Raw genomic sequence first — 112876 nt, forward strand, 5'->3', positions numbered from 1 at the left:
GGGCACGACGACGGCGACGAGGTGCCGCCGGAATATCTCGATGTCTGGACCGCACTGTCCGACCGCGGCCTCAACGTCCTCGCTCTGCGCGATACCCCGCGACTGCGCCGCGACGGTGTGCTCTACCGCGCCGTGGACTGTCTTGCCCAGCGCGGAAGTCCCGAGAGCTGCGGTATCGACCGGGCCACCGCACTCGACCCACACAATCCCGCCGAACAACCAGCGGCGGTCTACCCCAACGTCTTTCCGCTCGACCTGTCCGACGCCGTGTGCCGTCCCGACCGCTGCCGAGTCGCCGAAGGCAACGTCCTCATCTACCGCGATGAACACCACCTCACCGCCAGCTACGCCCGCACCCTCGCCCCCGAACTCGGACGTCAGATCGGTGCGCTCACACCGTGGTGGTGAAGACGAGTACCGCCCAGATTCCCTCAGACGGTGAACTCGGTGCCATCGGCCAGGATCTCCACCCCTGCTTGCTCGACCAGCGCACGCGCGCTCGACGACGGATCGAGCAGCGGGTTGGTGTTGTTGAGGTGGGTATAGATTCGGCGAAGTCCAGGGTGGCGGGCAAGGGCGGCGAGCGTGCCGCCGGGCCCGGCCACGGGCAGATGACCCATGAGCGATTGCCCCGCGTCCGGATCCGGTGATCGAACGGCCGAGCCCAGCTCTTTCGCGCTGAAGAAGGTGCCGTCCACCAGTGCGCAGCCCGCCGAGCCCAGCAGTTCGTCCAGGCCGGTCGGCCAACTGGCCAGGCAAGGGGCGTACACCAGCGCACTGCCGGTGGCCAGGTCCTCGATCCGGAAGGCGGTCACCCAGTAGTCGTCGCGCGCCGCCGCGGTGACGTACTTCGGCGCCTTGGCGCTCACCGGTTGCGCGACGACGCGGAGCCCACCGGCCAGTTCGAAGCCGCCGGACACGGTGCTGTCGCGCCACGTCCACGGTCCGTAGCGGTCGAGCAGGCCGCGTAACGGCAGGCCCGCGCCGAGCGCGCCCAGCACCGGCGGCGGAGCGTAGACGGTCAGACCGCAGGCTCCGCGCATGGTGGTCAGGCCGAGCGTGTGGTCCACCTCGCCATCGGTGAGCAGCACACCGCGCACGGGAGTGTCCCGCGGTCCTGGACCGGGCCGCAGGTCCGGCGTGGCGAGCAGCTGCGCGCGAATGTCCGGCGAGGCGTTGAGCAGCCACCAGTCGCGCGAATTGCCGCTGACGGCGACGCAATCCTGGCTGCGCGGCGGCAATGCGCCGCGGCGGGCGCCGAGACAGAGTGCGCAGGCACAATTCCATTGCGGGAAACCACCACCGGCGGCGGTACCGAGCAGGATGAGCTTCACGGAGCCGCCTGCGCCCGCATGGCAAAAGTCGGTTCCGCCGCCTCGGTCAGCGCGGCGTCCACCAGCGGCCGATGCGGCGAGAGCCCGCACACCGGATCGGTGGCCGCGGCGTCACCGGTGAATTGGAATGCCTGGCACCGGCAGCCACCGAAGTCGGTGAAGCGCTCGGGGCAGGAGCGGCACGGTTCACGCATCCAGGCGGTGCCGCGATAGGCGTTGAAAGTGGTTGAGGAATACCAGATCTCGGCCAGCGGACGAAGCAACACGTTCGCTACCGGCAGCGTAGTGATCGCCGATGCCGCCGGGCAGGGCAGGACGTTTCCCTCCGGCGTGACCGTCAGCTGGAGCCTGCCCCAGCCGTCCATGCACGGTTTCGGGCGGTCGGCGAAGTAATCCGCCACCACATAGACCAACTCGGGGCCGTCCGCGTACTTCACCCTGGCCCGCCGCACGGCCTCCCGTGCGGCGTCGAGCTGGGCCGCGGTGGGCAGCAGCGCGGCCCGGTTGCGCAGTCCCCAACCGTAGTACTGGGTGTTGGCCAGCTCGACTCGGTCCGCGCCGAGGCCGACGGCGAGATCGATGATCTGCTCGACCCGATCGATGTTGGTCCGATGCAGCACGGCGTTCACGGTGAGCGGCAACCCTGCGGCCGTAATCGCCTCGGCCGCGCGGAGTTTGACGGCATGCACGCGTGCCCCCGCGATCAGGTCCGCGGTCCGCGCATCCGCGTCCTGCACGGAGAGCTGAATGTGGTCGACGCCGCGTTCGGCGAGCAGTCGAGCCCGCTCGGCGGTCAGCCCGACACCGCTGGTCACCAGGTTGACGTAGGCACCCAATTGCCTGGCGTGCGCGACCAACTCGGGCAGATCCGGACGGGCCAGCGGCTCGCCGCCGGACAAGTGCATCTGCACCACCCCGAGTTCGCGGGCCTGAGTGAGCACGTCGAACCACTGCGCACTGGTCAGTTCCCTTGCGCGCGAGACGAGTTCGACGGGGTTGGAGCAGTAGGGGCAGTGCAGCGGGCAGCGGTGGGTCAGCTCGATCAGCATTCCCAACGGTGCCTCGACAGGTGTTTCAGTCACCTAGCGCCACCACCCGTCGCTGGGCGAGCCGGTCCAGCAGCTCGGCGATGTCCTGGGCGCGGACGCCTTCGTACGTCTCGCCGAGCCGCGCCGCGATGGTGTCGATGCTCGACGCGCCGTCGCACAGTGCGAGCACCGCGGCGGCCGTGTCGTTGAGGACGACCACTCCTTCGGGTAGCAGCGCCAGTTCGCCGTGGGCCGGATCACGGGCCAACCGGACGCCGGGGCGTAACCGCGGCACCGTCCCGGCCATCAGCCACTCCTCCCCGCACCCGTGTGATAGTCGAGGGCATCCAGCATCGCGCGTAGCACCTCGCATTTGAAGGCGAGTGCCGCGACGCAGGCCCGCTGTCGCTCACCCGTGGTGGCGTGCCGGACCACCAGATCCAGTAGTGAGCGGCCCTCGGCCTGCACTACATCGATGCGCGCGGTGAAATACGCGAAGCCCTCCTCCGCGATCCACGGATAGTGCTGCCGCATCCGGCCGAGCCGATAAGCCAACAGGTCCGGCGAGAAGAGCTCGGTCAGCCCGGACGCCGCCGCCTCCAGCCACGGGCGACGCCGAGCGAAATCGAGGTAGGCGTCCACCGCGAACCGGACTCCGGGCAAGACGAGACGTTCCGAAACCACCTCGGCCCGCCCGAGGCCGACCGCCTCGGCTAAGCGCAGCCACTTCTCCGCGCCACCCGAGAAGCCGTCCGCTCCGTCGTGGTACACGATCCGCGGCAGCCACTGACGACGCACCTCCGGCAGTGGGCAGTTGGCGATGATCGCGGCGTCCTTCTGCGGCAGGCTGCGCTGGTAGTACCAGCGGTTGGCCGCCCACAACCGCAGCTCCTCCTTGCCGAGCCGCCCGTCGTGCAGGCGCTCGTGGAATGGGTGCCGATCCCAATACCTGGGCTCGAGTGCCCGGAGCGCTTCCTGGAATTCGGCTGCGCTCCAAGGCGTCTCGGTGTCACAGGCCATGAATTGTCCTACCCGCGTATATCTTTCGCCGCCGTCGCGGGTCAGCCGCGGCCCGCGTAGGCGGTGACTTCGAATGCGGTGTCGAAGAAGACGAAATCAGGTCGGCGCCAGGTCTTCTTGGCCTTTTCGGTGGTCCGATTCATTCCGATGATCTGCATGCGAATGCCTCCGATTGCTGCTCGGATTGGGAGGGGGCTTCACGAGCGTAAGACTCCGCACGGCCACCGCTGTCCCCAGTTGTTCGCCAGTCGAGATGACCATGCTGTTGTGGTTCTACTTGGGCATGACTTCGACACTTCGAAGTGCTGTACGCTACGCCAGCACGGTTGTGATCGCTTTAGTAGCAACATTTTTCACCGCCCTACCCAGTTCCTTCGCGGAGCAGATCGCGGCGGCCGGCGTGCCCGACCTCAATGCCCCTGAAGAGGTTGCGCGCGACATAGACGTGCCGTGGGGCCTGGCCTACCTACCGAATGGTGGTGCGCTGGTGGCCCAGCGCGATACCGGCGTGATCTTGCGGGTCGCACCCGGCGCCAAACCCGAGCAGGCATATCGCGTGCCGGGTGTGGTCGCACGAGGTGAAGGCGGACTGCTCGGCGTCGCGGTATCGCCGAAGTACGCCGAAAACGGTTACGTCTACGCCTATTTCACCAGTAGCAGCGACAACCGGATCGTGCGCTTCCGGCTCGACGGCCAGCCGGAGGTGATTTTCCGAGGAATCGCGAAGGCCAACATTCACAATGGCGGCAGAATCGCATTCGGGCCCGACGGCATGCTGTATGTCGGCACCGGCGACGCGGCGCAGTCGAACCGGTCGCAGGACCCGGCAAGTCCCAACGGCAAGATTCTCCGATTGACCCCCGACGGCAAGCCCGCGCCCGGCAACCCCACCGCCAATTCGCCGGTCTACAGCCTCGGCCACCGCAATGTGCAGGGCCTGGCATGGGATCGGACAGGCCGCCTCTACGCCACCGAATTCGGTCAGAACACCTACGACGAGGTCAATCTGATCGAACCGAAACGCAACTACGGCTGGCCCATTGTCGAAGGCAAGGGTGACACCCAGAACGGCCGCTTCACCAACCCGCTGGTCACCTGGTCGACCAGGGAGGCATCCCCGTCCGGCCTCGCCATCACCGCCAACACGCTGTACGTCGCGGCATTGCGGGGCGAGCGACTGTGGACGATTCCCCAGCGCGACGACGGCACTCTCGGCCAACCAGCAGCCAAGCTGCTCAACCGGTACGGCCGACTGCGCACCGCGGAAGTAGCTCCGGACGGTGCACTGTGGGTCACCACGTCCAACACCGACGGCCGCGGCAACGTCCGTACCGGCGACGACCGGATCATTCGCTTCCCGGCACGCTGAGCTGCCTCCCCCGCAACCGACCCCATCGGTGGATTACTCCGCCGATGGGTCGCCGCACCACGGCTTACGGTCATCTCCTGGCCAGTTCCGCTGCGGCAACTCGGTTTCCGCGGTCATCGGATCGTCCCTTGTCACCGCGATGTCTCACGTCAGATCTCGTCGTGGCGCCACCCAGCTTCTTGTAGGCACCCGCGCGGCTGCCTGCCATGTCAACTCCTCGCTGTTCGCCCGATCACTCCCCCGGTCGAGGCGCTCTGGAACTTCGCCGCTTTCTGCGCGTTCGACCGTTTTGATCGTCGGCCGGGCGACCGGGCCACCGACATCCCCAGATCAAGGGATTGCCAACGGCGCATCCGCGTTTCGCGCAATACTGGTTCGGTGACCGGGGTGGAGTCGTTGTGTCGCACGTTGCCCGAGGTCGGTGCGGAGGCGCTGACCGTCGCCGAATTGGGTACCGAGATCTCGCGTCACCTGAGCCGGGTGGTGCCCCACGACGGCTACATGCTCGTCGGGCTGGATCCACTGTCCGGAGCGGGCTGTCTGCACGCGAAGGAACACGGGTACCGCACCGAGGTCGCGCGCCTGCTCGAACGAGCCGACACCTTCGGCCTGGATGTTCAGCCGTTCGCACAGTTGATGACCGGCCCGTCGCAGGTCGGGGTCACCAGCGTCGACTCAGCCGAATCCCGGCACAGCATCCGGGTGCACGAAGTCATGGTTTCCGAGGGCTTCTGCAGCGAGATGCGGATCGCGCTGACCGCCCGGGGAATCGTCTGGGGCGCGCTGGTCCTGGTTCGGGAACTCGGCCGTCGGTCGTTCTCGGTCGCGGAGGAAACGTGCGCACAGCGTCTCGTGCCTGCCGTTGCCGCCGCGATCGAGCGGTTCGTCCGGGCGAAAGCACTGCGACCGTCCCGTACCGAGCTCCCGCCCGGGGTCCTCCTCGTCGACGCCAACGATTCGATCACCATGGCTACACCGTCCGCGCACGGCTGGCTGGCCGAGCTGACTCGACATTGCGCCCAAGTCGACGGCGGTGAATTGCACGGCATCATCTGGAACATCACCTACCTGGCCCGACGCCGGGCCGGACCGGCATTGAGCCGCGTACCCACGCCCAACGGCTGGGTCGCCGTGCACGCCCAACCCGCCGACACCGCGCCCACCGCGAACATCGCCGTCACCATCCAACCGGCGCCGACGGCGCTCCTGCTACCCGCCGTCGCAACCTGGTACGGCCTCACCGCCCGAGAACACTCCATCGTCGAACAAGCCCTCGACGGCCTGCCGGCCAACCAGATCGCTCGCCGTCTCCAACTGTCCCCGCACACCGTGAACGACCACTTCAAATCGATCTACCGCAAGATCGGCGTGAACAGCCGCGACCAACTCATCGCAGGCATCACCGCCTGAACCCCGCTTGATCGGCTGCCCAGTTCCGACCTCACCGCTGCGCGACTTGCTGAGGGACAGGCCCGCTCGAGCCCAGTCGGCGCGCGACGTATCCGGCATCGCGGCTGACGCCGTGCACGGTGGCCGACAGGATCGTGCGCTGGTATTCCAAGCCGACGAAACCCAGTCCAGGAAGGGTGCGCGAGAGCCCGAATCGCTGATGGGGAAAGCCCGCCGCGTCGAGGACGCCCGTTGACTGGAGGTAACCCGGCGCGGGCCGATACCCGGTGGCCAGGATGACCGCGTCGACGTGCTCACGTTCGCCGGTGGGCCAGTGCAGCGTCCGCTGGCTCGCGCCCACGAACAGCCCACGATGGTCGGGACGCCCGGCCTCGATCGCGCTGCGGTAGCCGCCGATGTCGAGGACCGGAACGGTGGCGTGATCGATCAGCGGCCCGACCGGTATTCGCGATGCGAGCGACAGCAGTCGCCAAACACGCGAGCGCGCGGGTACCGGTTCGTTGGTGGCGTAGCGGACCGGGGATCGGCTCGCCAGACTCGTTCGAGTGTGCTGGGCCAGTTCGACCGCGATCTGCACCGCGGAGTTCCCCGCACCGACCACGACGACCCGCTGCCCGAGAAATGCTCGCGGACAGCGGTATTCGCCAGCGTGCAGCACCCGACCGGTGTATCCCGCCAGCGCGGGTAACTCGGGACGATGCGGGTTGGTGAAGCTGCCGCTCGCGGCCACGACCGCGGTGCTGGTGAACTCGCCACCCGCCTCGGTCCGCACCCGATAGGTCCCCGCCGCGTACTCCACCGAGCTGACCCGCTGACCGGTATGGATGGCGCAGTCCGTACCGGCGGCAGCCGCACGCAGGTAGTCGGCCATCTCGTCGCGCGTCGGATACCGGTCCGGATCGCCGGGAAAGGCCGAGCCCGCCAGCGCGTTGAAGTGGGCCGGGGTGAACAACCGCAAACTGTCGTAGTACTGCGGCCAAGACCCGGCCGTATCGTTGCCGGCCTCGAGCACCACCGGTTGCCAACCCCGCAGGAGCAACGCACGAGCGGCGGCGATACCGGACTGTCCCGCCCCGATCACGATCGCCGTTCGCATGCGCCGAGTCTGATCTGATCGCACCGGCACGGCAAGGCATTATCCGGTCCCCGAAGCTGTGGCGGGCCGCTTGCCCGGTCGGCCGCCACCGAATCGAGTTTCGTTCTACTGCACGGCAGTTCGAGTGTTCAGCGCCACTGTCGCGGGGTGGTGCAATCGCGTCACAGTGGGTACCCGGATTACGACAGGCTCCTACCGACAACGGAAAGAGTGCACTGTGACTACTTCGTATCCCGCCTTATCGGCCCGCCACATTCGTCCGCGCCACACCCACCCGCGATTCGGCAATCCGAAATCCGGTCGTCTGCTGATCGCCGTGTGGGTGATCGTCATGGCATGCCTGAGCATCGCGCTCGTGCTGCTGTGACGGTCATCGGATCGTTGCGGCCGACTCAGGCGTAATCTCGCAGACGGATCGCGGTGCTTACTCGGTCCCGATCCGCACCCTTCTTCCATGAGGAGGTGTCCGTTCGGCATGGCGACATCCGGCGAGGTCGACGGCACAGCACTCGAGGGTGTTCCGGCGACCGCGCTGTGGACGCTGCGGAATCGGGCGATCGAGTCGGCTCGATCGGATTCCGACTTCGGCGATCCCATGGCCGAGCACCTCTACCGGTCGATCAGCTACCCGTATGAGATCTTCGGTGAGCCCAGCCAGTCGCATGCCCGGCGCGCACAGACTTTCGATGTCGCGATCAGCAACAAGCTGGCGCACTCGGACAACTGCACCGTCGTGGCGTTGGGCGAGGGCTTACAAACGACCTACTGGCGGCTCGGCAGCCCGGACGTGCCCTGGCTGTCGGTGGATCTGCCGGAAATAATCGCCTTGCGGGAAGAACTGCTGCCTGCCGAATTCTGGATACACCACGTGGCCACCTCCGCGTTGGACCGCTCGTGGTTCGATCTCGTCACCACCACCGACGTGATCATCACCGCCGAAGGTCTACTGTTCTACCTGCCGCGGGCAGACGTCATCGCCCTGCTGGGCGATCTGGCAAAGCGCTTCCCCGGCGGCAGCATCGTCTTCGACATCATCCCGCCGTTGCTGGCCTGGCTCAGCCGAAAGGGTGCGAAGCCCGCCCGGAACGCCACCTTCCAACTACCACCGCTGCCGTGGGCGATCACCGTATCGCAGGCCCGCCGGCTGCCCGAAAAAGTCCCGCGCATAGCGACATTCACCGAATTGCCGACCGCCCCGGGACGCGGCCTCTGGTGGAACCCGAAATTCACCCGGCTGATCCGCAAGACATCGATACTCGGAAACCAGCGACACTTCATCGCCGAACTCGGCTTCGCCACCCAGTGAACACCCGCACCGCCCCAGTGAGTTCTCCGACAACGAGGGCTCTGCCGCCCTGCACATTACGGGAGCAGTTTGCCTGATTCGCCGTCGTACAACAGGACCCGGCCGGGTTGCGGGATCACCCAACCATCGCTGCCCACCGACGGCTCATCTGCCTCCGGCACCGTGACACTCAGACTGAATCCGTCCGCTTCCACCGTGACCAGAGAAGTCGCACCCAGGTGCTCCACTGTGGACACGACGCCATGGATCGCACCATCCACTGCCTCGGCGGCATACCCCAGATACTCCGGTCGCGCACCCCAGATCACCGATGGCTCCAGGCCGACCAGTTCGCCGGGGATCAGATTCATCGGGGTGGAGCCGATGAAGTTGGCGACGAAAGTGTCGGCGGGCCTGCGGAATACCTCGCGGGCGGTGTCGAGCTGCCGGATCCGCCCGTCCGACATCACCGCGATCCGATCGGCCAGGGCCAGCGCCTCGGCCTGGTCGTGGGTGACGAAGACCGTGGTCACGCCGAGCTCGAGCTGTAGCTTCTTCAGGAAGGTGCGGGCTTCCAGGCGCAACCGAGCGTCCAGGTTGGACAGCGGCTCATCGAACAGGAACACCTTGGGGTGGCAAGCCATCGCCCGCGCCAGCGCCACCCGCTGCTGCTGTCCGCCGGACAGTTCGGCCGGTCGGCGGGCCATCAATCCCCGCAGCGACAACTGATCCCCGGTCTCGGTGGCTTTCGCCGCGCGGGTCCGCCGATCGGTGCCGCGGACCTTCAGCGGATAGGCGATATTGTCCACCACCGACATGTGCGGGAACAGCGCGTAGTCCTGGAACACCATCGCCACATCGCGACGACCGGGCGACAACCGGGTGACGTCCTTCTCGCCGATCCGGATCTGCCCGCCGGTCGGGGTTTCCAGCCCGGCGATGGTGCGCAGCAGCGTCGATTTGCCGCACCCGGACGGCCCGAGCAGCGCGAAGAACTCACCATCCGGGATGGTGAAAGTCAGTCCGTCCAAGGCTGTTACGTCGCCGGGAAAGACCTTGGTCAGCTCCACCACATCGATCTGCGCCACCTAAGACTTGATCCCTCCATGGAACCGGAAGCCGTAGCGCCGGTTGACGAACAGGTACATCAGCACGACCGGAATCGAGTACAGCAGCGAGAACGCCGAGATCGGGCCAAGCAGCGCCCCACCACCTTCGTCGTAGAAGGTGCGCACCACCACCGCGGCGGGCTGCTTCTCCTGGTCGCGCAACAGCAGGAACGGCACCAGGTAAGTCCCCCACACGTTCACCACGGTCCACACCGCGATGGTCGCCAACCCGGGTCGAGCCACCGGCACCACGATTTCGCGCAGGATCCGCAGCGGTCCGGCCCCGAACACCCGTGCCGACTCCTCATAGGACTTGGGCACCGCGTCCATGAAGTCCTTCAGGATGAAGATGGCCGCAGGCAGCAACCCACCCGACAGCACGAGCACCACGCCCAACTGCCGGTCCAGCAGACCCAATTTCCAGACCATCAGGAAGATCGGCACCATCGCCGCCGTGCCGGTGACCACACTCGACAGCAGCAAGAGCAGGTAGAGCAGCGCGTCTCGGCCCGGAATCCGGACCCGGGACAACGCGTACGCGGCCAGCGCCGCGCTGGCAACCACCAGCACCATGCAGGAGAAGGACAGGACCACCGAGTTCCACAGCGAGCCCATGGTCAGGTCGTTCTCGAACAGCGCCGAAAAGTGCTGCAGGGTCGGCTTTTCCGGCACCCGCGGCGCGTACCCGGGGTTGCTGTCGAACGGCGCGGAGGCCAGCCACAGCATCGGTAGCACGAAGAACCCGGTCAGCACCGCGACGAAGGTATAGAACCCGATCCGGGCGACAATCCGTCTGGGACTCATCGGGGCCTCCGCCGCAGCAGCCGCAGGTAGAACAGCGCGAGCACCAGATTGATCAGCAGCATCAGCACCGAAGCGGCCGCGCCGTACCCGAGTGCGCCGTCGTCGATCCCCTGCCGGTAGAGGAAGATCGGCAATGTCTCGCTGCCATGGTTCGGCTCGCCACGGGTCAGCAGATAGGGCGTGAAGTCGTTGAAGGTCCACAGGCTGATCAGCAGCGTGTTCGTCAGGACGTGCGCGCGCACGTGCGGAAACACCACATCCCGCAGTGTTTGCGGGCCGGAGGCACCGGCCAGCCGCGCCGTCTCCAGATGCGACGGCGGCACCGTGGACAGCGCCGCCGAGTACAGCAGCATGGAAAACGCGGTGCCGCGCCAAATGTTGAACACGATGATGACGGCCAGCGGATGCCGGATCATCCAGGCATAGCCGGGGTTGTCCAGCAACTGGTTGATGGTGCCCGCATCGCGGTCCAGCATCGCGATCCACAGCACCGCAACCACACTGGAGGGCAAAATCCAGGCCAGCAGCACCAAGCTTTCCACCAGTGCGCGCAGCCAGCGCGCGGCATCGCGCAGGGACCAGGCCAGGGTGAACCCGAGGAAGTTCTGTCCGATGACGGCCGAGCCGAACACGAACAGCAGCGTGATCCACAGGCTGTTCCGGAACAGCGGGTCGTCCAGCGCGTTGGCGTAGTTGTCCAGTCCCACAAAGGAAACGTCCACCGAGGTGCGCCCGGAGACCGTGAGGTCGGTGAGCCCGATCCACAGCAGCCACAGCGCCGGAAACACCAGGAATGCCGCGATCAGCAGCAGTGCGGGCGTGACGAACGCGCTCGCCTTCCCGCGTCCCAATCCCGCGACATCGCTGTCGGGTCCGGCCGGTCGCACATCGGCGATGCCGGCCGGGCCGGGGGTCGCCGGGTCAGTCACTGGCTACCTTGTCCTTGCCCACCGCCTCCTCCACGGCCTTGCCGTACGCGGCGGCGGCATCGGCCGGGCTCGTGCCGGTGACCACATCCAGCGTCGCCTGCTGCATCGCCTTCGACACGGTGGAGTATTCCGGTAGCGCGGGCCGCAACGACGTGATCGGCAGGATCTGCTCGGACACGAAGGTCAGCATCGGATCGCCGCCGAGCACCTTGGCGTTCACATCTTGTCGCGGTGTGATCCGCGCGCCGCCCATGCTGATCCACTGTTCGTAGGCCGCCGGCGAATTCATGAATTGCAGCAGTTCCCAGGCCAGTTCGACATTCTTGCTCTTCGGGCTGATCACTCGTCCGCTACCGCCGGACATGCTCACGAAGTCCTGCCCGTTCACCCCGGCGCGGGGCGCGGCCGCCGGGATCTTCGCCCAGCCCACCACGGTGTCCCGATCGGCCATCGGGAAGCTGCCACCGGCCGGGTTCAGCACGCCACGCCACAGGAAGTCGCCCTCCAGCAGGATGCCGACCTGTCCCTTGGCGAACTTCTCGAAGCTCTTTTCCCGGCCCTTGGCGTCTTGCTGCAGCTCCGCATCGCCCAACTGCTCGCCGTACAACGTGCGGTAGAACTCCAACACCTCGCGGAAGTTCAAGGTGTTCCCGACCCACTTGCCGCCGTCGTGCATGGCGCTGCCCGCACCCGCCAGCAGCGGCAGAATCCCCTGCATGGTCGTCGCTTCTCCGAAGCTGGTGCCCGCGTTCAGTTGCACCGGAATCACGCCGGGCACGGCCTTCAGCTTTCGGCCCGCCTCGAGTATCTGATCCCAACTGGTCGGCTGCCAGTCCGTCGGCAAACCAGCCCGCTCGAACAGTTCGCGATTGAAGAACAGCACCCGTCCATCGGTGCCTTGTGGGATGCCGAATTGCTTGCCGCCGTAGGACATCAACCGCCGCACCGTCTCCGGCATGTGCTGCCAGCCGTCCCACGCCTGGGCCTTGTCGGCCCCCACCAGCTCGTCCAGCGGCTCGATCTGCTGTCCCTCGGCGAACTCGCCCACCCAGATCCCGTCCAGCGAGACGACATCGGCGCCGGTGCCGGTCTTCAGGTCCTTGGCGATCCGGTTCTTGTAGTCCTCATCAGGCACCCCGGTCGCCTGGAACTTCACCTCGACGGTGCGGCCCTTGGCCTGCTGCTCCTCGACGAACCTGGGGATGATCCACTCTTCGATCCACTTCGCCTCGTCCGCGTTCTTCCCACCGGCCGAGTTGATCGCGTTCGCCGTGATGGTCAGCGCGTTCTGCCCGCCGCTATCCGAACCGCAACCCACCGTTGCGGCCAAGAGCACGCCGACGCTCGCCAACGCCGCGAGCATCCCCCTGTTCGGTGCCATGGGTACCTCCAGCACACTTCCGTTGTCGTTTCCGACGGTGTCACAAGACGGCCCGCACCGGCGGCCATTCCCCGGAATAGGGCCGAAAGGTGTTGCGCCGAACCGGCAGGGGCGCCCTCCCGCGCCTACTTTTCGGGGCTATCGACGGCGTCGTCAGCGCCGTATGGTCCGATCATGCGCCGATTGCTCACTCGACTCGCATTCCCGCTCGCCGCCGCCACCGCCGTTGTGGTCGGCCTGGCCGCGCCCGCACAGGCGGCCGAAACGAAGCTGTCGGTGACAACGCTCACCACCGGTCCGTGCATCGGCAGGCAAGACGTCACCGCGGCCCGATCCGCCACCGGCACCGTGACATTCGCGTGGCACCAGCCGACGCTACTGCTCGGCCTTCCGCTCGGTTGTTCGGCTCGGGTTACGCTTCGCTGGCAGAACACCACCACCGGTGTCACCGGCGCCGACTCGTTCGACATCGCCTTCGGGTCCATCGGCTGTGACATCCCGATCTGCATCGCCTACCGGGCGACCACCGGTCCGGGCCGGATCACCGCCGAACTCGTCTCCGATCTGCCGCACCAGCCCGGTAAGGCGGAGCTGGACCTTACCGACTGAATTCTCGGTTACTCGACGATTACCGCCGCGCGTTATCGTGAATCCACAATAATTGCCCGGCAATATTTTTCGGAGCGCGGTCATGTCGCAATCGTTCGTGAAAACATACAACCGAGCGGACAATCTGGCGGCAGCTATCGGCGAACATGCGATCGTGCGGCCGGACAGTGCCGCCATCGTCTGCGGCGATGACGTCACCGATTACGCGACGATGCACCGGGTGTCGAATCAGGTAGCGCATGCCCTGCGCGCCGCCGGTCTGGAACGCGGCGACCGCATCGCCTATCTCGGCCGTGATTCCGCCCGGTTGTACCAGCTGCTGATCGGCTGCTCGATCATCGGAACGGTCCTCGTTCCGATCAATTGGCGACTGACCAGCGCCGAGGTGACCCACATAATCACCGATGCGGACTGCGAAATAGTATTCCTCGACTCGGCCGCCGAGGAACTGGCCGAGAATCTGCCACCCGCCGGATGGAACCTTGCCCGGCTGATCAGGATGGACCGCGACGGCATTCCGGGCGCCGGATTCACCGATTGGATTGCCGCACAACCCGATACGCCGCCATCAGTGCGAACTACGCAGACGGACCCGCTGCTCCAGATGTACACCAGCGGAACGACGGGCGCGTCGAAAGGGGTGGTGATCGCGCAGCGCAGCCTGTTCGTCGTGTGGGACATCCTGCACCAGCAGGGGTTCGAATGGTTACAGATGGCAGACGACGACCGCTGTTTCGTCGCCATTCCAGGCTTCCATATCGCGGGCCTCGGTTGGGTCGTCCAAGGCCTCATCGCGGGCGCTCCGCTGTTCATCCTGCCGGAATTCACCCCAGGCCGAGCGCTGGACATCATCCGGTCCCGTTCGATAACCGTCATGTGCGGAGTTCCGGTGATGCTCGCGCTCATTCTCGCCGAGCCCGGAATATCCCCGGCGGACTTCGCCGGTCTGCGGCAGATCGCCTACAGCGGATCACCGATACCCGAGGACATGCTCGTCGAATGCATGAACAGTTTCGGCTGCGACTTCGTTCAGTTCTACGGCATGACCGAAACCGCTACCCCGCTGACCTTTCTGCCACCGACGGACCACAAGGCGGGTAGCCCGAGACTGCGGTCGGCGGGATTCCCCTATCCCGGCTGCGAGATGGCCGTGGTTGACCCCGCCGGTAATCGCCTGCCGCCCGGCGAGATCGGCGAGATCATCGCACACGGACCGGCCCCTATGCTCGGCTACTGGAATCGTCCCGAAGCCACGGCCGACATCATCGGCGCCGACGGCTGGATCCACACCGGGGATGCCGGATGGATCGACCAGGACGGCTACGTCTACATCTGCGACCGGATCAAGGACATGATCATCATCGGTGGCGAGAACATCTATCCGGCCGAAGTGGAGAACGCCATCGTCGGCCATCCGGCCGTCCGCGAAGCCGCGGTCGTCGGGGTGCCCGACGACCGCTGGGGCGAAACCGTGCACGCCTTCGTCTCGCTGCTACCGGGGCGCACGGTTACCCAGCGCGAACTCGTGCTGTTCCTGCGCGACAAACTCGCGTCCTTCAAGCACCCACGCCACGTCGAATTCGTCGACTATCTGCCCCGCAACGCGAGCGGCAAGATTTTGCGCCGTGAGCTGCGCCAGCGGTTCTGGGCGGATCGAGACCGCGCCGTCAACTGAGCCCCGGTTAGGGGTCCGTCGCATAGGGGTTCTGTGCGCCGGAAAGTGCCTGCTACACCTGGTTATCTGGGGATGGAGGCACAGATGGAATTTCGGATACTCGGTGCATTGGATGTCACTGCGCACGGCGTGCAGGTCGATCTCGGCGGGCTCACCCGCCGCGCTGTGCTCGGGTACCTGCTCTTACATCCGAACCAGGTGGTGCCGGCCAGTCAACTGAGAGATGCCCTGTGGCACGGCGATCCGCCGCCCACGGCGCGAAAGATCGTGCAGAACGCCGTTTCCGCGATCCGCAAGATCATCGCGGACCGCGAGCACGCCGACTCCGCGACGGCCTTGCTGACGAAGGTGCCCGGCTACCTGCTCGAGGTCGATCCGGACGCGGTCGACCTGTGCCGCTTCCGTCGACTGGTCGAACAGGGACGGGCCGAATCGGCCGCGGGATCGCCCGCCGCGGCACAGTTGTCGTTGCGGCGCGCACTGCAACTCTGGCACGGCAACGCCTTGGCCGATCTGGCGGAGGCCGGAATACTCTGGCGCGAGCTGACCGCGCTGGCGGACGAGCGGCTCAACGCCTACGAAGACTGCTTCGACGCCGAGCTCGCCTGCGGCAGACACCGCGAGATCACCCCGGAGCTGGAAATACTCACCGCGGCAGCACCATTGCGCGAGGGCCTGTGCCGTCAATACATGCTTGCCCTGTACCGCTCCGGCAGGCAGGTCGACGCACTCGGTGTCTATCAGCGGTCACGGGCGAATCTGGTCGACGGCCTCGGCATCGAACCCGGGCGGGATCTGCAACGACTGCATCAAATGATCTTGACACAGGATGCATCGTTGCAGACCAGGAAGTTTCGGCCGCCCGCGTGATCGCACGCTCACCCGAAAGCGCGGGCCGCCTCCATGCCGGAACGACAGCACGCTTCGAGCTGCGCGCCCCGCAGATAGTCCCCCGCCAGTGCGAGTCCGGGTACCGCCTCGACCTCGGCCCGCACCTTCGACAGGAACTCACCGTGATAGGGCAGATAGGCGCAATACGCGGCGTCCCAGATCCGTTCGACCTTGCGGACCCGACGGACCGGCCCCGTCCCGAGCAGCGAGGTGACCCGCTGCTCCGCCTCGTTCAACCAGGTCTCCAGCACGTCCGGCGACGGCGTCGGCCTGGCCGCCCTGCCGCTGAAGGTGTATCGAACGATATTGAGGTCGTTGATTCCGTAGACGCCCGCATTGCTGCACGGTCCGTCATCGAGCACGATGGCGCGCACGCCCTGATGAAAGACCGGCCGCTCGTATTCCACCAGCACAACGGTCGACGGAAAGTACCTGACATCCATCAGCAGACTGCTCAGCGCCGGCAGGTCCGACTTGACGATGTCGGCGGCGGCGTGGGCCGGGGTCGCCAGCACCACACCGTCATACTGCCGCTCGCGCAGCGGCCCGCCGTTCTGCACGACGCCGACACCGGCAATGCGGCCGTCGTCGAGGAGCAATCGTTCGACCCGGGTGTTCGTGTGTGCCGGAATCCGCTGGGTCAGTGCGGTGAGCGCGGGCTCGATGCCGTCGGTGAGTTGGTCGTAGGTGTCGAGGAACATGCCGAGGTTGGTGCCGAACGTGCCCAGATACACCTCATCGGGTTCGGCACCGTTGAGCCGCACCGTCAGCGCGCGGAACATGTTGTGCGCGATGCGCGGACCGAAATGCGCACTCAGCGGCCGATCGTCGCTCGCGGCGGCGATATCGGTGAAGGTGGCCGAGCCGAGGAATTTGTTCTCGGCGTTACGACGGACCCGCGACAGCAGGTAGAGCAGCTTCGCCAAATCGCTGGGCGGGCCGAGTTTCCGGAGCCAGTTCAGTTTTTCGAGCGGACCGTTGCTGCTGTCGAAGGTGACCAGGAGTCCGTCGATGACCCGCGAGGTGTTGATCCCGAACGGCTCATAACCGGTAGCGCCCAGCTCAGCGAGGAGTGCGCGCATCGCGGTGTAGGTTCGCCCGAGATTCTTCCCGCCCATCATCACCGGGCGGTCCCCGAGGCGGTCGATACCGAACCGGCCGCCGAGGACGCTCGAACGCTCGATCAGGTCGACCTCGTGGCCCGCGGTGTGCAATCGGAATGCCGCGGCGATTCCGGCGATCCCCGAACCGACTACCGCCACATGTCGGGGTGGCTTACTCGTTGCAGTGTCCATCGGTTGTCCTCCTTGCTCAGTCCGGTGGGTACGGGGCGAGTTCGACGGTGCAGGCGGCGATCGTGGTGCCGAACTGGGACAGCTCGAGCTCGATGACGGCGCCGCCGGCTGCATCCGGTAGCACGGCGGCCCCGAAGTCGGCGTCGGCGTCGAGTTCGGCGAACCCGGTGAACGTCGCGTGGATGGCGGCGATGGCCACGACCGGCGTTGCGAGCGCACCGGTTTCGCAGGCCGCGAGCACGGCGGCCTGCCGGAAACCCTCGAGGATGAGCGGGCCGGGCAGGTGGTCGTAGGCGTGGTCGAAGAACGACGGGTGCCGCTGATCCACCACCAAGGGCAACACCAGTGCCGAGTCTTGTCCCGTGCGGGGAAGGCCGACCACCACGTTGCGCGAGTCTCGGCGACCGACCCGGGCGGGCTGGACCGGTCTGCGGGCAGCGATTTCCGCATCTGGCTCAGCCGGACGTGTCTGCTGCTGATGCCGTCGGAACTGCTCGTATGCCTCGCGGGGGAAAGCGATTCCACTGCCGCGCACGACCATCGCCAGCGCGGCGCCGATCGTCAGGCTCGCGGTGAAGTTGTTGTCCGCGAAGTAGCCGCCGGTGCCGCCGATCTGCGGCGCGTGAACGCGGACGATGCCCTCCAAGGGTGCACTGCCGTCCTCGCGCAGCGCGCTATGGTCCTCGACGTCGGTTTCCATCCGCTGCAGGCTCATCGGCGTGCCGAGCGGCACGCGCAGATACCGGTGCCCGATGACGGTCATCGCCTGCCGGATCGCCTCGACCGCCGCCAACGGGTCGTGGTAGGCGGCGACATGGTCGGACCAATGCGAGTGCGCCCTCGGTATCTGGATGGCGGCCAGAAATTCCTCCGGCCCGAGCGCCGCGGTGTCGGCCACGAAAACCTCACCGAGACAGCGGCGATGGGCCAGGGTGCGCGGCACGGTCTGCTCGAAGCTCAGTGTTTCGACGGTCATGGTGTCGTCCTCGGGGAGGCGAGCTCGGGCACCGTCAATTCGGCGCAGATCAGTTCGGCCAGCGCCCGTGGTGTCGGATCGGCGAAGAAGTGCTCCAACGGGAGTGCCGTTCCCGCAACGGTGTTCAGTCGCGCGCGCAGCTCGAGCACGGACAGCGAGGTGAGACCGGAGCCGAGAATGCCTTTTTCGGTGTCGATGTCATCGGCCGGGCAGTCGATCAGGATCGCACTGAGCTGTGAGCGCACCACACCGAGCACATAGTCGACTCGCCGCGCGGGCTCCAGTTCGGACCATCCGGCGCAGAACTCGGCGGCCGGGTCCGGCGCTGTGGCCGAGTCGCCGGGCTCGGCTCGGCCGAGACCGTCCGGCATCGAGACGACACGGTGTTCGGAATCGCACCAGTAATGCGCTCCCGTGCGCCAGTACCGCCGATGCTGAAAGGCGTAGGTCGGCAGGTCGACGAGCTCTGCCCCGCTACCCGCGAACACCGCAGGCCAGTCCATGGCCGCGCCACGAATCCAGGCACCCGCGGCCGCCCGGAGCAGACCGGCGTCCTCGGGCTCACCGGCGCGCAGTGTCGGAATCGACACGACGCGACCGTCGGCAACGCATTCCTGGCTCATACCGGACAGGACGTCGCCGGGCCCGAGCTCGACGAAGGTGCCGACGCCCGCGCCGAGCAGGAAACGGACAGAATCGTAGAACAGCACCGGTTTTCGGGCCTGATCCACCCAGTAGTCGGTGGTGCACAACCGCGTAGCCGGAGCGCCGGTCACATTGGAGACCACCGTGATCGCCGGGGGCCGCAGCTCGGCCTTGGCCACAACGTCTCGGTAATCGTCGAGCAGGTCATCGAGATGCGGCGAATGGAAGGCGCGGTCCACCCGGAGTTGTTTGACGCGCCTGCCCCGTTCGCGCCACTGTTTCGCGACCGCCCGCACGGCGTCGCCGTCCCCGGAAATGACGGTGGCGTTGGGGCCGTTGCTGGCGGCGACCGACACGCGGCCATCCGATCCGGCGAGCGAGGCCGCCACCTCGTCGTGGGTGGCGCGGATCGAAACCATGGCCCCTGGGCCGAGCCGCTGCATGAGCCGTCCTCGGGCGGCAACCACCGCCGCCGCATCGGACACCGAGAAGACACCGGCCAGGTGGGCGGCCGCCAGCTCGCCTATCGAGTGCCCGAGCACGAAATCGGCGCGGAATCCCCAGGATTCGAGCAAACGGAACAGCGCTACCTCGATCGTGAACAGCGCGGGTTGGGTGAAGTCGGTGCGGTCGAGCAGAGCGGCGGAGCCGTTGTTCGAACCGAACAGCACCGAACGCAGCGGGCGGTTTAGGTGCGGATCAAAGCAAGCACACAACTCGTCGACAGCATCCCGGTACCGCGGAAACCGTTGATACAGTTCGCGGCCCATGCCGATCCGCTGGCTGCCTTGACCGGGCAACAGCACGGCCACGGTGCCGTGGCGGGTGCTCGGCGTGTTTCCCGCCGCTACGGATCGGTGCAGCGCGCCATCGGCAAGCGCCGCCGCCCCCGCTACCAGCTCGGCCCGCGTATCCGCGAGCAGCACCGCGCGATAAGGGAACACGGCACGCGTTGTCGCCAGCGCCGCTCCGATATCGGCGATACGATGCCCGGGCTCCGCGGTGCAGGTTTCACCCAACCGCGCCGCCTGATCGCGCAACGCCCGCTCCGACTTCGCCGATAGCACGCACGGCCACACCACCTGCGGCACAGGCACTTCCGGGCTCGCGACGGCCGCAGACTCTTCGGCGGGGTCGTATTCGACGATCACGTGCGCGTTGGTGCCGCTGAACCCGAACGAGGACACCCCGGCCCGGCGCGGCCGCCCGGTGCCCGGCCATGCCTGTGGTTCGGTCAGCAGCCGGATCTCACCGGCCGACCAGTCGACATGCCCCGACGGCGCGTCCACATGCAGTGTCGCGGGCGCGATGCCGTGCCGCATAGCCAAGACGATCTTGATGAGCCCGGCGGCGCCGGAGGCGGACTGGGTATGCCCGAAGTTCGACTTGATCGACCCGAGCCACAACGGCTGTCCCGGCGGGTGTTCGCGGCCGTAGGTGGCCAGCAATGCCTGCGCCTCGATCGGATCGCCGAGCACGGTGCCGGTGCCGTGGCCCTCCACCACGTCCACGGCGGCCGCCGACAGCCCCGCCGTGGCCAGCGCGCGGCGGATCACTCGCTGCTGGGACAGCCCGTTCGGTGCGGTCAGACCATTGGAGGCACCGTCGGAATTGACCGCGGAACCGCGGACCACCGCGAGCACCCGATGCCGGTTGCGCCTGGCGTCCGAGAGTCGTTCCAGCACAAGCACCGCGACGCCCTCCGACCAGGCGGTGCCATCGGCCGCCGCGGCGTAGGACTTGCATCGGCCGTCCGGCGCCGCCGCGCGCTGCCGGGAGAAGACCACCAGTTGCCGCGGCTGCGCCATCACGGTGGCCCCGCCCGTCAGGGCCAAGGAACAGTCGCCTGCCCGTAGCGCTAGCACCGCCTGATGCAATGCGACCAATGAGCCGGAGCACGCCGTGTCGACCGTGACGGCGGGCCCCTCCAGCCCCAGCGCGTAGGCGACCCGTCCGGCCAGGACGCTGGGCGTGTTCCCCAGCACGTAATACGTCTCGTACCCGTCCCATTCGCGCGACCATTCCCAGTAGGCCTGATCCATGCAGGCGGCGAAAACGCCGGTATCGGTGCCACGCAACGTCATCGGATTGATCCGTGACCGCTCTATCGCCTCCCAGGCGACCTCGAGCAACAGTCGCTGCTGCGGGTCGATCGCCAGCGCCTCGCGGTCGGTGATGCCGAAGAAGCCCGCGTCGAACTCGGCGACGTCCTCCAGGAACGCTCCGGCGGCCACCGTCGGCACATCTGTGTCACTGTCGTACGCGGCGGCGGGCGGCCAACCTCGGTCGGACGGGAAGCCCATGACTACTTCGCGTCCTTCGAACACCAACTGCCACAGGTCTTCCGGCGAACGGATGTGACCGGGGAACCGGCAGGCCATGCCGATGATCGCGATCGGCTCGCCGGCCCGTTGCTGTACCTCGTGCAACCGCTGCTTGGTCTCGTACAGTTCCCGCGCGGTCCGCTTGAGGTATCTGCGCAACTCCTCGTCGGTTGCCATCGGTCGTTTTCCTCCTCTGCGCCCGGTCAGGTCCGCGCGATCAGCTCAGCCGTTCGACGAATTCGAACAGCTCACTGTCCTCGGCGTCGTCCAGATCGCTGATGGCCGTAGTGGTTTCGCGGCTGTCCAGGGCACGGGCCAGGGCCGCCAGCCGAGTGGCGATCGTCGCGCGTTCGGCGTCGGTGAGTTGCGCGGCGGCACAGCCCCGCTCGACCGCTTCGAGGTCGGCGATGACCTGCGCTTGTGCGTCCGGTGCTACTTCGGCGCGGAGATATTCGGCCAAGGCCTCGGGTGTCGGGTAGTCGAAGACGATCGTCGTCGCCAACTTGGTGCCGGTCGCCGCCTCCAGTCGATTACGGAACTCCATCGCCGCGAGCGAGTCGAACCCGATGTCCTGGAACGGGATATCGGCGCTGATCGCATCCGGTGACGAGTGACCTAGGACCGCCGCGGCATGCGAACGGATCACCTCGACCACGACTCGGCGCTGGTCGGCGGGTGACAGGCCGGACAGCCGGGCCGTCAGCTTGTCCGGTCGGCCCGACCCGCGGTCAGCGGCGAGCCGCGGGACGCGCACCAGCCCACGCAGCATCGGCGGCAGGTGCTCCGGGCCGATCCTCGCGAGTACGGACTTATCGATCCGTGCGGCCACGGGGCAGGCCTGCCCCGAGACCAGTGCGGCGTCGAACAGGGCCATGCCCACCGCCGCGTCGAGCGCGACGAACCCTTCCCGGCGCAGCCGGGCCCAATCCTGTTCAGTCAGCTGACCCGTCATGCCGCCGATGCCTTGCCAGGCGCCCCACGCCACCGAGGTGGCGGGCAGTCCGGCGACCCGGCGCGACTGTGCCAGCGCGTCCAGGAACGTGTTGGCGGCGGCGTAGTTCGCCTGTCCCGGCGCGCCGAGCACACCTGCCATCGAGGAACAGAGCACGAACTCGGCCAAGTCCAGGTCCTTCGTTGCCTCGTGCAGGTGCCAGGCCGCGTCCACTTTGGGCCGGAACACGGTGGCCAATGCCGTCTCGGTCATCGAATCGAACAGTCCGTCGGCGAGCACGCCCGCGGCATGGATCACGGCGGTCAGCGGATGATCCGGCGCGATGGCCGCCAGCAGTGCGGCCACCGCGTCCGGATCCGCGACGTCGCATGCCACGACGTCGACCTTCGCACCGGCCGCGCCCAGTTCGGTGACCAACTCCGCGACGCCCGCGGCATTCGGGCCGCGCCGACTCGCCAGCACGAGGTGCCGTACGCCGCGGACCTCGACCAGATGCCGCGCGAGCACCGCACCGAGCCCGCCGGTCCCGCCGGTGATCAGCACCGTGCCGTGCGGGTGCCACGGTACGGGCAAGGTGAGCACATTCTTGCCGATGTGGCGGGCCTGACCGAGGAATCGGAAGGCTTCGGGTGTGTGCCTGATATCCCAGGCGGTGGTCGGGATCGGGGCGAGCGCACCGGAGTCGAACAGCCCCACCAAAGTTGCCAAGATCTGGCCGAGTCGATCCGGACCTGCCTCCATCAGGAAGAAGCTGCGGTACGTCAGTCCGGGATGGCGCGCGGCCACTGCCGCGGGATCGCGCCGGTCGGTCATCCCCATTTCCAGGAAGCGGCCACCTTCGCCGAGCAAGCGCAGCGAGGCGTCGACGAAATCGCCTGCCAGCGAATCGAGTACGACGTCGACGCCGCGCCCGCCGGTGGCGGCCGAGAACTTCTGTTCGAAGTCGAGCGTTCTGGAGTCGCCGATGCGCTGATCGTCGAATCCCATGCCGCGCAGCACATCCCATTTCGGGGTGCTCGCGGTGACGAAGAGTTCCAGCCCGAGGTGCCGGGCCAGCTGGATGGCCGCCATGCCGACACCACCGGTCGCCGCGTGCAGCAGCAGCGATTCACCGGCCCGTGCACCGGCCAGGTCGACCAACGCGTAGTAGGCGGTGGCGAAGACGACGGGCACCGCGGCCGCCTGCGCGAAGGACCACCCCTGCGGAATGCGGGCCAACAGCCGCCGATCGGTCACCGCGGTCGCACCGATGCCGGACACGAATCCCATGACACGGTCACCGACCGCGAATTCGGTGACGTCGGCGGCGACCTCCAGCACGACCCCCGCGCCCTCGCCACCGATCGACGCTTCCGGATCCGGATACATGCCGAGCACGATCAGCACATCACGGAAGTTCACGCCTGCCGCGCGCAGCCCGATCCGTACTTGACCCGGCGCCAACGGTTCCGCTGTCCGCGCCGCCGCGACCAACGACAGATTGTCACCGGTGAGCGTGCCCTTGCTGTGCTGCGTCAACCGCCACGCGCCGCCAGTGAGCAAGTCCGCCGAACCGACCGAATCCGCGGTGGCCCTGCGCAATCGGGCAACATGCGGCACCCCACGACGCACGGCCACCTGCGGCTCGTCCGTCGTGGCCGATGCCTGCTCGACCGCGTCACGATAGTCGGACCATTCGTCCACGTCGACCAGGACCAGACGCCCGGGGTGTTCGTGCTGAGCGCTGCGCAGCAGGCCCCATGCGGTCGCGCCGACCGCGTCGACGGTCTCGCCGCGGTGTACGGCGACCGATCGCCGGGTCACCAGCACTACGGATGCGGCTGCCCACTCCGCCGAGGAAACCAGCTCCTGTGTGCGGGCGAGTAATTCGGCGATCCGTGCGCGCAGCGCCTGCGGCCGTGTCGCGGGCGATTCATCGGCGGGCGCCGAAGTGTCGGCGAAGCACATGACCACAGCCTGGCGGCCCGCCATCGAGACAACCTCGAGGTCTTCCGTCGGTGCCGCCGACCAATTCGCCTCGACAGCAACGTTTTCCTGGCGAACTGTGCTGATCCATGCCGATTCGAGCAGTGGCTCGGCGGTTTGGGCAACCAACGCGCCGAACGACTCCGGCGCGACCGACCGCATCGACAGCGTGTCCAGGCTCGCGACGAGAGCGCCCGTGTCATCGGTCGCGGTCAGCGCGATGCGGTCGGATTCCGGTGCCGTCAGCCGTACGCGCAACGCGGCAGCTCCGGCGGTGTACAGCGACAAACCCGCCCACGAGAATGGCACGCTCACCTCGCCCGCGTCGGCACCGGGCAGCAGCCCGCCGACCGCGATGGCGTGTAGCGCCGAATCCAGCAAAGCCGGATGTAGTCCGAACCGTCCGGCCGCTTCCCGCGCCAGGTCCGGCAACGCGACCTCGGCGAATACCTCGCTCTCGCTGCGCCATACGGCGGTGAGGCCGCGAAACATCGGACCGTACCGATAGCCGAGGTCGCCTAATGCCGGATAGGCGTCGGCGATATCCACCGGCACCGCGCCCGGCGGTGGCCAAGCCGAGTCGACCACCGGCCGCTCGTCGGTGGCCGGTGTCACGACGCCGACCGCGTGCTTTGTCCAGCTGGTCAGCTCCTCGGGCACGGCATCGGCCTCCCCCTGCGGCCGGGCGTACACAGTCAATGACCGCGCGCCCGTTTCCTGCGGCGCTCCGGCCACCACGCGCAGTTCCACCGCGCCGTCGGCAGGCAACGCCAGCGGCGCTCGGAGCACCAGCTCGCCCAGCCGCGGACAACCCACCAGCGCACCGACATACAGCGCCATGTCGACGAACGCGGTCCCCGGCAGGAGCACCACGTCGCCGATCGCGTGATCGGCCAACCACGCGTGGCTGCGCAGCGACAATCGGCCGGTGCACACCAGGTCCGGCGAATCCGGCACGCTGACAACAGCCGCCAGCAACGGATGATCGGCTTCCAGCAGGCCGGATCGGCGCAGATCGACCCGGCCGCCGAGTTCGCCGAGTTCGAGCCAATACCGTTCGCGCTGGAAGGCGTAGGTCGGCAGCTCGATCGCACGCGCACCGGTCCCAGCGAACAGAGTGGTCCAGTCGACTACGGCGCCCGCGCAGTGCGCGGTCGCCAGACCGGTGAGGATGCCGAGCACTTCGTCGTCATCCCGGCGGGCCCGCATCGTCTGCGCGAGCGTGATGGTCCCGGCATCGACCTCGACCGCGCTCTCGGCGACCATCGCACCCAGCGCGGCACCCGGTCCGGCTTCCAGGAAAACGGTCACCCGCTCCCGCTCCAACAGCCAACGCGCGCCGGCCATGAACCGCACCTGCCGCCTGACTTGGGCGGCCCAATACCAGGGCGAACACAGTTCATCGGCACTCGCCGGTTTACCGGTGAGCGTCGATACGATCGTCACGTTCGGCTGGTGATAGGTGCGGCCGAGGCAGACTTGCTCGAACGCGGCCAGCATCGGTTCCATCCGCGGTGAGTGGAACGCGTGACTGACCGCGAGCCGTTTCGTGCTGGCGCCGCGCTCTTTCAGCACCGCCGCCACCTCGGTGACCGCCGCCTCGTCACCGGAGACGACGATCGAGCGCGGCCCGTTCACCGCGGCGATGCCGACCGAGCCGGTGTGGTCGCCCAGCACCTCGAGCACCTGTTCTTCGGTGGCGGTGACCGACACCATGGCACCGCCCTCGGGCAATTCCTGCATCAGGCGCCCGCGCGCGGCCACCACGGCGCACGCATCGGCCAGCGACCACACGCCCGCCACGTACGCCGCGGTGAGCTCGCCGATCGAATGCCCGATCAAGTAATCCGGCTGCAGACCCCACGAACTCAGCAGCCGGAAAATCGCGACCTCCACCGTGAACAGCGCCGCCTGGGTGTAGGCGGTCTGATCCAGCAGGGTCGGCCCGGAGCTCGGCTCGGCGAAGACGACCGTACGCAGTGGGACGTCGAACGCCCCGTCGAACTGTGCGCACACCTCGTCGAACGCCGCGGCGAACACCGGATAAGTCTCATACAGTCGCTTGCCCATCCCGATCCGCTGGGCACCCTGCCCCGGAAACAGCACCGCCGTCTTGGCATTCGGCCGGGCCACACCACGTAGCAGCACCGCCGAATCGGAACCGGCGGCCCGCGATTCGCCGGTAGCCAGCGCGCGTAGCGCCGACAGCAATGCGCCGTGGTCACGGCCGAGCAGGACAGCGCGGTGGTCGAAGGTCGTCCTGGTCGCCGCCAGCGAGTAACCCACATCGACCGCTCGCGCGGTCGACCCCGGGCCGGCTTCCGCCAGCTGGGTCAGCAACCGATCCGCTTGTGCCGGTAGCGCTTTCGCGCTCGCCCCGGACACCACCCACGGCACTACCGGCGGGTCGGACCGCTGCTCGGGCGCGGCGGGCGGATCGGGCGGCGACTCCTCCAAGATCAGGTGCGCGTTCGTACCGCTGATGCCGAACGTCGACACCGCCGCCCGACGCGGACGACCGTGCCCCGGCCACGGTTCGGCCTCGAGGAGCAACCGGACATCGCCGCTGGACCAGTCCACATGGTCGGTCGGCCGCTCGATGTTCACGGTGCGCGGCAGCAACCCGTGCCGCATCGCCATGACCATCTTGATGACTCCGGCCACCCCCGCCGCGGCCTGCGTGTGACCGAGGTTCGACTTGACCGAGCCGAGCCACAGCGGCTCCCCCGCGCGGCGGCGCGCACCATAGGTGCGCAGCAGGGCCTGTACTTCGATCGGATCGCCGAGCACCGTGCCGGTGCCGTGCCCCTCCACCGCATCGATCTCGGCAGCGCTCAGCTCGGCATCGGCGAGTGCGTCGTGGATGAGTTGTTGCTGCGCGGGCCCGTTCGGTGCGGCGAGCCCGTTGGAAGCGCCGTCCTGGTTGACCGCGGACCCCCTGATCACCGCGAGGATGCGCCGACCGTTCCGGCGCGCGTCCGAGAGCCGTTCCAGCACAACGACACCCGAACCCTCCGACCACGAGGTGCCGTCGGCGTCGGCGGCATAGGACTTGCAGCGGCCGTCGGCGGACAGTCCCCGCTGGATGCAGAACGCGAGGTACCGGCCCGGCCTGCCGACCACGGCCGCGCCCCCGGCCAGCGCCAGATCGCATGTGCCCGTCCGCAGCGCCTCGCTCGCGAGATGCATGGTGACCAGCGACGACGAGCACGCCGTGTCGACCGTCAGCGCGGGCCCCTGCAGACCGAGCTGATAGGACACCCGACCGGAGGCGACGCTGCCCGCCATGGCGGTCAACATGAAACCGGCGAGTTCCGGCGGCACCTGCTCGTTCACGTAGTCGCTGCCGAACATTCCGATATAGACGCCGGTGCGGCTGCCCCGCAACGAATCCGGCACGATCCGCGCGGTTTCCAGCGCCTCCCAGGTCGTCTCCATCAACAACCGCTGCTGCGGATCCATGGTCAGCGCTTCGCGGGGCGAGACGCCGAAGAACGCGGCGTCGAATTCCGCTGCTCCGGTGAGGAATCCACCATGGCGCACGTAGGACTTGCCCATCTTGCCCGGCTCCGGGTCGTACAGATCTTCCGGCCAGCCACGGTCGGTGGGGAACTCCGATATCGCATCGCGTCCCTCGACGAGCAACCGCCAGAGGTCCTGCGGCGATTCGATGCCGCCCGGGAATCGGCACGCCATGCCCACGATCGCGATCGGCTCGTTGCGGCCACTGTGCTCGGCGGGCCCGGCCCGCACGACGCCGACATCGCCCGCGACCTCAGGGCGTACCAGCTGCTCGCGGAGAAATTCGGCCAATCGGTCGACCGACGGGTAGTCGAAGGCGACCACCGCGGTCAACTCGACCCCGGTCGCGGCCCGCAAGCGGTCGCGCAGCTCGACCGCGGACCGCGAGTCGAATCCGAGCTGCTGGAACGACTCCGCCGGGTCGACCAGGTCCGGACCGCTGTCGCCGAGCACCGCGGCCACTTCGCGCAGCACGATGTCCTGGAGCATGCGCCGCTGCTCATCGAGGGATCGGCGACGCAGCGCGGCACGAATAGCGGAACCGAGTGTTTGTGACATTTTCCGGGCTCCTCGTATCGGTATGCCGCCGAATCGAAATGGCCAGGCCGCTCCGAATTGAATCCAGCGTAATCAGGACACGGTTTACCTACGCCCATCGCTCGGTAACCATCGATCCATCGGCAGTGCTGATTCGAATTCGTGCTCGGTATTTTGAGAAAAGCAAAGACAATTCGATGTCAGGAGCACACGATGCCGGTGCCGACACCCGCGGACTTCGATCATCTCAGCGAGCTCGTCGCCATTTCCGATGCCGCGGCCCGGTCGGCGAGCACGATCAGTGAGGTGTTCACCGGGCGGCCGCTGGGCGTCGCGCCGATCGGCACCGCCGATGACGTGCGCGCCGCGGTCGCCGAAGCGCGCGCCGCCCAGGCGGATTGGGCGGCGCGGCCGGTGCGCGAACGCGCGGCTGTCCTCGAGCGTTACCGGAATATGGTGCTGGACCACCGCGATTTTCTGATGGACGTGGTGCAGGCCGAGACCGGAAAGGCCCGCTGGACCGCACAGGAGGAGTGCCTCGGCGTCATCGCGGTCGCGCGCTATTACGCCCGCCATGCGCCGAAGATACTGCGACCGTATCGCGTTCGGGGCCCACTGCCGTTGGTGACGAAGTCGGTGGTGCACCATCATCCGTGTGGTGTCGTCGGCGTGATCGCGCCGTGGAACTATCCGATGTTCCTCGCCATCGGCGACGCACTGCCCGCACTGGTCGCCGGTAATGCGGTCGTCCTGAAACCCGCTGGGCGCACCCCGTTCTCCGCGCTCGCCAATGCCGAACTGCTGTATTGCGCCGGGTTGCCGCGGGAGTTGTTCGCGGTCGTTCCCGGTGCCGGCGAGGTGGTCGGCGCGGCCCTCGTCGACACCTGCGATTACCTCATGTTCACCGGCTCGGCCGCCACCGGTAGGCAACTCGCGCAGCGGTGCGGCCAGCGACTTGTCGCGTTTTCCGCCGAGCTGGGCGGCAAGAACCCGATGATCGTCACCGAGGGCGCGAATCTGGCCAAGGCCGCCAAGGTCGCGCGGCGCGCCTGTTTCGGTAATGCCGGGCAGCTCTGCCTTTCGGTCGAACGCATCTATGTCGAACGGCGGGTCGCCGAGGAGTTCACCGCGAAGTTCGTCGCTGCGACCGAAAGCATGGTGCTCGCGGCCGGTTACGACTTCCGCGCCGATATGGGCAGTCTCGCCTCCACCGACCAGCTCGAGACGGTGACCAAACACCTGGCCGACGCGAAATCCAAGGGAGCCGAGGTACGCACCGGCGGGAATCCGCGGCCGGATATCGGCCCGCTCTTCTTCGAGCCGACGGTACTGACCGGGGTGACCGACCAGATGGAATGCGCTCGGCACGAAACGTTCGGCCCCCTGGTGTCGATCTATCCGGTCGCCGACGTCGACGAGGCGGTGGCCCGTGCCAATGACACCGATTACGGTCTCAGCGCCAGCATTTTCGCCGAGAGCCCGGCGTACGGCGAAACCATTGCCGTGCGCCTGCGTTCGGGAGCGGTCAATGTCGGCGAGGGCTATTTGCCCGCCGCCGCCAGCCCGGGGGCGCCGATGGGCGGCATGGGCAGTTCCGGCATCGGCCGCAGGCACGGACCGGCCGGGCTGCTGAAATACACCGAGCCGCAGACGGTGGCCACCACTCGGGTCATCGATCTCGACGCGCCCCCGGCGATTGCCAGCGCGCGCTGGCGGGGGCTAGAGGCTCCCCTTGCCCAGCTGATCAGTCGACTGCCCGGGCGCTAGCGCGCAGGCGCGCCGGGCCGCTTCGACACCGGCGCGGTAGCACCCTTCCAGGGCGCCGCCGCGGAGATAGTCACCGGCCAGCGTCAGGCCCGGGCATTCGGACAACTCGGTGTCGAGCGCGGAAAGGAAATCGCCGTAGTACGGGAGATAGGCGCAGTACCCCGCCTGCCAACTCCGCCGCAGCGTATGGACTCGGTGCACCGGACCGCCACCGTAATGCTCCAGTGCCTGTTGCTCGGCCGCGTCGAGCCAGCGCTCGAGCTCCGCATCCGAAGGCGCGGGCCTGGCCCGTCGGCCGTGGAACATGTATCGCCCGATGTGCCGGTCGGTGCGGCCCTCGGCGACTGCCAAGCTGCACGGCGAGTCGTCCTCCACCGAGAAACCGTAGGCGCCGGGCCCGAACAGTTCTCGGTCGTACTCGACCATCGCGACGGCGCCGGGAAAATACCGGACCTGCGCCAGCAACTCGCTCAGCTCGGGGAACTCCGGTTTCACCAGGTCGGCCGCATCGTGCGCCGAGGTCGCCAGGATCACGCCGTCGTAGTCGTGTTCACGGGTCGGCCCGCCGTTCTCGGAGATCGCGAGGCCACTCACGCCGCCGCCGCGCACGATGATCCCCTCCACCCGCGCACTCGTCCGCACCGTGACGCGCCGGGCGAATTCGTCGACGGCGGGCTGCACGCCGCCGGGCAAGCGGTAGAACCGCTCGACAAACCACCCGAGGTTGGTCCCGAATGTGCCGAGGTACACCTCATCGGGCTCGGCGCCGTTCATCCAGCGAATCATCGGCCGCACCACGGTGCTCAGGCCGGGCCCGAAATGCTCGCTCAACGGCTTGTGGTCGCTGCGGGCGCCGAGCGTGGCGAAGTAACGCGAACCGAGGAACCTGCCGTCACCGCGCACCTTGCCGACCAGATAGGCGAACTTGGCGACCTCCCGTGGCGAACCGACACTGGACAGATACCGCATGACGGCGTGGTATCTGGTCGGATTGACCATGATCAGTTTGTCGCCGACGGTGCGCGCCAACGCGATCGAGTATCGCTCATAGGAGTCGACCCCGAGGTCGGCGAGGAATTCACGGAAGCCGAAGTACTTTTCGCCGATCAGTTGGGCACCCATCATGACGGGCCGGTCGCCGAGCCGATCGAGTCCGAGCCGCCCGCCGAGCACGGTGTCGCGCTCGATCAGCTCCACCTGCGCGCCTGCCCGGCGCAGCTGGTAGGCGGCGGCCATGCCGGACACCCCGCCGCCGATGACGGCGAACCGCCGGTCCGCACATCCCGATCGGTGTTCCATGATGCACTCCTCACAACCGGGATTTCCACCCTGCCCCCGCAGGTGCATCGATATAACCCCTACCGCGCCCCCTATCACAGCGGCTGGCGCAACAGAAAGCGTAACTCGGTTCGCCTGCGCACCCGCAGCTTCCGGTACACCCGCGTCAGATGCTGCTCGACGGTGCTCGTGGTGATGCCGAGCCGGTGCGCGATCTCGCGATTGCCGCTCCCCCCGGCGGCCAGTTCGGCCACCCTGCGCTCGGCCGCGCTCAATGATCCGACATCGGGTGGGGCACCGGTGGTCTCGCTCGGCGACTCGGACGGGGTGGTCCGATCACAGAGCAAACGATCCCGCACGGGGCCCGCTCCGCACTCGCCCGCGAGGCGTAGGGCCGCCTGTTCCACCGACCGGGCTCGATCCCGGTCACCGAGGGACTCGTGCGCCCGGGCGAGGTCGGCGAGCACCATGGCGAGCTCATGGCGGTCGTGACCGGACCGCGCGATGGTCTCGGCCTGGCGCAACAACCGCAGTTCGGCGCGCGGATCGGCTTCCATGGCCGCGAGCAAACGCAGTGAGACCGCCCCGCTTTCGTGCCGGCCCGGGTCGCCGAGCAGATCGAGATGCATTCTGACGAAGGCGCGGGCCCGACGCTGATCACCGGCCAGCAGATAGGCCTGGGCGACGTCGTTGCGCCACGGCAACAGCCCGGGAATGTCCATCCGCCAGCGCCGCATCATCGAGCCGCAGACCTGGAAGTCGAGCAGCGCGTCGTCGAATTTCGCCCTCGCGAGCGAATAGTGCCCGCGGGCACGCAGATACGGCAGCGCGAAGCGCGAGTCGAACAGCGTCAGCGGCACCTCCCGGTCCAGCTGGGCGCGCGCCTCGTCGTATCTGCCCGCGGCGGTCAGCGCCAGCACGCAGCTCGACAGCGCGCGCCCGATGCTGGTACCGAGGTTGGCGGCGGGTACATAGTTCAACGCCGCCATGGCCAGGCGCACCGCGGCGGCCAGATCGCCTTGCCGGAGGGCGATTTCGGAGCGCAGCCCGGCGAAGATCGACTGCCAGGTCGGTGAGCAGCGGGCCGCCGCCTCGGCCAGTAGCGTGTCGCACCAGGCCGCGGCGATCTCCAACTGCCCCGAATAGATCAGGCATTCCAGTGCGGTGGTCAGCGCGTCGAGGGTCGAGGAATCGAGCCGGTGGCGCGACAACACCCGGTGCGCGGCCGCGACCGTGGTCTCGCCCGCGCAGTCGGTGAGCACGCCGGTCAGCAGGTTCGCCGCGACGACCTGCACGCAGGACGCCTCGGGGACGGTGGCGGCCGGCTGGGTGGTGGTGCGAGGTTTCGGCAACTCGGGGTAGGAGTAGGCGATCCAGGACCGCAGGAAGGCGAGTTCGGCGGTGGGCACGCCCCGCGACATCGCGCGATCCCGTTCCACCAGATCCAGCACCGCGCGCGCCTCGTCGACGCGGCCGTGCCACAACAGATAGCGAACGACCGCGGGCAGCGTGGACGCGGACAATCGCCCGGTCTGCAACGCCGTGTTCAGTCTTGCGAAATTCCTGGTCGCCGGGGATGGGTTCACCCGCCACTCGACGGAGACCAACTTGGCCGAGATCTCGGCGCGCTCGCCCGCCTCCGTGGTGGCACGGTAGGCCGCCTCGAGATATTCGACGGCCCGGCCGATCTGATCCATGGCAAGCAAGTCGTCGGCCGCGTTCCGCAATACGGTTGCCGCCCAGGGATATCCGAACGAGCCCGCCGCGACCAGATGTCCGGCAACGCTCGTCGCGGGTGCGCCCGCCTCGTGCAGGGCGACGGCCGCTCTACCGTGCAACCGTTTCCGGGTGTCTATCGACATCTGCTGGCCGAGGCGCCGCCGTAGCTCCGGGTCGCGGATCCGCCCGTCGTCGACCACTCCGGCCTGTGTCATCCACGCGAGGGCGGACAGCACCTGCTGAGGATCGGCATCCAGGATCCGCGCGATCAGCTCCGGCGTTGCCTCGGCATCGACGATCGCCATGACTTCCGCGATCCGCGTCTGCCCGACGAGGTCGGCTACGGCACACGACTCGCGATCGACGACGGCGGGCGGCGTCCGCGGCGGATCGTAGAGGTCGATGGCGTCAGCATCGAAAATGACCACCGGGCCGGGTGGTGCGCTGCCGGCGGACACGGACTTCATGATGGTCGGCCTTCTGTTGTTTCCCTGTCGACGTCGTGCATTCCACAATTCGTCCCATGTGGATTTGTCCAAGGGTTGCCCTGCGGCGTTGCAGGAATGCCGATACCCGAGCAGTGGCCGCATAAGTGGCACGCATCGACTAGTTCTACCGGACCCAGCAAACCGCACCGCGCGCGCGGTTGTCAAGGTACCCGGAATTTCCTCGGGGCCATGAAATATAGGGGCACATAGGGGTTTTGTCCCGGTCGCCCGATTGCGAAAGTTGGCTTGCCGATGGCAGCCGACATCGACGCTCGCGTTGGGAGACTCCCGTGTCCAAGCAACTGGGTGCCGCGCTGCGGACCGAGGCCGGCGTCGACGCGATCGTGCGGCGACACTTCTGCGCGCAGTCCGCACGACCGGCCGACTGGCACGACGTGTCCGCGGCAGCGTTGAGTCCTTATCACCGAGCCGTTCTCGTCTGCGACGGCACCGTCACTCGCACGCTGGAGGCACACACCCTCGAACGGATCGAGGCACGCTGCGTTGACCAGCACGAGGTGACCGGGGACGAGCAGCACAGCGACTGGCTCGCCGCCGGACCCCGGGACCGGGTGCTGGTCCGGCACGCCGAACTCGTCGGGCAGTGCTCGCGAATCCGTTACGCACGCGCGGAATCGATGATCGCGGTCGACCGCCTGCCGGTCGGCTTCCGGGCGGCACTCGAGGCCGAACCGGCGGGCATCGGTGCCGCGTTGCAGGCGGCGCACGCCGAGTCGCACCGGCAACTGCTGTTCTACGGGCGCACACCGGATTCGGTGTGCGCCCGTTGCTATCGGATTATCGTCGGGGCCAGGCCCGCGCTGGTCATCAGCGAATGGTTCCTGCGCTGATCCACGCGATCAGGTCCAGTTGCCCAAACCGAGGGCGGGTTCGCCGAACAACTGCTGACGCAACTCCACGCGACGCACCTTCCAGGTCGCGGTCCGGGGAATCTTCGCCCAGTCGAGGTGGATCGGTTCGCCCAGCGGCGGCAGTCCCGCGACCGCCGCCGACCACCGATCGGGAGCGATAGCCGCACCGTCATAGGTCGAATACACCGGCACGGGCAGGGTATTGGGCCTGGCGAGCACGACGACCTCGCTGGTTTCCGGGAGGCGGTCCAGCAGAACGTCTTCCATGGCAATACCGCTGGCCCCCCGGATGCGGTCGATCTCCCGGTCGACCAACCGCACCGAACCCCACCGGGAAATGATCCCGAGATCGCCGGTATTCCACCACCATCCGTCGACCTTGTTCCGGTGCCGGTCGGACTCGCCGACATAGTCCAGGCAGCGGCCCGGCTGGTTGATCTCGATCAGGCCGACCTGGCCATGTGGCACCTGTTTCCCGGTGTGCGGGTCCACCGCCCGCACCTTCGCCACGGTGGGCAGCGGCCAGCCGAGTTGCTGGGTCGGTGGCGGGTATTTGCCCACCCGCCGCACCATCGCCCGCACATACGGCCGGAACACGAGTACGCCGTTCTCGGTTTGGCTCCACGATTGGATCCAGAATGGCATCGGCGCCTTCGACGCCACCAGAAACGCGCGCATCGTGCGTGTGTGTATCGCGTCGAACGAGTTGATGTAGAACCGCACGTTCTCGAACAGTCCGGGCCGGTCCCGAGCCATGGGCTCCAGCGCGAGGTAGATGTTGGGCAGCATGTCGACGACGGTCGGTTTGTGCGCGACGAACAGCTCGGCGATGCCCGGACCCGGGATGTCGCTGATCGCGACCAACTTCGGTCCGGTTGTCGCCAGCGCCAGCAGGGCGGTCACGGTGCGCTGATGGAAGTACGGGTCCAGATAGGCCCACACGTCACTGCTCCGGAAGCCCTGTAGGAACCAGTTCTCCGTCTCGACGTGGGTGAGCGCGTGCATCGATTCGGCCGAGTGCAGCGCGAATTTCGGGAAGCCGGTGGTGCCCGAGGTGTGGGTGGCGACCATGGGCTCGGTCCAGTCACGCAATGTGGTCGGCGCGGGCGCGGATCCGCGTAAATCCGCATAGCTCACCACGCCGTCGCCGCGCCCGCCGATCAGCACGGTGGTCTCGGTCAACGCCGCGAGCGCAGCGCGAGCCCCGCCGGGCCAGGCCAACTCCAGCCTGCCCGGGTCGGTGACCAGATACGGTCGATCCAGCCTGCGCAACAGCGTTTCGGCGACCTCGGTGCCGTGGTTCCACGCCAACTGGAATGGAATGGCACCCAATTTGGCTGCCGCGCAGCCGATCACCTGCACGTCGGGGTGATTGGCCTTCATGATCGCGACCCGGTCCCAGGCCCGGACACCGGCCGCGCGCAACGCGGCCGCCGCCTCGTCGACCAAACCGGCCCAGCGCGAAAACGTATACTCCACACCACCTTCCGGCGCGATATCGGCCGGGCGTTGCAGAACTATTCGCTGGTCCGGAAACCGAGCGGCCGCCACGGACCAGGCCTCACCATATTTCCCGGTTGCCGGTGATCGGGAGAACCGCGTCAGCCGTGGCAACCCCCGGCTCGGTGTCAGACCGGAAAAGAACTCTGGTCCAGCGTTTTTCATCATTACCACCACCTGTTGTCCGTACCGGCTGGTCGCGCGGTACTGCTCACGCCGAATCGCGCGCCGCGACCGGCTCCAGCTCGCCGAGCAGGCCGGTGAGGATCTGCACCAGGTTGTCCTGCATCGTCACTTCCGCGACCGGCTCCAGCCAGTCGCCGATGCTCGGCATACCGAAGTCGAACTTTCCTTCGAACTCGATGCGCGCCCCGCCGTCGGCATCATCGACCCGCCAATGTCCGGCGAAGGCCGCGAAATCCCCCGTCGTCTGCTGGAAGTGGATGGTCCGTGCGGCGGGGTCGATCGTGTCGGTCTCGGTCCATCGCATCAACCCCGCCCGGAACACCACTTCCCAATCGGACTGGGCCCGCACCACCTGGTCGCGAGGCGGCTCGGCGGTGCCGGATTCCACCGGCCGCACCGTCACCTGTTTCACCGTGTCGGTGTAGCGAATCCAGCTCTGGAAGTCGCGGATGCGAGCGAACGCCTCGTCCGGGCCACACCCGGGAACCTGCACCACCAGCGATACGTAACCCATTGCGCTGTCTCCTTCTCGGTGCGTGCTCAGCGGTAGCGGTGTCCGAACTCGGCGATGTCGGCGGCGGTTTCGGCCAGCGCCTGGAAAAGGAACTCCTCGTCGGCCGGACTCATCACCGCGGCGGGCGTCAGCCGGACCACGGTGCCCGCGTTGATCGACGGATTGGTCAGCACGGCGCGCTGCCGCAAGCCGAGCGTCAACTCGGTGGCCACGGGCGGCGAGACGCAGTCGATGCCGATCATCAACCCCCGCCCCCTGACCTCGGTGATCAATTCGGGGCATTCGCCCATCAGTACCTCGGTCAGCCGGGCGAGCAGTCGCTCCCCCAAGGCCGAAGCCGCGGCGACGATGCCCTCCCGCTCGATGACCTGCACCACGGTGTGCGCCGCCGTAGCCGCCAGCGGATTTCCGGCGAAGGTACCGGGGTGCAGAAACGGATCGGCACTCAGCGGGGCGTAGACCGGCGCGGCACAGATCGCTGCGGCTACGGGCACGACTCCCCCGGAAAGCCCCTTCCCGACCAGCAGAATGTCCGGCACCACGGCATCGAATTCCGCACCCCACCAGCGGCCGAGCCGACCGAGACCGGTCTGTACCTCGTCGAGTACGAATACCGCGTCGTTGGCCGTGCACAGGTCCCGGACCTGGGTCAGATAGCCGGGTGGCGGGATCCGCACGCCGCCCTCCCCCTGTACCGGTTCGACGATGACGCAACACGATTGCGGCGCGGCCTCGAGCGCCGCCGCCAGTGCCGCGGCGTCACCGAAGGGCACGGCGGTCACCTCCGGCAGCAGCGGCCGGAACGGCTCACGCAGTTTGTCGTTCGAGGTGACGCTCAGCGCACCCATGGTCTTGCCGTGGAATCCGCCGTGTGCCGAAATGATTCCGCGGCACCCGTGCAAGCGCGCGATCTTGAGGGCCGTCTCGACCGCCTCGGCACCGCTGTTGACGAAGTGGACGTAGTCCAGTCCCGCGGGCGCCGCCCTGGCAACCGTTTCCGCGGCTCGGGCCAGCACGGGATCGAGCAACATCCTGGTCGCCAATGCCCGGCGGCGCACCTGCGCGCACACCGCCTCCACCACGGCAGGGTGCGAATGTCCGAGCAGGAACACCCCGAATCCGCCGACGTCGAGATACCGGCGACCATCGCCGCCGAGCACCCAGCAGCCGTGTGCCTCTTGCTCGAACGTGCCGCCCGAGAGCTGGGCCACGGTGGCTAATCCGGAACTGATATGCCGCCGATACCGGTCGATGACGAGCTCGACGCCGGTATCGATCTGGGGTAATTGCATTGCGGTTGACCTCATTTCAGCACGTACGCCATCCCGGTTTCCAAACCAGCGAGCAACTTCGCGTGGGTCACCCGCTCGGCGAGGCCGAGGGCCGCGAGGTCGCTGGGAAAGATCCGCCCGGACTCGAACAAGTAGGAGTGCGCCAAGAACTGCTTCAGCCTGGCGCGCAGATGCTCCGGTCCGACGTCGGTCAGCAGCGGCAACACCAACCGGCGCAGCACGTCCTGCGGCATCAGTCGCGGCGCGATCACCGGCTCGCCGCGCACCCGTTCGCCCGCCGCGACCGCGATCCGGACCAGATCCGCCGCGGCCACCGCGTGCTTTCCGGCCGTCAGCCAGTAGACCCGGCGCTCGCTGCTGCGCAATAGGATTCGGATCGCCTCGGCAACGACGTCGGTGGGCACGAAATCGACCACCGCGTCGGCCTCGACCGGAATCAATGGAAGTTCCCCGTGCGCGACCGCGGCCCCGGTGACATGGAGACCCTGGAGACGGGCCACCGCACCGGTCTCGGAGTCACCGGCGATCACCGAGGGGCGCGCGACGACGGTGGGGTAGCCACGCTCGGCGATCAACTGTTCGGCACGGAGCTTGCTCTCCAGATAGGCGTCCGGCGACACCGCGTCCGCTACCCCGTGGCCGCGGCACTCCACGAAGGCGGTGCTGACGTGCACCAGCTTGGCTTCGCTGCGTTCGGCGAGGTCGAGTATTCGTGCGGTGCCGGTGACGTTCGTTTCGAACATCGTGGCGCGGTCGGTGCTGAAATCCGTTGCCGCGGCGGCGTGCACGATGGCGTCGAGGCCGCCGACGAGATCGTCATAGATGCCGCGCGACAGCCCGAGCCGTTCCTCGGATACGTTGCCGCGCACCGTAACCGCGGTGCGCGCGCCAACTGGGGTGCGGTTGACCAGCACCACCAGGCGATAGTCGGCCGCGAGCCGCCGCACCAGATCCGATCCGAGGACTCCGGCGGCGCCGGTGAGCAGCAGTCGTGGTTTCGCGGGCGACACGACAGCTCAAACCAGCCGCAGTGGTGCGGCGCCGGTCAGGTAGTCGACCAGGTTTTCGGCATTGCGTGCCCGGGAAGGCGGATGAAAAGCCAAGGCGTGACACGCGATAACGCGCTGCGCGATCTCCGGTTCGGTCGCGAAGGCGATGCCGCCGAGCAGTTCGAAGCAGGAATCGGCGACCCGGCACGCCACCTCCTGCGCGGCGTAGCGGGCCGCCAGCGCCTGCCCCAGTAGCTCTTCCAGCACTTCGGGAGTCGTCGCGGCCGACTGCTCGACCGGCGGGATCCGGCGCGCCACATTCTCCAGCCCGCTCATCGCCCCCTCCAGCGCCAATGCGGGTTCGACGCGGAGACCCGCAGACAGACTCGTCTTCGCCAGCACTCGTTCGGCCAGTCGGCTCGCCACGCCGAGATAGTTGGCCGAGACCAGCAGCTCGAACCACAGGAATCCGACGGACTGGACGGTGTCCAGTGGCGAATCCGGGCCGGTCCCGGCCCGCACCACCAGCTCGGCCGGGATGAATACCTCGGCCAGCTCGACCGCGTCGCTTTCCGCTCCGCCCAATGCATCTGCGCGCCAGAACTTTTCGATCAGCACGCCGGGGCAGCCCGCCGGGACGAGCACGAAGGCCAGTTCGTCCGCATCCTGACCGGGAATGATCGCGCTGGCGGTCAGGAAGTCCATCGAGGTGGCCAGGCTGCACGGACGCTTCTGACCCGATACGAGGAACCCGCCGTCGCACGGCTTCGCGACGAGCGTGGGATGCATGATGCCCTGGCCGGAGCGGCCCTCCGCGAACCCCGACGCCACCAGCAGTCCGTTGCGCGCGACCTCCGAGATGAACGCCAACTCCGCGCCGTCGCCGAGGGCCGCGACGGCGAGCACCGGGACCAGCGAGAAATGATGCATGGTGGTGGCGATGCCGAGCGACGGCGACAGCATGCCGACGGCCCGGTGGGCACGTACCGCATCCACCGGTTCCACCCCGCGTCCGCCGTACTGTTCCGGAATGAGCAATCCGGGTCCGCCCGCGTCACGAAACAGCCCCAGGCATGGATTTCCGGCTTTCTCCCGCTCCGCCCAGGGGATCTCATCGATATTCTTGGCGAGGCCGGGAAGTACCTCGTCGACGACGCGGCGCTCGGTTTGCAGGAATCTCATGGTCACTCCCGGTCGCTCGATTCGACACCATGGTGGCCGGGACGACCGGTAAACGTATAGCGTGCAGATTTGCACGCCGACCGAGGTGCGAAACCGCTTCGGCTATCGATCCGAACTCTGATTCCGGAGCGTTACGGAAATTCTCGACCATTGCTCGGCGCATTCCGCGGCCAGCTCGGCTATCAATCGCGCGTTGTGAGCAGGCACGGATTCGACGACGCGCGCACAGTCCTGCGAGTCGATGGTGTGCAGGTACAACCAGCGCAAGAGTCGGCGACCGATCTCGTTGTGACGCAACGATGGATCTCTGCCCAGTTGGTGCAGTACCGCTGAGACGTCCAGGTTCGCGGGCTGCTCCGGACACCGCACGTCCAGCTGTCCGGGACCGGTGGTACCGCATCGCTTGGCCACCGGGTCCTCGCCACGCCGCATCCGATCCCGGACATCGCGCACAGTTCCCGGCGAGATGCCCGCCGCCTTGGCTATCTCGCGCAGCGACGCGCTGGGCCGCGTGCTGATGATCTCGGCCGCCATCAGGCGTCCGGTAGCGGTGGTCAACGGCCGGACCCGCCCGTCGCTACCGAGTCGATGACGCGGGTGCGAATTCGGCGGCGCGCCTGCGCGTAGCGCGGCGACCGTCTTCGCCGCGAGTCCGGTTGTGCCCGCGATCAGCCGATCGGACCAGTGCGGGTGACTCGCGAGGATGCGCGCCGCGGCGGCCCGCCGATCGGTGATCGACAACGGCAAACCGTGTTCGATATTGGCCCGTACCGCGAACACGAACGCCTCGTCCGAGGAGCCGTCGAAATACACCACGTCGATTACGGTCGCCCCGCGCGATATCGCCGCCCGTAGCCGATGAATTCCGTCGATGACACACCTGGTGGTGCGGTGCACGACAATCGGGGGTAATGAGGTTTCGGTCTCGGCCAAGAGCAGGGTGTGGTCGAAATTCTCACCGTCGCGCCGCAGCGAGTGCTCCGGCACGACGAGCGACGCAATCGGTACAGTGACGCAATCGCCTGCACGCGTGCGGGGTAGTAGTTCCACGGCCCTCGACATGACCATCCCTTCATGTCGCAATTCGGTGGGCCGATGCTATCAACTCGATCCAGCCGCACCCGTGCTGAATTCGTGTCGGGTGGTCTCCGAATTACCGACCGATGGTCGGGAAATGTGCTGTGCGACAGCGGAATTTACCCGGTTGCACACCCTCACCGTCGGCTGGCGTCGGTGCATGTCAGCCGGGCCACCACCGACAGCGGCCGAGTACTGGGTTTACGTGGATTCGGTTGCGGAAGATACGCAATGGGCCGCAGGGCGGGTGGCAACCGCCGGAGCCGATGGGCACTTTCGAAGATGGAGTGGACCTCGAGCGGGGTCCAGCCGATCGCCTCGAAGTGCGCGATCCCCGCCCGCGGCGCGAAGACAATCGGCGCCGACCGCAACAGGTCGTTGGTCGAGGCCGCCATGATCCGGTGCATCGCCGCGTTCCAGAAATCGACTCCCCACCAGGCGATTTCCGGACGTTTCAGGTCGTGCGCCAACGCTCGCACGGCAGTATCGGACAGGAAGTACACGAACCCCTCGGTCAGCACCAGCGCCTTCGACGCGTCGGCCAGTTCCACATCGAGGAACGCCGACCGCGCGTCCGGGTCGGCCAGATCGACCGGCCGCCGGGTCAGCAGGCAGCGGGCCGTCTCGCCGCCGAGCAGCAGTTCCTTTTCGGCGAGCAATTCCGGGAGGTCGGCCTCCACCCACACCAGATCAGCGGGTAGGTCGAGTCGATACGGCCGGGTGTCGAAACCGGCACCGAGGTTGAGCACCATGTCACAACCGCTGTGCAGCGCCGTCATGATCAACTCGTCGAACAGCTTCGCGCGCACCGAATGCCACCACCCGGTGCGGCCGAACCGGGGACCGGCGGCGACAATCGCGTACCCGCGCTCGCCGGCCAGCCGATCCGCCAGCGGGTCGGTGAAAACCGGGTCCCGGCGGGCGGATTCGAGCGCTCTACACGCCGCAGCCCATCGTGCGGTGTCGGAAACATGGGCAACCAATGTTTCGTGCTCGTCCATGGGGTGGAGTTTCGCACCGCCACCGCGCGACCCACCACCGTCCATCTTGCACATCGGGACCGGTATTTCTCCGGCGTGAAGACGGCGTTCACCAGGTGACGGGTAGCTCGGCGATACCGCGGTCGAGCACGCTGGCGGTGACCGGAATTCGCGAGACCGGGACGGCTAGCCGCAGCGTGGGAAAACGAGTGACGAGCCCGGCGAACACCACCTGTAATTGCATTCGCGCCAACGGCGCGCCGATGCAGTGCCACGGGCCGTGTCCAAAGGCGAGATGGTGATTGGGCGCCCGCGTCACGTCGAAGCGGTCCGGCTCGGTGAAGGCTCGCGGATCGATGTTGGCCGCGGTGATGTCGAGCAGCACCAGGTCGCCCGCGCGGATGGTGACATCGCCGAGCTCGATGTCGGCCCGCGCGTACCGGGGCAGCATCGCCACCGCCCGCGCTGATCGCTACCCGCAAGCCAGATGGGCGATATCGTCATCGGACAATTCGTATTCCGGAGCGCAGAGCGACGAGGGCACGTCGTCGCATGGATCGGCGCGCCTGCCACCGATCAACTGCCGGATGAGCGAAATCAGTTCGGCGAGACCGGTATCGGAGGCCTCCCGCCCATCGAAGCCCATGATCGTGTCGACCGCTGCTTGGAATCGCGCGCGCTGGACGGTGGGAATGCCGAGCAGTTCGCAGAGCAGCCGAACAACTCGCCACCGCAAGCGAAAGCGAGTTCGGCGAGCCCGCCGTCACCGAGTTACTCCGCTGGGCCGCGGCGAACCCCGCAGGTTTCCGGCTGCTGTTCCACCATGCGGCCCGGGAACCCGATTTCCGCGCCGAGGCAGATCAGGTGCGAGCGGAGATGGTGATCGCCGTCCGCCGCAACTTGACCGAACTGATCCCCGACCGAGCATGGGCGGACTGGGCGGCACAGCTCGGAACAACCACCGCCATCGAGGCGATCATGGCATGGCTGGACGCCGGTAGACCGGACCCGACCAAGCCGCCACCCGCATCGGCGATGCGGTCGCCGGTGTCGTCCAGGCCGCCCGGCCACGCTCCTGACTCCGGCCACAGTGGTGCTGGCTCTACCACCAACAGAGGTGGCCGCTGCATAGGAGTGGTGATTCAGCGCTTCTAGAGTGGTTTACCGGACCGCGGCGCGCTTGCCGCGCTCGTAGCAGAAGGGGGAACCGCCTTGCGGACAAAGGAATTCCGTCGATTACTGACCGGCGTGGCGTTGGTGTCCATACTGGCGACTGCGGCATGCACTTCCGAAGGTGCCGGTACCACCGAGCCTGCCCCGGTCGACGTGGGACGTCCGGAGGTCGCTCGCGCGTTGGACCGTTTGATCGAGATCGGGTTGCCCGGAGCCCAGGTCGTGGTGACCGACCGGGGGCGGAACTGGACCGCTGCCGCGGGAGTAGGTGACCTCGAGCGCCGCACGCCGTTTCCGGAGCACGCCCGAGTACGGATCGGTAGCAACACCAAGACTTTTACCGCGACAGTCATGTTGCAGCTGGTAGCCGAGGGGAAGGTGGAACTCGACGCACCGGTGGAGCGCTATCTGCCCGGCGTCGTGCGTGGTGAGGGCATCGACGCCGAACGCATCACCATTCGCAATCTGTTGCAGCACACCAGCGGTCTGCCCGACTATGCGGACTTGATACCGGAGTTCATGGCGAACCCGCTGACCCATTACGAAGCGGACGAACTCGTGCGCCGAGCCTTGACGCTGCCCGCCCAATTCCAGCCCGGCGCGAAGTGGAACTACTGCAATACCAATTACTTGGTGGCCGGTGCGGTGATCGAGCGGATAACGGGCAGCTCGATCAGGGCCGAGATCACCCGCAGAATCCTGGAGCCACTGGGCCTCCGCGACACCTACTACCCGGCGGATGGCGATGCCGTCCTTCGCGATCCGCATCCGAGCGGCTATGCCGTCGTCGACGGTAAGCGCGTCGACATCACCGCACTCGACCCCTCGGCGGGCGGAGCGGCCGGTGCGATGGTGGGCACCGGCGCGGATCTGAATCGGTTCTTCACGGCCCTGCTGGCCGGTCAGTTGCTGCCGCCCGCGCAGCTGGTCGAGATGAAACATACTGTCCCGATGGACGTTCCGGGGCCGCCGCTCAGCTACGGGCTGGGCCTGATGCAACGTCCGCTGTCTTGCGGCAAAGAGTTCTGGGGCCACGGCGGCGATATCGATGGTTTCGAAACCCGCGGCGGCGTCACCGGTAATGGCCGCGCGGTCACCGTGAGCGTCAACCAGGTCCCCGAAACAGCGGAAGCGATCGCCGACGTCATGAAGGTCGTCGACGCCGCCCTCTGCGCAACCACCTGACCCGCCCGCTCAGCACCGACCCGCCGATTCCGATCGACCCGTGGATCAGCGCGGATCCCGCGCCAGGACCGCGGCAACCGTGGTTCCGTTGTCGCCGGTAGAGAGGACGACGGCAGACGGCAGATCCGCGTCGAAACCTGCCACCGTCACGTTCACCGGACAGCCATCGCGGTCGGGGCGGCGAACTCCCTGTAGCGGGGGCAGGAAGCCGCGGTTCATCGACTCGAGGGCAAGCACGACTTCCGCGGGAAACGATGCGCCGTAGAGATGCCCGTAGGCGGCTTTCGTTGAGGTGACCGGGATTTCGCGGCCGAGTACGCGCGCTATGCCGACCGCTTCGGCTTGATCGCCCGCCCGGGTTCCGGCGCCTTCGGCAACGACGAAAGCGATGTCGTCCGGTGCCAGGTCCGCGCCGCGCAGTGCGGTGCGGATGGCTCGCTCCACCGGCTGCGGGTCCGCCGACGGACCGGCGGCCACCGCACTGCTGAGCAGGTAACCCAGTGCACGGCCGCCCGGCCGTTCCAGCACCAGCGCAGCGGCACCCTCGCCGACCTGATGTCCGGCACGCTCGATATCGAAGGGGCGAAAGGGATTCGGTTGCGCCACCGGTGGCGACGCGTCCGCTCCCCCGACCAGTGCCCAGTCATTGCGCTCGGCACGAACGGCCAGCGCCCCCAGATGACAAGCCAGCGCGCCGCTGACCCGCCCGGCCGCGAATGTGCGACTCGCGCCGAGCAATTGGTGTTCGATGCTCAGCCACCCTTGCGCCGACGCGGGGAACCAGGCGGTCGCCACCCAGGGACTCATCGCCTCATGCCCGGCGGCCGTGGCCGATTCGAATGCCCGCGCGAGGGTGGCGGTACCCCCGCCCGAAGTCCCCCACCACACACCCGCGTCAGCGGATTCCGCATCGAGACGGCCCGCGACACCCATCGCCTCGCGTACTGCCGCGAAGGCCAAGTGGGCGAAGCGATCAGTCTTCTTTGCCACCCGCCGTGGCACCGCTAGCTCGGCGGACACCCGATGGCGCGGCTCCGCACCGCCGGCTGCCGGGCTGGCCAGCCGAGTCCATACTTGCTCGACTCCGGTTCCGACACCAGTGAGGATTCCCGTACCGGCCACCCCGAGATCCATCTCCCACCTCTCTTGCCCAATATGTCGATTTCAGTGCGGACAGTCACCGTGCGCCGCTGATCGTCACGGCGGTATGCACGCCGCCGAGTCCGGTCGCGAGAACCAGGGCGGTCCGGACGGGGGCGGCGCGCGCGCCCGTGGTGACGTAGTCGAGGTCGCATTCCGGGTCGGGCACCGCGTAATTCGCGGTGGGCGGGATGGTGGCGTGCTCGAGCGCGCCGAGTGCCGCGAGCGCACCGAGCAGACCGGCAGCACCTAGGGCGTGGCCGTGCACCGCCTTTCCCGCGGTGATCGGCACGTGGGCGGCATGCGGGCCGAAGGCGTCTTTGACGGCATTGGTTTCGAACAGATCGTTCTGCGGTGTGCCGGAGCCGTGGGCACAGATCAGGTCGACGGCCGTAGGTTCGACGGCTGCCGCGTGCAAGGCTCGCCGGATCACTCGGGACAGGGCGAATCCGTCCGGGGGCAGGTCGCTCATGTGCCAGGCGTTGTTACCGCTGGCCGTGCCGGTGATCTCACCATAAATCCGACAGCCACGTGCTCGGGCATGGTCGAGGCGCTCCAGCAACACCGCCGCGGCGGCCTCGGCGAGCACCATTCCGTTGCGCCGCCGATCGAACGGGCAGCACTGTGCCGGGTCGAGCTCAGCGGTCGGCCGCGCGAGCGCCCCGATGTTGTCGAGCATCCCGACGCTCAGCGTATTGAAGGGCGATTCGGCACCGACCACCAAGACGGCGTCCGGTTCCCCCGCACGCAGCCAGTCGGTCCCGACTGTCACGGCGTCGAGGCCGGAGGAGCAACCATTGGACAGCGTGAGCGCGCCCGCACCCGCGCCGACCAACTCACGCAGCAGCCCCGTCGTGTAGTCCGGCAATGCGGTCCGCAGGTCGCCCGCTTCCGCCTGCGCACCGGTGATCTCACTCATGCCGCCATTGACCGAGGTGAAGACGACACCTAGGCGCTCGGGCGCGATGGCGGCGGGTAGCCCGTCCTTCATGCACTGCTCGGCGGCATCGAGCGCCAGCGCGGTGACCCTCGGCACCCCGGCCCGGTCCCGGAAGTCGCTGATCCGGCCGGAAATCGTGCTCCGGAAACCGGATTCGCACATCCACGGGTCCACCTCGAGCTTGGAATCGCCGGCGACCAGCCCAGCCCAGAACGACGTCAGATCCGGTCCGAGCGGCGAGACCACGCCCCGCCCGGTAATTGCGACCCGCGATGAATCAGCCATGCTTCGATCACCTCCAGCTATTCGACCAGCAGTGCGCGCAGCCGTTTGCGGTCGACCTTGCCGATGCCGATCTTCGGGATCTCCCCCACGTATTTCACGTCGTCCGGCAACTTGTATTCGGCGAATCCCTGCGTGCGCAGGTGATCTCGCAGAGCCGCCAGCGGCGGCCCGGCCCAGTCGGGTGTCACGACGAACACCGAGATCAGCTCGCCGTAGGTGTCGTCGGGACGGCCGACCACCGCGACATCCTCGATCTCTGGATGACCGCGCAGCGCATCCTCGATCTCGTCCGGGGAAATGTTCTCCCCGCCCCGGCTGATCACGTCCCCGGTCCGCCCGAGGATCGTCACCGAACCGTCCGGGGCGATGCTGGCCACATCCCCGGTGCGATAGAAACCGTCCGCGGCGAACCCACGCCGGTCGGCCGCGGCATCGTCGAAGTATCCGGCCACGGTGTAGGGGCCGCGGGTCCAGAGTTCACCTGCGCCTGCGGCTATTTCGCCATTGTCGCCCACCAGTCGCAGCTCATCGCCCGGCGAGGCGGGCCGACCCTGAGTGCGGTAACGCACCGAGTCCGGATCGGACCGATCGGTGAAGCACAGCAGGCCCTCGCTCATCCCGTAGCACTGCTGCACGAACGCGCTGGACCCCTCCTCGAGCGACCGCATGAGCACTTCCGACGGCCGGGCGCCGCCGATCTGGATGACTCGCATCGTCGCAGCGCACCGCGCCAACCCTGCCCCTTCGGTGAGCCATTGCCGCGCGACAGCGGGCACGACGGTGGTGTGGGTGACCCGTTCCCCGGCCGCCATGGCGAGCGCGGCCGCCGGATTGCGATGGTCACCGAACACGACGGTCCCGCCGACCAGCAGGGTGCCGAGCACGCCCGGGCAATCGAGAGTGAACCCGTGGGTCGCGGGCAGCACCGCCAGATACACCGAGTCCGCGTCGAATTCGGACGCCGCGGCTGCCCGCGTGATCATGTACCCGAACGGCCCGTGCTCCCGCGGGATCAACTTCGGCAGGCCGGTGGTACCGCTGGACAGCAGCATCACCGCGACGTGGTCGAGTTCGCGCGCAGGTGCGCTGATTGCCCGGCTACGACCCTCGGTCATGGGGGTCAGCACCGGCGCGGCACGGTCGGCAGCCTCGGGTAGCCCGAGGACTGCGATCGGCGCGGCGATCCGGTCGGCCACCTCACCGAGCCGCCGTAGCGCCCGGCGCGCGCCGACATCGCGAGCGGGTGCGATGATCATCAGCGCGGCTTGGGCGGTGGCCACGACGTGGCTGGTCTCCCGGACGCCGAGGCTCGGCATGACCGGAACCGGGATCGCGCCCGCGCGCAGCACGCCGAGCAACGCGACGGCGAGTTCGGCACAGTTGTTCATCTGCACCGCGATTCGGTCGCCCGGCACGATCGCGGCGTCGGCCAGTTCGGCGGCCAGGCGTTCCACCGCATGCCACAGCTGACGGTAGGTCAGCCGCTGGTTCGGTGCGACCACAGCGGTTTTCGTACCGGCCTGCGCGGCCACCCGGGCGATGTGTTCCTCCAGCCTGCCGTCCAGCCACCACCCCTGGGATCGGTAGTGCGCGATCCGGTCGGGAGGCAGCCGCCGGTAGCTGCCCGGTGCGGCTTCGACCGAACTGCTCAGGTCCGCCGTCACGACCTACTCCGCCCGGACGGTATGTCCACTGCTGACCAGTGCGGCCAGCTCACCGACAGTGAAATCCGGCTGCGCGGCGAAATCGAGCACCACCCCGTACTTTTCTTTGATTTCCAGCCGCAATTCGACCATCTCGGTCGAATCGAGGCCCAGTGTTTCGCGCATAGATGAGCTGTCATCGATATCGTCGGTAGCAACGCCCATGTCGGTCAGAATTTCGATGATTCCCTCGGTTGTCACAACATCTCCCATGCTGTCGGAGTAACCTTGTCCCCGCGACCAGCCCGCCCGCCTGACCGCGAAACAGCCTGTCTCACAGGGTGAAACAACCTGCGGCACATGCCTTTGAGAGCCGAGCGTAACAGCGGAGCAGCATTGGAGATATCGCCCGAATGGGGGTATCACACCGATACCATCGCCTCATAGCATTAGTACCACTTGGAACCAACGGCCGTATTTACTCATTCGGTCGCCGGGTGGAGGATCCATTCATGGCTTCGCACGCAGTAGATGAAGGACAGCAGTCAGCTCCCCGACAGTATGCCGTGCCCTACGCCCGCATCGGATCGGTACTCGGAGCTGACGAACACGAGGCGATCGCCGCGGTGCTCGACAACGCCGCGACCCTCACTCAGGGCGAGTGGCGCGCCCGATTCGAGGCCGCGCTCGCGGACTATATCGGTGTGCGATACGCCGTCACCGTCACCAGCGGGACCGTGGCGCTGGCGCTGGCCATTCACCTGCTCGACCTGCGGCCGGGGGACGAGGTCATCGCCACGCCGCAGACCTATCAGGCCTCGATTCAACCGCTGCTCGACTACGACGTCGAGGTGAAGTTCTGTGACGTGGACCCGATCACCCTCAATGTCGATCCCGCGCAGGTCGAACGGCTCATCGGCGCGAAGACCCGGGCCATCGTTCTGGTGCACTACGGCGGACTGACCGCCGACATGCGGCGGATCCGAGACCTCGCCCGCCGCAACGACATCCTCGTCATCGAGGACGCCGCACATGCGCTCGGCGGTGACTATTTCGGCAAACGCCCCGGCAGCCTTGCCGATCTCGGCTGCTTCAGTTTCCACTCGGCGAAGAACATCACCACACTCGGCGAAGGCGGGATGATCACCTTCGACCGCGACGACTGGTGGCAACGACTGGATCGCTTACGCTCCAACGAGGTCGACGCGATCTTCGCCCCGCGGCAACGCGGCACCGACCGGCTGAGCACGCCGCCACGCAGCCTGGCATGGATGCGCGATGTCGGCGACGCCTACACCATGGACTGCCACGGCATCCGCCGATCGGGCACGAATGCCGCGATGAGCGAGGTGGCCGCCGCCGTCGGCCTGGTTCAGTTACGCAAGCTCGACCGCATGGTGGCCCGCCGCCGCGCCATTGCCGCACGACTGGACGAGGTACTCGCCGACGTGGGCGGAATCACGGTGCAGCGCAGCGACAATCCCGATATCGGCCACGCGTACCACTTCTACACCTTCTTTGCCGACAAATCGGTGGGGCGGCACCGCGACGAGATCATCGAGGCGCTCGATCACGCGGGCGTCGAAGTTCAGTTGCGATATTTCCCCTTGCACCTGCGCCCCGAATGGCGGATGCGCGGATCGCAAGCGGGCGACTGCCCCAATACCGAGCAGCAATGGTTCCACACCCAGGTCAACCTGCCATGCCATCCGCGCCTGACCGACCGCCAGGTCGACCACTTGGTGAACGCGTTGTCCGACGTGCTCATCACGAGACCCCGCGCCGCCGTCCATTTGTGAACCGCAAGGAGCATCGACTGTCATGACCGAAATCCAGACCTACGCCGCGATCGTCGTCGGTGGCGGTGCCGTCGGGCTCAGTGCCGCACGGGAACTGGGCCGACGCGGCATGCCCACGCTCGCGCTCGAGGCCGGACCACTGTTTCACGACCACGCCAGTTCCGCTGGTACCGAACGGCATTCGCGGGTCCAGTATTCGCAGGAAGACCTGTCACGGCTGGCCTTGGAAACCGCCGCCGAGTGGGACCGGCTGGAGAGCGAGTCCGGACGCAGGCTGCGGCATCGCGTCGGCAGCCTGTGGTTCGGCGACGTCGACGTCGACACCAATGAAGGCCAGATCACCTCCGCCGCACGGGTGATGGACAAACTCGACATCCCCTACGAGTGGTTGACCGCACGCGAAATCAGCGACCGCTTCGGCTTCCGCGACCTGCCCGCCGACTACGCCGGCTTCCTGCAACCCGACGGCGGCATCGTCGACGTGAAGGCCACTCTGCTGGCGTTGTACGAGCTCTCGATCCGGTCGGGAGTCCATGTCACGCCCAACGCGCCGGTGCGGTCGATCGAGCCGGAATCGGACACCGTTCGCGTCGTCACCGATTCGGGCACCTACCGCACCTCGTCGCTGGTGGTCGCGGCCGGTCCGGCGACCGCGCGGCTGCTCCGGCCGTTCGGTGTCGACATGGACTACCGCGTCTTCGAAATGGCCAACCTCTCGTTCGTACCCAGCGACGGCCGGGTGGAGCTGCCGTTCTGGTTCGCGTTCCAGCAGCCCACCGAGCGCGATACGAATCTGTTCTACGGTTTCGGGCCTCGGCCGTGGTCCACCGACAATGCCTGCCGGGTGGCCCCGATGTTCGAGATCGACGAGATAGCCGCGGAGACCGTGCCGACGCTGCGCCCCAAGGCGTATGACGTCGACCGCGTCCACGACTGGGTGCGCACTCATATGCCCATGCTCGAAGCCCGTGCCGTTTCCGCCACAACCTGTTTGGCCGTGCTGCCCCGAGATCCCGCGCGACAGTTCTATTTCGGACCGGTGACCGCCCCCGGAGCGGGCACCGCGCGAATTGCCACCTTCGCCGCGGGCTGGGGATTCAAGTTCGTCCCGATCCTCGGCCGAGTGCTCGCCGACTGGGCCTGCACCGGCACGACAGACGTTGATGTGCAACGCCTTTCGGTCTCGTGACGAACACGCACTGCACGCTCGACGCCGACGACATCCACCGCTATACCCAATTGGTCGACAGCGCCGACCCGTCCGGCCGGGCTCACCCGCTGGCCCTGGTGCGCGCCGCGGCGCCGCTCTGGGAGCCCAGGGTGACCGAGATCCGCACCGCGCACCGACAGCGTCCGGTGATCCACCTGGCACAGTCGGCGCTCTTCGCACGGGCAGTGCGCCCCACGGAACAACTCATCGGCCGGTGTGCTGTGCACGCGGTGCACAGCCTTGGCGAGGACGCCGTCTATACGTTGCGAGTGTCATTCACCGAGCCGACCGGTGCGCGGGTTGCCCAGTTCGATGTGGCGCTGCTGATCGACGGGCAACCGGATGAGCCCGCCGAGTTACCGCCGTGGCGAGCGCATCGCGCGGTGGCGGGCACCGACACCATCGGCCTGCGACGGCGGCATTTCGATCTGGCCACCGCTCGGGAGTACGCCCGGGTCTCCCGTGATGCCAACCCGATCCACCGGCACGCCACGGCCGCCGAGGACGCGGGCTTCCCCGGCCCGATCGCGCACGGGCTGCACGTCCTCGCGGCAGGGTTGTCGGTGGCACGCGAACTCGGTGTCTGCCCTTATCAGCAGCTAGCGGAGATCCGCACTCGGTTCGGCCACCCCGTGGTGTTACCCACGGATGTGTCGTATCGGGTGCAGCGCACCGGGGACGCGCGAACCTTCTGTATCGCGGCCGACACCGCCGCCGGGCCCGCACTCAAACGGTGCTGGTTCCGCTTGCGGGAGTGAGCATCTCGTCGCCGGTGAAGGCCTTGCGCACACTCGTCGGCGGCGGCACCGGCCGGAAATCGTTGGCGTCGACCCACACGTACCGGTTCGACACCACCGTCACGGTCGCCTCGGCGCGGCGCATCAGATAGATCAAGGTCAGCGAGGTCCGGCCGACCTTGCCCACACCTACGGTCACGGTGAGTTCTTCGTCGAACCGGCACGGCTGCAGGTATCGCACCTGCGATTCGGCGAGAACGAGCTCGACACCCTGCTCGGCCACCTGGTCGTAGGAGCCGAACAGCCGCTTCATCGACTCCAGGCAGGCCATGTCGGCATAGGCCAGATAATGCGCGTTGAACACCACGCCCTGCGGGTCGCATTCGTGATACCGCACCCGCAGCGGCATGTCCAAGATCTCCCTGGTGATGTCATGCATGATCATGCTCCCTTGCTCGTCGCGGTCTGCTCGATCACTGTGTGGTATTCGACGAAATCCAGTCCTCCCAAGCGCTTACCGAGTTTGTGCAGCACCTGCCCCGGTCCGGCGTCGACCATCCGGCGCACACCGAGTTCGCGCGCCACCGACAGGGTTTCGACCCACCGCACCGGCAGCACCAGTGCCCTGGCGAGGGCGCGCCGGACACCCCGCGCGGTGGTCAACGGCCGCGCCTCGGTCGAGGAGACGAACGTGCAGTTCGGCGGCCGAATCTCGATCGCGTCCAGGGCTGCGGTCCATTCCGGCAGCGCACCGGCCATGTGCTGACAGTGGAACGCGCCACCGATCGGGAGGACCTGCGCCTCGGCGTCGACCGCCGCCGCGTCCTCGGCCACTTGGCGCACCGCGTCCGGATCACCGGACAACACAATCTGTTTCGGTCCATTGATCGCCGCGACCTCCAGGTGTGCGGTCGGCCGGGTGAACGAGATCCGGCGCCGCATCCATTCGACCTCGGTCGCGTCCAGCCCCATCACGGCAACCATCGCACCCGGCCGTTCCGCGCTCGTTCGCTGGCACAGCTCGCCGCGCGTGCGGGCAAGCCGAATCGCGTCATCCTCCGACACCGCACCCGCGAAGGCCAGTGCGGTGATTTCGCCGAAACTGTGCCCGGCCACCAGTGGCACGTTCGCGAGCGACGGCGCGATCGCCCTGGCCCGGATGAGCCCCAGCGCCAGCATCGTGGGCTGCACGACCCGGGTGTCGGTGAGATCGAGGTCGGCGACGTCGGTCCGATGCAGGCTTTCGAGCACCACGGAGATCAAGGGCTCCGACCGTAGATCCGCCAAGTCTCGTCGCAGATCCGCGGGTTTGACGCCCTGTCCGGGGAAGGCCAGCGCAAATCCGGTCATGGTGATCCTCCAGGTCCACCGGGTTACGAGATCGTGTATCCGCCGTCGATGACCAGATTCTGACCGGTCACCATGGGGTTCGCGAGCAGGAAAAAGATTCCGTCCACCACGTGATCCGGGTCGACGGGCTCCTTACCGAGCGGAGTCCTCGCCAGAATCCGCTCCCTGGCCGGTTCCGGTGTCGCCGAGGTCAGCGCGCTGTCCATGAATCCGGGGCAGACCGCGTTGATAGTGATATTGCGCGCGGCATACTCGACCGCCAGGGCTCGGATGAGGCCGAGCACACCGGCTTTCGAGGCCGCGTAAGAGGACTGGCCCGCAATTCCGTGCAGCGCCGACGGTGACGAGACGACCACGACGCGCCCGGCCCGCTTGCGCATCATCATCGGAACAATGCCGCGCACCAGCCGATAGGTGCCGAGCAAATTGACCTCGATGACCGACCGCCAGCGCTGTTCGTCCTGCTCGATGAGTAGTCCGTCGTCGGTGACCGCCGCACAGTGCACGAGGTCGGTGATCGGTCCGAACCGCTCGCGGACATCGGCGACCATCGTCTCCACCGCCGCGCTGTCGGCCAAGTCGGCTTTTACCGGCATGGCCAGCCCCGCGTTCTGCGCGGTCACCTCGTGCGGGCGCTGCGGGTTCGTCGAGTAGTGCAGTGCCGTCGGAATCCCCATGGCCAGCAGGCGATCGGCGACGCGGCCGCCCAGCAGCCCGGACGCGCCGGTAACCAGCGCGACCCGGTCGCGCGCCGCCGACGTCATGACCGCACCGCGTACTCGGCGACAGCCGCGCTCGGCCAGGAGGTCAGTGACAGGCCGCCGTCCGCGATCACGGTCTGTCCCCACATCCAGCCCGCTGCCGGGGATACCAGGAACCCGACCACGGCGGCGAGTTCGGCGGGCACGCCCAGCCGCCGCGCGGGGGTCTGCTCGGCGACGCGCTGTGCCGCAACGGGATCCGGCAATAGCTGACGCAATGGCCTGCTCTCCAGCGGCCCCGCCGACGCACAGTTCACCCTAATGTTGTCGTCCCGGTATTCATAGGACAAATAGCGGGTCAGCGATTCCACCGCCGCCTTGGTGACACCCACCGCCGCGTAACCGGGGACCGGATAGGTCGAGCCGGTCGAGGAAACATTGCAGATCACGCCGCCGCGGTCGCGCATCAGCGCCGCCGCGTGCTGCGAGCAGCGCAGCGTGCCGAGCAGATTCGTATCGATCGCCCGCGCCCAATCCTTACCGGACAGCTCGCCCAGTGCGCCGAACGCACCTGAGGCCGCATTGTTGACGAGAATATCCAATGTTCCCCAGCGTTCTTCGATGCTGCGGAAGAGACGGGCGACCGAATCTTCGCGGGCCACCGAGGCCCGAACCGTCGCCACCACCGCGCCGCCGAGCTCGGCACGGGTACGCTCGGCGTCTTCCTCGGAATGGCAGTAGTTGACGATGACGCGCGCGCCCAATCGCGCGATTTCTTCGACAATGGCGCGGCCGGTGCCACGGGCGCCACCGGTGACGAGGGCGAGTTTTCCGTCCAGCGGTGCTATTTCGGGCGACATCGGTTTCCTTATCCGATACGACGAGAAATGCCTTCGCATTACACGGTAACCGCCTGGATCTCGAATGTCACTGCACCGAATGGCTCGTGGTATTAATACCAACGGGCTTGCCACCGGTATGATTTCAGCGAAATATCCACCTCGTCACCCTGCCGTGACCGAGGTGGATACTTTCTTTGCGCGCGCCTCAGGCGGTCTCGGCGCGCAACAGTCCCCACTTGTATGCGATCGACACGGCCTCGGCGCGATGCGACGCGCCGAGCTTCGAAAGCACCGCGTGCACATGCGCTTTCACCGTTTGCTCCTTGATTCCGAGCACCTTGCCGATCCGCCGATTCGTCGCACCGTCGGCCAGCAGGTCGAGCACCTGCGCCTGCCTTCGGGTAAAGGTGAATACGTCGGATTGGGTGGGCGTTGCCGACAGCGGTACCGGCTCGCACTCGACCCGAGGTCGAGTCCACAAGCGCTGCAACGCGTCAATTGCCTGCTGTTGTGATTCGATGGCGCGTTGCAGGCTGCTGATGACGCACTCGATTTCTTCCGGGTCGTAGGCGGTTTGCTGCATATTTCCGGCCCCTCCCAACACTCCCCCACGAGGGTGCTGATCTTCGCTTTCCGATGTGGCTCGTTCCGTCGGAGCTCGCCGTTGAGCTTCCCTTGCTACTCCCCGGAATTCCGGAGAGACGTACTGAGCGAGACCGGATAAGCCAGGACACCGCTGGTGCCGAAACCATCACTGGTCGGCTCCGGCGCGTCGTAATAGACGGTGACGATCCGGTCGATGGTGTCGTAAGCGGCGACAGTCCCCCAGGTGTACCGCACGAAATGTCCGACGTCGTAGACCGGTGCGAGCACCCGGCAACCGGGACACAACACCGCGGTACCGCCACCCGTGCCGTTCGGAAATGGATTCGGCCTGCATTCGAAATGCATTGCCAGATCGATCAGATACTGCGCCGCCGGCATGTTGTCATCCCTTCAAGCCGGAAGTGATGAGATCGAGGATGCTGTCCGCCGTCGCGTCGGCATCCATGCCGCGGGACGGGGAGCGCCACTCGTAGGTCCAGTTCAACGCGCCGAGCAGGACCCGGACCGCATGGGCCTCGTCGACCGGCCGATAGATTCCCTGTCGCACGCTTTCGGCGACCGCGGACCGGAACATCGCCTCGTATTCCCCGCGCAGGTCGATGATTTCGGCTTGGTACTCCGGATTGAGCTTGCGCCAGTGATGGAAGTACACCACCACGGCAGCCGCGCGGCGCTCCATCACCCGCATATGCGACCGGCAGAGCTCGCGCAGTCGCTGCTCGGGGTCGGCGATGGTGTCGACGCAGTGCGTTGCGCCCTCGGTGAATTCACGGGCGACGTCGAGAATGATGACGCGCAGGATGTCGGCCTTGCTGCCGACGTGCGAATACAGGCTCGCGCTCTTGATCCCCATCTCGTCGGCGATCTGCCGGATCGTGGTGGCGCCGTAGCCATATCGGCTGAACAGATCGGTGGAGATCTCGATCAGCCGCCGGTACCGTGGCGGCAAGCCGCTCACCGGCCCACGCCGACCCCGCGGTCCGGCTACTTCCGGCAGCTCGGTCATGCCGCCGATAGGGACTGGACCAGGTAGTACCGGTTGCCTTCCGGGTCGGCGAAACCGGCGAGGCGAATGTTCCAGGCCTGCTCGGTCGCCGGTTCGGCGTCGAAGGCGACGCCTCGTTCGACGAGTTCGGCGTAGGTGCGGTCGACGTCGTCGACTGTGAAACTCACGTGATCCAATCCCTGCGGATTGCCGACCAGATCGGGCAGCCGCTTCGTCGGCCCCGCGGTGTCGGTCGTCCGGAACAGATACAGGTACTGCTCGCCTACGGACACCTGAGCCGAGGGCGGCTCGCCCGCCAGGTCCAGCTCCGTCGGTAGGCCCACTTGATCCGCGAAGAACCGCGCGACCCGCTCCACATCCCGCACCGCGACCCCGATGTTGTCGAGCCGCTGAATGGCCATGCCCACCCTCCTTAGCTAGCGACCGATAGCCCTATCAACCGATAGTATAAGTCGCCGGGAACATCGGTACAACCATCCGACGTGCTCGCGATGTCCCCACACCGAGACGTCGCCGAACCCGACGGTGCCACAGCGCAACTCGACGCTGGCCCGCGGAGAAGGTGAGGTAGCTTCGTACCCGTGAGTACATCGACGAGCAGTGTGCAGTGGAAACGTGGGATCAGCGGTGCGGTGTTGGCCGGGACGGTAGTAGCGGGTGTGTTGTCCGGTACGGCGGCCACGGCCTCGGCCGATAGCGGTCAGTTCGGCGCCGGTGCGGTCAGTTCGGCACCGGTGGCGAATGACGGGTGCACCTTCTCGTCGGTCGGCGGTTCGTGCTCCGACCCGGGGCCGGTCGGCGGAGCAGTCATCGCCTTCCGTAACTGGCTGGTGAGCATGGGCTACGGGACGGGAAGTTCGTCGCTGTCCGCCCACCTCTTCTAGCGGTCGGCGGCTCCCGAGAGGTTCTTCGCCAACCACGCCAGCGACATGGGGTAGCGATAGTCGATGCCGCCGTGTTTGGCGTCGAACAGCTCGAAATTGATGACATCCTGTTGCACGCCGTTATCGAGAAGTGCCTGATGGAAGGCTTCGGCGCCGATGTCGAGATACCATTCGTCCCTGGTGCCGCCGTCGATCCAGATCGCCCGCATCGACCGCATGGCTTCGGCGTGGGCGGGCACCATGCGGACCGGGTCCCAATCGAGCCAGCGTTGCCAGACATCAGGTTTCAGCACGCCGGTGCGGGGATCGAACGGAAGCTCCGGGCGGCCGTCCTCGCCCGGTGAGAAGCAGGCCGCGACTCCGTACACCACGAGAAGATCCTCGTCTTCGGGCTTGGTGAAGGACACCCGCTGCTGAAAGTCGGCCCACCAACGGTGAATATCTCCGTCGTACGCGCGGAGACGGCGCACGGCATCCGGGAATTCGGGAATGTAGCAGTACTCGTAGAGGGCATCACCGGCATGGGTTGCCAAGGCGCCGAACAGGTCTGGACGCAGCATCGGCGTGATCATCGCACCGAATCCGCCGCTGCTCTTGCCCATGATGGCGCGATGATCACGGTCGGCGGCCGTGCGATAGTGCGCGTCCACCCAGGGGACTATCTCATCGCAGAGGTAGGAGTGGTACGGGCCGGTGCCGCGCGAGTCGACGAATTGGCTGCCGCCGTAGGCGGTCCACGCGTCGACGTATACGACGATCGCGGGCGGAGCCTCACCCGCCGCGAAGACCGCGTCGGCGGTTTCGGGAAACGGGCGGCGGAACGGCATCCGATTCCGCCACATCTCGACGTGACCGGAGTAGCCCTGGATAACGTAGATCGACGGGTACCGCTGGTCGCCCTCCTCCGCGTAACCGGGCGGCACATACACCCACAACGGGCGTTGATGCGGGTCCTGCAACGGGTTGTCGCGTAATAACGCACTCTCGAAGATGTGCTCATCGAGGCGTCCGGCAAGTTCGGCAGACCAAGGCAGCATTCATCCTACGTTAGCCGCGCCGCGCCGCCTTCGATGACTTTCGGCATAGTGAAGTTCCCGTATCCGCATGCGGTGCGGTGGTTTTCGCGGCCGCAATCCGTCGTCCTGCCGGATCGTTGCCACGACGCCGCGGTACGTCAGGACGGGACGGGCTCGCGGGGGGTGAGATTCATGTGGATGTCGTCGGCCGCCCAGAGTACGAAGCGCTCGATCGGGATCACCGGATGGTCCGGGGCGAGCTCGAAACGGAATCGCTTCAGCAGGACCGCCAGGACGAGTTCGGCTTCGATCATGGCCAGGGCGGCGCCTTCGCAGCTGCGTGGGCCGAGGCCGAAGGGGATGTAGGCGAGTCGGGGACGGGTGGCGGATTCCTGCGCGGCGAACCGTTCAGGCCGGAAGGCCTTTGGGCTCGGCCAGTATTCGGGGTTCAGGTGGACGGCCCAGATCGGGTAGAAGATCGTGGTACCGGCGGAGATCGTATATTCGCCCACGCGAAGGTCTTCGGTGGCTTCGCGGGCGCCGTAGGGTCCGGGCGGGTACAGCCGCATCGATTCCTCGAGCACCATCTTCAGATACGTCAGGTGTTTCAGATCCGCGTAGTCGGGCGCGGGCCGGTCCCCCACGACGCGCGCGAGTTCTTCGACGACGCGATCGGCCGCGTCCGGGTGTTGCGCCAGCAAGTACAGGGTCCAGGAGATGGCGACGCCGGTGGTGTGGTGGGCGGCCAGCAGGGTCATCAGCACGGTGTCGCGGATCCGCGCCGGTGACTGACCCGCGGCGGCCAGGGCGGCGATCAGGTCGCTGCCGTCGGTCGGTGAGCCGCCGTCCTGATGCGCGGCGAGCACACCGTCCACGATCCCCCGCAGATAAGTCAGTGCTCGCTGCGCGCGGACGCCGCGTTCCTGGTCGGTGCCCGGCAGATCGACCTGATACAGCCGAGCCAGTTGTTTGGTCAGCACATCCTCGAACGCCGACACGATCCGTCCGGCCTGTTCCGGCGAATCCAGACCGCTGCCGAGCGCATAGTCGCAAATCATGCGCAGCGACAGCTGACTGAGCTGCTGCTGCAAGGCAATCGGGCCATCCGAAGCCGATTCGGCCCACCGATCGGCCAGTTCGACAGCCAGCGTCACGAACTGCCCGAAATGCGCCTCGTGCGAGGGACGCGCGGCCAGGACCGATAGCAGCACCCGGCGCCACGGCGTGTGCTCCTCGGCGGAGATGGTCTGGAGATTGTCCGACTCTTGAAGTGGCGCAAGGAACTCGAACAGCTTTTCCGGCCGCTTATCGATCTTCGCGGTAGCCTCCAGCAGTACCGGGTCGGCAATCGACACCGCCGCCTCCGCCCCGGGCAACCGGAAACGGACCACGGGGCCGTACTCGGCGTGCAGCTTCAGCTGGTAGTTGTGCAGCCCGCCCGCGGCCACGATGTCGGCGAGGCCATCCCCCTCGCCACGCGGTCCCGGGATCCGGGCGGACGTACCGTCGCGGCCTGGTTCCATGACATTCCTCCAGGGCCATGCTCCCCGGCGCCGGTACTTCACGCAAGCCATCGATCTTGTCCAACAGACACTTCCGGCGCGCCTCGGCTACTTTGTCCTGCCACAGAACAAACTTGGGCTCAATCTGTCGAAAGCGCAGACAAAGCTCGACAAAGTGCGGTTGAATTCGCTCAGCGGATAGAAAGAAGCAGCTGATGCGGATCGCGGCCCGACCTGAAAATGCCCACCAGGCACGGCTTTTGCGGCTGCTGCGCGATCGAGGCCCGCAGTCGCGGTCGGAACTGGCTCAGCCGATGGAGCTGTCCCGGTCCAAACTCGCCGCGGAGCTCGATCGGCTCGCCACGCTCGGGCTGGTCGAAGCCGGTGGCCTGGCGGCATCGAGCGGCGGTCGCCGGTCGGCCATCGCCATGCTGGCCTCCGGCCTGCGTTTCGCCGCCATCGACATCGGCGCCACATCCATCGATGTCGCGGTGACCGACGGTGAATTGCGCGTGCTGGGACAGCTTTCCGAGCCGTGCGATATCCGGCAGGGTCCCGCCGCGGTGCTGGAACGAGCACTGGATCTGCTCGGCAAACTACGCACCGACCAGCACATGGCCGGTCGGCTGCACGGTGCGGGGGTCGGTGTGCCGGGACCGGTGAGCTTCCGCGAGGGCATGCCGGTCGCACCGCCGATCATGCCGGGCTGGCACCGATTCCCGGTGCGCGAGGTCATCGCGCAGGAACTCGGTTGCCCGGTACTCGTCGACAACGACGTCAACATTTTGGCGCTCGGTGAGATGCACGCGGGCTCGGCGCACGCGGTGGCCGATTTCCTACTCGTCAAGGCGGGCACCGGCATCGGTTGCGGCATCGTCGTCGACGGCGGCATCTATCGCGGCGCGTCCGGCAGCGCGGGCGACATCGGCCATCTCCGGCTCACCGACGACGGACCGATCTGCGCCTGCGGCAACAGCGGCTGCCTGGAGGCATACGCCGGCGGCGCGGCACTGGCCAGGGAGGCCACGGCGCGCGCCGGACGGTCGCCGTTTCTCGCCGATCGCCTGGCCACCGTGGGCACCCTCACGGCCACCGACCTCGCCGATGCCGCCGCGGCGGGAGATCCGGTGGCAGTCACCATGATTCGCGAGGCGGGCACCCATCTCGGCACCGCTCTGGCCGGGTTGGTCAGCTTCTTCAATCCCGGCCTGGTGGTGATCGCGGGCGGCCTCACCGGCTTCGGGCACCCCCTGCTCGCGGAGATCCGCAGCGTGGTCTACCGCCGGTCACTGCCGTTGGCCACCGGCAATCTGCCGATCGTGCTCTCCGAGCTGGCCGAGCTCGGCGGGGTGATCGGCGCGGCGCGCCTGATCAGCGACCACGTCTTCAGCGTCGCCTGACGCCACGGCAAGGAGGCCTGCCATGAACACCGTGCTGACCATGCGCGGCATCGTCAAGGACTTCCCCGGTGTGCGCGCCCTCGACCATGTCGACCTCGAGGTGCGCGCCGGGGAGGTGCACTGTCTGCTCGGCCAGAACGGCGCGGGCAAGTCCACCATGATCAAGGTACTGGCCGGGGCGCACCACCCGGATTCGGGCGAGCTGCGCTGGCTGGGCGAACCGGTGCGGCTGTCCGGCCCCGCCGCGGCCACCAGGCTCGGCATCGCCACGATCTACCAGGAATTGGATCTGTGCGATGGACTCGACATCGCCGAGAACATCTTCCTCGGCCACGAACAGGCTCGCGCCGGGTTCACCCGCCGCGCGTCGACCGCCCGCGCCGCGACCGCCTTGCTCGATCGGCTCGGCCACCGCGAGTTGCGCCCCGACACGCTCGTCGGCACCTTGCCCGCGGCCGCCAAGCAGGTGGTGAGCATGGCGCGAGCGCTGTCCTACGACGCGCGGCTCATCGTGATGGACGAGCCCTCGGCCGCGCTCGGCAACGACGAGGTGGCCAATCTGTTCCGCATCATCGACCAGCTGCGCGCGGACGGTGTTGCGGTCGTGTACATCTCGCACCGGCTCGACGAGATTCGCACCATCGGCGACCGACTCACCGTCCTGAAGGACGGTCGCACCGTCGCCGCCGGGTTGCCCGCCCGGACCACCAGCACGGACCACGTCGTCTCACTGATGACCGGCGGCAATGGCGCCAAAGATGCGCTCGCACAGCAGTCGCGCGCCCAGGACGACACCGAGGTGCTGCGGGTGACCGGACTCGGCCTGCCCGGCCGGTTCCGAGACATTTCGTTCACGGTGCACGCCGGGGAAATCGTCGGCCTCGCCGGGCTGGTCGGCGCGGGCCGTTCGGAGGTCCTGGAAACGATCTACGGTGCGCGCCGACCGTCGGCGGGCCAGATCCTGGTCGACGGTCGCCGTGTCCGACCGGGCAACACCACCGCGGCCGTGGCCGCCGGACTGGGCTTGGCACCCGAGGAGCGCAAATCGCAGGGGTTGTTCCTGCTGGAATCGGTGGGGCGCAACATCTCTGCCGCCTCCCTACCGCGCTACTCCCGGTTCGGCTGGTTCGATCGTCGCAGGCAACGCGCCGACACGGGCGACCTGCTCGCCCGCGTCGGCATCCGACCGGCCGATCCCGACTACCCGGTGCGCGGACTGTCCGGCGGCAATCAGCAGAAGACCGTCCTGGCCCGCTGGCTGCTGGACGACTGCCGGGTGCTCTTACTCGACGAACCGACCCGCGGGGTCGATGTCGGCGCGCGCGCCGACGTCTACGCGCAGGTTCGCGGGCTCGCCGAGCGCGGTGTCGCGGTGCTGATGGTCTCCAGCGACCTGCCGGAACTGCTCGGACTGGCCGACCGGGTGCTCGTCCTGCGCGACGGCGAGATCATCCACGCGGCCGCCGCGGCCGAGCTCACCGAACAGGACATCATCGCCATGATCATGGAAGGGAGTGCGCTGTGAGCGAGCGAACCGACAGCACAACGCCCGCAGTCGGCACCGAGGCGAAAATACCGGCAGCGGGTGGTGATCCACCTCCGGTCGCGCGCCGTAAGGCGGTCGGACGCGGCGAATTACGCAAACACGTCACGCTGATCGTCGCGCTCCTGGCGTTGCTACTCGTCGGCGCCGTGACCAAGGGCGAAGACTTCCTCAGCACCAGCAACATGATCACCATCCTGACCTTGGCGTCGGTAATCGGTGTGGTGACCGTCGGCATGACGTTCGTGATCATCGGCGGCGGCATCGACCTCTCCGTCGGCGCGATCATCGCCTTGGCGTCGGTCTGGTGCACCACCACCGCCACCCAGTCCTACGGCGTGGCCGGGATGGTGCTCAGCGCGCTGCTCGTCGGTCTGGGCTGCGGACTACTGAACGGGGCGCTCATCGCCTACGGCCGATTGGTGCCGTTCATCGTCACGCTGGCCATGATGGTGGCCGCGCGTGGGCTGGCCGAGCAGATCTCGGGGCGGCAATCACAGCTCGTCACCACCGATCTGCTCGCTCTCGCCCAGGACCGCGTACTCGGCATCCCGCTGCTGGTCTATCTGTTCGTGGTGGTCGTCGCGGTCGGCTGGATCGTGTTGGAGCGCACCACGTTCGGCCGCCGCACGGCAGCGGTGGGTGGCAATCCGGAGGCGGCGCGGCTGGCGGGCATCGACGTCCGCCGCCACACCCTGCTGCTGTACGCGGTGTCCGGGTTGTGCTGCGGCATCGCCGCCATCATGCTCACCGCGCAGACCACCACCGGCACCAGCACCAACGGCCAGCTCTACGAACTGGACGCCATTGCCGCGGTGGTCATCGGCGGGACGCTGCTCAGTGGCGGATTCGGCACCATCACCGGCTCGATCCTCGGCGTGCTCGTGTTCACCGTGATCGAGGACCTGTTCATTCTCAACAACCTCGAACAACCCATCCAAGCGATCGGCAAGGGCGCCATCATCGTAACCGTCCTGCTGTTCCAGCGCTTCGGCCGCGCCCGCGCGGTCCCCACCCTCACCTGATCTCGCACGCACCAAGGAAAATCATGAGCACCACAGTCTCTCTCCCCCGTCGCGGCATCCTGCTGTCCGGTCTCGCGGCAGGCGCCGGTGTCCTCGCGGCCGCCTGCACGTCGAACGACACCACCGCAGGCACTCAGGTAGCGGGCAATACCGGCGACAATGCCGCCGCCGGACAGCAAGTGCGGGTGGGGTTTTCCGCACCGGCCGCCGACCATGGCTGGACCGCCGCGATCACCCGCAACGCGCGGGCTCAGGCGGAGAAATTCGCCGATGTCACGCTCAACGTCACCGAGGGCACCAACGACGTCGCCCGCCAGATCGAGCAGGTGCAGTCGATGATCAACCAGAAGACCGACGTCCTCGTGGTGCTGCCGTTCGACGGCAACGCCCTCACCGAGATCGCGAAAAACGCCATGGCGGCCGGGATTCCGGTGATCAACCTGGATCGGGTCTTCGCATCGGGGCTGGCCTACCGCACCTGGATCGGCGGTGACAACTACGGCATGGGGGTCAACGCTGGCAACTTCATCGTCCGCAAGCTGCGCGACGCGGGCATCAGCGATCCGGTGATCGTCGAGGTCGCCGGAATCGACAGCCTCCAGCTCACCCAGGAGCGCAGCCGGGGTTTCCAGGACGCCCTCGGCGCCGCCGGATTCCGCATCGCCGCACGGCAATCCACCGATTTCACGGCGGCAGGCGGCCAGCAGGTGGCCAGTCAGATGCTGCAGGCGACGAAGAAGATCGACGCGATGTGGAACCACGACGACGACCAGGGCATCGGCGTGCTGGCCGCGATCGAACAGGCCAACCGATCCGGCGAGTTCGTCATGGTCGGCGGCGGCGGTTCGGCCCAGGCCATGAAAAAGATACAGGCAGGCAATTCGCCCTTGCAGGCCACCGTGCTCTACAGCCCCGCCATGGCCTCCTCGGCGGTCGCGCTGGCAAGGCTGCTCGGGCAGCGCAGAGCACTCGGCGATCTCGCCGAACACGATGTGCCCGCGAAGATTACGACCTTCTCCGCGGTCGTCACCAAGGACAACGCCGAACAGTATCTAGCGAACGGCTACTGACCGATCGGAGCCAGATGACCTCGACACACCGACCCACACTCGGCATCGGGATGGTCGGCCACGCCTTCATGGGCCGCGCCCATTCGCATGCCTGGCGCAGTGTGGACGCGTTCTTCGACCTGCCGTGGCGGCCGGTACCGGTCGTCCTCGCGGGCCGGGACGTCGGCCGGGCGGCCACCGCCGCCACCCGGCTCGGCTGGGCGAGCGCCGTCGGCGATTGGAAGGAGTTGCTCGACCGCGACGATGTCGATCTCGTCGATATCTGCACACCCGGCGACAGTCACGCCGAAATCGCCATCGCCGCCTTGCGTGCGGGCAAGCACGTGCTGTGTGAGAAGCCGATGGCCAACAGCATCGCCGAGGCGGAGTCGATGGCCGCCGCGGCCGAGCAGGCAGCACTGCGCGGGGTGCGGTCGATGGTGGGATTCAGCTACCGGCGGGTGCCCGCGCTGGCCTTGGCGCGAAATCTGGCGGCGCAGGGCCGGATCGGCACCATCCGGCACGTGCGGGCGCTGTACCTGCAGGACTGGCTCGCCGATCCGGAAGCGCCGCTCACCTGGCGGCTCGATCGGCGGCGCGCCGGGTCGGGAGCGCTCGGCGACATCGGCGCGCACATCATCGACGCCACCCAGTTCGTCACCGGGGAGGCGCTGACCGGGGTGTCGGCGCTGCTGGACACATTCGTCACCGAACGCCCCCGCTCGGACGGGCCGGGCCGTGGCCGGGTCACGGTGGACGACGCCGCGCTGTTCCTCGGTCGGCTCTCCGGTGGCGGACTGGCCTCGTTCGAGGCGACCCGGGTCGCCGCCGGACGCAAGAACGCACTTCGCCTCGAGCTCAACGGCACCCACGGCAGTCTGGCCTTCGATCTGGAGGCGATGAACGAATTGTGGTTCCACGACCACACCGAGGAACCGGAGACCGCCGGTTTCCGCCGCATCCTGGTGACCGAGCCGCAGCACCCCTACTCGGGCGCCTGGTGGCCCGCCGGGCACGGCCTCGGCTACGACCACACCTTCACCAACGAAGTCGCCGATCTGGTCATCGCGATCGCGGCGGGCAAGGACCCGAGCCCCAGCTTTGCCGACGGGCTCGCGGTGCAGCGAGTGCTGGCGGCGGTCGAGGAAAGCGCGGCCGCCGCCGGGCGCTGGACCGCCATCGGAGGAGAACGACCATGAGACCGATCACGCTGTTCACCGGCCAGTGGGCCGATCTGCCTTTCGAGGAGGTGTGCCGGCTGGCGGCCGACTGGGGCTATGACGGGCTCGAAATCGCCTGTTCCGGCGATCATTTCGAGGTGCACAAGGCACTGGCGGACCCCGGTTACACGCCGCTCAAACGGAAGACTCTCGAGCGTTACGGACTTCAGGTCTTCGCACTGTCCAACCACCTGGTCGGCCAAGCTGTTTGCGATCATCCGATCGATGAACGGCACCGAGCCATTGTGCCGCAGCGCATTTGGGGCGACGGCGAGCCGGAGGGCGTGCGTCGGCGGGCCGCGGCCGAAATGGCCGATACGGCGCGGGCGGCCGCGCAGCTCGGCGTGCGCACCGTCGTCGGGTTCACCGGATCGAGCATCTGGCACACCGTGGCGATGTTCCCGCCGGTGCCGCAGGAGGCGATCGAACGCGGTTACCGAGATTTCGCGGAGCGGTGGAATCCGATCCTCGATGTGTTCGATGCCGAAGGGGTGCGTTTCGCGCATGAAGTGCATCCCAGCGAAATCGCCTACGACTACTGGACCACCGTGCGTGCCCTGGCTGCCGTCGACCACCGGCCCGCCTTCGGATTGAACTGGGACCCTTCCCATTTCATTTGGCAGGACCTGGATCCGGTTGCATTCATTCTGGACTTCGCGGACCGGATCTATCACGTCGATTGCAAGGACACCAAGGTGCGCTGCGGCGACGGCAGACGCGGACGGCTCTCGTCCCATCTGCCGTGGGCCGATCTGCGCCGCGGCTGGGATTTCGTCTCCACCGGGCGCGGTGATGTGCCGTGGGAGGACTGTTTCCGGGCCCTCAATGCCATCGGCTACGCCGGACCCATCTCGATCGAATGGGAAGACGCGGGCATGGACCGCCTCGCCGGGGCACCCGAAGCGCTCTCCTTCGTCCGCCGCCTCAACGCCATCACCCCACCGTCGGCCCCGTTCGACGCGGCCTTCGGCGCCGACCGGTGACGCGTGGCCTCCGCCTCACCGGCTGCGGACCGGAGGTGGGCCGACGACCTCGAGGTCCAACTCCGCCCGCGCTCGCGCGTAACCCGCTGCCGGGAAATGCATATCCCCGTCCTCGCTGTGCACATGCGCCTCGGTCGGTGTGTTCATGTACTCGAAGAACTTCTCGAACACACCGGTGGTCAGCAGGCCGAGCATCTGGGTGTTGTGGCTGTCGAACGCGAAGCTGTGCACGGTGCCCGCGGGGACATGTAGGAAATCACCTTTGGTGAGCAGCAGCTCTGTACCGTTGGCGTGCACCAGGATTCGACCCTCCAGACAGATGAAGTTCTCCGTGTGCTCGCGGTGGAAATGCCGCGGGATGTAGGGGCTCTTGCCGCCGATGGTGTGCATCACGAAGTAGGTTCCACCGGTGTTGGCGGACCGCGCCAGATAGGTGTTGAGCTGGCCCATGCTCGCCCACCGGTCGCCTTCGCCCACCTCGAGGACATAAGGCGATCGGCCGTCCGGCAGCGACGTTCCGGTCACCGGCGGCAGGTGATGCTTCGCCAGATCGTGGAATCGTACGCCGAATTGGGCGGCGAGTTCCGTTTGCTGTCCAGCGGATACCGGCCGGTCCGCGGTGACCTCGAAGACGTGCGACGCGGTCTCGCGACCGGTGGCTTGCGCCCACCGGTGCCCGTCGCCCACGGTGAGCCAACTCAGGAACCGGGTGCGGTGCGCGAGCATGCGATACGCGTACGGCACGCCGGGCGGAACGGTGACCGAAGCGCCAGGGATGAGGACGTGTGTTTCACCCGGCAGCCACACCCGCAGCTGCCCGTCGGTGACGTACAGGAACCGGTGCTCCTGCTCATGCGACAGGAAAGGCGTTTCGATTCCCTTGCCGCCGTACACATATGCGGCGCCGAACTGCCCACCGGTGTCCTCGGGCCGGGCGATGATCGTGATCAGCTGCCCGCCGAGTTCGTGCCGTTCACCTTCACCGGCAGCCAGGTAGTACGGGACGCAGCGGCCCGGGAGCGTGTCGACGCTCGGGGCAAGCGTGTGAACTTCATCGATAGTAGGAATGTCGAAGACGGTCGAAGCCGTGTCCAAGGAAAGAACTCCTCCGAACGCAGTACCCGGGCCCGGGTCACCGCATGCGCGGTTGTAAAGCCTCTCGTAGGTCCTGCCTGATGCGGATGGTAGCAGGACGAACCGGTCGGCTGGGTAATCGCACCACCGACGGTTGCGGACGTCTCCGGCGGGTACTTCTCCGGCACTACAGGAGGTTTCATCATGATGGCCATAGCTGCCGCTGTCGCGTTCGGGCTCGCGTTGCTGTTCGATCTGATCAATGCCAGCCTCGGTGACAACATCACCGAAGGCACGCTCGTCACCCTCGGACTACTGTTCGTCGCCTTGCACTTGGCCGGTGTCGGCACCAACCGCTCCTGGAACTGGCGCCGCCGCCGGTGAAGCGCCGCCTACGGCCGTCGGTCGGCCCGACGCATCGGTGCGCGACCGAGGACCGCGTGCATCACTCGGTGGCAGCGATCAGTGCGCGCAGCGCGGCGATTTCCGCATCCAACGCCGCCCGTCCGGCGTCGGTGATGGACAGCCACGTTCTGGGTCGGCCATGACCGGTGTTGCGAGTGCTGGCAATCAACCCGGCGTCTTCGAGCACTTTCAGGTGCCGGTTGAGATTGCCGTCGGTGAGGTGCAAGGTGTCTCGTAGCGCACCGAACTCCATCGAAATACCGGTTCGCAGCAGTGCGAGGATGCCGAGGCGACTGCGTTGATGCACCGTGTCATCGAGCCCTACGGCGGGGTGCACGTCGGTCATCAGGCACCACGCGCGGGATCTGCGCGAACCAATTCGACGAAGACGGCCAACGCGGCCGTCACACCTACGGCTAGGGCCACCACGGAATAGCCGTCTTCCACATCGGCGATGGCAACGATGACGGGCGTCGCGACGCAGACAATCGCTACCGCGGCCGTTGTCATCGAACGCCAGGCCGCGGCGAACATACCCAAACCCGTGCCGACTATCAGCCACGGAATCACCGCGCCCCATTCGCCTCGGTAGAACCAACTCGCCCCGAGGGTGGCAACCAACATCACCATGCCGGTCAGAAATGCCAGCCCGCCACGGCTTTCCGGCGCCTGCACCCGTCGGCTGACGAAGAACCACGCGCAGGCGATCGCCGTCAGCGGGGACACGATCGTGTAATACAGCGACACACCATTGCCGGAGTCGAGCATGTTCACGACCGGTACCGACGCCAGCACTTCGACGGCGACACACAACAGCGGAAACCACACGGGCGAAGCCAACTTCCAGCCTTGCGCGGTCCATTTCTCGATATCGCCGACGAGCTGACGTGCGCCCTCGGCATCCGGGTAACTTTGCGATGCAGAGTTCATGAATAAACTTTGCCTCGCAAAGCTATGGGTGTCAAGAGACGGGACGTCCCGAACGTGCGCGCCTATCGGCGCGCAGTCCCGCGCGGGCTCGGATGGCGGCCGTGGCTTCCTACGGCGTCGAGCCGCTACGGACGCTGCTCAATACAAGGTCGCTATATGTGCCGCCAGCTCGGGCTCGCTCAGCGTTCTCGGAACGGTGTCGACTTCGGTGTATTTGCTGACGAAGACGAAGGTGGGGTGGTCGGTCACGCGGAATCGTTGCGACACAGATCCGTTGGTGTCGGCGATGCTTATGAAGGGTAGGGCGTGGTCGGCGGCGAAGGCACGCATCGCGGGTACCTCGTCGCCCGAGGCGACACCCACGAACTGTACGTCTGGATGAGCGCGAGCGGTCTCGGCGACACGAGGGGCCTCGGTTCGGCAGGTTTGGCAACCCGGCGCCCAGAACCACAGCACGACCGGCTTTCCCACCAAACTCGCGCCGAAGAACTCGGCACCGTCGACAGTTCTCGCGGTGAATCGCAGTGGCTCGGGTACCGGGGCGCCGGGCCCCGCGCTCGAGCTCATCAGGACCGCGGGTTGAGCCGACGATGCGACCGCGGGATTCGTATCCTCGTCGCTCCCAACACATCCGGCCGCAAGCAACGCCGCGGCGAGCACCAGCACACCCTGACCGATCTTCATGTGATGAACCTCCGATTCATGCGAAGAGCCGGACTGATCCTCGACCGCGAGAGGCTGGTTCACGTCCGATGACGGGAGAACAGCAGTGGCGACACAATCCATTGTCCTGAATCGGTCGGTCCCGGGCGACCTTACGGCCGATCGGTTGCTGGGGTGCGGATCGCGGAGGCGGCCGGGGCGGACCGGGTCGAGGTGTGCGGTGGGCTGTCCGACGGTGGGTTGACTCCGAGTGTGGGGCTGATCGAACACGCGGTGGCGCTGACGGCGAAAACTGAAGTGCACGTTCTTATTCGGCCGAGGGCAGGGGACTTTCGGTACTCCCCCGAGGAGATCTCGGTGATGGTGCGCGATATTCGTGCGGCTCGCGCGGCGGGCGCCAAGGGAGTTGTGGTCGGTGCGCTGGATTCGTCCGGTGCGCTGGACCCGGCGTGCGCGGCGTTCGTGGACGCGGCCGAACACCTGGACGTCACACTCCACCGGGCGATCGATGTCAGTGCTTCTTCGCAACGGGCACTGGACCAGGCGATCTCGTTCGGCTTCACACGAGTGCTGACCTCGGGCAGGCAACGCTCGGTCTTGGACGGCGCACCATTGATCAAAGACCTGGTACGGCAGGCTTGCGGCGCGATCGAGGTGATGGCGTGCGGCGGCGTCCGCGCGGCGAACGCCGCCGAAGTGCTTGCGGCAACCGGCGTCACAGACCTGCACGCGGCCGTCCGCAAGCCGGTGCACGGCGCCACGAACGGCGCGGTCTCGTTCACCGGAGTCGGTGTCCCCCAAGGCTTCGACCGCTTCGAGACCGACCCCGCCGAGGTCACGGCGCTATGCGAGCTCAGCCGCGGTCGAAACGGAGTATCCGCTCAGCCCCGGGTCGCCTCGATCAGCCGCTGGCGCAGCCAGGTCAGTGGGGTGGCGCCGCCGCCGACCGGGTAGCCGGGGTAGCTCTGATGGATCCCGGACTTCAAGAAGTCGTCGATCTGCCGTTTGCGTTCTTCGTAGGCCGAATTGTTCAGCTGGTCGGCCAGCAGACCGAGACCACCGGCCGCGAGGGCATCGTTGATCAGTTCGTCCGCCTGTCGCTGATAGGAGCCGAACAGGTCGGGGTTGGGGTTCGAGATCTGGGCGAAGAAACCGGCGATGCGAGCGGCGAAGTCGCCATCGGGAGTCGCGCAGTACAAATCGCCTGCGGCGCAGAATGTATAGGTCTGTGGGGAGAGCCAACCGAAGCCGCCGAGGCGCGGACCGCCCGCGCCGGCACCCGTGACGGGCGGACCGATCAAGGTGTCGGTCGGTGAGCGGCGAGGATCGGAGATGAGTCCCACCAGCGCGACACGATTGGGCGACACCGCACCCAATCCGGTGCCGATCTCGGCGGCGAGGTCACCGGCCGCATCCGCGCCCTGGCTGTAGCCGAGCAGCGCGAATCGGGTGTTGTCACAACGCTGGGCCATCGTGGCGATCAGGCGCCGGGCATCGTCGACAGCTTCCTGTTTGGAACGGCCGTATACGTCGCCTTCCCACGGGAATGCGGTCGCAGGGTACGCGACGTAGTCGGTCCAGACGTCACCTGGCAAATCTTCGGCGACTTCAGCGAGCATCCCTTTGCCGGGGTCGGTATTCGAAGTCTCCCAGGTTCCGGGAATCGCCACGACGTACATTTCGGGGCAGTGCTGTGGGGCGGCTTGCGCGGTCGACGCGGTGCCGACCGGTAAGACGGCGGTGACCATCGCTGCCGCGCATGCGGCGGTGTTCTTCCATCGCGAAAACATCGTGTGCTCCATGTTCACTGCCGGGGGCGCCTTACCCCGTCGGCGAAGGCGCTCGGTGTGTATATCACGTCTCCGGGGGATCTTCCTTGCAGGTGAGAACAGTGTCCCAGAAAGTTCGCTCGCCGCAACCGGTTCGGGCTGTTCGCGCGGCGTCGGCCGCGGGCACTAGCTGCCGCGGGGTGTGATGAGGCCGGATTCATAAGCGATGACGACAGCTTGAGCGCGACTGCACAGTCCGAGTTTGTTCATGGCGCGGTAGAGGTGGGTTTTGACGGTGCCGTTGCTGACGGACAGGTGGCTGGCGATTTCGGTGTTGGACTTCCCGGTGCCGACCAATCGGAGTACTTCGATCTCGCGGGCGGTCAGGGCATCGAGGTCCGGCTGGGGTTTCTGGCGTGGTTTGGTGCGGCCGGCGAATTCCTCGATCAAGCGGCGGGTGATGGTCGGCGCGATCAGCATGTCGCCGGTGGCGACGGCGTGAATGGCGGCCAGGACTTGCTCGGGCGAGGCATCTTTGAGCAAGAAGCCGGAGGCGCCGACGCTGAGCGCGGTGTAGACGTACTCGTCCAGGTCGTAGGTGGTCAAGATGAGCACGCGGGGCGGCCGAGGGGTCGCGGCGGCGAGGATCCGTTCGGTGGCGGTGATGCCATCCATGCCCGGCATCCGGATATCCATCAGCACCACGTCCGGTCGCAGGCTCGCCGCCAGGGCGACCGCTTCGTCACCGGTGGCGGCTTCACCGACCACATCGAGCTCGGGACTGGTTCGGATCAGCGCGGCGAGTCCACCGCGGACGAGTGGTTGGTCGTCAACAACCAGTACGTTGATCATCCGACCGTCCGTCGCCCGCAGGTCGGGTGTTGTGATCCGGATGCGGCTCATCGGCCCCGGTCTCCCCGGCGATCGGGAGGCTCAGCACGACACGAAATCCCTTCTGCGGCAATGCACCTGCGGTGAGCTTACCCCCATACAGCTTTGCCCGTTCCCGCATGCCGATCAACCCGTGTCCCTCCGATGCCGAAACCTTGCTGTGCACCGTACCCGGGCCGTCGTCGACAACCTCCACCACGACCTCGTTCGGGTGGTAATCCACGGTCACGCTGACCTGGGCTTTGCCCGCGTGTTTGAGGACGTTGGTGAGCGACTCCTGGACGACCCGATAGATGCACAACTCGACACCGGCCGGTAGGCGGCGCACTGTCCCGGTGACAGTCAGGTCGACCGGCACACCCGCGGCGGTCACGTTGTCCACCAGCTCGCCGAGCCGATCGACGCCGAGACCGACGTCGAGCAACTGCGCGTCGCGCGGCTGTTCCGGGTCGAGCCGGAGCAGGGTCAGCAGGCGTCGCATGTCTTCCAGCGCTTTGCCGCTGGCATCACCGATGGCCTGTACCGCGGTGTAGGCGGTGTCGGGATCGGTGTGGAAGACGTAGCGGGCCAGTCCGGCCTGGATCGAGATCGCCGACATGTGATGGGCCACAACGTCGTGCAGTTCCCGCGCGAGCCGGACCCGTTCCTCGATGACCGCGCGGCGGGCCCGGGCTATCCGGTCCCGGTCGAGTCGTTCGGTCAGCGCGGCGAGTCGCTCGTTGCGGGCGGCCAGCACCCGTTTGAGGTTGCCGAGCATCCACGCGGTAAAGCTGAACTGCGGTGCCAGCACCAAGATCATCCACAATGCCATCTCGTCGCTGATCACGGCGACGAAAATTTGGGTGAGCGTGTGCAATACGGCTGCCGGGACCGATCTGCTCGGCGGATAGCGCCCGGCCACCGTGTACACCGCCAGGAGCGCACCGGCGCCGTTCAACGCTTCCCAGTACCCGGCCAGCGCGAACGCGACCATTCCGGTGCAACAGACCAACAACGTCAGTATCGGAGCCCGCTGCCGCCACACCACGGGCAAATTCGAGAGGACGATCAGCGCGGCGCCGAGCAGATCGAGCTCTTTGGGTCCCGTCGCGTAGTTGCTGTGGGCTGCGAGCAACGCGGCCGCGGTGAAGCCGATCGGCCCGCCGATGTCACGGATCCGCGGTAATACCGCAATAAACCGCGGTCTCAGCGATGTCACCGTCCACACCGACCCACCCTATTCGGACGGGGCAGCGGAGTCATCAACTGACGGTGCACTTCCGCCTACCACCATGGTTGACCGCACATGCCCTGCTACCGAACCGGTTTCGCCGAAAAACACAACTTGTAGCTGATTTCCCGCGACCGCTGAGCGCGTAATTTCACAGGGGCCGACAAATCGCGGTATCCGGAAAGAATTCACCGGCAGCGGCCGCGGGGGCGCAGAGGGGATGACCCCGCGGTCGCCGACGGTCCCCGGATCGGGACCTGTTTCTAGCAGAGGATCAGATTCATGACCCACGCACGACGTGTATTCAGCCGCGCATCTTTGGTCGTCGCGTGTGTCGCGCTCGCCTTCGGGTTGGCGGCTCCGGCGGTTGCCGAGACCCCGGATCAGCCGCTGCCGGACGAACCGGCGGCCGCCTGCGCCCAGACCCCCACCTCGGGAACCATCGAGCGGCGCATCGGTGAACGCGTCTATCTGTTGCACGTCCCCGCCGGGCTGCCGCGCTCCGCACCGCTGCTGTTGGCTTTGCACGGCGGCGGAAGTTGGCCCGCGAAGCACGAAACCCAAAGCGGCTGGAGTGGATTCGCCGACACCAAGAAGTTCATCGTCGCCTACCCGCGCGGTGGGTTGGCAAACGACAACGGCACCTGGTCGTGGCACTATCTACCCGGCCAGGACCAGGACGAACGCTTCCTGCGCGAGGTCGTCACCGATATCGCCGCCACCTGGTGCGTCGATGCCCGGCGAGTGCACGTCTCCGGGCATTCCAACGGCGGCCAGATGACGACTCGGATGGCATGCAGCGCCGCGCGATTGGTTGCCTCCGTCGCGGTGTACGCGGGTCCGGCGCACAGCGCGAATCCCTTCGACTGCGCACCCGCCCGGCCGATTTCCTTCGGCCTCTTCGCCGGTCAGAACGACCCGGTAGTGAATCTGATCCTGATGGGCAACCATCGGCTGAACTGGCAGATCCGCAACGGCTGCACCACACCACCGGTCCCCGAACCGCACCCGGCCGGAGTAGTCGCGGCGGAGGTCAACACCTGCAACGCCGACACCGAGGTCGTCTGGCGGGTCTACAACGCCGGCCACGGCATCCCGGGCGGCGAACTCGGCGCCGACATCCGCAATCGGATGTGGACGATGTTCCAGAACAACCCGCGCCCATAAGCCCGGTTCGGGCAATCCGCGCAAGCTCCACAGAATAGTTCGTATCTGGGGTCCCATGTTCCTGATCGCCGACCAGGCCGTATCCGCCGATTCGTTCTGGACTTTTCCTACCGCCACACTCTCGATGGTGCTGCTGGACAGCATCTTCCGCACCGAGCACCCGAAGTTCGATCATCGCGTCGACGCGGGATTGTCCAGCAGCACCCTCGCCCTCAGCCTGCTCGGGCACGCGGCGTTGACCGCGCTACTCGCGCTGCTGGTGATCGCGGGCGAGGTCGGCAACTGGCCGGACGCGGCGTGGCTCGGCCTGGTCGTCGGCTCCGCCGCCGCGGTGCCGATCAGCGTCTTCCGCTGGCTGCGACATCGAATGCCGTGGGAATCGGCCGCACTGCACGGCGGGCACTGGCTACTGAAACTGTTCACCGGCACGTTCATCGTCACCGGCGGAGTGCTCAACCCTTGAGGACGGCGGCCTGGTTGTCCCGCTGGATGATCAGGGCGACATGAAGCCGGGAAGGGCAGTCCAGCTTCACCATCACTTGCCGGAGATGGTTCACCACAGTCCATTCGGACAGCCCTAGGCGCCTGGCAATCATTCGGTTCGTCATGCCGGTGGCCACCAGCTCGGCGATTTCGCGCTGTCGTTCGGTGAGGACGGTCAGCGGCGGAGCGGGCGGTAGCTCCTCGCTGTCGCCGTCGGTGTCCGGAACCGCCGGGTCCGGCGTGCCGCGTTCCTCGAGGAGGCGGGCGAGTTCCAGCCACGCCTGTGCCTGCCGCCGGGCGAGGTCGACGACCGCGCCGACGTGACAGTCCGGCGCGTCGGCGAGGCGCGTCAGCTCGTGGATCGCGATGTCGACCACATCCGTTGTCCCCCACACGATCTCCGTCATAGCCCATCCAAACCCATTGTCCAGCCGATTCGCCCTCGACTTGCTGGAAGCGGATCGAAACCGTCTTCCGTCGTATCGAACATCTGTGAAATTACGGGCTTCCGGGTACTGAGGGCATCCGATGTAGGTTGTGTCTTCGGTGAAACCGGGTCGGTAGCCGGGTGGGCGGGGTCAACCGGGGTTGTAGGCAGAACTCCACCTCAGGTTGATCGGTTGTTCCCCAGATGTCGGTGACTACTGGGGAGTTCCGGCCCGGGCTAGCATGGATGCGCTGGAGCCGCTGGGGGACAATGTCTTTCACGAAGAATGCACCGCCACGGTCCGTATTCCACGAAATGAGGACTCAGATGCGTAGGTGGGCGGCAATTCTCGGAACGGCGGCCGTGCTGTCGATGGCCTCCGCACTTCCCACCGCAGCCGCCGATCAACCGGGCGAGCCCGCAGGGGCGGACCTGGTGACGCACTGGGAGATGACGCACGGGGACACTCGCACCGAAGGTGACGTCTACTGGGGCTCCGGTTATTCCGCGTACGCGTACGGTTGGGTCGAAGCGGGCGGCGCCGTCCGCACCGTCTGCTATTCGGGGAGCGCCGGTGAACTGGGGGCCGGTGGGGAGTGCACCACCGTGCAGCCCGGTCGCACCCAGCGCTTCGCCTACCGGTTCTTCGTCAAGACCGAGGGTGGGGTCCATCGGGTCGACGTGACGCTCTTCGACGGGGCGAAGCCGAGTGAGGAAGGCGTTCTCGGTCAGCTGTATTGCACCCGTGAAGGCTGCACCCCCATCTAGGCCCGGTTTCGTTCCAGCGTGGTGCGGAGTTCCTGCGCGCCGGCGAGTTCGTCGGCGAGAGCGCGGGTTTCGCTGGCGGTGAGCGGTACCGCGGCAGCGGTGTCGAGCAGTTCCGCGGCCCGGTCGGGTTCGCCGAGCGTGATCGCGAGCTCGGCGAGATAGACCAGGGCTTGGACGCGCTCCGGGTTCGGCGAGGAATCGCCGTGTTTGGCCAACGTCGAGCCCAGCACTTTGGTGGCCTGCCGATGGTCGCCGTGGGAATCCCCGAGTACCACCGCGGTCCGCAGCGCCTCGGCGAGTTTGCTGTCGGCGCGAGCTGTCGACGGCCCTGGCCGCTCGTCGCCGGGCAGTTGCGCGATGCGAATCCAGTTGCCGCCCGGGTCGACGATGGTGAAGCCGGAGACATCACCGGCGTTCTTGCGTTTGCGCGGGCGCGTCATCCGCGGAATACCGGCGACGAGCAGTTTGCCGTATTCCGCGCGCATCCCGTCGGCGAAAGACCGGTACAGCGCGGCGGTATCGGCGACGTACACCGCGCATTGCCCGTAGGAGTCCGCCGGATCGAACCCCTCCCAGGCACCGAAATGCAGCTCGATGTCATCGCGTCGCAGCGCCACATACTGATTCGGCCGCATCTGCCGGTAGGTCACCTCGAACCCGAGCGCGCGATAAAAGGTAGCCACCTCATCGATGTGCCGACAGGGCAGAATCGGAACCGTTCTCTCACCAGACATCTCGCCATCCCACCGTCGCAAACCCCATCCATCCCACACCCTCCCCCGCACCCCCGCAAGCCACCCGAAATACCTGCACCCGCTCGGTCGAGGGTCAGTGCGTGCTCACCGCGGCCGGTCCGGCTGCCCGGTCCTAGGCGTCGATGTATCGGCTGGCCCGCATGTCGAGTCGCCGTCGCTCGGTGGGGCGGAGACCGTCCCTACGGCGTCATGCGGTCAGCGCACGGCGCAGGACCGCGCCGAGTTCGGCGAGCTGCCGCTGTGACACGTCGGCGGACAGGAGCGCCTGTGATCCGTGGAAAGTGCCGGGCCACTGGTGCACCTCGACCGACACGCCGGCCTCCAGCAGGCGCAGTGCGTAGACGAGGGCCTCGTCGCGATTCGGACAGAATTCGGCGGTGGCGATGTAGGCGGGCGGCAAGCCGGACAGATCGGTGGCCCGCGCCGGGGCGGCGTACGGCGAGGCTGGCGCGGAGCCCAGGTAATGCCCCCAGATCGCGGTGATTTTGTCGTGGTTCATCCAGGGTGTGTCGGTGAAGTGCCGTGCCGACCACGTCTCCTGCCGGTCATCGAGGCCGGGCTGGTTGAGCAGTTGGAAGTGGACCTGCGGCCCCTGCTCGTCCCGCGACCGCAGCGCTACCGCGGCGGCGAGACACGCGCCCGCGCTGTGACCGCCGACCGCGATCCGTCCCGGGTCGATGCCGAGTTCGGCTGCGTGCTCGACCGCCCAGGCCAGCACGGCGTAGACATCGTCGAAGGCGGCGGGGAACGGATCTTCCGGGGCCAGGCGGTAGCCCACCGAGATCACCGTCGCGCCGGAATTGTCCGCGAGCCGAGTGGCCCATGGGTGCTCAGTGTCCAAGTCGCCCATGACGAAACCGCCGCCGTGCATCCAGACGATGGCGCCCTGGGCACCGTTCGGGCGGTAGATCCGCACCGGCACGTCGGGATCACCGGGCACCGTGCGGTTTTCGATCGCCATGTTCGTCGTGTCCGGTAACGGTATCGCGGCGGCCAACCCGGCGAGACCCTTGCGCGCGGCGACCGGATCGGTCAGGTCCGCCTTGGGAAACAACGGGACAAATGGTTCGAGTTCGGGATCCATACCGCTATCCTCGCGGGCCCCGGCCCGGAGATCATCCGCCAACCGTCGGGCATTCCGGTATCGCCACGCGACGATTGCCGCATATCCTCCTGACATGGAGGCATTGGCGGAACGGCTGTCGCAGTTGGATTCTGAAGCGGAAGGCGCGCTCCGTGTGGTGATGTTCTACGACACGCTGATGCGCCGACGGGTGGATCTCCCGGCGCTCGCCCGAGCCTCGGCGGCCCTGGCCGAGTGCGTGACCGGGATTCGGCTGCACAGCACGGGACGGGCGGTGCGCATCGCACCCGACGGCACGGAAGCGGCCGCCCCGCCGCTGTCCCCGTCCACCACGATGCTGATCACCCTCGACTCGGAGGAGATCGGCACGGCGTGGCTGGAACGTCCTGGCCCGCCCCGCCTACTCGACGAACTGCTGCTGGACCGGCTCGCCATCGCCGTCGCCGCGGTCATCGAGCGGTACGGACCGGCCAGCACCACCATGGCCGACCCCGCCCTCGTCGAACTGGTGATCAGCTCGGACAGCGACGACGCGGCCCGGGGTCGGGCGTTGCGGCTCTTGGGTTTCGCCGCCGACCTGCCGATCCGCGTCGCCGCCGTACGGTCGCGGCTGCCGCTCGACCAGATCGCCAGACTGGTCTGCCCGGCCCGCCCGGTGAAGGCGGCTCCCGTCGCCGGGCTGGGTGTCATCCTGGCTACCACCATGGACGCGACTCAGTTTCCGGCAGGAGTGTGCGCCGGGATCGGTTCCGCCGAAAGCCCCGACAGGTCCTGGCGGGAGGCCCGCACCGCCCTCCGCTTCACCACCGCACACCAGCCGGTCGTTCACTACGCCGGCTTGGGGGCGTTGGCGCTGCTCGCCGAGCTATCCCGGGACACCGTGCGAGACAACACCGATGTCCGCGCGATCGCTCGAATCGCAGGCAACCCAGACGATCTGGCGACGCTGGACGCCTACTGCGTCACCGGCTCGCTACGCCGCGCCGCCGAGCTCCTCCACCTGCACCACAGCAGCGTCGCTCGCCGACTCGAACAGCTCGGAACGACACTGGGTCTCGAACTCACCGAGCCCACGGGACTGGTCCGCGCCAGACTCGCCCTCACTGCTTGGCGGCTGATCGACTGAACCCGCCTCGTCATGCGGCTACGGGCACCGGCTCGTGTGTCGACTCGGCAACCAGGGGTGGGGATGGTTGATCGAAGGCCTCCCGGTCGAGGATGCCCTCCCGTTTCGCCACCAGCACCGGGATCACCATCTGGCCCGCGACATTCGTTGCGGTGCGGATCATGTCGAGGATCGGGTCGATGGCAAGAAGCAAACCCGCGCCGGCCAGCGGCAGGCCCAGCGTGGACAGGGTCAGCGTGAGCATCACGATGGCGCCGGTGAGGCCCGCGGTCGCCGCGGATCCGACCACGGATACGAAGGCGATCAAGAGATAGTCGCGGACACCGAGCTGCATCCCGGTGAGCTGCGCGACGAAGATGGCCGCGAGTGCCGGATACACCGCCGCGCAGCCGTCCATCTTGGTGGTGGCGCCGAAGGGCACCGCGAATGACGCGTATTCCCTTGGCACACCGAGCCGTTCGGTGACCATCCGTTGCGTCAGCGGCATCGTGCCGATCGAGGAACGGGATACGAAGGCCAATTCGATTGCGGGCCAAGCTTTCGCGTAGAAGCGAATCGGGTTCACGCCACCGACGGTGCGCAGCAGGATCGGGTAAACGACGATGAGCACGATGAGGCAGCCCGCGTAGACCGCGATCGTGAAGGTCGCCAGCGGTCGTAGCAGGTGCCAGCCGTAGCTGGCGATCGCCTTGCCGATGAGTCCCGCGGTACCGATCGGCGCCAGCCGGATCACCCACCACAGCGCCTTCTGCACCAGCTCCAGTACCGACTCTGCCAGTGTGACAACGGGTTTGGCGGCATCACCGAGTTTGAGTGCGGCGACACCGAGCACGGCGCCGAGGAACACCAGCTGCAAGACATTGCCGTTGATGAAGGCCCCGACGACGTTCGTCGGGATGATGCCGGTGAGGAAGTCGGTCCAGCCGCCCTTCGCCTCCGGCGCCTTCGCACCGGTCAGCGTCAGGTCGACGCCGCGACCGGGATTGGTGATGAGGCCGAGCGCGATGCCGACCGCGACGGCGATGAGCGCGGTACCCATGAACCACAGCAGGGTGCGGCCGGCCAGCCGGGCGGCATTGGTGACATGCCGCAGTCCGGCGACGCTCACCAGTACCGCGGTGAACACCAGCGGCGGCACCGCGAGCTTCAGCAGCTGCACGAAGATGCCGCCGACCTGGGTCAGGGTGCTGGTGAGCCAGGCGGCGTCGGTCGCGCGGGCGAGGAAGCCCGCGGCGATACCGACCAGCAAACCGAGCAGGATCTGGACGCCGAACGGCCAGCGCGCCGGATTGAGGGTACGGCTGCGCGAACTGGGTGCAGACAAGGAAACCATCTCCAAGGCAATCAAAGGGATCTAGTGAGGTGCGTGCGCGCGTCAGCGACACAACTGCGCGGCCAGACGGCCCAGATCCACGTGCAGCCTGGCGACCAGGTGCACCACTGTTACGGAGAGGTTCACAACGCTCTCCAGAGTAAGGGATTCGTCCGATCAATTTCGATCCGGTCGAGTTGCCGCGTTTCGGCGTACGTCACCCGACGCTCGATATTCCGCCTCGGGCAGCGAAGACGGCGGCGTGGTCCCGGCCTCGGCATGATGGCATCCCCAGTCGAGTTCGATTCGCCCCCAGTTGGTTTCACCGCTTCGCCGGGCGAATGATGCGGGTATGCCGATGACCCGCACCGCACTCGCAGTCCTCGGCCCGTTGTTGCTCCTCGTGGGATTCGCCACGCCCGCTATCGCTGACGACTGGCCGACCCCGGTTGCCGTCGTCTCCCGCGTGGCCACGACCGACCCGGTCGTCTTCGTCACCCTCGACGACGGGTGGAATCACGACCCGGCCGCACAGCGACTACTGCTGGATCGCCAGGTGCCCGCGTCCCTGTTCCTGCTACCGGGCGCCTATTCCTACGACGCGGGCTACTACCGCACTCTGCTCGACCGCGGGCCGTCCCGCATCGAGAACCACACCGTCGACCATCCGGATCTGACGACGCTGGACGCGGACGGGCAGCGAGCCCAGCTGTGCGCGGCGCGCGATAAGACATTGGCGCAGTTCGGTCAGGAGCCGCGCCTGACCCGGCCGCCGTACGGCGCGTACAACGACAGCACCCGGACCGTTGCCAGGGCATGCGGCGCGAAAGCACTGGTGACCTGGACCTACGACCTCACCACCTGGGCCGGTGTGCCGCCACCGACGCCGACCCTCGAACCAGGCGACATCGTGCTGCTCCATTTCAACGAGACCGTGACCGCCGACTTGAACCGCGCCCTCGCCGCCGCCGAGGCGGCCGGTCTGCGGCCCGCGCCACTCCGGGACTACCTCCCGGATTGACCCCGGACGTGGGCAAAGGCTTCCGCGAAAGCCGCGGCGATCGCTGCCCCTGAAATATGGGGATCTCCCGAGCGTGAACATCGATGTACAGTTCTGAACATGGATGTTCACTCCGGAGGTAAGCGGTCGACATTGGCGGTGGCCGCGGACGTACTCGCCCTGGACCCGACGGCATCGCTGGCCGTGATCGCCGAGGCGGCGGGTATCGGGCGCACCACGCTGCACAAGCGCTACCCGAAGCGCCAGGACATGCTGCTCGCGGTCGCCTACGACTCGATCGAGTTGATGGAGCAGGCCTTGGTCGACGCGGGGATGACCGACGAGCAGACGGACGCCGCCGAGGCACTGGGGCGTTTCATCGAGGCCTGCGTGGCCCTCGGCTCCCGGATCGCGTTCCTGTTCCGGCAACCGTCACTGGACCCGGTGAAGGACATCCAACTCGCCAGCGACCGCATCGACGCGACCACCAACGCGTTCATCGTCCGCGCGCAGCGAGAGGGGCTGCTGCGCGCGGACCAACCCGCGTGGTGGATCAACTCCACGCTCTATGCCATCTGCTACGGAGCGTGGGAGAACGTCGCCCTCGGCAGGCTCGCCCCACTCGATGCCCCGAAACTCGCGCTCGAGACGGCGCTGACCGGTCTCGGGCGGACGGACCGCGCGCAGTGACCCGGTCACCGCGATTCAACTTGCGCGGCAACAAGAAAACAGAATTGATAGCGAGGTTTTCGCATGACAATGCTGGCAGATGCCCGCCTGTTCACTAGGCTCGCCGCAGCCCGTGTCGGTAACTGGTTACTCAGCGCCCGCGGCGACGAACTGGCCCGCATGGACAGCCCACGCAATCGACTCGATCCGTATCCGCACTACGCACGGCTGCGGTCGCAGGGCGGGCTGTATCGCAGCAGCGTCGGTATCTGGGTGGCGACCAGTTACCAGCATTGCCATGATGTGCTGCGGGACCGCCGATTCGGTGTCCAGGCCGCCCCAGGTCCGACGCCACGCGCGTTCGAACGCTTCATGCGGGAACGGGAAACCGGGGACGTGCCATCGTTTCTGGAGCTGGACCCGCCCGAGCACACCCGGCTGCGCAAGCTGGCCCGACCGGCCTTCGGACCGGCCAAGATCAAGGGCTACCGCACGCTTGTCGAGAAGGCGACGATGGACCTGCTCGATCGCGCGCAGGCCAAGGGCCGGTTCGACCTGATCAGCGACTTCGCCGGACCGTTGCCGATCCGGGTGATCAGTGACCTGCTCGGCATCCCGGATGCGAACACCGCCCGCTTTCTGCACATCGGCCAGATCGTGGGACAGTCGCTCGACGGCGTCCGCTCGGTCCGCCAGTTCCATGCGCTGCGCGCCGCGGCGACCGAGCTGGATCAGATGTTCCGGAAGCTGGTGGAGCACAAGCGGATCGAGCCGGGTGACGACGTGATCACCCACCTCACTCATGCCTGCGACAACGGCGAGATGACCGTCGAGGAACTACTGGCAACCTGCGGGCTGCTGCTGATCGCCGGTTTCGAAACCACGGTAAACCTGATCGGCAACGGAACGCTTGCGCTGCTGGACAATCCGGAGCAGTGGGCGGCGCTGAAGGAGAATCCTGATCTCGCCGCGGCAGCCGCCGAGGAAACCCTGCGCTATGACCCGCCGGTGCAGGCCACGGTGCGGGTCGCCCATCAAGATCTCGACTTGGCCGGTACAGCGGTCGGCCGCAACGAACCGGTACTGGTCGTGCTCGGTTCGGCGGGACGCGACCCGCGAGCCTTCGACAATCCGGATGTCTTCGATATCACGCGCAGCCACGAACGCGACCACCTGGCCTTCTCGAGCGGCATCCATTTCTGCCTCGGCGCACCGCTGGCCCGATTGGAGGGTGAGGTCGCCTTACGGGCCCTCGCGGAACGACTCCCCCACTTGGTGTCGGCCGCGCCACCGGAACGCAGGGCCAGCGGTATTCGCGGGCTGACGCGGTTCCCGGTGACCACCGGAAGAAAGTGAGTGACCATGGAAACGAAGACGAACATTCCTGAGCACGTCGACATCCTCATTGTCGGCGCGGGTGTGTCGGGTATCGGCCTGGCCTACCACTTCCAGGACAAGTTGCCCGGCAAGCGGTACCTCATCCTGGAGGGTCGGGAGAAGATCGGCGGCACCTGGGACCTTTTCCGCTATCCCGGTATTCGCTCGGATTCCGATCTGCAGACTTTCGGGTATTCCTTCAAACCGTGGATCGGCGAGAAGTCGATTGCCGACGGCCCGGCGATTCTCGACTACATCACCGAGACGGCACGCGAACACGGCATCGACCGCCGTATTCGCTTCGGGCACCAGGTCCGCGCGGCACAGTGGTCGAGCGCGGACCAGCGCTGGACGGTGACGGCCGAATACCAAGGGCAGCCGGTGACATTCACCGCGGACTGGCTGCTCTCCGCCGCCGGGTATTACGACTACGACCAGGGCTACCTGCCGAAATTCGATGGCGTCGAACGGTTTACCGGCACGATCATCCATCCACAGCACTGGCCCGCGGATTTCGATCACGCGGGCAAGCGCATCGTGGTCATCGGCAGTGGCGCGACAGCGGTAACCCTCGTCCCCTCGCTGGCCGAGCGGGCCGCGCACGTGACGATGTTGCAGCGGACGCCGACTTACATCATGTCCGCGCCCGCGGTCGATCCGCTGACCAGGTTGCTGCGCCGCGTGCTCGGCCGCACGGCGACCGCGCGCATCGTGCGCCAGGTGAATATTCGCAAGGATTCGTGGCTGTTCGGCGTGATCCGATTCTTCCCGGATCGGACGAAGGAATGGATCCGCAAGTCCAACGCCAAGCAGTTGCCGCCGGGTTTCGACGTGGACAAACACTTCACCCCGCCGTACCAGCCGTGGGATCAGCGGATGTGCTTGGCGCCGGACGGCGACTTCTTCACCGCGATCCGCGAAGGGAAGGCGTCGGTGGTCACCGACCGCATCACGACCTTCACCGAAAATGGTCTGCTGCTGGAATCCGGTGCGGAGCTCGCGGCCGATGTCATCGTGACGGCCACCGGACTACAGGTGGTGTCGTTCGGCAAGATTCGGCTCACCGTCGATGGCAAACCCGTTGTGCCGGCCGAAACCTTCACCTACAAGGCGATGATGCTGACCGGTGTCCCGAATTTCGGTTACGTCTTCGGTTATCCGCATCTTTCGTGGACGCTGATGGTGGAGTTGATCGGCGGCCAGCTGACTCGGCTGATCGAGTTCATGGACGCGCGCGGCTATGGACTCTGCGTCCCGAGACCGCCGGTGCGCGGCACCAAAGAGCGTTCGGTGATCGACGACTTCTCGCCCGGCTACGTCAAACGGGCTGTCCAGGAATTCCCTCGCCAAGCCGCCGGGAAGCCATTCGAACTCGACATGGACTATCTGCTGGATCGCAAGTACTTGCTCGACGGCCCGGTCGGGGATCGGATGCGTTTCGAACCGAAACTTCCGGCCCAGCAGTCCGCTCAACTCGCGTGACCCCCAAGCACATTCACTGAAACGAGGAATAGATGAAGATCTACGAGGGCAAGGTCGCCGTGGTCACCGGGGCCGGGTCCGGCATCGGCCGCGCGCTGGCCGTCGAGTTGGCCGGGCGCGGCGTCTCGCTCGCACTGTCCGACATCGACACCGCCGGGCTGGCCGACACCGCGGCCCGGTGCGAAAAGATCGGCGCACCGGTCCAGCAATACCGCCTGGATGTCGCCGATCGCGACGCGGTCTACCGGCACGCCGACGAGGTCCGGGAGGATTTCGGTGGTGTCGATCTCGTCATCAACAACGCCGGTGTCGCGCTCGGCGCCGAGGTGGCGGATATGTCGTGGGCGGATTTCGAATGGCTGATGAACATCGACTTCTGGGGTGTCGTCCACGGCACCAAGGCGTTCCTGCCGGATCTGATCGCCTCGGGTGACGGGCATATCGCCAATCTCTCGTCGGTCTTCGGGTTTGTCGGCGTGCCTACCCAGAGTGCTTACTGCGCAGCGAAGTTCGCGGTCCGGGGCTTCACCGAGTCACTGCGCCAGGAGATGCGCATCGCCGGGCATCCGGTCGGGGTGACCTCGGTGCACCCGGGTGGGATCAAGACGAATATCGCGGTGAATGCCCGGGGGAACGACGGTCTCGATCTCGAGGAGGTGCGGACGAGTTTCGAGAAGAGCGCGTGGACCGATGCCGAATCGGCGGCGAAAACCATTCTGAAGGGAATCGAAAAGAATAAGCCGAGGGTGCTCATCGGGGCAGATGCTCGCCTGTTCGACTTGGTCGCGCGGGTAGTGGGGCCGCGGTATCAGGACATCGGGGCCGCGCTGGCCCGCCGTAGCGGCAAGGTCGGTGAACGGCACGCCGGAGCTTCGGCAACTGCGTCGAAAGGGTTGGTATGACCGGGCTATCCGCCTTGGACAGACCGTGCGCGGCGACCGAAACACGATTCGTGACCGGCGACGGCGTTGCACTGGCGGTGTTCGATCAAGGCCCGGCCGACTCGGACACAGTGATCTTGCTGCACGGCTGGACGCTGGACCATCGGAGCTGGGACGACGTCACCCCGCTGCTCGCGGCACACCACCGCGACCTGCGCGTACTGAGTTACGACCACCGCGGGCACGGGCGGTCGGATCCGGCCCCGGCCGGGACAACCACCGTCGAGCGACTTGCCGACGATCTCGCCGAATTGATCGAAGATCGCGTGCCCACGGGACGGATTGTGCTGGTAGGGCATTCGCTCGGCGGCATGACGCTGATGGCGCTTGCCGAACGGCATCCAGCGCTGGTGGCCGAGCGGGTCGGCGGGGCCGCCTTTGTCGCGACCAGTGCGGGCCATCGACTGCCCGATGGCGTTCAGACGTCCTGGATCGAGGAACGGTTCAGCCAGTTCATGACACTGTTGGAAAGCCCGTTGCGGAAACCGTGGTTGCGGTGGGCGGCGCGGTGGAACACCCGGTGGACGTTGTTCGGCCGGGACGCTCGGCTGCGCGACATCGACCGCATGATCGAACAGTCGGCCCTCGCCGCGCCCGGTACGGTGACCGGATTCGAGGCGGCGCTGGCGCGGCATTCCCGGCACGCCGCCCTGCGGCACTATCGCGATATCCCGACGATCGTCCTCGGTGGTGGGCGCGACCGTCTGTGCCCGGTGCGGGACTCGCACGCAATCGCGGCAGAGCTGAGCGGGGATCTGGTGCTCTATCCCCGAGCGGGACACATCCTTCCGTACGAACGGTCACGAGATGTGGCTCGCCGAGTGAACGAACTGATCATCAGCGCCGGTCGGTGAGCGCGACCACGGTGTCGAGGGCCGCCGCGGCGGTGAGGAGTGCGCGGGAGCGGTCCGTGAGGGTGGCGTCTCTGGCAGCCAGGGCCGAACGGATATCTTCGGATCGGTGGGGGCGGTTCAGTTCTGGGATCAGGGCGCGTAGGTGCGGGATGCGGTATCCGGCGGCGCGTAGTTGGTGGACAACGCGGGCGTCCCGAACCTGGTTCGGGGTGTAGCGGCGGGCTCGCTGTGGGCCGGTGCGATCCGGGGTGATCAGGCCTTCGGCCTGCCAGTGCCGCAAGGTCGAGGGGCGGATGCCCAGTGCGGTGGCGAGTTCGGCGACCGTCATCGAGTCGGCGGTGTGCACGGCGGTGATCGGTTCCGCGGAGATTGCTTCGGCGGCCCTGGTGGCGTGCGCGAGATCGATGCGTTCAGTGTGCAGGCGGGCATGGGCCGCGTCGAGCAGAGCGAGAGCTTCGGCGAGCGGACGGGTGTGCAACGCCTGGAGGATCTTCTTGGCTTCGGTGGGGCCGAGGCCTGCCGCGAGGGCCCGGTAGGCCAGTGCCGAGTGCAGGTGAATCTCACCGTAGGCGCGGTAGCCGGTGGCCGAGCGGGTGGCAGGCGGGAGTACACCGGCACGTTCGAGGTTGCGGATCTGCTGGACCGAGTAACCGGTATCGCGCGCGATGTCGACCGTGCGCTTGAACTGGGATTTGAGGGTTGGCAACCAAATCTCCTAGTCGGTCCGCCATAAGTCCACATAAGCACATGAATGAGACGCTGGAACCATGACAATAGAGGAGATCATCGACTTCGTGGGAAGCCTCGACGGCGTTTTGACCATCAGCCCGGAGCCGGGCGACAGTTGGCCCGAGATCGCCTGGGGTGACTCGTTCTTCTACTACTCCCCGGACGGCGTCGTTCCGACCAGGACCCAGCCCTTCGCGACGATCGTGACCAAGGACTACGACGCGGATCGGAGCTCACGTTTGGATCGTCCGGATACCTTCCGGGTCAATATCGATGCCGGGAAAGAAGCCTTCATCCGCTGGATCGGGCGAACGCCGCGTGAGGCGGCAGCCGAGGACGTGGATTACAGCGTTATCGACACCGTCATCCCGCACCCCGAGTACGGCACCGCGGGGTGGCTCGCCGTGGTGAACCCGGGAGTCCGGACCGGTGAACCCACTCGGGAGCTGCTGAAAATGGCCTACGACCGCGCGCGGTCCCGGTATGAGCGGCGTGCCGGGTCGGAGTCGAGTCTGTAACGAGTCCGCGTCGCCTGACTGCTGATTCGTTCGTGGCGTGTCGGAATATGCTGTGTCGCAGGGTGTTCGCCCGCCGACCCGCCGACCCCCGAAAGTCCTTGCGCTGGATGAACTGTGGACTACATGCGCACAGCCCGCAGTGGGCACCGGTGAGGTAAGTGATCATCTCGGCCATTCAGTAGGACTGGCGGTCACTGATACCCGACAATGGGGAACGCCGGCGTTTCGTTGCCGGTCAGTGGCCGATAGGAGAGCCCGATGACACAGCTCGAATCCCCTTCCACCGCACCCGATTCCCCCACACCCGAACATTCGGCGGCAACCAGCGTGTTCGTCAATGGATATATTCCGCGGCGGCGCGGGCTGGTCCTGCTGCTCGGTGTGCTCGCCGGGTTCCTGCTGACCGTGGTGTGGTCGGCCCCGTTCGTGGACACCACGATCGGCGGCACGGTGGCCGACGGGCTGCTCGGCCACGACGCCAAGGAAACCGCGATCACCGGCATCGGCGCGGGCATCGTGTTCGCATTCGTCTCCGGCTTGGCGGGCACGTTCACCGCGTGCAATATCGCCGTGTTCGGTGCGGTCGCGCCGCTGGCGGGCAGCGCGGGCGGCTGGTGGAACCGGGTGCAGGCGGTGCTGCGGCCGCTGCTGTGGATGGCGGTCGGGATGGTCGTCGTGTCGGCCGCTTACGGTGTCGTCGTCGGCATCTTCGGCACCGATATGCCGCAGTTCGACACCGCGCCCAGCAGACCCGGTCAGCTGTCGCCGCGGCTGATCCAGTCCATGGTGGTGTTCGGCGTGATCGGGGTGATCATGACCTACCTCGGACTCGCCGTCCTCGGTCTGGTGCGCGACCCGTTCGCTCGCATCGCCGCCCGCTTCCCGAACGCACCGCTGGTCGTCTTCGGCGGCCTGATCGGCGCCTTCCTCATCGGACGTCCGTTCCCGTTGTTCCGCAAGCTGTTTCGCGACGCCGCCGAAGAGGGCAACATCCTCTACGCCGCGAGTGCCTTCGTCCTGCAGTCCATCGGCAACATCATCATCCTCGCCGTCCTACTGATTTTGACCGTCCTCGTCGGTGGGCGCCTGCAACGCTGGTTCCAAGCCGACCCACGCCGCGTCAGCATCCTCAGCGCCACCGCCCTACTCACCGTCGGCGTCTTCACCTTCCTCTACTGGGACGTGCGCCTGCTCGCCATGCGCGACATCATCCCGTGGTATCCGGTGGCGCCCTGGGTGTAGGCCTCCCTCGTGCTGGTGCACCCAGCACGCCGTGCTGAACGGGGCCCGGCGTGCTGGGTCGACGGGCGCAGGCTGGGTATTCGCTGGGCATGGCACACTTCAGGCGTTGGGGAGCTGTTTATCTACTGCTCGTGCTGTTCGCCGGATCGTGGGTCGCGCAGTTCTTCACCCAGCTCGTCGAATACCGCAATACCCAGCATGAGCACGGACAGCCGTTCCAGTGGTCCGGCTACTGGCCGGACTTCCTGGCCAGCACCTTCGAGAACTGGCAGAGCGAATGGCTGCAGCTCGTCTTCCAGGCCCTTCTGCTGCTGGGCGCCAAGCACTGGATCTTCCGGGTAGACGCGGAAAACGCCGAACGTATCGAGTCCAAAATCGACGACCTGCGCGCTTACCTGATCCCCCCGGACCAGCAAACCCCAGTCCCCCACGATTGAACTCCGCTGCGGGTCCACGCCGAACTGGTACCGGGCCAGCCTAGGCCCAGATCACTGGCAGTTTCTGCAAATTCGCAGAGGATGCGTGCGGATTTCCCTATTGTCTGCGCACATGTGGGCACCGATACTGGCCAACCGAGCCTGTGTGCGGTGCGTCACATGCGGATGGGCAGCGTTGGGAAGTAGAGGAACAACTGGATGACGTCCACGATTGAAGAAGCCAGCTCGGAGAAGGGGCTCGCGCGGGTTGCGCAGATGCTCGCCAGGTGGACGGAGAAGTGGTTCCCGGATGCCTATGTGGTCGCGCTTGCCGGGGTGTTCCTGGTGGCGGTTGCCGCGCTGGTCAACGGCTCGTCGCCGAAAGCGGTCGTCAATTCGTTCGGTGACGGCTTCTGGGATCTGACCGCTTTCACGTTGCAGATGGCGATGGTGGTGCTCAGCGGGTACGTCGTCGCCACCTCCCCACCGGTCGCGCGGCTGATCGACCGGCTGGCCACCGTGCCGCAAACCCCTGCCGGCGCAGTGAGTTTCGTCGCGTTCCTGTCCTGTTCGATCTCGCTGCTGAACTGGGGACTCAGCTTGGTTTTCGGCGGTCTGCTGGCCCGCGCGATCGCCCGCCGCGCCGATCTACGGGTGGACTATCGCGCGCTCGGCGCGGCGGCGTTCATGGGCTTGGGTGCCGTATGGGCGCTGGGCATATCCTCCTCGGCGGCGCAGCTACAGGCCACCGCCACCTCGCTGCCGCCGGCCCTGCTGAAGATCACCGGAGTTCTCGACTTCGGACGCACGATCTTCACCTGGCAGTCCATGCTCACGTGCGCCATCATCCTGGCGCTGACCGTGGTGATCGCACACTTCTCGGCGCCGAAGGGCGCGGCCATCAAAACCGCTCAGGAACTCGAGGTCGATCTGGACGACCAGCCCGCGGACGTGGCGCCGCGCTCGCGACCCGGGGAATGGCTCGAGTACAGCCCTATCCTGCCCGCCTTGGCGGGCCTGATGACGGTCGGCTGGTTGATCTCCCAACTCCTCAGCAAACCGGTGCTCACCGTCGTCAGCAGCCTCAACGGGTATCTGCTGATCTTCCTCATCCTCGGCTTGGTGCTGCACGGAACGCCGCGCAGATTCTTGCAAGCCGTCTCCCTCGCCGTCCCCGCCACGGCGGGGATTCTCGTCCAATTTCCCTTGTACGCCGCGATGGCCGCGATCCTCACCAAAGCGAAGGGCCGGGGCGGTGTCACCGTCTCCGAACATCTCGCCGAGTTCTTCACGAGCATCGGCGGCGGCGGAAGCTTCGCCATCGTCATCGCCATCTACACCGTGGTGCTGGGCCTTTTCGTCCCGTCCGGCGGCGGAAAGTGGTTGGTGGAAGCCCCTTACGTGATGCAGTCGGCGACCGACGTCCAGATGAACTTGGGCTGGACGGTCCAGATCTACAACGTCGCCGAGGCGCTACCGAACCTCATCAATCCGTTCTTCATGCTGCCCCTGCTGGCAGTACTCAAACTGCGGGCGCGCGACCTCGTCGGTTTCACGTTCTTGCAGTTCATCTTTCACCTGCCGGTGGTACTGCTGCTGGTGTGGTTGCTCGGCATGACGTTCGACTACGTCCCGCCGATCTTGCCCAGCCAGTGACCTCAGCCAGGTGGTCGGCGGAACACCCGCCGGATGCGTCCGCGGATACCGGAGCGGGCCTGCGGTACCGGAACAGCGGTTTCGTCGACCACCTGGGCCGCCGTCGCCTGGGCGAATCGCATGTGCAGTTGCTCGCGGACCTGGTCCGGGGTGTAGGCGCGGCGGCGGCGCTCGGCGCGCACGACCACCACACCGGTGGCAACCACACCGGCCGCACCCGCCAATCCCACTGCCTTCCACCACCTCATACCGCATAGGCTACGGCCATGACGGGTACGGGCATCAGTCTGGACCGAGCACTCGAGCTCACCAGAACCGGCGACATCTGGCTGTTCCGCGGTCATTCCGCGGCCGACCGGGCAATCCGGATGACGACGAACAGTCCGGTGAACCATGTCGGCATGTCCGTGGTGCTCGACGATCTGCCCGCGCTGATCTGGCATGCGGAGCTCGGCCGATCGCTGCCCGACATGTGGACAGGTGCCACGCACCGCGGCGTCCAGTTGCACAATCTGCGTGATGCCGTGCTGGTGTGGGCCCACCGCTACGGTCAGCAGGCCTGGTTGCGCCAGTTGAATCGGCCCGCCACCCGTGAGATGGAGGACAGCCTGCTGCGCACCATCGCCCGGCTGGACGGAACCCCGTTCCCCTCCACGGCCGGTCTCGCCGGACGTTGGCTACGCGGTCGGGCGCGCCTCCCGCGCCGCAAGCCACCCAAGGCGGCCGCGCGAGAGTTGGAGAACGCGTATTGCGCGGAGATCGTGGCCACCACATATCAGGCGATGGGGCTGTTGCCGCAGAACCGTAGCCCCAATTGGTATGACCCGGGCCGCTTCTGGAGCGGAGATCGACTGCGGCTGTCCGGCGGCTACGAACTGGGTGGCGAAATAGCGGTCCAGACGCCAGGGCCGGGACAACCTTAGTCTTCGGGTTCCGGGTTGGGTCGGGTCCAGCCGAGGACCATGGCCGGCGTGCACCCGCCGACGAGCAGCATTACCAAGGCCATCAATCCGCCCGCGTAGGCCATGTTTTCGTCGGCGCCCTCGGTGATCACCGCACCGACGATCAGGTAGGCGATCGGGATCATCATCAGATTCTGGGTAACCGTCAGGCCGATGGAGCGCGCGCTGTCGCGCTGGGCGAGTTCGAACTCGTCCAGGACGGCGCCCGGCGCGTCGCCGCGACGTCCGGAAACGATCTGCAACATGATCCACAGTGGGAAGAACACGACGCTGGCGGGCAACCACAACAGCGGAGCCCACTGCACGCCGAACGCGCACAACACACTGACGGCGAGCATGAACGCGAAGGTCAGCGCCAACCCGACGACCAGCATTCGGCGTCGGCTCCTGGTTCGCCAGCCGGGCAACGACTTCGACCAGGTGCGTTCGTGCTTGGCGAAACGCTGGGCGCGATAGTCCTGGTACCGCTCGATCGGATTTCGCTGCGAATGGGCAATGGAGTTCATCGGAACCTTCTTTCGGATCAAGTGTTGCGCCCGTAGAGCTCGGTGGACAGCGGCGCGAACTGCGTGCGCGAGAACACCGCCTCCACCGGCAACCCGAAGACGTCGCAAATGCGCATCGCCAGGTCGAGGCTCGGGTAGTGGTCACCTCGCTCCAGCGCCCCGACCGTCTGCGGATTGACCTCGATACGCGCGGCCAGCTCAGCCCGGCTCATCCGCCGCTCGGCCCGAAGCACGCCGATACGGTTGTAGATCGGTAGGCTTTCACCCCTCTTCACCGGACTCATACAACTAAGTATTGTAAAAACCCAACAGACTGTCAAATGGATATATCGCTCAGTCCCCCATGCTCGTAGCAGGCCGGATCGAAGGCCCGGGTGGCGGCGGCGTAGGCGATGTGCGAACCGGGCCATACCGCGAAGACCTTGCCGTCCTCGGTGTGATACCAGCCGGGGCAGCCGCTGGTGAAGACCGTATTGCGCAGTCTCCGTTGCAGTTTGTCGTTGAAACGGTCCTGCACGTCCGGCCGGACATCGAGCCAGCCGCCCGTCCGCGCCAGGTGCTGCAAGGCCAGCCGGGCATACCGCGCCTGCTTCTCCAACAGGAAGGTGATGGTGTTGGTAAGCGAACCGGTGTTCGGGCCGTACATCATGAACAGATTCGGGTACCCGGACGCGCTGATGCCCAAGTACGCCTGCGGGCCGCGCTTCCATTCGGTATGCAGTTTCCGACCGTCGCGTCCGGTGATGTCGATCGGCGCCAGGTACTCGTTCGGCGTGAAGCCGGTGCACCAGACGACCACGTCGACGTCGACCGCGGTGCCGTCATCGAGCACCAGACCGGTCGGCGTCACCCGCCGCACGCCCTCGGTGTGCACGCGTACATGCGGGCGATCCAGGGCCGGATACCAGTCGTTGGACAGCAGCACGCGATTGCAGCCGATCTTGTAGTCCGGCGTCACCGCCGCACGCAGCGCCGGATCCTTGATCTCTCGGCGGATCTTCGCGCGCAGCAGTGCGTGATAGAGCGCGCGCAGCGGATCCGCGGCATTGAAGATCATCGGTACCCGCATTTCATACCAGAGCCATTCGATGTTGTGTTCCAGCCGGGCCATACCGGGCAACCGATGCGCCAACCGGTGGCCGAGACCGGTGCCGCGGTGGTTGTACTTGTTGGCCACCCAGTTCGGGGAGCGCTGGATGACGTGCATCGACGCGACCCGGTCCACGATGGCGGGCACCAGTTGGATGGCGCTCGCGCCGCTGCCGACGACCGCGACGCGTTTGCCCATCAGCTCGACGGAGTGATCCCACTCTGCCGAATGGAATTGCGCCCCACCGAAATCCGCGAGCCCGTCCAGGTTCGGAATCTTCGGCCGGGACAACTGTCCGGTGGCGCAGATCAGGGCGTCGAACTCCTTGGTCCGGCCGTCGGCGAACTCGACGACCCATCGTCCCTCGTCACGGAAGGTCGCCGCGACCACTTCGGTGCCGAACCTGATCTTCGGTGTGATGCCGAACCGGTCGGCGCAGCGGCACAGATACGCATGGATCTCCGGCCGCGACCCGTAACGTGCCGACCACTCCGGCTCCAGCGCGTAGGAGAAGCAGTAGGTCGGCGACGGCACGTCACACGCGGCGCCGGGATAGCTGTTCGCCCGCCACACTCCGCCGACGGAATCGCCTCGCTCGAACACCTCGTAGGTGTGAATTCCATTGCGGTCCAGTTCGATAGCGGCGGCCAAGCCGCCGAACCCAGCGCCGATGACGGCCACCGATGGCATTGATCCGGTCATGCGGCAACGGTAGGAACCGAGCGGTCCGGCAAGCCATGCCCGGCGCGGGCGGTCGTTTGTCTTTTGCGGACAGGTCAGCCCCCTGCGGATAGGTCAGCGCCGGGACCGACCGGGCGCCGTGCCCGTCCAGCGCCGGTAGGCGCGGGAGAATCCCGCCGCGTCGTGGTAGCCGAGGCGGCGGGCGACGTCGGCGAGGGTCAGACCGGCGGCGAGCAGTTCGTCCGCGATCGCCGCGCGCACCTCGTCGACCAGCTCGCGGTAGGTGGTGCCCTCCGCGCGCAGCCTGCGGCGCAGGGTACGGGCGTCGATGTGCAGATAGTCGGCGATCCGCACCATCGTCGGCCCGGTATCGAGCTCGGCGAGCACCAGCGACCGCACGTGCGCCGCGACGCCGCGGCGTGCCCGCCGGGCCTCGAGGGTGCGCAAGCATTGCTCCTCGAGCTCACGGACGGCGATCGGATCGGCATGCGCCAGCGGGGCGTCGAGCGCGGTGCGCTGCACGACGATTCGGTGCCGCGGAGTTCCCGAGCGCAGCGAGACGTCGCCGAGCACGGCAGCCAATGCCGCCGCGCGCGGTCCCGTGAAGCGGGTCTCGATGCGCACCCGGTGCCGCGGGTCGACCGCCACCGGCAGCAGGTGCGCAATCTTGGCCAATTCGCGCTCGACGAAGAAATCGCGCACGTCCGCCGGAATCTGCTCGTCATCGAACACCACCGACACCTCGGCGCCGGACTCCTCGAGCACCGGCTGGACGAACGCGAAGGACAGTTCGGCATAGCGCACACCGAGGCGCAGCACCTCGCGCAGCGTCGGGCTGGACAGGATCGCATAGCCCCAGATACCCAGGCTGGCAATGGTATACCTGCGACCGGCCTCGGTGCCGAGCCCAGGACTGTCCCCGAGGGCTCTGATCAGGTTGCGGGCCACGGTCAACTCCTGCCCCGCCTCCAGCTGAAAGCCCGGCGCGACCAGATCTTCGGCGCGCAGGCCGCTACCGGCCAGGCAGGCTCCGACGGTCATTCCGCGCTCGGTGCCCACCTCGACCAGAATCCGAGCCGCTGCCGCCGCACGCGGATGATCCCAGCCCGGCGCCACCGGTACCGCCGCCACCATCATCGGAACGGTACTCCCTCCAAGATGGCTGATTACCGCTACCTTCGGAATTCTTCGACCGGCCGGAATTCGGCGGCCCGATCGCCGACCTCATTGCGGTACCAGGTTTCGCGGCGTCGGCGCTGCACCCGGTCGGCGAGGTCGTCGACACCGGGAACGGTGCGGCGCAGGGTCTCCAGGCTGAAGATCACCGGTGCTTGCAGGATGGGGTGCAGCACCCACGGGAAGCGGCGGGGCATGGCGTGACGGGCGTAGGTCGCCGGTGGTAGCCAGACGGCGGTGTAGCCGATCTGCATCCGGTAATTGAGCTCGTCGCGAATTCGCTTGGGCCACGGGGTTCCCGGCTTCGGCTCGAAGGCGGGAAGGTAGGACTCGACCAACTCCGCGCCGTCGGCACCCGCGGTGTGTGCGCGTTTGACGAACGCGGCGAACATCAACCGCACGCCATCTCGAAAGTTCAACGGGTACCAGTCCGGCTGGACACCGAGCAAGTGGCCCACATAGCGCCAAAAGTGCATCGTCGCCTCGATTTCACGGATCGTGGTCTGATACCCGATGCTCCACAGCGCAAGACCGGGCACCACACTGCCCGCCATCAGCGTGAGCGTGGCGTCGCCCACGCTGATCGGCACACCCCAGGCGGCGCGGTCCCACTCGGGCCGCTGAATCAGCTTGCGGCGCAGGAAGACATGCATGATGCGCACCCGCATCGCGGTCTGCCGTCCACGTCCTCCCTGCGCCAGTCCCCCTGGTTCGGAGACATCTATCCAGAACCGCACCGTCTCCAGCTGCCGCTTGTGCGCGCGTTCGCCCGCGTAGCCGCCGGTGTACGAAAGCGGCTTGGTGATCGAGCTTTCCGAGTACATCTCCAGGGTGCTGGTGGTGGCGAAGCTGAATACCGAAGTGCCCCAGCGGCGGAACACCCGAGCACCCTGTTCGACCACCGCCGGATCCAGCCATTCGGGTGCTGTCTCGAATTCGGCGAACAAAGTGACCAGCGACGGCGGAGCGTCCGACACCGAGTCGATGCCGTGCGCCAGTGCCTGATCGAGCATCGCTCGGCCCGCCTTCGGGCCGAGCTCACCGAGATAGACCTCGTCCACGAAAGCCTCGGCGACCGGGTCGGCTTGGTAGTAGGCCGCGGCGAAGTTCCTGACCATGGTTTCGTCGGGCTGCGGGTCGAAGCCGACGGCGCGGCGCATGATGCGGCGTGCCCGTTGGACTCGCGGATCGGTAATCCTTGACCAGTACCGGAATTCGGACGGTATGGCGTCCGCCGCTGCGCTGTTCGAGGTGTCGGTGACCATGAACGAACTGTAAAGTGAGCGAATGCTCACCTTCTACTCTCTTTTGGCTCGACGCCGGAGCGGTCCCGATGTCCGGCGCTGACCGGCGGCGACGCCCCCAGCAGGTGCGTGCTCGGGAATCGCGGGAACGCATTCTGACCGCTGCCGCTCAGCTTTTCGCCGAACGCGGGATCGCCGACACCTCCACGAACCGCATCGCGGCGCAAGCCGGGATGAGCATCGGGTCGCTGTACCGGTACTTCGCCGACAAGGACGACATCGTCGAAGAGCTGCGTGAGCGGGTGCTGAGCGAGCTGGAGGAGCGGTTCGCCGCGACCGTGCTGACCGGCCTCACAGTGTCACCGCGCGAAGCGGTGGCCACCAGCCTGCGCGCGATCGTCGAGGTGGTGGCACGGCGGGAGGGACTGGTCCGCGCGCTCGCGTCGGAGGCAACCGTACAGGGTGTCGGCCTACCCGACCTGGAACGCAGACTCCTGGTGCTCACCAGGGCCTACCTGCTGCACCAGCTCGGCCCGGGCCCGCAGGAGGAACTCGAAGTCCGCGCCTTCGTCATGGCGAACGCGGGCCTCGCGGCAAGCCTGCGCTTCGCCCTCGGCCCGACACCCGCCATCGATCGCGACCGCCTGATCACCGAGACCGCCGACATGATCGGCGACTGGCTCGACGCCGTCGCCCACCGCCGCGCCTGACACCGCCGCGAAGACGGCGGGCGGCTACCCCAACAAGGTCGATCGGCCGATTCGCTAGATCCACAAATTAGCTAACACTTAGCAACACATATCTGATAAGATAGATATTCAGATTAAACATCGACTAGGAGGCTTCCATGGACGTCAACAATCTCGAGGGTGCACTCATGTGGCTCGCGATTCTCACACCGCCGGCAATCATCGGTGGTGCATATCAGCTCATCACCGGGATTGGCCACTTGCTCGGCATCGGCTGAGGGACGCACGGGACGACACTGCGCCAGCCCAGCGGCAAAGGCTTCACGCAAATTCGGCATTCCTAACGCCACTGTCGAGCACCGTCTGCCAAATCATTAGCTATTTATCAGCAATCGCCGTACTTCTCGGCGGTCAGCGCCACAAACCCTCTCCCGATCGCATGGTCCGGCGTGGCGGTCGTTTCGGCGACCGCCATTCCCCAGCTCACTTGACACACCGCCGTGCACGTAGCGGGCCGGATCGAAGATCACACCGCAGCGATGTCCCGCGACAACGCTTCTTGTCCGAATTCACCTGGAATTCAAGGGATCTCGTCGGCCGTGTCGAGCAAGGTCTCGAGGATCGTGAGGGCCCGTCCGGCACCGTCTTCAGCGGCGATCCGATCCGCCAGGTGTCGGGCATTGTCCCGTAGTGAGGCGTCGGCGACGGCGGTGTGAATAGCTGAAACGAGCCGGTCGGTGGTCAGTTTGCGGTGCGGAATGGTCGCGGCGCTGACACCGAGTTCGGCGAGGCGTCGTGCCCAGAAAGGTTGGTCTCCCATGGCGGGCACCGCGATCGCGGGCACACCGGCGCGCAGGCCCGCAGCGGTCGTCCCGGCCCCGCAGTGGTGGATGACCCCGGCCATTCGCGGGAAAAGTCAGTCGTGTGGCACTGCCGGTGGCTGCCACGCCCTCGGGCGGGCAGGCCACCAGTAGCCGACCACCCCGAGATTCGGCCGCCAATCGACCGGCCTCGGCACCACGGTGGTCGAATACCCATGCAGTACAGGCCATTCTGCTTCGGTTCGACGACACCGCAATGCTCGCGTCGACATCTTCGGCAACCCCAGTTGTCGCCGGAACTCATCGACGACACCGGAGTAGAGGCGATCGACAATCCCTGCGCCCGCACCGGCGGCCAGCCGGTTGCCGACAGCACCGACCGACCAGGCGCCCAGGACCGCGGGTGGGTAGTCGGCAGTGGCCGACAACGGCTGCAATCGCACACCGGCCGACGGAATGCCTTTGCCTCGGCGAGCGGATGACCGGCCAACTCGGCTAGGGGTGGCCACCACGACGGTGCGCGGCATGCGCCGCCGTCGGGCTCAGACCGGTTTGGGTTGCTCGGCGTCGACTTCGGGGCCGGCCACGAAGTCTCGCTGCCTGATCAGCAGGGCGGTCAGTACTGCAACGACGATTGCGATACCGGCGCCGACGGCCAGGATTTCGTCGAGCGCCGTTGAGTAACCTTGCGCGGCAGTCTGTGCCGCGAGACCACGCTGCTGTTCGGGAAGCGACTGGAGCGCCGTACCCGCTTGTCCTTTGCTGGCCGCCATGGCGAACCGGTCGGCATGCTCGGCCAGCGGTCCGTCGGCCAGGGACGAACGCACGCTGTCCTGTATCCGCGCGGCGAGCAGGCTACCGAGCGCCGCGACGCCGATCGCGATCCCGACCTGGCGCGAGGTCGAATTGATACCCGAGGCCATCCCCGCCCGTTCCGGGGCGACCACCCCGACCGCGACGGCCGCCAACGGGACATTGAGCAATCCCGCACCCGCACCCGCGGCGACGAACCCAGGCAGGAAATGCGTCCAGCTCCCGGCCGGGTCGCTGCCGCGCATCAGCCACAGCCCCACGGCGACCAGGACGAAACCGCCCGCGATGAGCAGGCCCGAGGGCACCATATTGCTGAGCCAACCCGCCAACCCCGCGGTCAAGAAGATCACCACGGTCATCGGGAGGAACCACAGCCCGACCTCGAAAGCCGAATACTGCATGGCGCCTTGCAGGTAGATGGCGATAAACGTGAACAGCGAGAACAGCGAGGCCGAAATGCCCCAGGCGGCGAGCAGCCCGCCGTTGAAGCTCGGCACCCGGAACAGGCTCAGATCGAACATCGGTGTCGCGGAACGACTCTCGATGACGAAGAACGCGACGAGCAGCACCGCGGCACCGATCAGCGAGCCGAGGACGACAACCGACCCCCAGCCGTCGGGATGGCTGCGAATCAGGCCGAAGACCAGCAGGGCCAACGCCGCACTGAAGGTGATCGCGCCCGGCACGTCGACGCGGCGCTGCGCCGGATCACGCGACTCGGTCATCCCGAAAACCGTGATCAGCAGGGCCGCGATGCCTACCGGAAGGTTGACCAGGAAGATCCAGCGCCAGGACAGTCCGCTGGTCAGGGCACCGCCGAGGACCGGGCCGATAGCCAGCGCGACGCCGGTGATCCCACCGAACGCGCCGAACGCGATACCCCGTTCCTTCGGCGGGAATGCCGCGGCGAGCAGCGCCAGCGACGTCGCGAACATGATCGCGCCGCCGACACCCTGCAACGCCCGGGACAGCGACAGCATCAGGACACCGTTCGCGAGGCCGCACAGCAGCGATGCGAGGGTGAAGATCACCAGACCGTAGGCGAAGACGATCCGTCGGCCGACCAGATCGGCGACGGTCCCGCCGGTCAGCAGGAAGGCCGCCAGGGTGAGGACGTAGGCGTCGATCACCCACTGCAGGTCGGTCAGCGTCGCGGTGAAGTGGGTCTGGATGTCCGGTAGCGCCACGTTCACGATCGTCACGTCGAGCAAGATCATGAATACGCCGACACAAACACCGATCAGCGTCCACCATTTCGACTGCATCTTGCGTTCCCCTCGAAGAAGGTCCTGGATGCGCGCACGCTCAGAATAGTCCCGCCCGGTAGGCAGCCGCTATCGTTGCGTGGAGAGCGCCTTGATCATTTCCGCGGCCAATACCGCATGTCCGGCCATCGAGAAGTGCATCCGGTCCGCGCTCAGCAGATTCGACCGCAGCCGGGCCGGGTGGTCCGAGACGTCGACGAGAATCGCGTCGTAGCAGGCGGCGACGTCGTCGGTGAGATCGATCAGCGCCTGCAATCGTGCACGCAGTGCAGGTCTGCGCGGCCTGATCTTGACGTCGACGAACGTGAACATCGTTATGCGAGCGCCGATCTCGCGTAAGGACGTGCAGATCGTGTCGAGGTTGGCGCGGATGGCCCGCACATCCGGCTCCGGCTGCAACAGGTCGTTGGCCCCGCAGTTGACGTGGACGAGGTCCGGTTCGAACCGCAGCACCGGATCCAGTTGCGTGGCAACGACTTCACCGGTCACCGCGCCGAGCCTGCCGGTGTTCAGATAGGCGAGGTCTGGCTGCACCCGACGCAGTGCCGCGGCTACCCGGTCGGCCCACGGGATGGTCCGATAGCCTGGGCTCGGATCCCCGGTACCCGCGGCGACACTGTCCCCCAGTACCGCGTATCTGCGCCACGGCGCGCCCGCGAGTAGCTCGTCGGACGCGCGATCGTCGAGACAATACGGATCGGTGTCCTCGGTCAGGATCGGTTGCGCCAACGGATCGGACATACTCGCTCCTCGCGATTCGTCGCGCCATCGTATCCGGCCCGCCACCGCACCGAGAAGCTCTCGGCCACTACCCGTTCCACTCGACCGGACGAGAACTGCCGCGAACCCGTCGCGGCACCACGCCGCGGTCTTAGCATCGGTGACGTGGCAGCTGACCTCCGCAGACCGCAGCAGGAGCCGGTGCGGCGATGACCCGGCAGACGATTCGACCGGCAGCACCGGCAGCCGATGTACTCGACGGTCACGGCAGGCTCTTGAGCAAGGCGATGGCGCGCATGCTCGGCTCGATCGGCGCGCCGGTCGAGCAGTCGAGCAGCGGTTGTCACGTGGTCGACCAAGCGGGCGTCGAGTATCTGTCGTGTGGTGGGTACGGGGTGTTCTTGCTCGGTCACTGCCACCCGCGAGTGGTCGACGCGGTGGTCGCGCAGGTGCGTACCCGGCCACTCGGTTCCCGCCTGCTGGTCGACCCGGACATCGTGCGGGCCGCCGAGGCGCTGATCGGCATCGCGCCGCCGGGGCTGGAGCACGTGACCTTCACGAACTCCGGCGCCGAGGCCGTCGAGATCGGCCTCAAACTGGCCAGGGCGACGGGACGTCATCGAATCATCGCCATGGCGAACGGTTTTCACGGCAAGACCATGGGCGCGCTGTCGGTCACCGGAAATGACCGCTACCGCAAGCCCTTCGGGGCGTTGCTACCCGGCGTCGAGCACGTCCCGTTCGACGATATCGCGGCCGTCGACAGCGCACTGGCGACCGGCGGGCCCGCCACGGTCATCGTCGAGCCGGTCCAAGCCGAAGGCGGCGTCCGGATCCCGCGCGCCGGGTACCTGGCCGCGGTGCGGGAGCGTTGCGACGCGCACGGCGCTCTTCTCATCGTGGACGAGATCCAGACCGGACTCGGCAGGCTCGGCCGCGAATGGGGCTGCTCGTTCGAGGACGTGTCGCCGGACATCCTGTTGTCCGGCAAGATTCTCGGCGGCGGCATCTACCCCGTCGGCGCGGCGCTGGCGACATCGCGGGTGCATCGGCCGTTCGACCGGGTCCCGTTCCTGCACACCTCCACCTTCGGTGGCAATCCGGCTGCCGCCGCGGCTATCCGCGCCGCGTTGGCGGTGATCGACGACGAACACCTGGTCACCCGCAGCGCTGAGCTCGGGGAGCTGCTGCTGCCACAGGTTCGCGAACTCGTCTTCGCGGGGTGCCCGCAGGTGGTTCGCGAGGTGCGCGGGCGGGGGCTGCTGATCGGCATCGAGTTCGTCGGTGCGGGCGCGGCGCTGAACATGATGCGGGAAATGTTGCGCCGCAGGGTGATCACCTCCTATTCCCTCAACGCCGACCAGGTGCTGCGACTGACGCCGCCCGCGTTGCTGAGTGCGTCCGACGTCGATTGGCTGCTCTCGGCCGTGCAGGCGGCCGCCCTGGAAATCGGTAGGGCGTAATGGAATTCCTGCGAGGCGAGCGCGCGTGCCTGGCCGCCTTCCTACCGGAGTTGGCCGACGGCCTAGACGCGATGACCCTCGCCGAATGTGAGCGAGCACGCGGTCCGGCGATCGAGCTGTTCCGCCGCAGCGGCGGCCCGGGGCTGCTGGTCCCGAAGCGGTATCACGGGCGCGGCGCGAGCGCCGTCGACGCCGTCCGCATCCAGCGCGCGGTGGCGGCACGTGCCCCGTCGCTGGCGATCGCCAGCACCATGCACCATTTCTCGGTCGCCACCGTGACCGCCCTTGCCGAGAGCAACCACGGCGCCGAATGGCTGCTGCTGCGCTCGATCGCCGACAAGTCGATGCTGGTGGCGTCCGGCTTCGCCGAGGGCCGCCCCGGCCAGCACATCCTGCAGCCCACACTGCACGCGCGGCGCGTCCCGGGCGGCTTCCTGGTGACCGGGTCGAAGAAGCCGTGCAGCCTCACCTGGTCGATGGATGTGCTGACGGCAAGCGCCCAGATACCGGCCGACCCGGCCGGCGAGCCGACACTGGTGGTGTTGCAGATTTCCGCCGATAGCCCGGGGATCACTCGAAAGCCGTTCTGGGCCAACCCCGTCCTGGCCGGGGCGGAAAGCGACGAAATAGTCCTCACCGAGGTGTTCGTGCCCGAGCAGTTGGCGGTGTTCGCCGAACAGGCAGACGACCGAATGGATCCGGTACACACCCGTGGGTTCGTCTGGTTCGAGCTGCTGATCTGCGCGTCCTACCTCGGCATGGCCAGTGGCTTGGCCGACCGGGTGATCCGCGAGCAGCGCGGCACGGCCAGCGAACGTTGCCAGGTGGCGGCACCATTGGAGACCGCGATGGCCGCCCTCGAAGGCGTCGCGGGCGAGGTCGATGGTGGCGGCGCCGATCTCGGCAAAGTGCTGCTGATCCGCTACGGGGTGCAGCAGGCGATCGAGGGCGCGAGCATGCACGCCGCCGCACTGGCGGGCGGGCTGAGCTTCATCACCGGCGCCGACGTGGGGTACCTGCTGGCCGCTTCGCGGGCGCTGGCCTATCACCCACCCTCCTTCGGGTCGGCGGCCGAGGCGCTGGACGGCTATCTACGCGGTGAGTCGATCACGCTGGCCTGACTTCGATCCGCTTTACCGGCAAGGTCGCGGCGCAGCGCGACCTTGTCCACCTTGCCGAGGTGGGTGAGCGGCAACTCGGCCACCGTCGCCAGCTGATCCGGCCACTTGTACTCCGCGACGCCGCGCCCGGCCAGGAAGTCCCTGAGCTCACCGAGAGTGAGTGGCGCGCCGGAAACGACTACCGCGCAAGTCTTCTCACCCATCAGTCGGTCCGGCACCGCGACGACGGACACCCGGCGGACCGCGGGATGGGCCAGGATATGGGCTTCGACCTCCTCGGCCGATACCTTCTCGCCACCGCGATTGACAATGTCCTTGACCCGGCCTTCGACCACCAGGCAGCCGTCGGCGGTGAGCCGCGCGAGGTCGCCGGTGCGCAGGAATCCGTCCGCGGTGAAAGCGGTCGCATTGGCGGCCTCGGCCCGATAGTAGCCACGAATCGTGGTGGGTCCCCGGAACAACAGATGGCCAACGGTTTCCGGCCGGACCGCGCAGTCGGCGTCGTCGACGATTCGCAACTCATCGGCCTCGGACAGCGGCCTGCCCTGGGTGGTGTACCGGAGCTCCGGATCGTCGCCGGGCCGGGTGAAAACCAGTGGCCCCTCCCCCATCCCGAACCATTGGGTCAGCGTGCAGCCGAGCTCCGGCTCGACTCGTCTGGCGATTTGTTCCGGCAGCCGCGCACCACCGACCTCGAGCACGAGTCCGGACAGATCCGCATCGAATTCCGTTGCCAGATCGAGCCATAACGTCACAAAGGACGGCATCAGGGTGGTGAGCGTCGGATGTTCGGCGGCGATCAATGGGAACGCCTCGTCCGGGCTCGGGGTCGCGGCCAGCACCGCCGTGGCACCGGCGCGCAGCGCGCCGAGGACGCCGGGACAGCCGAGCCCGGCGTTGTGCGCCACCGGAACGACCGCGAGATACACACCCGCCGCGTCGAATCCCATCTGCTCGGCGGTCGCGCGCAGCTGAAACGCGTAGTCGTCATGGGTTCGCGGGATCAGTTTCGCGGTTCCGGTGGTGCCGCCGGAGAGCAGTAACAGCGCCACCGACGAGGGGTCCGGCGCGGCCAGCGACCGTGCGGAGGTCGATTCGATATCGGTCAACGCGACGAATTCGTCCGGCGCACCGACCACGATCACCGTCCGCACGGTGGGCGCCGCCGCAACGACATCGCGCGCCAGCGCTCGATAGTCCATGCCGCGATACCGATCGGCGACCACGTAACCCGCCGCGTCGGTGTGCAGGCACAGCTGAGTGATCTCGGTCTGGCGATGCGCGGGCAAGGCCAGCACCGGGACGACGCCGATACGGAACAGCGCGACGCAAACCACCACGAACTCGATGATGTTCGGCAGTTGGACAACCACTCGGTCACCCGGCTGAAGACCGCGTTCGAGGAGCCCCCAGGCAATGCGGTCCGCCCAGTGATCGAGCTCGGCGTAGCTCCAGCGGCGGCGTCCGGCGACGACCGCGATCTTGCCTGCCTGCCGGTCGTCGGCGGACCGGAGCAGGTCGCCGAGCCGCTCGCCACGCCAGTATCCGTCGCGCCGATATCGCGCCGCATCGGCTGCCGACCGGCCGGGAACGTCGCCGCGGCCGTTCATCGTGCCGAAATAGTCAGCGGGACATCGGCATCGACCCGGTCCGGCGGGTCCAGCAGACCCGCGCGCCGGAGCAACGGCAGCACGCCCTCGCCGAACGTGTACGCCTCCTCCAGATGTGGCTGACCGGACAGGATCAGATGATCGGCGCCGAGTGCGTGTAATTCGGTAATCCGGTCGGCGACCTCCTCGTGGCTGCCGACCAGCGCGACTCCAGCGCCCGGCCGGACCAGGCTGTAGCCTGCCCACATGTTCGGGTAGATCTCCAGCGAAGCGGCCGATTGCCCGGATGCGCCATTGTGCAGCAACGCCATTCGGCGCTGGCCCTCGGACTGCGAGCGTTCGAAACGGCGCTGCGCCTCGCGCACCCGGACCGGGTCCATACCGCGCAGGATGCGATCGGCCTCCGCCCACGCCAGCTCGGCGGTGTCCCGGCTGATCACGTGGAAGCGGGTGCCGAGTTGGATGGATCTACCGGCCCGCACGGCACATTCGCGTGCCTGCTCGAACATGCGCGATATCTGCGGCGGCGTCTCGCCCCAGGCGAGGTAGACATCGGCATGTCGCGCCGCGGTCGCCCGCGCCGCGTCGGAGGAACCACCCAAGAACACCGGTGGCGCGCTCGGCCAGGGACGGGTCAGCGTTGCCGCGGCAACGTGGTAGTGCTTCCCCTCGAAATCGAACGGTGGCTGCTCGCGCGCGCCGCGCATGACGGTGAGGAATTCGCCTGCCCGCTCGTAGCGTTCGTCGTGACCGAGCCAATCGCCGTACCGGTGCTGCTCGTCTTCGTCGCCGCCCATCACCACATTGAGCAGCAGCCGCCCACCCGACAATCGCTGACAGGTGGTGGCCATCTGTGCGGCCGTCAGCGGCGACAGCAGGCCGGGCCGGAAGGCGACCATGAACTGGAGCCGGGTCGTCTGCCCGCTGAGCGCCGCGGCGACCAGCCACGGGTCTTCGCAGAACAGCCCGGACGGCACCAGCGCTCCGGTGAAGCCGAGCCGGTCCGCGGCCATGGCGACCTGGGCGAGATAGTCGATGTCCGGGTCGCGGCGGACGTCGGCGGCGGTCGTGGTTCCACCACCGGCCGGGCGCGCGATATTGCGGCCGTCGCCGTGCGAGGGAATGAACCAGTGGAGTCGCAGCGTCATTATTTCTCCCATATCGAGACGCCGGTCGGGTCTTCCGCGGGAATCGCGTCTCGCCGGCGGGACACGCGGCCGGGCAGCCGGCGGGCTCGGCGCGATGAGATGAATTGCACGCTAGTCCGCTGTAGTCCCGGTGTCATCGACGCGCACCGCGATCCGGGCTGCGAAACATACGGCCATCGAATCGAATCGGACGGCAGTGTCGCCCGCCGGTGGCGCGCATACAATTCAGGGCATCGTCGTTCGGACGGGGCGGGGCCCGGACGTTCTCCAGTCTTTCGATCAAGGCGATTATTCGCGCAGGCGGTGGAATTGTTGGCATCAGCTCGATCGGTACTCGACTGGCTCGAAAACCCGGCCGAAGACAACGGGATCCGGTTTTCCGGTCCGGCCGGCACCTGGGATTTCTGGAGTTATTCGCGCCTTGCCGCGCTGACTCGACAATTCGCGGCCGGGCTGACCCAGCGCGGCATCGGTAAAGGCCAGCGGGTCACCCTCATTCAGAGTTCCGGCCCGCATTTCGTCGCCTCGTTTTTCGGTGCGATGCTGGCGGGCGCCGCGCCGTCACCGGCGGCGCCACCGCTGGTCTTCGGCGATCTCGCCACCTACGCCGACCATGTCAACGGCCTCGTACACACGGCGCGTTCGGCCCTCGTGGTGGCCGACGACCAGCTGGTCGACACGATCAGGGAAATCCTCGCCGATGCGACCGCCGCGCCATCGGTCGCCGATTTCGGCGACGTGCCCGCGACCGAACCAGCCGACCGGACCGACCCGCCATCGGCGCGCGATTTGGCGCTGCTCCAGTTCACCTCCGGCTCCGCCGGACGTTCCCGCGGTGTCGAGGTGTCGCACGGGGCGCTGGCGAGCAATGTCGCGGCGATCCATCGGTGGCTGCGCTGGACACCGGCCGATGCCACGGCATCGTGGCTGCCCGTCCATCACGACATGGGTCTGATCGGGTGCCTGGTCGCGCCGGTGGTCATGGGTGGCGATCTGTGGTTGCTCGCACCCGGCGACTTTCTCCGCGAGCCCGCGCGATATCTGCGGTGCTTCGGCGAGTTCGGCGCACGGCTGACCGCGATGCCGAACTTCGGACTCGACTACGTGACCCGGCGAGTATCCCCGGAGGCCTTGGCCGACTGCGACTTCACGGCCTGGCGGGCCGTCATCATCGGCGCCGAGCACATCGATCCGGATTCGCTGCGCCGATTCCACGCGGCACTGGCTCCGTTCGGGCTCTCCCGCCAGGCGCTATTGCCCGCGTATGGGCTCGCGGAATCGACGCTGGCGGTCACCGGAGTACCGCTGGACGAAGAATGGACCTGCGCCACAGTCGATCCCGACGCACTCGCGGTCGGATCCCCGCTGCGTCAGGTTCCGGACGGACAGCCGGTCGTCGGCTGTGGCCGACCACTCGAAGGGCTCACCGTCAGCATCGTCGACAGTGATCGGGCAGAACTCTCGGACGGACCAGCGGAGTTACCCGAAGGCACCGTCGGCGAGATCGTGGTGCGCGGGTCCTCGGTCGCCGACGGCTACGCCGACAGTCGAGATACCCGGGCGACCACCCTCAGCGCTGGCGAGTTGCGTTCCGGCGACGCCGGTTTCGTCCTCGACGGGCAGCTGTTCGTGCTCGGCAGGCTCGGCGACAGCATCAAGATCCGGGGCACCACGGTCTTCGCCGAAGACCTGGAGGCCGCGATGGCGGGGCTGGGCCTGCGCGCACACCGGTGCGCGGTGTTGCTCGGTATGCATCAGCAGCAGCCCACCGTCGTCGCGATGCTCGAACAGGAATTGGCCGAATCCGCGATCGACGCGCTGGTCGCGTTGCTGCGGCGGCGCACCGAGACCGCTCGGATCGTGCTTGTCACCACCGCGCGCGGCGCCATCGCGCGGACATCGAGCGGCAAAGTGCGCCGCCGTCAGTTGTGGAACGCGTTCGTCACCGGGCAGCTACCGGGGACCGTGCTGTACGACACCCAGGAACCGAAGCTGGCTACAGGAGGCCGACGCTCGTGAACAACTCACTGCCCGAAGACAGCGGACGCATGCGCTCGGAGGACGAGATCCGTTCGCTCATCAGGATTCTCATTCTCGAGCTGGCGCCCGCACCCGACCGTGCCGACGAGAACGGCGACGCCCGCCTGGTCGACGACCTGGCATTCCATTCGCTGGCGCTGATCGAGATGGCCTTCACCCTCGAGGACGAGTTCGATCTGGAACCGATCGACGAGGTCAGGGCCCGCCAGATCGCGACGATGCGCGATGTCGGGGACTACGTGGTCGCCGAACTGGCGCAGCGCGGCGACCTGGCCGACGCGACGCAGGTCGGCTGAGCGGACGCGACTCGGTCGAACGAAGGCGAATCGGCGAACGAACCCAGCTCGGCCGAGCGAACCCAGCTCGGCCGAAGGAACCCAGCTGGCCGGGCGGACGCCGGTCAGCCGCGGACGCCGATCAGCCCAGCGAACGGATGCGGCGTCCTGGTGCCGCGGCGACCGCGGCGGCGATCTCGGCATAACCCGCGAGCATCGCGTCGGCGGTGCCCGGATCGAGTCGTTGCTCGGTGAAGAACACCCGAACCGCGGTGTCATGAGCGGATGGCATCACCGCGAATTCCAGGTCGAAGCGGCTGAGCACATCGGGAACCAGCGCCTCGACGGCGATGTCACCCGCGGTGATCGTCCGCTCGATCGGGGCGGCCGCCGCCTGGAAGACGACGCTGTCCACCGGTGTCCCGCTCCCGCTGGCCTTGGTGCGGAGCAGATGGTAGGGCATGCCCTGGTGGGTGAACGCGCCGACGACCGCCTCGTGCGCACGTCCGACGAGTTCGGTGAAGGTATCGTCCGGCGCGCAAAAGCTGCGCAGCACAAGCAGGTTCGTGAGCTGGCCGACGGTACGTTGCGTCTCCCGCCGGGAACGGTTGGCGAACAAGGAAGCAACCGACAGGTCGGTTTGTCCACTGAGGCGGTGCAGCAGGACGTAGAAGCAGGCGAGCAGCACCGCGAACACCGTCGTGTGACAGTCCCGCGCCAACTGCGCGAGCTGTTGGGACACCGGCTGACCGAGCGCGCGGCTGCGGCTCGTCCGTTTCCCGGTCACGCCCGCCTCGAGCGGTTTCAGCGGCAGCTCGAGCGTCTGCAACCCGGCGAGGCGAGCCTCCCAGTATTCGCGGTGGCGTCGGCCTTGCGGGCCGGCCAGGTAGCGCCGTTCCGCCGCCGCGAAGTCCGCGAACTGCCAGTCGACCGGCTCGGGATCCCGGCCGTCGAGCAGCGCGGCGAAGTCCTCCAACAGGATTGTGCTGGACCACAGATCGCACAACATGTTGTGCACATTGAGGCAGAGAATCGCTTCCCTGTCGCCCAATCGCCACAACACCGCGCGCAGCGGGCGCACGGTCGCGTCGATCGGCGTGCGCAGTTCCCGGTACACCTCCTGGAAAGCGACCGACGCGGCATCGGAACGCCCGGAAAGATCAACGAGATTCGCCCGCACCGGAATCGGTTCACCGATGGCCTGGGTCAATTCCCGGCCCTTGCCGGTGAATGTGGTCCGTAAAGCTTCGTGCCATTCGACAAGGGCCGACAATGCGGAATCCACGACAGCCGAGTCGACTGCACCGCGGAGGCGACACAGGGTCGGACAGTTGAGTGCGCCGTGCCGATCCCGATATCGCTCCAGGAACCACAGCAGTCGCTGTCCGGTCGATGCGGGTTCTTCGCGAATGGTCATCGAAACCCCTTTGATGACACGAGGAAAACAGCAATTGCCGCTGTGGTCGACAATATTGCTTTCCGAACAACAGCGCACCGATACTGACCAGGTGGACGTCGACAAATCCGGCTTGCCGCCCCGGATAGAGGCGCACACGCTGACGATGCTGAACGACCCGTATCCCAAATACGCGGAACTGCGGCAAGCTGGGGCGTTGTGCCGGGGTGGGCCCGCGCAATGGCTGGTCACCAGATACGCGGATGTGGCCACGCTGCTGTCGGATCCGCGGCTGGCTCACCAATTTCCGGAGGCGTATCACCGGTTTTCGGCTGGGGACACCCCGATTCGATCCTTCTTCCAGCGCATCATCCTCGGCCGGGACCGACCGGATCACACGCACCTGCGCCGGTTGATGGGCCAGGCGATCAGTCCGGGTCTGGTCCGGCGATTGCACGCGGACATCACCACGCTGGTCGACGACCTGCTGCGCAAGGCTCAGGCCAAGGGCACTCTGGATCTGGTCGCGGACATCGCTTTTCCGCTTCCGGTCATGGTGGTCTGCCGACTACTCGGCATCTCGGCCGACGACCAGGACGAGGTCCGGCCGCATGCGATCGATCTCGGTAAGGCATTCGCCGCGGTGGTCCCCGAGCAGGAGCGCCTGGCCGGCGGCCGTGCGGTCACCTGGTTGCGGGCCTACATCGAGGAACTGCTGGCGCAGCGGCGTCGCAGGCCCGGCGACGATCTGCTCTCCCGCATGCTCACCGCCGAAGACGACGGACGCCGCCTCACCCACCAAGACATCGTCGACAACGCCGTCTTCCTGTTCTTCGCCGGGTTCGAAACCACCACCAGCCTCATCGCCACCGGCTCCGCCGCACTCCTCGACCACCCCGACCAACTCGCACTACTGCGCCGACAACCAAGCCATATACCGCACGCCATCGAAGAATTCCTGCGCTACGACGCACCGGTTCAAGTGACCGCTCGGCTCACCAAAGAGCCCATCGCGATCGCGGGCCGGACGATCAAGCCGGGACGGGTGGTGGTGCTGTCGATCGGTTCGGCCAACCACGACGAACGCCAGTTTCGTAATCCAGAGCAGCTGGACGTCATCCGTGACCCGAACCCGCACTTGTCCTTCGGTGGCGGCATCCACTACTGCCTCGGTGCCAGCCTCGCCCGCATCGAAGCCACGGTCCTGTTCACCGGGCTCATTCAACGATTCCCCACGATCGAGCCCGCGGGCGCGCCCGTTCGCCAACTCGGCGCGAGTTTCCGATCGTTCGCCCGGCTGCCGGTCCATCTTTCCGATCGCGCCGCGACGTCCTGACGCTCAGCGCCACACGGCATCGCCCTCCAGACCGGCCAGCCCCGCACCGAGGGTGCGGAAGAACTCACGCCCGGTCACCGCATGCTGGGTCACGCTGTGAATGTCCCGAAACCGCCGCTGCACGGGCGAGCTGTCGAAAACCGAAGAACCACCGGCAAGTTCGTAGGCGGTGTCGACCACGCTCGCCGCCAGCCGGGTCACCGTCGCACCGGTCGCCCGCAAGGTGAGCCGGTCGACCGGTTCGGGGCTCGGACCAACCGCGACTTGCGCCCGGTCGGACAGCAAAGCCTGTGCCGCAACCAGTTTCATCCGCGCTTCACCGAGCCGATCCTG

At 67.0% G+C, this 112876-nt stretch carries 108 protein-coding genes and 1 pseudogene (2 of these 109 running past the window's edge); 44 read left to right on the forward strand and 65 right to left on the reverse strand.

Going from position 1 to position 112876, the window contains the following annotated elements; all coding sequences use genetic code 11:
• On the forward strand, positions 1 to 408 hold the 3' portion of the coding sequence (locus ACFK0J_RS21550) for an acyltransferase family protein (protein WP_378729968.1). 1716 nt of this gene lie to the left of the window's left edge; the window shows 408 of its 2124 coding nt (coding positions 1717-2124); the start codon falls outside the window, past its left edge; the stop codon is at positions 406 to 408.
• A 23-nt stretch (positions 409 to 431) separates the two neighbouring features.
• On the opposite strand, the gene pqqB is transcribed toward ACFK0J_RS21550, so the two are convergent.
• The 5 genes from pqqB to pqqA are packed head-to-tail and all read right to left on the reverse strand — an operon-like array spanning position 432 to position 3540.
• Entirely contained in the window at positions 432 to 1334 is a 903-nt protein-coding gene (gene pqqB / locus ACFK0J_RS21555) for a pyrroloquinoline quinone biosynthesis protein PqqB (protein WP_378729970.1), read from the reverse strand.
• Positions 1331 to 2416: a pyrroloquinoline quinone biosynthesis protein PqqE gene (gene pqqE, locus ACFK0J_RS21560; RefSeq protein WP_378729972.1), complete on the reverse strand. Its 1086-nt coding sequence runs from the start codon at positions 2414 to 2416 to the stop codon at positions 1331 to 1333. Before pqqE ends, pqqB begins: the two co-directional genes overlap by 4 nt.
• Positions 2409 to 2669 (reverse strand): pyrroloquinoline quinone biosynthesis peptide chaperone PqqD, encoded by a 261-nt coding sequence (pqqD, locus tag ACFK0J_RS21565; RefSeq protein ID WP_378729974.1) that lies wholly within the window; start codon positions 2667 to 2669, stop codon positions 2409 to 2411. The genes pqqE and pqqD overlap by 8 nt, the downstream gene beginning before the upstream one ends.
• Complete coding sequence (pqqC, locus tag ACFK0J_RS21570) at positions 2669 to 3382, reverse strand: pyrroloquinoline-quinone synthase PqqC (protein ID WP_378729976.1); 714 nt, start codon at positions 3380 to 3382, stop codon at positions 2669 to 2671. Before pqqC ends, pqqD begins: the two co-directional genes overlap by 1 nt.
• 41 nt (positions 3383 to 3423) lie before the next feature.
• A complete protein-coding gene (gene pqqA, locus ACFK0J_RS21575) occupies positions 3424 to 3540 on the reverse strand; it encodes a pyrroloquinoline quinone precursor peptide PqqA (protein ID WP_378729978.1) in 117 nt (38 codons plus the stop codon).
• Between the two features lie 170 nt (positions 3541 to 3710).
• Between pqqA and ACFK0J_RS21580 the strand changes: the two genes are divergently transcribed.
• Both ACFK0J_RS21580 and ACFK0J_RS21585 read left to right on the forward strand, forming a co-directional pair.
• Positions 3711 to 4751 (forward strand): PQQ-dependent sugar dehydrogenase, encoded by a 1041-nt coding sequence (locus ACFK0J_RS21580; RefSeq protein WP_378729980.1) that lies wholly within the window; start codon positions 3711 to 3713, stop codon positions 4749 to 4751.
• Between the two features lie 378 nt (positions 4752 to 5129).
• Positions 5130 to 6161 carry a helix-turn-helix transcriptional regulator gene (locus ACFK0J_RS21585; protein WP_378729981.1) on the forward strand — a complete coding sequence of 344 codons (1032 nt, stop codon included), beginning with the start codon at positions 5130 to 5132 and terminating at the stop codon, positions 6159 to 6161.
• Positions 6162 to 6192: 31 nt separating this feature from the next.
• On the opposite strand, the gene ACFK0J_RS21590 is transcribed toward ACFK0J_RS21585, so the two are convergent.
• The gene (locus ACFK0J_RS21590) at positions 6193 to 7257 is read right to left on the reverse strand and encodes a flavin-containing monooxygenase (protein WP_378729983.1); all 1065 of its coding nucleotides are present in this window, start codon (positions 7255 to 7257) and stop codon (positions 6193 to 6195) included.
• Between the two features lie 217 nt (positions 7258 to 7474).
• Between ACFK0J_RS21590 and ACFK0J_RS21595 the strand changes: the two genes are divergently transcribed.
• Both ACFK0J_RS21595 and ACFK0J_RS21600 read left to right on the forward strand, forming a co-directional pair.
• Positions 7475 to 7624 (forward strand): hypothetical protein, encoded by a 150-nt coding sequence (locus ACFK0J_RS21595; RefSeq protein ID WP_378729985.1) that lies wholly within the window; start codon positions 7475 to 7477, stop codon positions 7622 to 7624.
• A 108-nt stretch (positions 7625 to 7732) separates the two neighbouring features.
• Positions 7733 to 8563: a class I SAM-dependent methyltransferase gene (locus tag ACFK0J_RS21600; RefSeq protein WP_378729987.1), complete on the forward strand. Its 831-nt coding sequence runs from the start codon at positions 7733 to 7735 to the stop codon at positions 8561 to 8563.
• A 56-nt stretch (positions 8564 to 8619) separates the two neighbouring features.
• On the opposite strand, the gene ACFK0J_RS21605 is transcribed toward ACFK0J_RS21600, so the two are convergent.
• From ACFK0J_RS21605 to ACFK0J_RS21620, 4 genes are read right to left on the reverse strand one after another with little or no spacing between them, the layout of a single operon-like run.
• The gene (locus ACFK0J_RS21605) at positions 8620 to 9630 is read right to left on the reverse strand and encodes an ABC transporter ATP-binding protein (RefSeq protein WP_378729989.1); all 1011 of its coding nucleotides are present in this window, start codon (positions 9628 to 9630) and stop codon (positions 8620 to 8622) included.
• The gene (locus ACFK0J_RS21610) at positions 9631 to 10455 is read right to left on the reverse strand and encodes a carbohydrate ABC transporter permease (protein ID WP_378729991.1); all 825 of its coding nucleotides are present in this window, start codon (positions 10453 to 10455) and stop codon (positions 9631 to 9633) included.
• Positions 10452 to 11384, reverse strand: coding sequence for a carbohydrate ABC transporter permease (locus tag ACFK0J_RS21615; protein ID WP_378729993.1), 933 nt, complete (start codon positions 11382 to 11384; stop codon positions 10452 to 10454). Before ACFK0J_RS21615 ends, ACFK0J_RS21610 begins: the two co-directional genes overlap by 4 nt.
• On the reverse strand, positions 11377 to 12765 hold the full coding sequence (locus ACFK0J_RS21620; RefSeq protein WP_378729995.1) for an extracellular solute-binding protein: 1389 nt from the start codon (positions 12763 to 12765) through the stop codon (positions 11377 to 11379). Before ACFK0J_RS21620 ends, ACFK0J_RS21615 begins: the two co-directional genes overlap by 8 nt.
• A 174-nt stretch (positions 12766 to 12939) precedes the next feature.
• On the opposite strand from ACFK0J_RS21620, the gene ACFK0J_RS21625 reads away from it, so the two are divergent.
• The 3 genes from ACFK0J_RS21625 to ACFK0J_RS21635 all read left to right on the forward strand — a co-directional run bounded on the left by ACFK0J_RS21625 (position 12940) and on the right by ACFK0J_RS21635 (position 15919).
• Positions 12940 to 13374 carry a hypothetical protein gene (locus ACFK0J_RS21625; protein WP_378729997.1) on the forward strand — a complete coding sequence of 145 codons (435 nt, stop codon included), beginning with the start codon at positions 12940 to 12942 and terminating at the stop codon, positions 13372 to 13374.
• 82 nt (positions 13375 to 13456) lie between these two features.
• Positions 13457 to 15049: a long-chain-fatty-acid--CoA ligase gene (locus ACFK0J_RS21630; protein WP_378729999.1), complete on the forward strand. Its 1593-nt coding sequence runs from the start codon at positions 13457 to 13459 to the stop codon at positions 15047 to 15049.
• A gap of 84 nt (positions 15050 to 15133) precedes the next feature.
• Entirely contained in the window at positions 15134 to 15919 is a 786-nt protein-coding gene (locus tag ACFK0J_RS21635; RefSeq protein ID WP_378730001.1) for a BTAD domain-containing putative transcriptional regulator, read from the forward strand.
• Between the two features lie 8 nt (positions 15920 to 15927).
• Here the strand turns inward: ACFK0J_RS21635 and ACFK0J_RS21640 are convergent, their stop codons facing one another.
• From ACFK0J_RS21640 to ACFK0J_RS21655, 4 genes are read right to left on the reverse strand one after another with little or no spacing between them, the layout of a single operon-like run.
• Positions 15928 to 17235, reverse strand: coding sequence for a protoporphyrinogen/coproporphyrinogen oxidase (locus ACFK0J_RS21640; RefSeq protein ID WP_378730003.1), 1308 nt, complete (start codon positions 17233 to 17235; stop codon positions 15928 to 15930).
• A gap of 16 nt (positions 17236 to 17251) precedes the next feature.
• On the reverse strand, positions 17252 to 18211 hold the full coding sequence (locus ACFK0J_RS21645; protein WP_378730005.1) for an AfsA-related hotdog domain-containing protein: 960 nt from the start codon (positions 18209 to 18211) through the stop codon (positions 17252 to 17254).
• The gene (locus tag ACFK0J_RS21650; RefSeq protein ID WP_378730007.1) at positions 18208 to 21357 is read right to left on the reverse strand and encodes a type I polyketide synthase; all 3150 of its coding nucleotides are present in this window, start codon (positions 21355 to 21357) and stop codon (positions 18208 to 18210) included. The genes ACFK0J_RS21645 and ACFK0J_RS21650 overlap by 4 nt, the downstream gene beginning before the upstream one ends.
• Before the next feature lie 40 nt (positions 21358 to 21397).
• A complete protein-coding gene (locus ACFK0J_RS21655; RefSeq protein WP_378730009.1) occupies positions 21398 to 28177 on the reverse strand; it encodes an SDR family NAD(P)-dependent oxidoreductase in 6780 nt (2259 codons plus the stop codon).
• A 192-nt stretch (positions 28178 to 28369) separates the two neighbouring features.
• Between ACFK0J_RS21655 and ACFK0J_RS21660 the strand changes: the two genes are divergently transcribed.
• Complete coding sequence (locus tag ACFK0J_RS21660; RefSeq protein WP_378730011.1) at positions 28370 to 29923, forward strand: succinic semialdehyde dehydrogenase; 1554 nt, start codon at positions 28370 to 28372, stop codon at positions 29921 to 29923.
• Here the strand turns inward: ACFK0J_RS21660 and ACFK0J_RS21665 are convergent.
• Positions 29876 to 31222 carry a protoporphyrinogen/coproporphyrinogen oxidase gene (locus ACFK0J_RS21665; protein ID WP_378730012.1) on the reverse strand — a complete coding sequence of 449 codons (1347 nt, stop codon included), beginning with the start codon at positions 31220 to 31222 and terminating at the stop codon, positions 29876 to 29878. The two genes, ACFK0J_RS21660 and ACFK0J_RS21665, sit on opposite strands and share 48 nt — an antisense overlap.
• 74 nt (positions 31223 to 31296) lie before the next feature.
• The gene (locus ACFK0J_RS21670; RefSeq protein WP_378730014.1) at positions 31297 to 33378 is read right to left on the reverse strand and encodes a LuxR C-terminal-related transcriptional regulator; all 2082 of its coding nucleotides are present in this window, start codon (positions 33376 to 33378) and stop codon (positions 31297 to 31299) included.
• Positions 33379 to 33698: 320 nt separating this feature from the next.
• On the opposite strand from ACFK0J_RS21670, the gene ACFK0J_RS21675 reads away from it, so the two are divergent.
• Positions 33699 to 34259 (forward strand): chorismate--pyruvate lyase family protein, encoded by a 561-nt coding sequence (locus tag ACFK0J_RS21675; RefSeq protein ID WP_378730016.1) that lies wholly within the window; start codon positions 33699 to 33701, stop codon positions 34257 to 34259.
• Positions 34260 to 34268: 9 nt separating this feature from the next.
• Here ACFK0J_RS21675 and ACFK0J_RS21680 read toward each other — a convergent pair whose 3' ends face one another.
• The 10 genes from ACFK0J_RS21680 to ACFK0J_RS21725 form a co-directional block, all read right to left on the reverse strand.
• A complete protein-coding gene (locus ACFK0J_RS21680) occupies positions 34269 to 35948 on the reverse strand; it encodes an AMP-binding protein (RefSeq protein WP_378730018.1) in 1680 nt (559 codons plus the stop codon).
• Between the two features lie 43 nt (positions 35949 to 35991).
• Complete coding sequence (locus tag ACFK0J_RS21685; RefSeq protein WP_378730020.1) at positions 35992 to 36480, reverse strand: type II toxin-antitoxin system RatA family toxin; 489 nt, start codon at positions 36478 to 36480, stop codon at positions 35992 to 35994.
• A gap of 26 nt (positions 36481 to 36506) precedes the next feature.
• A complete protein-coding gene (locus ACFK0J_RS21690) occupies positions 36507 to 37772 on the reverse strand; it encodes an aspartate aminotransferase family protein (RefSeq protein WP_378730022.1) in 1266 nt (421 codons plus the stop codon).
• Between the two features lie 11 nt (positions 37773 to 37783).
• The gene (locus ACFK0J_RS21695) at positions 37784 to 38782 is read right to left on the reverse strand and encodes an SDR family oxidoreductase (protein ID WP_378730024.1); all 999 of its coding nucleotides are present in this window, start codon (positions 38780 to 38782) and stop codon (positions 37784 to 37786) included.
• Between the two features lie 6 nt (positions 38783 to 38788).
• The gene (locus tag ACFK0J_RS21700) at positions 38789 to 39943 is read right to left on the reverse strand and encodes an acyl-CoA dehydrogenase family protein (protein WP_378730026.1); all 1155 of its coding nucleotides are present in this window, start codon (positions 39941 to 39943) and stop codon (positions 38789 to 38791) included.
• A gap of 102 nt (positions 39944 to 40045) precedes the next feature.
• Complete coding sequence (locus ACFK0J_RS21705) at positions 40046 to 40930, reverse strand: ParB/RepB/Spo0J family partition protein (protein ID WP_378730028.1); 885 nt, start codon at positions 40928 to 40930, stop codon at positions 40046 to 40048.
• Positions 40931 to 41157: 227 nt separating this feature from the next.
• Positions 41158 to 42021: a class I SAM-dependent methyltransferase gene (locus tag ACFK0J_RS21710; RefSeq protein ID WP_378730030.1), complete on the reverse strand. Its 864-nt coding sequence runs from the start codon at positions 42019 to 42021 to the stop codon at positions 41158 to 41160.
• Positions 42022 to 42109: 88 nt separating this feature from the next.
• Positions 42110 to 42451 carry a cytochrome P450 gene (locus ACFK0J_RS21715; protein WP_378742955.1) on the reverse strand — a complete coding sequence of 114 codons (342 nt, stop codon included), beginning with the start codon at positions 42449 to 42451 and terminating at the stop codon, positions 42110 to 42112.
• Positions 42452 to 42472: 21 nt separating this feature from the next.
• A complete protein-coding gene (locus ACFK0J_RS21720) occupies positions 42473 to 42736 on the reverse strand; it encodes a hypothetical protein (protein ID WP_378730032.1) in 264 nt (87 codons plus the stop codon).
• 124 nt (positions 42737 to 42860) lie between these two features.
• Positions 42861 to 43109 (reverse strand): hypothetical protein, encoded by a 249-nt coding sequence (locus ACFK0J_RS21725; protein ID WP_378730034.1) that lies wholly within the window; start codon positions 43107 to 43109, stop codon positions 42861 to 42863.
• A gap of 244 nt (positions 43110 to 43353) precedes the next feature.
• Here ACFK0J_RS21725 and ACFK0J_RS21730 point away from each other — a divergent pair, with 244 nt between their 5' ends.
• On the forward strand, positions 43354 to 44358 hold the full coding sequence (locus tag ACFK0J_RS21730) for a serine hydrolase domain-containing protein (protein WP_378730036.1): 1005 nt from the start codon (positions 43354 to 43356) through the stop codon (positions 44356 to 44358).
• 45 nt (positions 44359 to 44403) lie between these two features.
• Here the strand turns inward: ACFK0J_RS21730 and ACFK0J_RS21735 are convergent, their stop codons facing one another.
• The 4 genes from ACFK0J_RS21735 to ACFK0J_RS21750 form a co-directional block, all read right to left on the reverse strand.
• A complete protein-coding gene (locus tag ACFK0J_RS21735; RefSeq protein ID WP_378730038.1) occupies positions 44404 to 45348 on the reverse strand; it encodes a beta-ketoacyl synthase N-terminal-like domain-containing protein in 945 nt (314 codons plus the stop codon).
• Positions 45349 to 45535: 187 nt separating this feature from the next.
• Positions 45536 to 46723 (reverse strand): beta-ketoacyl-[acyl-carrier-protein] synthase family protein, encoded by a 1188-nt coding sequence (locus ACFK0J_RS21740; protein WP_378730040.1) that lies wholly within the window; start codon positions 46721 to 46723, stop codon positions 45536 to 45538.
• Between the two features lie 17 nt (positions 46724 to 46740).
• Positions 46741 to 48387, reverse strand: coding sequence for an AMP-binding protein (locus tag ACFK0J_RS21745; RefSeq protein ID WP_378730042.1), 1647 nt, complete (start codon positions 48385 to 48387; stop codon positions 46741 to 46743).
• A 3-nt stretch (positions 48388 to 48390) separates the two neighbouring features.
• A complete protein-coding gene (locus tag ACFK0J_RS21750) occupies positions 48391 to 48627 on the reverse strand; it encodes an acyl carrier protein (protein WP_378730044.1) in 237 nt (78 codons plus the stop codon).
• Between the two features lie 251 nt (positions 48628 to 48878).
• Between ACFK0J_RS21750 and ACFK0J_RS21755 the strand changes: the two genes are divergently transcribed.
• Genes ACFK0J_RS21755 through ACFK0J_RS21765 form a run of 3 tightly spaced genes read left to right on the forward strand, consistent with a single transcriptional unit; the run spans position 48879 to position 52133 of the window.
• Positions 48879 to 50165 (forward strand): DegT/DnrJ/EryC1/StrS family aminotransferase, encoded by a 1287-nt coding sequence (locus tag ACFK0J_RS21755; RefSeq protein WP_378730046.1) that lies wholly within the window; start codon positions 48879 to 48881, stop codon positions 50163 to 50165.
• Between the two features lie 22 nt (positions 50166 to 50187).
• Positions 50188 to 51354, forward strand: a complete 1167-nt coding sequence (locus ACFK0J_RS21760) for an FAD-dependent oxidoreductase (protein WP_378730048.1) — start codon at positions 50188 to 50190, stop codon at positions 51352 to 51354.
• The gene (locus ACFK0J_RS21765; protein ID WP_378730050.1) at positions 51351 to 52133 is read left to right on the forward strand and encodes a MaoC family dehydratase; all 783 of its coding nucleotides are present in this window, start codon (positions 51351 to 51353) and stop codon (positions 52131 to 52133) included. Before ACFK0J_RS21760 ends, ACFK0J_RS21765 begins: the two co-directional genes overlap by 4 nt.
• On the opposite strand, the gene ACFK0J_RS21770 is transcribed toward ACFK0J_RS21765, so the two are convergent.
• The 8 genes from ACFK0J_RS21770 to ACFK0J_RS21805 all read right to left on the reverse strand — a co-directional run bounded on the left by ACFK0J_RS21770 (position 52102) and on the right by ACFK0J_RS21805 (position 57018).
• Positions 52102 to 52551: an acyl-CoA thioesterase gene (locus ACFK0J_RS21770; protein ID WP_378730052.1), complete on the reverse strand. Its 450-nt coding sequence runs from the start codon at positions 52549 to 52551 to the stop codon at positions 52102 to 52104. The two genes, ACFK0J_RS21765 and ACFK0J_RS21770, sit on opposite strands and share 32 nt — an antisense overlap.
• Positions 52552 to 52553: 2 nt before the next feature.
• Positions 52554 to 53462: an ACP S-malonyltransferase gene (locus ACFK0J_RS21775; RefSeq protein WP_378730054.1), complete on the reverse strand. Its 909-nt coding sequence runs from the start codon at positions 53460 to 53462 to the stop codon at positions 52554 to 52556.
• Between the two features lie 23 nt (positions 53463 to 53485).
• Entirely contained in the window at positions 53486 to 54226 is a 741-nt protein-coding gene (locus ACFK0J_RS21780; RefSeq protein ID WP_378730056.1) for an SDR family NAD(P)-dependent oxidoreductase, read from the reverse strand.
• On the reverse strand, positions 54223 to 55023 hold the full coding sequence (locus ACFK0J_RS21785; RefSeq protein ID WP_378730058.1) for an SDR family NAD(P)-dependent oxidoreductase: 801 nt from the start codon (positions 55021 to 55023) through the stop codon (positions 54223 to 54225). The genes ACFK0J_RS21780 and ACFK0J_RS21785 overlap by 4 nt, the downstream gene beginning before the upstream one ends.
• 187 nt (positions 55024 to 55210) lie before the next feature.
• On the reverse strand, positions 55211 to 55588 hold the full coding sequence (locus ACFK0J_RS21790) for a LuxR C-terminal-related transcriptional regulator (RefSeq protein ID WP_378730060.1): 378 nt from the start codon (positions 55586 to 55588) through the stop codon (positions 55211 to 55213).
• A gap of 95 nt (positions 55589 to 55683) precedes the next feature.
• Positions 55684 to 55989 carry a hypothetical protein gene (locus ACFK0J_RS21795; protein WP_218469267.1) on the reverse strand — a complete coding sequence of 102 codons (306 nt, stop codon included), beginning with the start codon at positions 55987 to 55989 and terminating at the stop codon, positions 55684 to 55686.
• Between the two features lie 4 nt (positions 55990 to 55993).
• A complete protein-coding gene (locus ACFK0J_RS21800) occupies positions 55994 to 56617 on the reverse strand; it encodes a TetR/AcrR family transcriptional regulator (RefSeq protein ID WP_378730061.1) in 624 nt (207 codons plus the stop codon).
• Positions 56614 to 57018, reverse strand: coding sequence for a VOC family protein (locus ACFK0J_RS21805; RefSeq protein ID WP_378730063.1), 405 nt, complete (start codon positions 57016 to 57018; stop codon positions 56614 to 56616). The genes ACFK0J_RS21800 and ACFK0J_RS21805 overlap by 4 nt, the downstream gene beginning before the upstream one ends.
• 180 nt (positions 57019 to 57198) lie before the next feature.
• Between ACFK0J_RS21805 and ACFK0J_RS21810 the strand changes: the two genes are divergently transcribed.
• The gene (locus ACFK0J_RS21810; RefSeq protein WP_378730065.1) at positions 57199 to 57501 is read left to right on the forward strand and encodes a hypothetical protein; all 303 of its coding nucleotides are present in this window, start codon (positions 57199 to 57201) and stop codon (positions 57499 to 57501) included.
• On the opposite strand, the gene ACFK0J_RS21815 is transcribed toward ACFK0J_RS21810, so the two are convergent.
• Together ACFK0J_RS21815 and ACFK0J_RS21820 are read right to left on the reverse strand one after the other, a co-directional pair.
• The gene (locus ACFK0J_RS21815) at positions 57498 to 58538 is read right to left on the reverse strand and encodes an alpha/beta hydrolase (RefSeq protein ID WP_378730067.1); all 1041 of its coding nucleotides are present in this window, start codon (positions 58536 to 58538) and stop codon (positions 57498 to 57500) included. The two genes, ACFK0J_RS21810 and ACFK0J_RS21815, sit on opposite strands and share 4 nt — an antisense overlap.
• Before the next feature lie 137 nt (positions 58539 to 58675).
• The gene (locus tag ACFK0J_RS21820) at positions 58676 to 60040 is read right to left on the reverse strand and encodes a cytochrome P450 (protein WP_378730069.1); all 1365 of its coding nucleotides are present in this window, start codon (positions 60038 to 60040) and stop codon (positions 58676 to 58678) included.
• Between the two features lie 194 nt (positions 60041 to 60234).
• Between ACFK0J_RS21820 and ACFK0J_RS21825 the strand changes: the two genes are divergently transcribed.
• From ACFK0J_RS21825 to ACFK0J_RS21850, 6 genes are read left to right on the forward strand one after another with little or no spacing between them, the layout of a single operon-like run.
• Complete coding sequence (locus ACFK0J_RS21825; protein ID WP_378730071.1) at positions 60235 to 61419, forward strand: ROK family protein; 1185 nt, start codon at positions 60235 to 60237, stop codon at positions 61417 to 61419.
• Positions 61420 to 61441: 22 nt separating this feature from the next.
• Positions 61442 to 62944, forward strand: coding sequence for a sugar ABC transporter ATP-binding protein (locus ACFK0J_RS21830; protein ID WP_378730073.1), 1503 nt, complete (start codon positions 61442 to 61444; stop codon positions 62942 to 62944).
• Entirely contained in the window at positions 62941 to 63987 is a 1047-nt protein-coding gene (locus ACFK0J_RS21835; protein ID WP_378730075.1) for an ABC transporter permease, read from the forward strand. The genes ACFK0J_RS21830 and ACFK0J_RS21835 overlap by 4 nt, the downstream gene beginning before the upstream one ends.
• 23 nt (positions 63988 to 64010) lie before the next feature.
• On the forward strand, positions 64011 to 65057 hold the full coding sequence (locus tag ACFK0J_RS21840; RefSeq protein ID WP_378730077.1) for a substrate-binding domain-containing protein: 1047 nt from the start codon (positions 64011 to 64013) through the stop codon (positions 65055 to 65057).
• A gap of 14 nt (positions 65058 to 65071) precedes the next feature.
• Positions 65072 to 66235 (forward strand): Gfo/Idh/MocA family protein, encoded by a 1164-nt coding sequence (locus tag ACFK0J_RS21845; protein WP_378730079.1) that lies wholly within the window; start codon positions 65072 to 65074, stop codon positions 66233 to 66235.
• The gene (locus tag ACFK0J_RS21850; RefSeq protein WP_378730081.1) at positions 66232 to 67239 is read left to right on the forward strand and encodes a sugar phosphate isomerase/epimerase family protein; all 1008 of its coding nucleotides are present in this window, start codon (positions 66232 to 66234) and stop codon (positions 67237 to 67239) included. Before ACFK0J_RS21845 ends, ACFK0J_RS21850 begins: the two co-directional genes overlap by 4 nt.
• A 15-nt stretch (positions 67240 to 67254) precedes the next feature.
• On the opposite strand, the gene ACFK0J_RS21855 is transcribed toward ACFK0J_RS21850, so the two are convergent.
• On the reverse strand, positions 67255 to 68334 hold the full coding sequence (locus ACFK0J_RS21855; protein ID WP_378730083.1) for a quercetin 2,3-dioxygenase: 1080 nt from the start codon (positions 68332 to 68334) through the stop codon (positions 67255 to 67257).
• Between the two features lie 183 nt (positions 68335 to 68517).
• On the opposite strand from ACFK0J_RS21855, the gene ACFK0J_RS21860 reads away from it, so the two are divergent.
• Entirely contained in the window at positions 68518 to 68697 is a 180-nt protein-coding gene (locus ACFK0J_RS21860) for a hypothetical protein (protein WP_378730085.1), read from the forward strand.
• 61 nt (positions 68698 to 68758) lie between these two features.
• On the opposite strand, the gene ACFK0J_RS21865 is transcribed toward ACFK0J_RS21860, so the two are convergent.
• From ACFK0J_RS21865 to ACFK0J_RS21875, 3 genes are all read right to left on the reverse strand, one after another.
• Positions 68759 to 69064 carry a transcriptional regulator gene (locus tag ACFK0J_RS21865; protein WP_378730086.1) on the reverse strand — a complete coding sequence of 102 codons (306 nt, stop codon included), beginning with the start codon at positions 69062 to 69064 and terminating at the stop codon, positions 68759 to 68761.
• Entirely contained in the window at positions 69064 to 69648 is a 585-nt protein-coding gene (locus tag ACFK0J_RS21870; protein WP_378730088.1) for a hypothetical protein, read from the reverse strand. The genes ACFK0J_RS21865 and ACFK0J_RS21870 overlap by 1 nt, the downstream gene beginning before the upstream one ends.
• A gap of 138 nt (positions 69649 to 69786) precedes the next feature.
• Positions 69787 to 70332: a TlpA family protein disulfide reductase gene (locus ACFK0J_RS21875; RefSeq protein WP_378730090.1), complete on the reverse strand. Its 546-nt coding sequence runs from the start codon at positions 70330 to 70332 to the stop codon at positions 69787 to 69789.
• Between the two features lie 153 nt (positions 70333 to 70485).
• Here ACFK0J_RS21875 and ACFK0J_RS21880 point away from each other — a divergent pair, with 153 nt between their 5' ends.
• A complete protein-coding gene (locus ACFK0J_RS21880; RefSeq protein WP_378730091.1) occupies positions 70486 to 71265 on the forward strand; it encodes a copper homeostasis protein CutC in 780 nt (259 codons plus the stop codon).
• Here ACFK0J_RS21880 and ACFK0J_RS21885 read toward each other — a convergent pair.
• The 3 genes from ACFK0J_RS21885 to ACFK0J_RS21895 form a co-directional block, all read right to left on the reverse strand.
• Positions 71193 to 72101 (reverse strand): cutinase family protein, encoded by a 909-nt coding sequence (locus tag ACFK0J_RS21885; protein ID WP_378730093.1) that lies wholly within the window; start codon positions 72099 to 72101, stop codon positions 71193 to 71195. The genes ACFK0J_RS21880 and ACFK0J_RS21885 overlap by 73 nt on opposite strands.
• 165 nt (positions 72102 to 72266) lie before the next feature.
• Complete coding sequence (locus ACFK0J_RS21890) at positions 72267 to 72932, reverse strand: response regulator (RefSeq protein WP_378730095.1); 666 nt, start codon at positions 72930 to 72932, stop codon at positions 72267 to 72269.
• Positions 72910 to 74169, reverse strand: coding sequence for a sensor histidine kinase (locus ACFK0J_RS21895; RefSeq protein ID WP_378730097.1), 1260 nt, complete (start codon positions 74167 to 74169; stop codon positions 72910 to 72912). Before ACFK0J_RS21895 ends, ACFK0J_RS21890 begins: the two co-directional genes overlap by 23 nt.
• 294 nt (positions 74170 to 74463) lie before the next feature.
• Here ACFK0J_RS21895 and ACFK0J_RS21900 point away from each other — a divergent pair, with 294 nt between their 5' ends.
• Positions 74464 to 75348: an alpha/beta hydrolase family esterase gene (locus tag ACFK0J_RS21900; protein ID WP_378730099.1), complete on the forward strand. Its 885-nt coding sequence runs from the start codon at positions 74464 to 74466 to the stop codon at positions 75346 to 75348.
• A 55-nt stretch (positions 75349 to 75403) separates the two neighbouring features.
• Positions 75404 to 75811 carry a DUF1761 family protein gene (locus ACFK0J_RS21905; protein ID WP_378730101.1) on the forward strand — a complete coding sequence of 136 codons (408 nt, stop codon included), beginning with the start codon at positions 75404 to 75406 and terminating at the stop codon, positions 75809 to 75811.
• Here ACFK0J_RS21905 and ACFK0J_RS21910 read toward each other — a convergent pair.
• On the reverse strand, positions 75801 to 76238 hold the full coding sequence (locus ACFK0J_RS21910) for a LuxR family transcriptional regulator (RefSeq protein WP_378730103.1): 438 nt from the start codon (positions 76236 to 76238) through the stop codon (positions 75801 to 75803). The two genes, ACFK0J_RS21905 and ACFK0J_RS21910, sit on opposite strands and share 11 nt — an antisense overlap.
• 347 nt (positions 76239 to 76585) lie before the next feature.
• Between ACFK0J_RS21910 and ACFK0J_RS21915 the strand changes: the two genes are divergently transcribed.
• Positions 76586 to 77026, forward strand: a complete 441-nt coding sequence (locus ACFK0J_RS21915; RefSeq protein ID WP_378730105.1) for a hypothetical protein — start codon at positions 76586 to 76588, stop codon at positions 77024 to 77026.
• On the opposite strand, the gene ACFK0J_RS21920 is transcribed toward ACFK0J_RS21915, so the two are convergent.
• Positions 77023 to 77760 carry a VOC family protein gene (locus ACFK0J_RS21920; RefSeq protein ID WP_378730107.1) on the reverse strand — a complete coding sequence of 246 codons (738 nt, stop codon included), beginning with the start codon at positions 77758 to 77760 and terminating at the stop codon, positions 77023 to 77025. The genes ACFK0J_RS21915 and ACFK0J_RS21920 overlap by 4 nt on opposite strands.
• A gap of 208 nt (positions 77761 to 77968) precedes the next feature.
• Positions 77969 to 78865 (reverse strand): alpha/beta hydrolase, encoded by an 897-nt coding sequence (locus ACFK0J_RS21925; protein WP_378730109.1) that lies wholly within the window; start codon positions 78863 to 78865, stop codon positions 77969 to 77971.
• Positions 78866 to 78959: 94 nt separating this feature from the next.
• Between ACFK0J_RS21925 and ACFK0J_RS21930 the strand changes: the two genes are divergently transcribed.
• The gene (locus ACFK0J_RS21930; protein ID WP_378730111.1) at positions 78960 to 79991 is read left to right on the forward strand and encodes a helix-turn-helix domain-containing protein; all 1032 of its coding nucleotides are present in this window, start codon (positions 78960 to 78962) and stop codon (positions 79989 to 79991) included.
• Positions 79992 to 80001: 10 nt separating this feature from the next.
• Here the strand turns inward: ACFK0J_RS21930 and ACFK0J_RS21935 are convergent, their stop codons facing one another.
• Positions 80002 to 81324: a dicarboxylate/amino acid:cation symporter gene (locus ACFK0J_RS21935; RefSeq protein WP_378730113.1), complete on the reverse strand. Its 1323-nt coding sequence runs from the start codon at positions 81322 to 81324 to the stop codon at positions 80002 to 80004.
• A gap of 331 nt (positions 81325 to 81655) precedes the next feature.
• On the opposite strand from ACFK0J_RS21935, the gene ACFK0J_RS21940 reads away from it, so the two are divergent.
• From ACFK0J_RS21940 to ACFK0J_RS21965, 6 genes are all read left to right on the forward strand, one after another.
• The gene (locus tag ACFK0J_RS21940; protein WP_378730115.1) at positions 81656 to 82324 is read left to right on the forward strand and encodes a polysaccharide deacetylase family protein; all 669 of its coding nucleotides are present in this window, start codon (positions 81656 to 81658) and stop codon (positions 82322 to 82324) included.
• A 99-nt stretch (positions 82325 to 82423) separates the two neighbouring features.
• A complete protein-coding gene (locus ACFK0J_RS21945) occupies positions 82424 to 82993 on the forward strand; it encodes a TetR/AcrR family transcriptional regulator (protein WP_378730117.1) in 570 nt (189 codons plus the stop codon).
• A gap of 63 nt (positions 82994 to 83056) precedes the next feature.
• Positions 83057 to 84328, forward strand: coding sequence for a cytochrome P450 (locus tag ACFK0J_RS21950; protein ID WP_378730119.1), 1272 nt, complete (start codon positions 83057 to 83059; stop codon positions 84326 to 84328).
• 6 nt (positions 84329 to 84334) lie between these two features.
• Complete coding sequence (locus ACFK0J_RS21955) at positions 84335 to 85831, forward strand: flavin-containing monooxygenase (RefSeq protein WP_378730121.1); 1497 nt, start codon at positions 84335 to 84337, stop codon at positions 85829 to 85831.
• A 32-nt stretch (positions 85832 to 85863) separates the two neighbouring features.
• A complete protein-coding gene (locus ACFK0J_RS21960; protein ID WP_378730123.1) occupies positions 85864 to 86733 on the forward strand; it encodes an SDR family NAD(P)-dependent oxidoreductase in 870 nt (289 codons plus the stop codon).
• Positions 86730 to 87626 carry an alpha/beta fold hydrolase gene (locus ACFK0J_RS21965; RefSeq protein ID WP_378730125.1) on the forward strand — a complete coding sequence of 299 codons (897 nt, stop codon included), beginning with the start codon at positions 86730 to 86732 and terminating at the stop codon, positions 87624 to 87626. Before ACFK0J_RS21960 ends, ACFK0J_RS21965 begins: the two co-directional genes overlap by 4 nt.
• Here the strand turns inward: ACFK0J_RS21965 and ACFK0J_RS21970 are convergent.
• Positions 87610 to 88332: a MerR family transcriptional regulator gene (locus tag ACFK0J_RS21970; protein ID WP_378730127.1), complete on the reverse strand. Its 723-nt coding sequence runs from the start codon at positions 88330 to 88332 to the stop codon at positions 87610 to 87612. The two genes, ACFK0J_RS21965 and ACFK0J_RS21970, sit on opposite strands and share 17 nt — an antisense overlap.
• A 61-nt stretch (positions 88333 to 88393) precedes the next feature.
• Here ACFK0J_RS21970 and ACFK0J_RS21975 point away from each other — a divergent pair, with 61 nt between their 5' ends.
• The 4 genes from ACFK0J_RS21975 to ACFK0J_RS21990 all read left to right on the forward strand — a co-directional run bounded on the left by ACFK0J_RS21975 (position 88394) and on the right by ACFK0J_RS21990 (position 92187).
• Positions 88394 to 88873: a DUF6194 family protein gene (locus ACFK0J_RS21975; protein WP_378730129.1), complete on the forward strand. Its 480-nt coding sequence runs from the start codon at positions 88394 to 88396 to the stop codon at positions 88871 to 88873.
• 258 nt (positions 88874 to 89131) lie between these two features.
• The gene (locus ACFK0J_RS21980) at positions 89132 to 90115 is read left to right on the forward strand and encodes a hypothetical protein (protein ID WP_378730131.1); all 984 of its coding nucleotides are present in this window, start codon (positions 89132 to 89134) and stop codon (positions 90113 to 90115) included.
• Positions 90116 to 90204: 89 nt separating this feature from the next.
• On the forward strand, positions 90205 to 90552 hold the full coding sequence (locus ACFK0J_RS21985) for a DUF6766 family protein (RefSeq protein WP_218469304.1): 348 nt from the start codon (positions 90205 to 90207) through the stop codon (positions 90550 to 90552).
• A gap of 198 nt (positions 90553 to 90750) precedes the next feature.
• A complete protein-coding gene (locus ACFK0J_RS21990) occupies positions 90751 to 92187 on the forward strand; it encodes a short-chain fatty acid transporter (protein ID WP_378730133.1) in 1437 nt (478 codons plus the stop codon).
• Between the two features lie 2 nt (positions 92188 to 92189).
• Here ACFK0J_RS21990 and ACFK0J_RS21995 read toward each other — a convergent pair whose 3' ends face one another.
• The gene (locus ACFK0J_RS21995) at positions 92190 to 92435 is read right to left on the reverse strand and encodes a hypothetical protein (protein ID WP_378730135.1); all 246 of its coding nucleotides are present in this window, start codon (positions 92433 to 92435) and stop codon (positions 92190 to 92192) included.
• 18 nt (positions 92436 to 92453) lie between these two features.
• On the opposite strand from ACFK0J_RS21995, the gene ACFK0J_RS22000 reads away from it, so the two are divergent.
• Positions 92454 to 93110 carry a hypothetical protein gene (locus ACFK0J_RS22000; RefSeq protein ID WP_378730137.1) on the forward strand — a complete coding sequence of 219 codons (657 nt, stop codon included), beginning with the start codon at positions 92454 to 92456 and terminating at the stop codon, positions 93108 to 93110.
• On the opposite strand, the gene ACFK0J_RS22005 is transcribed toward ACFK0J_RS22000, so the two are convergent.
• The 5 genes from ACFK0J_RS22005 to ACFK0J_RS22025 form a co-directional block, all read right to left on the reverse strand.
• Entirely contained in the window at positions 93107 to 93655 is a 549-nt protein-coding gene (locus ACFK0J_RS22005; RefSeq protein WP_378730139.1) for a hypothetical protein, read from the reverse strand. The genes ACFK0J_RS22000 and ACFK0J_RS22005 overlap by 4 nt on opposite strands.
• Positions 93656 to 93672: 17 nt before the next feature.
• The gene (locus ACFK0J_RS22010; protein WP_378730141.1) at positions 93673 to 93939 is read right to left on the reverse strand and encodes a helix-turn-helix transcriptional regulator; all 267 of its coding nucleotides are present in this window, start codon (positions 93937 to 93939) and stop codon (positions 93673 to 93675) included.
• A gap of 32 nt (positions 93940 to 93971) precedes the next feature.
• Positions 93972 to 95447, reverse strand: coding sequence for a flavin-containing monooxygenase (locus tag ACFK0J_RS22015; protein ID WP_378730143.1), 1476 nt, complete (start codon positions 95445 to 95447; stop codon positions 93972 to 93974).
• Positions 95448 to 95540: 93 nt separating this feature from the next.
• Positions 95541 to 96563, reverse strand: a complete 1023-nt coding sequence (locus ACFK0J_RS22020) for an AraC family transcriptional regulator ligand-binding domain-containing protein (RefSeq protein ID WP_378730145.1) — start codon at positions 96561 to 96563, stop codon at positions 95541 to 95543.
• Between the two features lie 35 nt (positions 96564 to 96598).
• Complete coding sequence (locus ACFK0J_RS22025; RefSeq protein ID WP_378730147.1) at positions 96599 to 97867, reverse strand: oxygenase MpaB family protein; 1269 nt, start codon at positions 97865 to 97867, stop codon at positions 96599 to 96601.
• A 68-nt stretch (positions 97868 to 97935) separates the two neighbouring features.
• On the opposite strand from ACFK0J_RS22025, the gene ACFK0J_RS22030 reads away from it, so the two are divergent.
• The gene (locus ACFK0J_RS22030) at positions 97936 to 98556 is read left to right on the forward strand and encodes a TetR/AcrR family transcriptional regulator (RefSeq protein ID WP_378730149.1); all 621 of its coding nucleotides are present in this window, start codon (positions 97936 to 97938) and stop codon (positions 98554 to 98556) included.
• A gap of 559 nt (positions 98557 to 99115) precedes the next feature.
• On the opposite strand, the pseudogene ACFK0J_RS22035 reads toward ACFK0J_RS22030, so the two are convergent.
• From ACFK0J_RS22035 to ACFK0J_RS22045, 3 genes and pseudogenes are all read right to left on the reverse strand, one after another.
• Positions 99116 to 99858: pseudogene (locus tag ACFK0J_RS22035) on the reverse strand (glycosyltransferase); the annotation flags it as partial.
• Between the two features lie 40 nt (positions 99859 to 99898).
• Positions 99899 to 101434 (reverse strand): DHA2 family efflux MFS transporter permease subunit, encoded by a 1536-nt coding sequence (locus ACFK0J_RS22040; protein WP_378730150.1) that lies wholly within the window; start codon positions 101432 to 101434, stop codon positions 99899 to 99901.
• A 69-nt stretch (positions 101435 to 101503) separates the two neighbouring features.
• Positions 101504 to 102175, reverse strand: a complete 672-nt coding sequence (locus ACFK0J_RS22045; RefSeq protein ID WP_378730152.1) for an SGNH/GDSL hydrolase family protein — start codon at positions 102173 to 102175, stop codon at positions 101504 to 101506.
• Between the two features lie 188 nt (positions 102176 to 102363).
• On the opposite strand from ACFK0J_RS22045, the gene ACFK0J_RS22050 reads away from it, so the two are divergent.
• Both ACFK0J_RS22050 and ACFK0J_RS22055 read left to right on the forward strand, forming a co-directional pair.
• Positions 102364 to 103617, forward strand: a complete 1254-nt coding sequence (locus tag ACFK0J_RS22050; protein WP_378730154.1) for an aspartate aminotransferase family protein — start codon at positions 102364 to 102366, stop codon at positions 103615 to 103617.
• Entirely contained in the window at positions 103617 to 104738 is a 1122-nt protein-coding gene (locus tag ACFK0J_RS22055) for an acyl-CoA dehydrogenase (RefSeq protein ID WP_378730156.1), read from the forward strand. The genes ACFK0J_RS22050 and ACFK0J_RS22055 overlap by 1 nt, the downstream gene beginning before the upstream one ends.
• On the opposite strand, the gene ACFK0J_RS22060 is transcribed toward ACFK0J_RS22055, so the two are convergent.
• Together ACFK0J_RS22060 and ACFK0J_RS22065 are read right to left on the reverse strand one after the other, a co-directional pair.
• Positions 104705 to 106348 carry a (2,3-dihydroxybenzoyl)adenylate synthase gene (locus tag ACFK0J_RS22060; RefSeq protein WP_378730158.1) on the reverse strand — a complete coding sequence of 548 codons (1644 nt, stop codon included), beginning with the start codon at positions 106346 to 106348 and terminating at the stop codon, positions 104705 to 104707. The two genes, ACFK0J_RS22055 and ACFK0J_RS22060, sit on opposite strands and share 34 nt — an antisense overlap.
• Positions 106345 to 107496, reverse strand: coding sequence for an LLM class flavin-dependent oxidoreductase (locus ACFK0J_RS22065; RefSeq protein ID WP_378730160.1), 1152 nt, complete (start codon positions 107494 to 107496; stop codon positions 106345 to 106347). The genes ACFK0J_RS22060 and ACFK0J_RS22065 overlap by 4 nt, the downstream gene beginning before the upstream one ends.
• A 312-nt stretch (positions 107497 to 107808) precedes the next feature.
• On the opposite strand from ACFK0J_RS22065, the gene ACFK0J_RS22070 reads away from it, so the two are divergent.
• Together ACFK0J_RS22070 and ACFK0J_RS22075 are read left to right on the forward strand one after the other, a co-directional pair.
• Positions 107809 to 109515, forward strand: a complete 1707-nt coding sequence (locus ACFK0J_RS22070) for an AMP-binding protein (protein ID WP_378730162.1) — start codon at positions 107809 to 107811, stop codon at positions 109513 to 109515.
• On the forward strand, positions 109512 to 109832 hold the full coding sequence (locus ACFK0J_RS22075; protein ID WP_378730164.1) for an acyl carrier protein: 321 nt from the start codon (positions 109512 to 109514) through the stop codon (positions 109830 to 109832). The genes ACFK0J_RS22070 and ACFK0J_RS22075 overlap by 4 nt, the downstream gene beginning before the upstream one ends.
• A 121-nt stretch (positions 109833 to 109953) precedes the next feature.
• On the opposite strand, the gene ACFK0J_RS22080 is transcribed toward ACFK0J_RS22075, so the two are convergent.
• Positions 109954 to 111228: a condensation domain-containing protein gene (locus ACFK0J_RS22080; protein WP_378730166.1), complete on the reverse strand. Its 1275-nt coding sequence runs from the start codon at positions 111226 to 111228 to the stop codon at positions 109954 to 109956.
• Between the two features lie 91 nt (positions 111229 to 111319).
• Between ACFK0J_RS22080 and ACFK0J_RS22085 the strand changes: the two genes are divergently transcribed.
• Entirely contained in the window at positions 111320 to 112543 is a 1224-nt protein-coding gene (locus ACFK0J_RS22085; protein ID WP_378730168.1) for a cytochrome P450, read from the forward strand.
• Between the two features lie 3 nt (positions 112544 to 112546).
• Here ACFK0J_RS22085 and ACFK0J_RS22090 read toward each other — a convergent pair whose 3' ends face one another.
• Positions 112547 to 112876 carry the end of an acyl-CoA dehydrogenase family protein gene (locus ACFK0J_RS22090; RefSeq protein WP_378730170.1) on the reverse strand. The gene runs 813 nt beyond the window's last position, so the window shows 330 of its 1143 coding nt (coding positions 814-1143); the start codon falls outside the window, past its right edge; the stop codon is at positions 112547 to 112549.

It is taken from the genome of Nocardia brasiliensis, from assembly GCF_042691675.1.
GTDB classification, from domain to species: Bacteria; Actinomycetota; Actinomycetes; order Mycobacteriales; family Mycobacteriaceae; genus Nocardia; species Nocardia brasiliensis_D.

Bases quoted from the DNA above. Each gene is read 5' to 3' on its own strand.
- pqqD (WP_378729974.1), bottom strand. From the start codon at position 2,669: ATGGCCGGGACGGTGCCGCGGTTACGCCCCGGCGTCCGGTTGGCCCGT.
- pqqC (WP_378729976.1), bottom strand. From the start codon at position 3,382: ATGGCCTGTGACACCGAGACGCCTTGGAGCGCAGCCGAATTCCAGGAA.
- pqqA (WP_378729978.1), bottom strand. From the start codon at position 3,540: ATGCAGATCATCGGAATGAATCGGACCACCGAAAAGGCCAAGAAGACC.
- ACFK0J_RS21590 (WP_378729983.1), bottom strand. From the start codon at position 7,257: ATGCGAACGGCGATCGTGATCGGGGCGGGACAGTCCGGTATCGCCGCC.
- ACFK0J_RS21600 (WP_378729987.1), top strand. From the start codon at position 7,733: ATGGCGACATCCGGCGAGGTCGACGGCACAGCACTCGAGGGTGTTCCG.
- ACFK0J_RS21610 (WP_378729991.1), bottom strand. From the start codon at position 10,455: ATGAGTCCCAGACGGATTGTCGCCCGGATCGGGTTCTATACCTTCGTC.
- ACFK0J_RS21620 (WP_378729995.1), bottom strand. From the start codon at position 12,765: ATGGCACCGAACAGGGGGATGCTCGCGGCGTTGGCGAGCGTCGGCGTG.
- ACFK0J_RS21625 (WP_378729997.1), top strand. From the start codon at position 12,940: ATGCGCCGATTGCTCACTCGACTCGCATTCCCGCTCGCCGCCGCCACC.
- ACFK0J_RS21630 (WP_378729999.1), top strand. From the start codon at position 13,457: ATGTCGCAATCGTTCGTGAAAACATACAACCGAGCGGACAATCTGGCG.
- ACFK0J_RS21635 (WP_378730001.1), top strand. From the start codon at position 15,134: ATGGAATTTCGGATACTCGGTGCATTGGATGTCACTGCGCACGGCGTG.
- ACFK0J_RS21640 (WP_378730003.1), bottom strand. From the start codon at position 17,235: ATGGACACTGCAACGAGTAAGCCACCCCGACATGTGGCGGTAGTCGGT.
- ACFK0J_RS21645 (WP_378730005.1), bottom strand. From the start codon at position 18,211: ATGACCGTCGAAACACTGAGCTTCGAGCAGACCGTGCCGCGCACCCTG.
- ACFK0J_RS21650 (WP_378730007.1), bottom strand. From the start codon at position 21,357: ATGGCAACCGACGAGGAGTTGCGCAGATACCTCAAGCGGACCGCGCGG.
- ACFK0J_RS21655 (WP_378730009.1), bottom strand. From the start codon at position 28,177: ATGTCACAAACACTCGGTTCCGCTATTCGTGCCGCGCTGCGTCGCCGA.
- ACFK0J_RS21660 (WP_378730011.1), top strand. From the start codon at position 28,370: ATGCCGGTGCCGACACCCGCGGACTTCGATCATCTCAGCGAGCTCGTC.
- ACFK0J_RS21665 (WP_378730012.1), bottom strand. From the start codon at position 31,222: ATGGAACACCGATCGGGATGTGCGGACCGGCGGTTCGCCGTCATCGGC.
- ACFK0J_RS21680 (WP_378730018.1), bottom strand. From the start codon at position 35,948: ATGATGAAAAACGCTGGACCAGAGTTCTTTTCCGGTCTGACACCGAGC.
- ACFK0J_RS21685 (WP_378730020.1), bottom strand. From the start codon at position 36,480: ATGGGTTACGTATCGCTGGTGGTGCAGGTTCCCGGGTGTGGCCCGGAC.
- ACFK0J_RS21690 (WP_378730022.1), bottom strand. From the start codon at position 37,772: ATGCAATTACCCCAGATCGATACCGGCGTCGAGCTCGTCATCGACCGG.
- ACFK0J_RS21700 (WP_378730026.1), bottom strand. From the start codon at position 39,943: ATGAGATTCCTGCAAACCGAGCGCCGCGTCGTCGACGAGGTACTTCCC.
- ACFK0J_RS21710 (WP_378730030.1), bottom strand. From the start codon at position 42,021: ATGGACGAGCACGAAACATTGGTTGCCCATGTTTCCGACACCGCACGA.
- ACFK0J_RS21715 (WP_378742955.1), bottom strand. From the start codon at position 42,451: ATGCTGCCCCGGTACGCGCGGGCCGACATCGAGCTCGGCGATGTCACC.
- ACFK0J_RS21740 (WP_378730040.1), bottom strand. From the start codon at position 46,723: ATGGCTGATTCATCGCGGGTCGCAATTACCGGGCGGGGCGTGGTCTCG.
- ACFK0J_RS21755 (WP_378730046.1), top strand. From the start codon at position 48,879: ATGGCTTCGCACGCAGTAGATGAAGGACAGCAGTCAGCTCCCCGACAG.
- ACFK0J_RS21760 (WP_378730048.1), top strand. From the start codon at position 50,188: ATGACCGAAATCCAGACCTACGCCGCGATCGTCGTCGGTGGCGGTGCC.
- ACFK0J_RS21770 (WP_378730052.1), bottom strand. From the start codon at position 52,551: ATGCATGACATCACCAGGGAGATCTTGGACATGCCGCTGCGGGTGCGG.
- ACFK0J_RS21775 (WP_378730054.1), bottom strand. From the start codon at position 53,462: ATGACCGGATTTGCGCTGGCCTTCCCCGGACAGGGCGTCAAACCCGCG.
- ACFK0J_RS21780 (WP_378730056.1), bottom strand. From the start codon at position 54,226: ATGACGTCGGCGGCGCGCGACCGGGTCGCGCTGGTTACCGGCGCGTCC.
- ACFK0J_RS21785 (WP_378730058.1), bottom strand. From the start codon at position 55,023: ATGTCGCCCGAAATAGCACCGCTGGACGGAAAACTCGCCCTCGTCACC.
- ACFK0J_RS21790 (WP_378730060.1), bottom strand. From the start codon at position 55,588: ATGCAGCAAACCGCCTACGACCCGGAAGAAATCGAGTGCGTCATCAGC.
- ACFK0J_RS21795 (WP_218469267.1), bottom strand. From the start codon at position 55,989: ATGCCGGCGGCGCAGTATCTGATCGATCTGGCAATGCATTTCGAATGC.
- ACFK0J_RS21800 (WP_378730061.1), bottom strand. From the start codon at position 56,617: ATGACCGAGCTGCCGGAAGTAGCCGGACCGCGGGGTCGGCGTGGGCCG.
- ACFK0J_RS21805 (WP_378730063.1), bottom strand. From the start codon at position 57,018: ATGGCCATTCAGCGGCTCGACAACATCGGGGTCGCGGTGCGGGATGTG.
- ACFK0J_RS21815 (WP_378730067.1), bottom strand. From the start codon at position 58,538: ATGCTGCCTTGGTCTGCCGAACTTGCCGGACGCCTCGATGAGCACATC.
- ACFK0J_RS21820 (WP_378730069.1), bottom strand. From the start codon at position 60,040: ATGGAACCAGGCCGCGACGGTACGTCCGCCCGGATCCCGGGACCGCGT.
- ACFK0J_RS21825 (WP_378730071.1), top strand. From the start codon at position 60,235: ATGCGGATCGCGGCCCGACCTGAAAATGCCCACCAGGCACGGCTTTTG.
- ACFK0J_RS21830 (WP_378730073.1), top strand. From the start codon at position 61,442: ATGAACACCGTGCTGACCATGCGCGGCATCGTCAAGGACTTCCCCGGT.
- ACFK0J_RS21840 (WP_378730077.1), top strand. From the start codon at position 64,011: ATGAGCACCACAGTCTCTCTCCCCCGTCGCGGCATCCTGCTGTCCGGT.
- ACFK0J_RS21845 (WP_378730079.1), top strand. From the start codon at position 65,072: ATGACCTCGACACACCGACCCACACTCGGCATCGGGATGGTCGGCCAC.
- ACFK0J_RS21850 (WP_378730081.1), top strand. From the start codon at position 66,232: ATGAGACCGATCACGCTGTTCACCGGCCAGTGGGCCGATCTGCCTTTC.
- ACFK0J_RS21860 (WP_378730085.1), top strand. From the start codon at position 68,518: ATGATGGCCATAGCTGCCGCTGTCGCGTTCGGGCTCGCGTTGCTGTTC.
- ACFK0J_RS21865 (WP_378730086.1), bottom strand. From the start codon at position 69,064: ATGACCGACGTGCACCCCGCCGTAGGGCTCGATGACACGGTGCATCAA.
- ACFK0J_RS21870 (WP_378730088.1), bottom strand. From the start codon at position 69,648: ATGAACTCTGCATCGCAAAGTTACCCGGATGCCGAGGGCGCACGTCAG.
- ACFK0J_RS21875 (WP_378730090.1), bottom strand. From the start codon at position 70,332: ATGAAGATCGGTCAGGGTGTGCTGGTGCTCGCCGCGGCGTTGCTTGCG.
- ACFK0J_RS21885 (WP_378730093.1), bottom strand. From the start codon at position 72,101: ATGTTTTCGCGATGGAAGAACACCGCCGCATGCGCGGCAGCGATGGTC.
- ACFK0J_RS21890 (WP_378730095.1), bottom strand. From the start codon at position 72,932: ATGATCAACGTACTGGTTGTTGACGACCAACCACTCGTCCGCGGTGGA.
- ACFK0J_RS21900 (WP_378730099.1), top strand. From the start codon at position 74,464: ATGACCCACGCACGACGTGTATTCAGCCGCGCATCTTTGGTCGTCGCG.
- ACFK0J_RS21905 (WP_378730101.1), top strand. From the start codon at position 75,404: ATGTTCCTGATCGCCGACCAGGCCGTATCCGCCGATTCGTTCTGGACT.
- ACFK0J_RS21910 (WP_378730103.1), bottom strand. From the start codon at position 76,238: ATGACGGAGATCGTGTGGGGGACAACGGATGTGGTCGACATCGCGATC.
- ACFK0J_RS21915 (WP_378730105.1), top strand. From the start codon at position 76,586: ATGCGTAGGTGGGCGGCAATTCTCGGAACGGCGGCCGTGCTGTCGATG.
- ACFK0J_RS21920 (WP_378730107.1), bottom strand. From the start codon at position 77,760: ATGTCTGGTGAGAGAACGGTTCCGATTCTGCCCTGTCGGCACATCGAT.
- ACFK0J_RS21925 (WP_378730109.1), bottom strand. From the start codon at position 78,865: ATGGATCCCGAACTCGAACCATTTGTCCCGTTGTTTCCCAAGGCGGAC.
- ACFK0J_RS21930 (WP_378730111.1), top strand. From the start codon at position 78,960: ATGGAGGCATTGGCGGAACGGCTGTCGCAGTTGGATTCTGAAGCGGAA.
- ACFK0J_RS21935 (WP_378730113.1), bottom strand. From the start codon at position 81,324: ATGGTTTCCTTGTCTGCACCCAGTTCGCGCAGCCGTACCCTCAATCCG.
- ACFK0J_RS21940 (WP_378730115.1), top strand. From the start codon at position 81,656: ATGCCGATGACCCGCACCGCACTCGCAGTCCTCGGCCCGTTGTTGCTC.
- ACFK0J_RS21945 (WP_378730117.1), top strand. From the start codon at position 82,424: ATGGATGTTCACTCCGGAGGTAAGCGGTCGACATTGGCGGTGGCCGCG.
- ACFK0J_RS21950 (WP_378730119.1), top strand. From the start codon at position 83,057: ATGACAATGCTGGCAGATGCCCGCCTGTTCACTAGGCTCGCCGCAGCC.
- ACFK0J_RS21955 (WP_378730121.1), top strand. From the start codon at position 84,335: ATGGAAACGAAGACGAACATTCCTGAGCACGTCGACATCCTCATTGTC.
- ACFK0J_RS21960 (WP_378730123.1), top strand. From the start codon at position 85,864: ATGAAGATCTACGAGGGCAAGGTCGCCGTGGTCACCGGGGCCGGGTCC.
- ACFK0J_RS21965 (WP_378730125.1), top strand. From the start codon at position 86,730: ATGACCGGGCTATCCGCCTTGGACAGACCGTGCGCGGCGACCGAAACA.
- ACFK0J_RS21975 (WP_378730129.1), top strand. From the start codon at position 88,394: ATGACAATAGAGGAGATCATCGACTTCGTGGGAAGCCTCGACGGCGTT.
- ACFK0J_RS21980 (WP_378730131.1), top strand. From the start codon at position 89,132: ATGACACAGCTCGAATCCCCTTCCACCGCACCCGATTCCCCCACACCC.
- ACFK0J_RS21985 (WP_218469304.1), top strand. From the start codon at position 90,205: ATGGCACACTTCAGGCGTTGGGGAGCTGTTTATCTACTGCTCGTGCTG.
- ACFK0J_RS21990 (WP_378730133.1), top strand. From the start codon at position 90,751: ATGACGTCCACGATTGAAGAAGCCAGCTCGGAGAAGGGGCTCGCGCGG.
- ACFK0J_RS21995 (WP_378730135.1), bottom strand. From the start codon at position 92,435: ATGAGGTGGTGGAAGGCAGTGGGATTGGCGGGTGCGGCCGGTGTGGTT.
- ACFK0J_RS22000 (WP_378730137.1), top strand. From the start codon at position 92,454: ATGACGGGTACGGGCATCAGTCTGGACCGAGCACTCGAGCTCACCAGA.
- ACFK0J_RS22005 (WP_378730139.1), bottom strand. From the start codon at position 93,655: ATGAACTCCATTGCCCATTCGCAGCGAAATCCGATCGAGCGGTACCAG.
- ACFK0J_RS22010 (WP_378730141.1), bottom strand. From the start codon at position 93,939: ATGAGTCCGGTGAAGAGGGGTGAAAGCCTACCGATCTACAACCGTATC.
- ACFK0J_RS22015 (WP_378730143.1), bottom strand. From the start codon at position 95,447: ATGACCGGATCAATGCCATCGGTGGCCGTCATCGGCGCTGGGTTCGGC.
- ACFK0J_RS22020 (WP_378730145.1), bottom strand. From the start codon at position 96,563: ATGATGGTGGCGGCGGTACCGGTGGCGCCGGGCTGGGATCATCCGCGT.
- ACFK0J_RS22025 (WP_378730147.1), bottom strand. From the start codon at position 97,867: ATGGTCACCGACACCTCGAACAGCGCAGCGGCGGACGCCATACCGTCC.
- ACFK0J_RS22030 (WP_378730149.1), top strand. From the start codon at position 97,936: ATGTCCGGCGCTGACCGGCGGCGACGCCCCCAGCAGGTGCGTGCTCGG.
- ACFK0J_RS22040 (WP_378730150.1), bottom strand. From the start codon at position 101,434: ATGCAGTCGAAATGGTGGACGCTGATCGGTGTTTGTGTCGGCGTATTC.
- ACFK0J_RS22045 (WP_378730152.1), bottom strand. From the start codon at position 102,175: ATGTCCGATCCGTTGGCGCAACCGATCCTGACCGAGGACACCGATCCG.
- ACFK0J_RS22050 (WP_378730154.1), top strand. From the start codon at position 102,364: ATGACCCGGCAGACGATTCGACCGGCAGCACCGGCAGCCGATGTACTC.
- ACFK0J_RS22055 (WP_378730156.1), top strand. From the start codon at position 103,617: ATGGAATTCCTGCGAGGCGAGCGCGCGTGCCTGGCCGCCTTCCTACCG.
- ACFK0J_RS22060 (WP_378730158.1), bottom strand. From the start codon at position 106,348: ATGAACGGCCGCGGCGACGTTCCCGGCCGGTCGGCAGCCGATGCGGCG.
- ACFK0J_RS22065 (WP_378730160.1), bottom strand. From the start codon at position 107,496: ATGACGCTGCGACTCCACTGGTTCATTCCCTCGCACGGCGACGGCCGC.
- ACFK0J_RS22080 (WP_378730166.1), bottom strand. From the start codon at position 111,228: ATGACCATTCGCGAAGAACCCGCATCGACCGGACAGCGACTGCTGTGG.